This window comes from Streptomyces corallincola (assembly GCF_019104725.1).
Taxonomy (GTDB): Bacteria; Actinomycetota; Actinomycetes; order Streptomycetales; family Streptomycetaceae; genus Streptomyces; species Streptomyces corallincola.
Genome location: NZ_JAHRXF010000002.1, coordinates 171055 through 284393 on the forward strand (window position 1 = coordinate 171055; position 113339 = coordinate 284393).

106 protein-coding genes, 1 tRNA gene and 1 pseudogene (2 of these 108 only partly in view) are annotated in these 113339 nt (G+C 72.0%); 65 read left to right on the forward strand and 43 right to left on the reverse strand.

Going from position 1 to position 113339, the window contains the following annotated elements; genetic code table 11:
* A protein-coding gene (locus KUM39_RS02310) for a 1-aminocyclopropane-1-carboxylate deaminase/D-cysteine desulfhydrase (protein ID WP_217783767.1) crosses the window boundary here: on the reverse strand, window positions 1–160 show its 5' end (the start). The gene continues 761 nt to the left of window position 1, outside the view; 160 of the gene's 921 nt are visible here — the first part of the coding sequence; its start codon is at window positions 158–160; the stop codon falls past the left edge of the window.
* 157 nt (window positions 161–317) lie between these two features.
* The gene (locus KUM39_RS02315) at window positions 318–911 is read right to left on the reverse strand and encodes an N-acetylmuramoyl-L-alanine amidase (protein ID WP_217783634.1); all 594 of its coding nucleotides are present in this window, start codon (window positions 909–911) and stop codon (window positions 318–320) included.
* Between the two features lie 307 nt (window positions 912–1218).
* Between KUM39_RS02315 and KUM39_RS02320 the strand changes: the two genes are divergently transcribed.
* The 3 genes from KUM39_RS02320 (at window position 1219) to KUM39_RS02330 (ending at window position 4436) form a co-directional block, all read left to right on the forward strand.
* Entirely contained in the window at window positions 1219–2625 is a 1407-nt protein-coding gene (locus tag KUM39_RS02320) for a family 2B encapsulin nanocompartment shell protein (RefSeq protein WP_217783635.1), read from the forward strand.
* Window positions 2626–2743: 118 nt separating this feature from the next.
* Entirely contained in the window at window positions 2744–3955 is a 1212-nt protein-coding gene (locus KUM39_RS02325; RefSeq protein ID WP_217783636.1) for a family 2 encapsulin nanocompartment cargo protein polyprenyl transferase, read from the forward strand.
* Window positions 3956–4103: 148 nt separating this feature from the next.
* Window positions 4104–4436 carry a DUF952 domain-containing protein gene (locus KUM39_RS02330; RefSeq protein ID WP_217783637.1) on the forward strand — a complete coding sequence of 111 codons (333 nt, stop codon included), beginning with the start codon at window positions 4104–4106 and terminating at the stop codon, window positions 4434–4436.
* Between the two features lie 28 nt (window positions 4437–4464).
* Here KUM39_RS02330 and KUM39_RS02335 read toward each other — a convergent pair whose 3' ends face one another.
* From KUM39_RS02335 to sodN, 3 genes are all read right to left on the reverse strand, one after another.
* The gene (locus KUM39_RS02335; protein ID WP_217783638.1) at window positions 4465–4884 is read right to left on the reverse strand and encodes a VOC family protein; all 420 of its coding nucleotides are present in this window, start codon (window positions 4882–4884) and stop codon (window positions 4465–4467) included.
* A gap of 9 nt (window positions 4885–4893) precedes the next feature.
* On the reverse strand, window positions 4894–5295 hold the full coding sequence (locus KUM39_RS02340; protein WP_217783639.1) for a helix-turn-helix transcriptional regulator: 402 nt from the start codon (window positions 5293–5295) through the stop codon (window positions 4894–4896).
* Window positions 5296–5424: 129 nt separating this feature from the next.
* Complete coding sequence (gene sodN, locus KUM39_RS02345; protein WP_217783640.1) at window positions 5425–5820, reverse strand: superoxide dismutase, Ni; 396 nt, start codon at window positions 5818–5820, stop codon at window positions 5425–5427.
* Window positions 5821–5964: 144 nt separating this feature from the next.
* On the opposite strand from sodN, the gene sodX reads away from it, so the two are divergent.
* Window positions 5965–6426 carry a nickel-type superoxide dismutase maturation protease gene (sodX, locus tag KUM39_RS02350; protein ID WP_217783641.1) on the forward strand — a complete coding sequence of 154 codons (462 nt, stop codon included), beginning with the start codon at window positions 5965–5967 and terminating at the stop codon, window positions 6424–6426.
* Here sodX and KUM39_RS02355 read toward each other — a convergent pair.
* Window positions 6309–6959, reverse strand: coding sequence for a CGNR zinc finger domain-containing protein (locus KUM39_RS02355; RefSeq protein WP_217783642.1), 651 nt, complete (start codon window positions 6957–6959; stop codon window positions 6309–6311). The genes sodX and KUM39_RS02355 overlap by 118 nt on opposite strands.
* 104 nt (window positions 6960–7063) lie before the next feature.
* On the opposite strand from KUM39_RS02355, the gene KUM39_RS02360 reads away from it, so the two are divergent.
* Complete coding sequence (locus KUM39_RS02360; RefSeq protein ID WP_217783643.1) at window positions 7064–7831, forward strand: class I SAM-dependent methyltransferase; 768 nt, start codon at window positions 7064–7066, stop codon at window positions 7829–7831.
* Between the two features lie 83 nt (window positions 7832–7914).
* Here KUM39_RS02360 and KUM39_RS02365 read toward each other — a convergent pair whose 3' ends face one another.
* The 3 genes from KUM39_RS02365 to KUM39_RS02375 are packed head-to-tail and all read right to left on the reverse strand — an operon-like array spanning window position 7915 to window position 10622.
* On the reverse strand, window positions 7915–8667 hold the full coding sequence (locus tag KUM39_RS02365; protein ID WP_217783768.1) for an amino acid ABC transporter ATP-binding protein: 753 nt from the start codon (window positions 8665–8667) through the stop codon (window positions 7915–7917).
* A gap of 47 nt (window positions 8668–8714) precedes the next feature.
* Window positions 8715–9647, reverse strand: coding sequence for an amino acid ABC transporter permease (locus KUM39_RS02370; RefSeq protein WP_217783644.1), 933 nt, complete (start codon window positions 9645–9647; stop codon window positions 8715–8717).
* A 30-nt stretch (window positions 9648–9677) separates the two neighbouring features.
* Window positions 9678–10622 (reverse strand): ABC transporter substrate-binding protein, encoded by a 945-nt coding sequence (locus tag KUM39_RS02375; protein WP_217783645.1) that lies wholly within the window; start codon window positions 10620–10622, stop codon window positions 9678–9680.
* A 506-nt stretch (window positions 10623–11128) separates the two neighbouring features.
* On the opposite strand from KUM39_RS02375, the gene KUM39_RS02380 reads away from it, so the two are divergent.
* The 4 genes from KUM39_RS02380 to KUM39_RS02395 all read left to right on the forward strand — a co-directional run bounded on the left by KUM39_RS02380 (window position 11129) and on the right by KUM39_RS02395 (window position 14431).
* Complete coding sequence (locus tag KUM39_RS02380) at window positions 11129–12349, forward strand: NAD(P)-dependent malic enzyme (protein WP_217783646.1); 1221 nt, start codon at window positions 11129–11131, stop codon at window positions 12347–12349.
* 285 nt (window positions 12350–12634) lie between these two features.
* Window positions 12635–13600 carry a zinc-binding dehydrogenase gene (locus tag KUM39_RS02385; RefSeq protein ID WP_217783647.1) on the forward strand — a complete coding sequence of 322 codons (966 nt, stop codon included), beginning with the start codon at window positions 12635–12637 and terminating at the stop codon, window positions 13598–13600.
* Between the two features lie 58 nt (window positions 13601–13658).
* Window positions 13659–13868: a helix-turn-helix domain-containing protein gene (locus KUM39_RS02390; RefSeq protein WP_217783648.1), complete on the forward strand. Its 210-nt coding sequence runs from the start codon at window positions 13659–13661 to the stop codon at window positions 13866–13868.
* Entirely contained in the window at window positions 13868–14431 is a 564-nt protein-coding gene (locus KUM39_RS02395) for a Clp protease N-terminal domain-containing protein (protein WP_217783649.1), read from the forward strand. Before KUM39_RS02390 ends, KUM39_RS02395 begins: the two co-directional genes overlap by 1 nt.
* A gap of 73 nt (window positions 14432–14504) precedes the next feature.
* Here the strand turns inward: KUM39_RS02395 and KUM39_RS02400 are convergent, their stop codons facing one another.
* From KUM39_RS02400 to KUM39_RS02410, 3 genes are all read right to left on the reverse strand, one after another.
* Window positions 14505–14981, reverse strand: coding sequence for a hypothetical protein (locus tag KUM39_RS02400; RefSeq protein WP_217783650.1), 477 nt, complete (start codon window positions 14979–14981; stop codon window positions 14505–14507).
* Between the two features lie 350 nt (window positions 14982–15331).
* On the reverse strand, window positions 15332–16384 hold the full coding sequence (locus KUM39_RS02405; protein WP_217783651.1) for a PadR family transcriptional regulator: 1053 nt from the start codon (window positions 16382–16384) through the stop codon (window positions 15332–15334).
* Between the two features lies 1 nt (window position 16385).
* Window positions 16386–17375, reverse strand: a complete 990-nt coding sequence (locus KUM39_RS02410; RefSeq protein ID WP_217783652.1) for a DUF4097 family beta strand repeat-containing protein — start codon at window positions 17373–17375, stop codon at window positions 16386–16388.
* A 196-nt stretch (window positions 17376–17571) separates the two neighbouring features.
* Between KUM39_RS02410 and KUM39_RS02415 the strand changes: the two genes are divergently transcribed.
* Window positions 17572–17754 (forward strand): DUF6104 family protein, encoded by a 183-nt coding sequence (locus KUM39_RS02415; protein ID WP_217167622.1) that lies wholly within the window; start codon window positions 17572–17574, stop codon window positions 17752–17754.
* A 134-nt stretch (window positions 17755–17888) separates the two neighbouring features.
* Here the strand turns inward: KUM39_RS02415 and KUM39_RS02420 are convergent, their stop codons facing one another.
* The 4 genes from KUM39_RS02420 to KUM39_RS02435 form a co-directional block, all read right to left on the reverse strand.
* On the reverse strand, window positions 17889–21680 hold the full coding sequence (locus KUM39_RS02420; RefSeq protein ID WP_217783653.1) for a multifunctional oxoglutarate decarboxylase/oxoglutarate dehydrogenase thiamine pyrophosphate-binding subunit/dihydrolipoyllysine-residue succinyltransferase subunit: 3792 nt from the start codon (window positions 21678–21680) through the stop codon (window positions 17889–17891).
* A gap of 314 nt (window positions 21681–21994) precedes the next feature.
* Window positions 21995–23107 carry a HAMP domain-containing sensor histidine kinase gene (locus tag KUM39_RS02425; RefSeq protein WP_217783654.1) on the reverse strand — a complete coding sequence of 371 codons (1113 nt, stop codon included), beginning with the start codon at window positions 23105–23107 and terminating at the stop codon, window positions 21995–21997.
* Window positions 23104–23844 carry a response regulator transcription factor gene (locus KUM39_RS02430; RefSeq protein ID WP_217783655.1) on the reverse strand — a complete coding sequence of 247 codons (741 nt, stop codon included), beginning with the start codon at window positions 23842–23844 and terminating at the stop codon, window positions 23104–23106. Before KUM39_RS02430 ends, KUM39_RS02425 begins: the two co-directional genes overlap by 4 nt.
* Window positions 23845–23954: 110 nt before the next feature.
* Window positions 23955–24635: a spermidine synthase family protein gene (locus tag KUM39_RS02435; protein ID WP_217783656.1), complete on the reverse strand. Its 681-nt coding sequence runs from the start codon at window positions 24633–24635 to the stop codon at window positions 23955–23957.
* 163 nt (window positions 24636–24798) lie between these two features.
* On the opposite strand from KUM39_RS02435, the gene KUM39_RS02440 reads away from it, so the two are divergent.
* Both KUM39_RS02440 and lon read left to right on the forward strand, forming a co-directional pair.
* Entirely contained in the window at window positions 24799–25533 is a 735-nt protein-coding gene (locus KUM39_RS02440) for a rhomboid-like protein (protein WP_308288018.1), read from the forward strand.
* Window positions 25534–25823: 290 nt separating this feature from the next.
* Window positions 25824–28244 (forward strand): endopeptidase La, encoded by a 2421-nt coding sequence (lon, locus tag KUM39_RS02445; RefSeq protein ID WP_217783657.1) that lies wholly within the window; start codon window positions 25824–25826, stop codon window positions 28242–28244.
* Between the two features lie 119 nt (window positions 28245–28363).
* Here the strand turns inward: lon and KUM39_RS02450 are convergent, their stop codons facing one another.
* Window positions 28364–29191, reverse strand: a complete 828-nt coding sequence (locus tag KUM39_RS02450) for a lysozyme (protein WP_217783658.1) — start codon at window positions 29189–29191, stop codon at window positions 28364–28366.
* A gap of 241 nt (window positions 29192–29432) precedes the next feature.
* Here KUM39_RS02450 and KUM39_RS02455 point away from each other — a divergent pair, with 241 nt between their 5' ends.
* Complete coding sequence (locus KUM39_RS02455; protein WP_217783659.1) at window positions 29433–29927, forward strand: MarR family winged helix-turn-helix transcriptional regulator; 495 nt, start codon at window positions 29433–29435, stop codon at window positions 29925–29927.
* Window positions 29928–30252: 325 nt separating this feature from the next.
* On the opposite strand, the gene KUM39_RS02460 is transcribed toward KUM39_RS02455, so the two are convergent.
* Window positions 30253–31041 carry a protein phosphatase 2C domain-containing protein gene (locus KUM39_RS02460; protein WP_217783660.1) on the reverse strand — a complete coding sequence of 263 codons (789 nt, stop codon included), beginning with the start codon at window positions 31039–31041 and terminating at the stop codon, window positions 30253–30255.
* Window positions 31042–31413: 372 nt separating this feature from the next.
* Here KUM39_RS02460 and KUM39_RS02465 point away from each other — a divergent pair, with 372 nt between their 5' ends.
* The 5 genes from KUM39_RS02465 to KUM39_RS02485 all read left to right on the forward strand — a co-directional run bounded on the left by KUM39_RS02465 (window position 31414) and on the right by KUM39_RS02485 (window position 37251).
* The gene (locus KUM39_RS02465; protein ID WP_217783661.1) at window positions 31414–34347 is read left to right on the forward strand and encodes a sensor histidine kinase; all 2934 of its coding nucleotides are present in this window, start codon (window positions 31414–31416) and stop codon (window positions 34345–34347) included.
* Window positions 34344–34838, forward strand: a complete 495-nt coding sequence (locus KUM39_RS02470; protein WP_217783662.1) for a roadblock/LC7 domain-containing protein — start codon at window positions 34344–34346, stop codon at window positions 34836–34838. The genes KUM39_RS02465 and KUM39_RS02470 overlap by 4 nt, the downstream gene beginning before the upstream one ends.
* A complete protein-coding gene (locus KUM39_RS02475) occupies window positions 34835–35266 on the forward strand; it encodes a DUF742 domain-containing protein (RefSeq protein WP_217783663.1) in 432 nt (143 codons plus the stop codon). The genes KUM39_RS02470 and KUM39_RS02475 overlap by 4 nt, the downstream gene beginning before the upstream one ends.
* The gene (locus KUM39_RS02480; RefSeq protein ID WP_217783664.1) at window positions 35247–35930 is read left to right on the forward strand and encodes a GTP-binding protein; all 684 of its coding nucleotides are present in this window, start codon (window positions 35247–35249) and stop codon (window positions 35928–35930) included. Before KUM39_RS02475 ends, KUM39_RS02480 begins: the two co-directional genes overlap by 20 nt.
* 67 nt (window positions 35931–35997) lie before the next feature.
* Window positions 35998–37251, forward strand: coding sequence for a styrene monooxygenase/indole monooxygenase family protein (locus KUM39_RS02485; RefSeq protein WP_217783665.1), 1254 nt, complete (start codon window positions 35998–36000; stop codon window positions 37249–37251).
* 100 nt (window positions 37252–37351) lie between these two features.
* Here the strand turns inward: KUM39_RS02485 and KUM39_RS02490 are convergent, their stop codons facing one another.
* The 8 genes from KUM39_RS02490 to KUM39_RS02525 all read right to left on the reverse strand — a co-directional run bounded on the left by KUM39_RS02490 (window position 37352) and on the right by KUM39_RS02525 (window position 45305).
* Window positions 37352–38416: a cytochrome P450 gene (locus KUM39_RS02490; RefSeq protein WP_217783666.1), complete on the reverse strand. Its 1065-nt coding sequence runs from the start codon at window positions 38414–38416 to the stop codon at window positions 37352–37354.
* Window positions 38417–38526: 110 nt separating this feature from the next.
* On the reverse strand, window positions 38527–38907 hold the full coding sequence (locus KUM39_RS28745; protein WP_372455700.1) for a tryptorubin family RiPP precursor: 381 nt from the start codon (window positions 38905–38907) through the stop codon (window positions 38527–38529).
* 206 nt (window positions 38908–39113) lie between these two features.
* The gene (locus KUM39_RS02500) at window positions 39114–40241 is read right to left on the reverse strand and encodes a C40 family peptidase (RefSeq protein ID WP_217783668.1); all 1128 of its coding nucleotides are present in this window, start codon (window positions 40239–40241) and stop codon (window positions 39114–39116) included.
* A gap of 112 nt (window positions 40242–40353) precedes the next feature.
* The gene (locus KUM39_RS02505; RefSeq protein WP_217783669.1) at window positions 40354–40659 is read right to left on the reverse strand and encodes a DUF8847 domain-containing protein; all 306 of its coding nucleotides are present in this window, start codon (window positions 40657–40659) and stop codon (window positions 40354–40356) included.
* Between the two features lie 10 nt (window positions 40660–40669).
* The gene (locus KUM39_RS02510; protein WP_217783670.1) at window positions 40670–41323 is read right to left on the reverse strand and encodes a TetR/AcrR family transcriptional regulator; all 654 of its coding nucleotides are present in this window, start codon (window positions 41321–41323) and stop codon (window positions 40670–40672) included.
* A 54-nt stretch (window positions 41324–41377) separates the two neighbouring features.
* The gene (locus KUM39_RS02515) at window positions 41378–42316 is read right to left on the reverse strand and encodes an AurF N-oxygenase family protein (RefSeq protein ID WP_217783671.1); all 939 of its coding nucleotides are present in this window, start codon (window positions 42314–42316) and stop codon (window positions 41378–41380) included.
* 120 nt (window positions 42317–42436) lie between these two features.
* Window positions 42437–43894, reverse strand: coding sequence for a penicillin-binding transpeptidase domain-containing protein (locus KUM39_RS02520; protein WP_217783770.1), 1458 nt, complete (start codon window positions 43892–43894; stop codon window positions 42437–42439).
* A 52-nt stretch (window positions 43895–43946) separates the two neighbouring features.
* Entirely contained in the window at window positions 43947–45305 is a 1359-nt protein-coding gene (locus tag KUM39_RS02525; protein WP_217783672.1) for an FtsW/RodA/SpoVE family cell cycle protein, read from the reverse strand.
* Window positions 45306–45454: 149 nt separating this feature from the next.
* Between KUM39_RS02525 and KUM39_RS02530 the strand changes: the two genes are divergently transcribed.
* Entirely contained in the window at window positions 45455–46252 is a 798-nt protein-coding gene (locus KUM39_RS02530; RefSeq protein WP_217783673.1) for an NERD domain-containing protein, read from the forward strand.
* Between the two features lie 393 nt (window positions 46253–46645).
* On the opposite strand, the gene ligD is transcribed toward KUM39_RS02530, so the two are convergent.
* Entirely contained in the window at window positions 46646–47545 is a 900-nt protein-coding gene (gene ligD / locus KUM39_RS02535; protein WP_217783674.1) for a non-homologous end-joining DNA ligase, read from the reverse strand.
* Between the two features lie 92 nt (window positions 47546–47637).
* Here ligD and ku point away from each other — a divergent pair, with 92 nt between their 5' ends.
* From ku to KUM39_RS02550, 3 genes are all read left to right on the forward strand, one after another.
* Entirely contained in the window at window positions 47638–48732 is a 1095-nt protein-coding gene (ku, locus tag KUM39_RS02540; RefSeq protein WP_217783675.1) for a non-homologous end joining protein Ku, read from the forward strand.
* Window positions 48733–48852: 120 nt separating this feature from the next.
* A complete protein-coding gene (locus tag KUM39_RS02545) occupies window positions 48853–49917 on the forward strand; it encodes a hypothetical protein (protein WP_217783676.1) in 1065 nt (354 codons plus the stop codon).
* Window positions 49914–51575 (forward strand): SWIM zinc finger family protein, encoded by a 1662-nt coding sequence (locus KUM39_RS02550; RefSeq protein ID WP_217783677.1) that lies wholly within the window; start codon window positions 49914–49916, stop codon window positions 51573–51575. The genes KUM39_RS02545 and KUM39_RS02550 overlap by 4 nt, the downstream gene beginning before the upstream one ends.
* A 307-nt stretch (window positions 51576–51882) precedes the next feature.
* Here the strand turns inward: KUM39_RS02550 and KUM39_RS02555 are convergent.
* A tRNA-Arg gene (locus KUM39_RS02555) sits at window positions 51883–51954 on the reverse strand.
* A 199-nt stretch (window positions 51955–52153) separates the two neighbouring features.
* Between KUM39_RS02555 and KUM39_RS02560 the strand changes: the two genes are divergently transcribed.
* The 25 genes from KUM39_RS02560 (at window position 52154) to KUM39_RS02680 (ending at window position 78324) form a co-directional block, all read left to right on the forward strand.
* Complete coding sequence (locus tag KUM39_RS02560) at window positions 52154–52585, forward strand: response regulator (RefSeq protein ID WP_217783678.1); 432 nt, start codon at window positions 52154–52156, stop codon at window positions 52583–52585.
* 114 nt (window positions 52586–52699) lie between these two features.
* Window positions 52700–53800: an ArgS-related anticodon-binding protein NrtL gene (gene nrtL, locus KUM39_RS02565; protein WP_217783679.1), complete on the forward strand. Its 1101-nt coding sequence runs from the start codon at window positions 52700–52702 to the stop codon at window positions 53798–53800.
* A 60-nt stretch (window positions 53801–53860) separates the two neighbouring features.
* Window positions 53861–55252, forward strand: coding sequence for a diaminopimelate decarboxylase (gene lysA / locus KUM39_RS02570; RefSeq protein WP_217783680.1), 1392 nt, complete (start codon window positions 53861–53863; stop codon window positions 55250–55252).
* A gap of 161 nt (window positions 55253–55413) precedes the next feature.
* Window positions 55414–56706: a homoserine dehydrogenase gene (locus tag KUM39_RS02575; protein ID WP_217783771.1), complete on the forward strand. Its 1293-nt coding sequence runs from the start codon at window positions 55414–55416 to the stop codon at window positions 56704–56706.
* A gap of 6 nt (window positions 56707–56712) precedes the next feature.
* On the forward strand, window positions 56713–57771 hold the full coding sequence (gene thrC, locus KUM39_RS02580) for a threonine synthase (protein WP_217783681.1): 1059 nt from the start codon (window positions 56713–56715) through the stop codon (window positions 57769–57771).
* A 334-nt stretch (window positions 57772–58105) separates the two neighbouring features.
* Window positions 58106–59023, forward strand: a complete 918-nt coding sequence (thrB, locus tag KUM39_RS02585; RefSeq protein ID WP_217783682.1) for a homoserine kinase — start codon at window positions 58106–58108, stop codon at window positions 59021–59023.
* Between the two features lie 402 nt (window positions 59024–59425).
* Window positions 59426–61414, forward strand: a complete 1989-nt coding sequence (rho, locus tag KUM39_RS02590) for a transcription termination factor Rho (protein WP_217783683.1) — start codon at window positions 59426–59428, stop codon at window positions 61412–61414.
* Window positions 61415–61783: 369 nt separating this feature from the next.
* Window positions 61784–62956 carry an LCP family protein gene (locus KUM39_RS02595; RefSeq protein ID WP_217783684.1) on the forward strand — a complete coding sequence of 391 codons (1173 nt, stop codon included), beginning with the start codon at window positions 61784–61786 and terminating at the stop codon, window positions 62954–62956.
* 123 nt (window positions 62957–63079) lie between these two features.
* Entirely contained in the window at window positions 63080–63304 is a 225-nt protein-coding gene (gene rpmE / locus KUM39_RS02600) for a 50S ribosomal protein L31 (RefSeq protein ID WP_164587688.1), read from the forward strand.
* A 108-nt stretch (window positions 63305–63412) separates the two neighbouring features.
* Window positions 63413–64489, forward strand: a complete 1077-nt coding sequence (prfA, locus tag KUM39_RS02605) for a peptide chain release factor 1 (protein ID WP_217783685.1) — start codon at window positions 63413–63415, stop codon at window positions 64487–64489.
* Between the two features lie 32 nt (window positions 64490–64521).
* Window positions 64522–65367: a peptide chain release factor N(5)-glutamine methyltransferase gene (gene prmC, locus KUM39_RS02610; protein ID WP_217783686.1), complete on the forward strand. Its 846-nt coding sequence runs from the start codon at window positions 64522–64524 to the stop codon at window positions 65365–65367.
* A 52-nt stretch (window positions 65368–65419) separates the two neighbouring features.
* The gene (locus KUM39_RS02615; RefSeq protein WP_217783687.1) at window positions 65420–66067 is read left to right on the forward strand and encodes an L-threonylcarbamoyladenylate synthase; all 648 of its coding nucleotides are present in this window, start codon (window positions 65420–65422) and stop codon (window positions 66065–66067) included.
* Window positions 66064–66741, forward strand: coding sequence for an arsenate reductase/protein-tyrosine-phosphatase family protein (locus KUM39_RS02620; RefSeq protein WP_217783688.1), 678 nt, complete (start codon window positions 66064–66066; stop codon window positions 66739–66741). The genes KUM39_RS02615 and KUM39_RS02620 overlap by 4 nt, the downstream gene beginning before the upstream one ends.
* A gap of 143 nt (window positions 66742–66884) precedes the next feature.
* Window positions 66885–68126: a serine hydroxymethyltransferase gene (gene glyA / locus KUM39_RS02625; protein WP_217783689.1), complete on the forward strand. Its 1242-nt coding sequence runs from the start codon at window positions 66885–66887 to the stop codon at window positions 68124–68126.
* A gap of 171 nt (window positions 68127–68297) precedes the next feature.
* Complete coding sequence (locus tag KUM39_RS02630; protein WP_217783690.1) at window positions 68298–69659, forward strand: MraY family glycosyltransferase; 1362 nt, start codon at window positions 68298–68300, stop codon at window positions 69657–69659.
* Between the two features lie 283 nt (window positions 69660–69942).
* Window positions 69943–70380: a Cg1360 family ATP-synthase-associated protein gene (locus KUM39_RS02635; protein ID WP_217783691.1), complete on the forward strand. Its 438-nt coding sequence runs from the start codon at window positions 69943–69945 to the stop codon at window positions 70378–70380.
* A gap of 207 nt (window positions 70381–70587) precedes the next feature.
* The gene (gene atpB / locus KUM39_RS02640) at window positions 70588–71424 is read left to right on the forward strand and encodes a F0F1 ATP synthase subunit A (protein ID WP_504740057.1); all 837 of its coding nucleotides are present in this window, start codon (window positions 70588–70590) and stop codon (window positions 71422–71424) included.
* Between the two features lie 75 nt (window positions 71425–71499).
* Window positions 71500–71739 (forward strand): ATP synthase subunit C-like protein, encoded by a 240-nt coding sequence (locus KUM39_RS02645; protein WP_053670587.1) that lies wholly within the window; start codon window positions 71500–71502, stop codon window positions 71737–71739.
* A 38-nt stretch (window positions 71740–71777) separates the two neighbouring features.
* Window positions 71778–72329 carry a F0F1 ATP synthase subunit B gene (locus KUM39_RS02650; RefSeq protein WP_217783692.1) on the forward strand — a complete coding sequence of 184 codons (552 nt, stop codon included), beginning with the start codon at window positions 71778–71780 and terminating at the stop codon, window positions 72327–72329.
* Window positions 72326–73141: a F0F1 ATP synthase subunit delta gene (locus KUM39_RS02655; protein WP_217783693.1), complete on the forward strand. Its 816-nt coding sequence runs from the start codon at window positions 72326–72328 to the stop codon at window positions 73139–73141. Before KUM39_RS02650 ends, KUM39_RS02655 begins: the two co-directional genes overlap by 4 nt.
* A 123-nt stretch (window positions 73142–73264) precedes the next feature.
* Window positions 73265–74857, forward strand: coding sequence for a F0F1 ATP synthase subunit alpha (atpA, locus tag KUM39_RS02660; RefSeq protein WP_217783694.1), 1593 nt, complete (start codon window positions 73265–73267; stop codon window positions 74855–74857).
* Between the two features lie 22 nt (window positions 74858–74879).
* Window positions 74880–75797, forward strand: a complete 918-nt coding sequence (locus KUM39_RS02665; protein ID WP_217783695.1) for a F0F1 ATP synthase subunit gamma — start codon at window positions 74880–74882, stop codon at window positions 75795–75797.
* Window positions 75798–77234 carry a F0F1 ATP synthase subunit beta gene (gene atpD / locus KUM39_RS02670; protein ID WP_217783696.1) on the forward strand — a complete coding sequence of 479 codons (1437 nt, stop codon included), beginning with the start codon at window positions 75798–75800 and terminating at the stop codon, window positions 77232–77234.
* Between the two features lie 111 nt (window positions 77235–77345).
* The gene (locus tag KUM39_RS02675; protein ID WP_217783697.1) at window positions 77346–77723 is read left to right on the forward strand and encodes a F0F1 ATP synthase subunit epsilon; all 378 of its coding nucleotides are present in this window, start codon (window positions 77346–77348) and stop codon (window positions 77721–77723) included.
* A gap of 154 nt (window positions 77724–77877) precedes the next feature.
* Window positions 77878–78324, forward strand: coding sequence for a DUF2550 domain-containing protein (locus KUM39_RS02680; protein WP_217783698.1), 447 nt, complete (start codon window positions 77878–77880; stop codon window positions 78322–78324).
* Between the two features lie 32 nt (window positions 78325–78356).
* Here KUM39_RS02680 and KUM39_RS02685 read toward each other — a convergent pair whose 3' ends face one another.
* Window positions 78357–80186 (reverse strand): glycoside hydrolase family 18 chitinase, encoded by a 1830-nt coding sequence (locus tag KUM39_RS02685; RefSeq protein ID WP_217783699.1) that lies wholly within the window; start codon window positions 80184–80186, stop codon window positions 78357–78359.
* 222 nt (window positions 80187–80408) lie between these two features.
* Between KUM39_RS02685 and KUM39_RS02690 the strand changes: the two genes are divergently transcribed.
* Window positions 80409–80909 (forward strand): DinB family protein, encoded by a 501-nt coding sequence (locus tag KUM39_RS02690; protein WP_217783700.1) that lies wholly within the window; start codon window positions 80409–80411, stop codon window positions 80907–80909.
* Between the two features lie 49 nt (window positions 80910–80958).
* Here the strand turns inward: KUM39_RS02690 and KUM39_RS02695 are convergent, their stop codons facing one another.
* The gene (locus KUM39_RS02695) at window positions 80959–81531 is read right to left on the reverse strand and encodes a cob(I)yrinic acid a,c-diamide adenosyltransferase (protein WP_217783701.1); all 573 of its coding nucleotides are present in this window, start codon (window positions 81529–81531) and stop codon (window positions 80959–80961) included.
* A 333-nt stretch (window positions 81532–81864) separates the two neighbouring features.
* On the opposite strand from KUM39_RS02695, the gene KUM39_RS02700 reads away from it, so the two are divergent.
* The 3 genes from KUM39_RS02700 to KUM39_RS02710 all read left to right on the forward strand — a co-directional run bounded on the left by KUM39_RS02700 (window position 81865) and on the right by KUM39_RS02710 (window position 85994).
* Window positions 81865–82713, forward strand: coding sequence for a 3-hydroxyacyl-CoA dehydrogenase family protein (locus KUM39_RS02700; protein ID WP_217783702.1), 849 nt, complete (start codon window positions 81865–81867; stop codon window positions 82711–82713).
* Between the two features lie 163 nt (window positions 82714–82876).
* The gene (locus tag KUM39_RS02705; RefSeq protein WP_217783703.1) at window positions 82877–83200 is read left to right on the forward strand and encodes an STAS domain-containing protein; all 324 of its coding nucleotides are present in this window, start codon (window positions 82877–82879) and stop codon (window positions 83198–83200) included.
* A 274-nt stretch (window positions 83201–83474) separates the two neighbouring features.
* Window positions 83475–85994 carry an ATP-binding protein gene (locus KUM39_RS02710; RefSeq protein WP_217783704.1) on the forward strand — a complete coding sequence of 840 codons (2520 nt, stop codon included), beginning with the start codon at window positions 83475–83477 and terminating at the stop codon, window positions 85992–85994.
* Window positions 85995–86155: 161 nt separating this feature from the next.
* Here the strand turns inward: KUM39_RS02710 and nucS are convergent, their stop codons facing one another.
* Complete coding sequence (nucS, locus tag KUM39_RS02715; protein WP_217783705.1) at window positions 86156–86827, reverse strand: endonuclease NucS; 672 nt, start codon at window positions 86825–86827, stop codon at window positions 86156–86158.
* A 298-nt stretch (window positions 86828–87125) separates the two neighbouring features.
* Between nucS and KUM39_RS02720 the strand changes: the two genes are divergently transcribed.
* Window positions 87126–87518 (forward strand): SCO5389 family protein, encoded by a 393-nt coding sequence (locus KUM39_RS02720; protein WP_217783706.1) that lies wholly within the window; start codon window positions 87126–87128, stop codon window positions 87516–87518.
* Window positions 87519–87730: 212 nt separating this feature from the next.
* On the opposite strand, the gene KUM39_RS02725 is transcribed toward KUM39_RS02720, so the two are convergent.
* Complete coding sequence (locus KUM39_RS02725; protein WP_217783707.1) at window positions 87731–88759, reverse strand: LLM class flavin-dependent oxidoreductase; 1029 nt, start codon at window positions 88757–88759, stop codon at window positions 87731–87733.
* A gap of 221 nt (window positions 88760–88980) precedes the next feature.
* Here KUM39_RS02725 and KUM39_RS02730 point away from each other — a divergent pair, with 221 nt between their 5' ends.
* On the forward strand, window positions 88981–89313 hold the full coding sequence (locus KUM39_RS02730) for an Rv1322 family protein (protein WP_217783708.1): 333 nt from the start codon (window positions 88981–88983) through the stop codon (window positions 89311–89313).
* A gap of 42 nt (window positions 89314–89355) precedes the next feature.
* On the opposite strand, the gene KUM39_RS02735 is transcribed toward KUM39_RS02730, so the two are convergent.
* From KUM39_RS02735 to mce, 5 genes are all read right to left on the reverse strand, one after another.
* Complete coding sequence (locus tag KUM39_RS02735; protein WP_217783709.1) at window positions 89356–90201, reverse strand: ABC transporter permease; 846 nt, start codon at window positions 90199–90201, stop codon at window positions 89356–89358.
* Window positions 90198–91418, reverse strand: a complete 1221-nt coding sequence (locus KUM39_RS02740; RefSeq protein WP_217783710.1) for an ABC transporter ATP-binding protein — start codon at window positions 91416–91418, stop codon at window positions 90198–90200. Before KUM39_RS02740 ends, KUM39_RS02735 begins: the two co-directional genes overlap by 4 nt.
* 241 nt (window positions 91419–91659) lie before the next feature.
* A complete protein-coding gene (locus tag KUM39_RS02745; protein ID WP_217783711.1) occupies window positions 91660–92595 on the reverse strand; it encodes a coiled-coil domain-containing protein in 936 nt (311 codons plus the stop codon).
* 229 nt (window positions 92596–92824) lie between these two features.
* On the reverse strand, window positions 92825–96772 hold the full coding sequence (gene scy / locus KUM39_RS02750) for a polarized growth protein Scy (protein WP_217783712.1): 3948 nt from the start codon (window positions 96770–96772) through the stop codon (window positions 92825–92827).
* Between the two features lie 208 nt (window positions 96773–96980).
* Window positions 96981–97421 (reverse strand): methylmalonyl-CoA epimerase, encoded by a 441-nt coding sequence (mce, locus tag KUM39_RS02755; protein ID WP_217783713.1) that lies wholly within the window; start codon window positions 97419–97421, stop codon window positions 96981–96983.
* 149 nt (window positions 97422–97570) lie between these two features.
* On the opposite strand from mce, the gene KUM39_RS02760 reads away from it, so the two are divergent.
* The 3 genes from KUM39_RS02760 (at window position 97571) to KUM39_RS02770 (ending at window position 101627) form a co-directional block, all read left to right on the forward strand.
* Window positions 97571–98776 (forward strand): acetyl-CoA C-acetyltransferase, encoded by a 1206-nt coding sequence (locus KUM39_RS02760; protein WP_217783714.1) that lies wholly within the window; start codon window positions 97571–97573, stop codon window positions 98774–98776.
* A gap of 38 nt (window positions 98777–98814) precedes the next feature.
* Entirely contained in the window at window positions 98815–99771 is a 957-nt protein-coding gene (gene meaB, locus KUM39_RS02765) for a methylmalonyl Co-A mutase-associated GTPase MeaB (protein ID WP_217783715.1), read from the forward strand.
* A gap of 632 nt (window positions 99772–100403) precedes the next feature.
* Entirely contained in the window at window positions 100404–101627 is a 1224-nt protein-coding gene (locus KUM39_RS02770) for an MFS transporter (protein WP_217783716.1), read from the forward strand.
* Between the two features lie 143 nt (window positions 101628–101770).
* Here the strand turns inward: KUM39_RS02770 and KUM39_RS02775 are convergent, their stop codons facing one another.
* The 4 genes from KUM39_RS02775 to KUM39_RS02790 form a co-directional block, all read right to left on the reverse strand.
* Window positions 101771–102247, reverse strand: coding sequence for a MarR family winged helix-turn-helix transcriptional regulator (locus tag KUM39_RS02775; RefSeq protein ID WP_217783717.1), 477 nt, complete (start codon window positions 102245–102247; stop codon window positions 101771–101773).
* Between the two features lie 92 nt (window positions 102248–102339).
* Window positions 102340–103158, reverse strand: a complete 819-nt coding sequence (locus KUM39_RS02780) for an AIM24 family protein (RefSeq protein ID WP_372455701.1) — start codon at window positions 103156–103158, stop codon at window positions 102340–102342.
* The gene (locus KUM39_RS02785) at window positions 103155–103805 is read right to left on the reverse strand and encodes an AIM24 family protein (RefSeq protein ID WP_217783718.1); all 651 of its coding nucleotides are present in this window, start codon (window positions 103803–103805) and stop codon (window positions 103155–103157) included. The genes KUM39_RS02780 and KUM39_RS02785 overlap by 4 nt, the downstream gene beginning before the upstream one ends.
* Window positions 103802–104434 (reverse strand): AIM24 family protein, encoded by a 633-nt coding sequence (locus KUM39_RS02790; protein WP_217783774.1) that lies wholly within the window; start codon window positions 104432–104434, stop codon window positions 103802–103804. Before KUM39_RS02790 ends, KUM39_RS02785 begins: the two co-directional genes overlap by 4 nt.
* Before the next feature lie 220 nt (window positions 104435–104654).
* Here KUM39_RS02790 and KUM39_RS02795 point away from each other — a divergent pair, with 220 nt between their 5' ends.
* The 5 genes from KUM39_RS02795 to icmA all read left to right on the forward strand — a co-directional run bounded on the left by KUM39_RS02795 (window position 104655) and on the right by icmA (window position 108102).
* Complete coding sequence (locus KUM39_RS02795; protein ID WP_217783719.1) at window positions 104655–105014, forward strand: DUF3817 domain-containing protein; 360 nt, start codon at window positions 104655–104657, stop codon at window positions 105012–105014.
* Window positions 105011–105304, forward strand: a complete 294-nt coding sequence (locus KUM39_RS02800; protein WP_217783720.1) for an MTH1187 family thiamine-binding protein — start codon at window positions 105011–105013, stop codon at window positions 105302–105304. The genes KUM39_RS02795 and KUM39_RS02800 overlap by 4 nt, the downstream gene beginning before the upstream one ends.
* A 104-nt stretch (window positions 105305–105408) precedes the next feature.
* Window positions 105409–105918, forward strand: a complete 510-nt coding sequence (locus KUM39_RS02805) for a MarR family winged helix-turn-helix transcriptional regulator (RefSeq protein WP_217783721.1) — start codon at window positions 105409–105411, stop codon at window positions 105916–105918.
* A gap of 68 nt (window positions 105919–105986) precedes the next feature.
* The gene (locus KUM39_RS02810; RefSeq protein WP_217783722.1) at window positions 105987–106328 is read left to right on the forward strand and encodes a DUF3817 domain-containing protein; all 342 of its coding nucleotides are present in this window, start codon (window positions 105987–105989) and stop codon (window positions 106326–106328) included.
* Between the two features lie 73 nt (window positions 106329–106401).
* Entirely contained in the window at window positions 106402–108102 is a 1701-nt protein-coding gene (icmA, locus tag KUM39_RS02815; protein WP_217783723.1) for a coenzyme B12-dependent isobutyryl-CoA mutase large subunit, read from the forward strand.
* Window positions 108103–108201: 99 nt separating this feature from the next.
* On the opposite strand, the pseudogene KUM39_RS28510 reads toward icmA, so the two are convergent.
* Together KUM39_RS28510 and KUM39_RS02825 are read right to left on the reverse strand one after the other, a co-directional pair.
* Window positions 108202–108327: pseudogene (locus tag KUM39_RS28510) on the reverse strand (DUF3103 family protein); the annotation flags it as partial.
* Window positions 108328–108591: 264 nt separating this feature from the next.
* On the reverse strand, window positions 108592–109236 hold the full coding sequence (locus KUM39_RS02825; protein ID WP_217783724.1) for a TetR/AcrR family transcriptional regulator: 645 nt from the start codon (window positions 109234–109236) through the stop codon (window positions 108592–108594).
* Between the two features lie 212 nt (window positions 109237–109448).
* Between KUM39_RS02825 and KUM39_RS02830 the strand changes: the two genes are divergently transcribed.
* From KUM39_RS02830 to KUM39_RS02845, 4 genes are all read left to right on the forward strand, one after another.
* Complete coding sequence (locus KUM39_RS02830; protein ID WP_217783725.1) at window positions 109449–110420, forward strand: tetratricopeptide repeat protein; 972 nt, start codon at window positions 109449–109451, stop codon at window positions 110418–110420.
* A gap of 623 nt (window positions 110421–111043) precedes the next feature.
* The gene (locus KUM39_RS02835; RefSeq protein ID WP_217783726.1) at window positions 111044–111697 is read left to right on the forward strand and encodes a DUF6230 family protein; all 654 of its coding nucleotides are present in this window, start codon (window positions 111044–111046) and stop codon (window positions 111695–111697) included.
* A gap of 117 nt (window positions 111698–111814) precedes the next feature.
* Window positions 111815–112354 (forward strand): DUF6114 domain-containing protein, encoded by a 540-nt coding sequence (locus KUM39_RS02840; protein ID WP_217783727.1) that lies wholly within the window; start codon window positions 111815–111817, stop codon window positions 112352–112354.
* Window positions 112344–113339 carry the 5' portion of a hypothetical protein gene (locus tag KUM39_RS02845; protein ID WP_217783728.1) on the forward strand. It continues 426 nt past the right edge of the window, so 996 of the gene's 1422 nt are visible here — the first part of the coding sequence; its start codon is at window positions 112344–112346; its stop codon lies off the right edge, out of view. The genes KUM39_RS02840 and KUM39_RS02845 overlap by 11 nt, the downstream gene beginning before the upstream one ends.

Sequence of the window (113339 nt, forward strand, 5' to 3'; positions counted from 1 at the left end):
CCGCCGCTACCAGGTTCGGCACCAGCTTGCGCCACTTGTTGCCGATCAGCTCCGGGTGGATCAGATCGTCCCGCTTGAGCAGCAGCCGTACGCCGTACCGCTCGAACCGGTCGTCCCGGACGGGGACCAGGGGGGAGGGGAGCCGGGGTGTGACGGTCAGAGGGTCGCCGGGGTGGACACCGGGGTCGGTGCCGGACGGGTCTCCGGGATTCGTCGCGGGCTGCTTCCCGGGATCGGCGCTGGTCACGTCCCCATTGTTCCGGGCCGCCCGGCGGGCCCGCGCGCCGGGGCGGGCGGGGGAGTGGCGGTGGCCGGGGTCAGTCCTTGAGGCGCTCCTCGATCCGGCCGCGCAGCCAGGACATGGTGAAGCCGCGCGGATCGATCTTGCCCGGCTGCCACTCCAGATGGCCGATGACCGAGCGTTCGGTCCAGCCGTGATGGCGGCAGATCGCGGCCGAGGCCCGCACGATGGTCTCCAACTGGGCCTTCGGCCAGGGGTCTTCGCCGTCACCGAGGTTCTCGCACTCGAAGCCGTAGAAGTGCGGGTTGCCGTCGGTGTTCGCCTCGTTGTCGGGCGGCAGGCGCTTCTCCGCGATCACCGCGCGCAGTACGTCGTCGTCACCGAGCCCGGCGTGGTTGGCGCGGCCGTGGCCGACGAGGTGCAGTGTGCCGTCCTTGGTGATCACGCCGTGGCAGAGCGGGCCCGGCAGATCGGGGCGGCCGTCGCGGCAGAGCCGTACGGTCGCCGCGCTGCCCGTGGTCGCCGTGTGGTGGATCATCACGCCGTTCACGGGCCCCCAGGGCCCCTTGTGGTCGCGGTTGTGGTGCCGCCAGTCGCCTTCCTCCACGACGCGGACACCCTCGGCCCGCAGTGCGGCCAGGAACGCGCTCGCGGACATGGGTGTGGCCACGGCGGCCTCCTTCGGGTCGTGCCGCGGAGCCGCCCGTCGCGGCCCCGTCGTACCGGTGGTGCTCCTGTTGCGCGGGCTTGTCCCGCTGCTTCTCCAACGAGCGTTCGGGGCCCCGGCGTTCACTTGGGGGGCGAACCGGTCCGAAACGGCGCCGGGCGGGCCGCGATCCCCCTTTCTGCCCAGTAGTGCGATGATCCATTCCCCCTCTTTCGGGTAATGGCGTGCGCACGGTGCGTGATGGAAAGCTCGGGTGCGAGACCGGTGTGCGACTCGGCACCGGCCACATACATCGAGAGGGATTCTTTCTATGTCGGTAGGCGAAGAGGTCCGCACGGAACAGGGGAAGCCGCAGCAGTCCCTCGGCACCGCGGCTGCGCGGAACCTGGCCACCACCACCAAGTCCGTCCCGCAGATGCAGGAGATCACCTCCCGCTGGCTGCTGCGCTCCCTCCCCTGGGTGGACGTGCAGGGCGGCACGTACCGGGTGAACCGGCGGCTGACGTTCGCGGTCGGGGACGGCCGCATCACGTTCGTCAAGACCGGCGACCAGGTCGAGGTCATCCCCGCCGAACTGGGCGAACTCCCCGCGCTGCGCTCGTACGAAGACCTGGAGACGCTCTCCGAACTGGCCCGCCGCTGCCGCCGCCGGGACTACGCGCCGGGCGAGGTGGTCGCCTCCTTCGGCAGCCGTACGGAAGAGGTGCACCTGCTGGCCCACGGCCGCGTCGAGAAGGTCGGCACCGGCCCGTACGGCGACGACGCGGTGCTCGAAGTGCTCGGTGACGGCTCCTACTTCGGTGAGCAGGCCCTGCTCGACCCGGAGGCCATCTGGGAGTACACCGCCCGCGCCGACACCGCGTGCACGATGCTGACCCTGAGCCGTCAGGACTTCGAACAGGTCGCCGAGCGCTCCGATTCGCTGCGCGAGCACCTGGAGGAGCTGCGCACGCTGCCCGACCAGGACACCAACAAGTACGGCGAGAAGGCCGTCGAGCTGGCGTCCGGCCACAGCGGCGAGGCCGACATCCCGCACACCTTCGTGGACTACGACGCCCGTCCCCGCGAGTACGAACTGAGCATCGCCCAGACCGTGCTGCGCATCCACTCCCGTGTGGCCGACCTCTACAACCAGCCGATGAACCAGACCGAGCAGCAGCTGCGGCTCACGGTCGAGGCGCTGAAGGAGCGCCAGGAACACGAGCTGGTCAACAACCGGGACTTCGGCCTGCTGCACAACTGCGAGTACGACCAGCGCCTCCAGCCGCACGACGGGGTGCCCAGCCCGGACGACCTGGACGAACTCCTCAGCCGTCGGCGCGGCACCAAGTTCTTCCTGGCCCACCCGCGCGCCATCGCGGCCTTCGGGCGCGAGCTGAACAAGCGCGGACTGAACCCGGAGACCATCGACCTCGGCGGCAACCGCATCCCGACCTGGCGCGGGGTGCCGTTGTACCCGTGCAACAAGATCCCGGTCACCCCGGAGCGCACCACCTCGATCATCGCCATGCGTACCGGCGAGGCCGAGCAGGGTGTGATCGGCCTGCGCCAGTCCGGCATCCCGGACGAGATCGAGCCGAGCCTGTCGGTGCGGTTCATGGGCATCAACGAGCAGGCGATCATCAAGTACCTCGTGACGGCGTACTACTCGGCGGCCGTCCTCGTCCCCGACGCCCTCGGCGTCCTGGAGAACGTCGAGATCGGCCGGTGGCGGTGACGCCGGTCCACCGCACCGGTACGTTCCCGCCCTCCGGGGCGGGAGCGCACCGGGGGTACGTGTCCCGCGGGTCCGGGGCGACCCGCGGGATCGGGGAGGGTCAGGGGGAGGGATGCGCATGGCCGAGTTCATGACGGAGACCACGAAGTCCCCGGCGGGTGTCGGTGAACAGCGCGGCCCGCGACCGGGCGGGGACCCGGCGGACGCCGGGCGGCCGCACGGGCGGCTCGACGGGCCTCCCGACGCGCGGCTCGACGGTCTTCTCGACGCGTCTCCCGACGCGCGGCTCGAAGGCCATGAGGCGGCCGTCCTCCTGGAGCGCACCCGCGACCGGGTGGACCCCGAACTCCGCGCGGCGCTGGGCACGTTGCCGACCGCCATGCGCCGCGTGTCGCTCTACCACTTCGGCTGGCAGCACACGGACGGCAGCCCGGCCACCGGCAACGCGGGCAAGGCGATCCGGCCCGCGCTGGTCCTCGCGGCGGCCGCCGCGCTCGGCGGTACGGCGGCCGGTACGGCGGCGGTCCGTGCCGCAGCCGCGGTCGAACTGATCCACAACTTCACGCTGTTGCACGACGACGTGATGGACCGCGACACCGCGCGCCGCCACCGCCCCACGGCCTGGACGGTGTTCGGGGTGCCCGACGCGATCCTCGCCGGGGACGCCATGCAGGCGCTCGCGCTCCGGCTGCTGGCCGAGGACCCGCACCCCGCCGCCGCGCGGGCCGCCGCCCGGCTGGCGCACTGCGTCGTGGAACTCTGCGAGGGCCAGCACACCGACACCGCGCTGGAGAGCCGCCCGCCGCACGAGGTGACGCTCGCCGAGGTGCTCACGATGGCCGAGGCCAAGACCGGCGCGCTGCTCGGCTGCGCCTGCGCACTCGGCGCGCTGTACGCGGGCGCCGACGACGACGCGGTGGCCGCGATGGACGGGTTCGGGCGGCAGGCCGGGCTCGCCTTCCAGCTCATCGACGACGTGATCGGCATATGGGGCGACCCGCGCCGCACCGGCAAACCCGCCGGTGCCGACCTCGCGGTCCGCAAGAAGTCCCTGCCGGTCGTCGCCGCCCTCACCTCCGGCACCCCGGCGGCGGCCGAACTCGCCGCGCTCTACAGCCGCCCGCACCTCCCCGACGCGGGCGGCGACGACGGCGGGATCGCGCGCATCACCCTCGCCGTCGAGCGGGCGGGCGGCCGGGACTGGGCCCAGGCCGAGGCGGCGGACCGGATGGCACGGGCCATGCAGGAACTGACCCGTGCCGTACCCGTGCCGGAGGCGGCGGGCGGGCTGCTGTCCCTGGCGGAGTTCGTCACCCGCCGCTCCAGCTGACCCACCCGGCCCTTCCCGGCCCGGACCCCGGAGCCCCCGGGTCCGCGCGGCCCCTGACCCCGCGCGGCCCCGGTGGCCCCGGTCACACTCCGGCCCCGCGCACCCCCACTGCGCGCGGGGCCGGTTCCAGCGGCTCTACGGTGGCCGTATGCCGAAACTCCCCCCGATCCTCCACCTCACCGAGCGGGCCCACTGGGAAGCGGCCCGCGCGGCGGGCTCGTACGAACGCTCCACGCGGGGTCGCACGCTCGCGGAGGAGGGCTTCATCCACTTCTCCACCCGCGACCAGCTCCCGCGCGTGGCCGCCTTCCTCTACGGCGCCGACGGCCCGCACGACCTCGTGGTCCTGGTGGTGGACCCCAATGTCCTGACGGCACCGCTGAAATGGGAGGTCATGCCCCCGCACGGCGAGGAGTTCCCGCACCTGTACGGCCCGCTGCCGGTGTCGGCGGTGGTGGCCGTGGAGGAGTGGGAACGCTGAGCCGAGCTGCGGAGGCGGGGAACCCGGCTCAGTCGGCGGACGGCCGCTGAAGGAACCGCAGCATGTTCCCGGCCGGGTCCCGGAACGCGCAGTCCCGCACGCCGTACGGCTGGTCGGTGGGCTCCTGGAGCACGTCCCCACCTGCCTCGCGGACCCGCGCGTACAGCGCGTCGCAGTCGGCGGTGGTGAAGATGACGCCCCGCAGCAGCCCCTTGGCGAGCAGCTCCGCGACGGCCCGCTTGTCGGCGGGGGAGATGTCGGGGCTCGCGCCCGGCGGCTCCAGCACGATCTCCACGTCCGGCTGGAGCGGCGACCCCACGGTCACCCACCGCATCCCCTCGAAGCCCACGTCGTCGCGGACCTCCATACCGAGCACGTCACAGTAGAAGTGCAGCGCCTTGTCGTGGTCGTCCACGGCGATGAAACACTGCTTGAGTCTCAGGTCCATGCGTCCACGCTAGGTGGTGAGCCTTCTGCGGGGCCTGGTCAGTGACCGTGCCACGCAGGGCGGAATCACGGCGCTCTCCTCGTGCGGAGCCGCGCGGTAGGCGCTCGGCGTCCGCCCCACCAACTCCGTGAACCGCGAGCTGAACGACCCCAGCGACGTGCACCCCACTGCGAAGCACACCTCGGTCACGCTCATCCCCCCGCCCCGCAGCAACGCCTTCGCGCGTTCCACCCGCCGCGTCATCAGATACGCGTACGGCGTCTCCCCGTAGGCCGCGCGGAAACTCCGCTGGAAATGCCCCACCGACATGTGCGCCCCGCGCGCCAGCTCCGCCATGTCCAACGCCTCGGCGAACTCCCGGTCCATCCGGTCCCGGGCCCGCCTGAGCCGCCGCAGATCGTCCAGTTCCACCACCTCAGCCTGACACAGGGCGGGAAAAGACCGCACCCGGCCCGCGAACCCGCCCGAACGCGGCGGTGTGCGGACCGGGTGCGGCCGGAAATCCTCGGCGACCTCGGCCGGAAGGGTGCCCCGGAGGGGTCAGGCCTTCTTGGTCTCCCAGAAGATCTTGTCGATCTGGGCGATGTAGTCCAGCGCCTTCTGGCCCGTCGCCGGGTCGGTGGACGCCTTGGCGGCCGAGAGGGCCTTCAGGGTGTCGTTGACGAGCTGGTGCAGCTCGGGGTACTTCTCGAAGTGCGGAGCCTTGAAGTAGTCACTCCAGAGCACGGACACGTGGTGCTTGGCCAGCTCCGCGCGCTGCTCCTTGATGACCGTGGCGCGCGCCTGGTAGTGCGCGTCGTCATTGCCGGCCATCTTCTCCTGGACGGCCTTCACGGACTCCGCCTCGATGCGGGCCTGGGCCGGGTCGTACACGCCGCAGGGCAGGTCGCAGTGGGCGCTGACCTGGACCTTGGGGGCAAACAGGCGGGAAAGCATGGAGCATTCCTTCCTCGTGATCGTCTTCTCAGGTGCGACATTACTCCCTGAGAGGCGTGTTTTCCTGGGTGCCCCCTTGGGCCCGGGACGAAAGTCCGGGGTCAGACTGGGACTGGTGGAGCAACGGACCGGGGAGGTGCCGGAATGCCGGAGCTGTCGCGGGAGACGGAGCGGGACCGAGGGCCGGAGGCGGGCCGGGGCGGGGGCGGGGCGCCGCCGTTCGGTCTTGCCGAGGTGACCGGCCCGTCGATGGTGCCCACCCTGCGCCACGGCGACCGCCTGCTGCTGCGGTACGGAGCCGCGATCAGGCCGGGTGACGTCGTCGTCCTGCGCCACCCCTTCCAGCAGGACCTGCTGGTCGTCAAACGTGCCGTGGAGCGGCGCGAGGGCGGCTGGTGGGTGCTCGGGGACAACCCGTACGCCGGGGGCGACAGCACCGACTACGGGGTGGTGCCCGAGGACCTCGTCCTCGGGCGGGCCTGGCTGCGCTACCGGCCGCTCGGCGCCGACCGGCGCTCCCCGTTCGGGGTGGCCCGCTGGGCGCTCTCCGCCGCGCGCCCGCTGCTCTCCGGCCGCTCGGCCTCCAGACGTTTGCGGGCCCGGTAGGCGGCCACGTTGGCACGGGTCGCGCAGCGGTCCGAGCAGTAGCGCCGGGAGCGGTTGGTGGACGTGTCGAGGTAGGCGTTGCGGCACGGCGCGGCCTGGCACAGCCCGAGCCGGTCCACGCCGAACTCCGTGAGGTGGAAGGCGAGCCCCATCGCGGCGATGGCGGCGAACCCGGCGGTGGCGTTGGACGGGTGGTCGGCCAGGTGCATGTGCCACAGCGGGCGGCCGTCGTCGTCGCGGTGGTCGTGCCCGGAGATCTGCGGGCTGACCGGGAACTCCAGCAGCAGCGAGTTGAGCAGGTCCACCGCGAGCGTCTCGTCGCCCCCGTCGGCCGCCTCGAAGACCGACCGCAGACGCGCCCGCACCGACCGGAACCGGGTCACGTCGGCGTCCGTCGCGCGCCGCGCGGCCGAGGAGTTGGCGCCGAACAGGTCGCGGACCGCCTCGACCGAGGTCAGCACGTCCTTGCCCCGGACCGGCTCCTCGCTGTTGACGAGACGTACGGCGTAATCCGAGTAATAGGCGAGTTCCACTTATAGTCCTTACGGTGGTGCTCTAGGGTCGGTCCGCGCGGTCGGGTAACAGCCGGTCGTGGTTCAAGGGTATTACGTGGCTGCTGCGGAGAACGGGGTCTTTCATGAGCGACGGCGTCGGCGTCACCGGTACGGACTGGGCGGCCTGGCAGCGGAGCTGGGACCGGCAGCAGGAGTGGTACATGCCCGACCGGGAGGACCGGTTCCGGATCATGCTGGACATGGTGGAGGCCCTCGCCGGTCCCGCGCCCCGCGTCCTCGACCTCGCCTGCGGCACCGGCACCGTCACCGCCCGGCTCCTCGACCGCTTCCCCGGTGCCGTCAGCACCGGCGTCGATCTCGACCCGGCCCTGCTGGCCATCGCCCGCGGCACCTTCGACGGCGACGACCGGGTCACCCTCGTCACCGCCGACCTCAAGGACCCCGGCTGGACCGGCCTGCTGCCGTACGACGCGTACGACTGCGTGCTCACCGCGACCGCGCTGCACTGGCTGCGCAGCGAACCGCTCGCCGTGCTCTACCGGCAGCTCGCCCAACTGGTGCGCGACGGCGGGGTGTTCATGAACGCCGATCACATGATCGACGAGGCCACGCCCCGGATCAACGCCGCCGAGCGTGCCCAGCGGCACGCCCGGATGGACCTGGCACGGAAGCGGGGCGCCCTCGACTGGGCCGACTGGTGGGCGCTCGCCGCCGCCGACCCGGTCCTCGCCGGACCGACCGCCCGCCGCTTCGAGATCTACGGCGAGCACGCCGACGGCGACATGCCCTCCGCCGCCCGGCACGCCGAGATCCTGCGCGCCGCCGGGTTCGCGGAGGCCCGGCCGGTCTGGTGCTCGCCGTCCGACACGCTGCTCCTCGCCGTCAAGTAGCCCACCGGGCACACGGAACGAGGGGCGGTACGGGACATCCCGTACCGCCCCTCGTCCGAGAACCGTCGCTCACGCCCCGACGGTCAGAGCACCTTGGACAGGAACGACTGGGTCCGCTCGTGCCGCGGATTGGTGAGCACCTCGCGCGGGTGGCCGGACTCGACGACCACGCCGTCGTCCATGAAGACCAGGCTGTCGCCGACCTCGCGGGCGAAGCCCATCTCGTGCGTGACGACGACCATCGTCATGCCCGACTCGGCCAGGTCCCGCATGACGTCCAGGACGTCACCGACCAGCTCCGGGTCGAGCGCCGAGGTCGGCTCGTCGAACAGCATCAGCTTGGGGTCCATCGCCAGCGCGCGGGCGATGGCCACCCGCTGCTGCTGGCCGCCGGAGAGCTGCGAGGGGTAGTTCCCGGCCTTGTCGGCCAGCCCCACCCGCTCCAGCAACTGCGTCGCCCGCTCGCGGGCCTGCGCCCGGCTGACGCCCTTGACCTGCACCGGAGCCTCGATGACGTTCTCGACGGCCGTCATGTGCGGGAACAGGTTGAAGCGCTGGAACACCATGCCGATGTCCCGCCGCTTCAGCGCGACCTCGCTGTCCTTCAGCTCGTACAGCCGGTCGCCCTTCTGGCGGTAGCCGACCAGCTCGCCGTCCACCCACAGGCGCCCGGCGTTGATCTTCTCCAGGTGGTTGATGCACCGCAGGAAGGTGGACTTGCCGGAGCCGGACGGGCCGATCAGGCAGAACACCTCGCCGGGCCGGACCTCCAGGTCGATGCCCTTGAGGACCTCCACCGGACCGAAGGACTTGTGCACGCCCTCCGCCCGGACCATCGGCACGTCCCGCTTCCGCGCGGTCTCCGTGGTGCTGGGCTGCTCGCTCATGCCGTGACCTTCCTGCTGGAGAAGGTCGTCAGATGCGCCCTGACCTTCTGCCACGGGGTCGGCGGCAGGCTCCGGCTGGAGCCGCGGGCGTAGTACCGCTCGACGTAATACTGGCCCACGCTCAGCACCGAGGTCATGATCAGGTACCAGGCGGCGGCGAGGAAGTACATCTCCACCGGGGCACCGGAGTTCTGCCCGATGTCCTGGGCGTAGCGGAACAGTTCGGGGTACTGGACGACCGACACCAGGGAGGTCGTCTTCAGCATGTTGATGACCTCGTTGCCGGTGGGCGGCACGATCACCCGCATGGCCTGCGGGATGACGATCCGGCGCAGCGTCTTCCCGTGGCTCATGCCGAGCGCGTGCGCGGCCTCCGTCTGGCCCTCGTCCACCGCGAGCAGACCGGCGCGGCAGATCTCCGCCATGTACGCGGCCTCGTTGAGACCCAGGCCGAGCAGCGCCGTCAGGAGCGGGGTCATGAAGTCCGACCACTCGTCCTTGTAGAGTGGCCCGAGGTTGATGTACTGGAAGACCAGGCCCAGGTTGAACCAGACGACGAGCTGGACCAGGACCGGGGTGCCCCGGAAGAACCAGATGTAGAACCAGGCGATCGAGGAGGTCACCGGGTTCTTCGACAGCCGCATCACCGCGAGGACGATGCCGCCCACGATGCCGATCACCATCGACAGGACCGTCAGCAGCAGGGTCTTGCCGACGCCGGTGAGGATGCGGTGGTCGAAGAAGTAGTCCGGTACGGCACCCCAGTTGATCTTGCCCTGGCTGAACGCGTACACGATCGCGGCGAGCAGGGCGAGGGCGACCACGGCGGACACGTACCGCCCGTAGTGCCGTACCGGAATGGCCTTGACGGCCTCCGGACCGGCCGGGGGAGTGCCCGGCGTCCCGGCCGCCTTGTCGGTGTCAGTCACAGATACCGCCTCTCGTGGCCGTCGCGCGGATCACTTGCCGCCGTTGACCACGGAGCTCTGGACGGCGCCGTCCTGGGCGCCCCACTTCTTCAGGATCTTCGCGTACTCGCCGTTCTTGATCACGGCGTTCATCGCGGCCTGGACCGCGTCCCGCAACTGGGTGTCGTCCTTGGCGACCGCGATGCCGTACGGCGCGGCCTCGACCTGGTCGCCGACGATCTGGAAGTCCTTGCCGCCGCCGGAGGTCTTGACCGCCCAGGCGGCCACCGGGAAGTCGGAGGACGCCGCGTTCACGCCGCCGGAGCGGAGCCGGGTCTGGGACTGCTGGTCGTCGTCGAACGCCTCGATGGCGAGCTTCTTGCCCGCCGGACACTTCTTGGCCTCGGCCTTGGCCAGGTCCTGCGAGACGGTGCCGCGCTCGACGGCGATCTTCTTGCCGCACAGGTCGCTCCAGGACGTGATGCCCTGGGTGTCGCCCTTGCGCGTGTAGATCGAGACGCCCGCGGTGAGGTAGTCCACGAAGTCCACGCCCTCGCCGACCTTCTTGCCGGTGTCCGGGTCCACGCCGTCCTGGCGGTTCTTGTTGTCCGTCATGGCCGACATGGCGATGTCGTAGCGGCCGGAGCGCAGGCCGGTGAGGAGCGAGTCGAAGGTGCCGTTCTCGAAGGTGAGCTTCACGCCGAGCTGCTTGCCCAGGGCGGCGGCGAGGTCCGGGTCCAGGCCGACGATCTTGCCGGAGGCGTCCTTGAACTCCACCGGGGCGTACGCGATGTCCGAGCCGACCATGATCTCGCCCTTGTCGCGGATCTCCTTCGGCAGCTTCGACGCGAGCGGCGCGCTGTCGGCCGTGGCGGAACCGGAGTCCTTCTTGGTCTGGTCACCGCAGCCCGTGAGCAGCAGGGCGCCCGCGACCGCGACGGCACCCACCGCGGCGATCCGGGAGCGGGCGGTCGAACGGGTGAGGCTTGCGGTCATCGTGGTCCTCCGGCGGATGGGTGGCGGTGCCGACGGGCAGTGGGAAACACACACCTTCGGGTGGTCCCGACCTCGTGGGTTTACGGCATCTTGCCATTCGGACGGCGCGGTCCAGGGGGCCTGCGATATCAAAATCGCATAACAGGTGGCCTGCTCCGGCTCCGCCGCGCGACGCGCCCGACCTCCGCCGCACGAGCCGCCGGACCCCCTCCCCGCGACCCTCGGGCCTCCTCCCCGCGACCTGCCCGAAGTCACCGCGTCAGCCCGGCGTCATCGGAGTGTGGCGTTCTGGTAGCCCGATGTGACCTTGCGCCCATTCGACTCGTCGTGAACGCCGTCCGTCCGGTAAGAAGGTTCTTCACACCCCTCATCCGGGGCTCAGGGCGCGTGTGCGGCGCGCCCGTCGCGTCCGGCCCGTCGTATCAACCGGGCCGCCCGCGGTGCCCGCCCACCCCTCACCAGGAGTGGTCAACCCTCAAACCATGCATACCTAAGGGGTACACACAGTGGCAGCGGAGATCGTCAATCCTCGCAGCGACAACGGCACGGACCAGGAGGGGGCCGAGCCTCTCGACTCCTTCGACCCGGCGTTCGCCCTGCACCGGGGCGGCAAGATGGCCGTGCGGGCCACCGTGCCGGTCCGGGACAAGGACGACCTGTCCCTCGCGTACACACCGGGCGTGGCCCGCGTGTGCACCGCGATCGCGGAGCAGCCGGACCTGGTCAACGATTACACGTGGAAGTCGTCCGTGGTCGCCGTCGTCACCGACGGCACGGCCGTGCTCGGCCTCGGTGACATCGGCCCCGAGGCATCCCTCCCGGTGATGGAGGGCAAGGCCATCCTCTTCAAGCAGTTCGGCGGCGTGGACGCGGTGCCCATCGCGCTCGCCTGCACCGACGTGGACGAGATCGTGGAGACCGTCGTCCGGCTCGCTCCCTCGTTCGGCGGAGTGAACCTGGAGGACATCTCGGCGCCCCGGTGCTTCGAGATCGAGCGGCGGCTCCAGGAGCGCCTGGACATCCCGGTGTTCCACGACGACCAGCACGGCACCGCCGTCGTCACGCTGGCGGCGCTGCGCAACGCGGCCCGGCTGAGCGGGCGGGAGATCGGCCAGCTCCGCGCGGTCATCTCCGGCGCGGGCGCGGCCGGGGTCGCCATCGCCCGGATGCTGATCGAGGCCGGGGTCGGGGACGTCGCGGTGACCGACCGCAAGGGCGTGGTCGAGGCCGGGCGTTCCGACCTGACCGACGTCAAGCGCGAGGTCGCCTCCTTCACCAACAAGGCGGGCCTGACCGGCTCCCTCGCGGACGCCCTCGCCGGTGCCGACGTCTTCATCGGCGTCTCCGGCGGTACGGTCCCGGAGGAGGCCGTCGCCTCGATGGCGAAGGGCGCGTTCGTCTTCGCGATGGCCAACCCGGACCCCGAGGTGCACCCGGAGGTCGCGCACCGGTACGCGGCCGTCGTCGCCACCGGGCGCTCGGACTTCCCGAACCAGATCAACAACGTGCTGGCCTTCCCCGGCATCTTCGCGGGCGCCCTCCAGGTGCGGGCGAGCCGGATCACCGAGGGCATGAAGATCGCCGCCGCCGAGGCGCTGGCCGCCGTCGTCGGTGACGACCTGTCGGCCGACTACGTCATCCCGTCGCCGTTCGACGAGCGGGTCGCTCCGGCCGTCACCGCCGCCGTGGCCGCCGCCGCCCGCGCGGAGGGTGTCGCCCGCCGCTGAGGCCGGGCGCGTGTGAGCGCGGTACGAGCCGAAGGGGTCCCGTCCGGGAGGGCGGGGCCCCTTCGACGTACGGGCGGCAGGTGCCGTACGTGCCGTGCGTGCCGTGCCTGCCGGGAGTGCGTGCCGTGCGTGCCGTGCCGTGCCGTGCCGTGCGGGGCGGGGCGTTCGGCCGGGTGCGGACCCGTGGGGTACGTCTCTTAGGGGCGCGGCCCGTTCGCGGCAAGAGGGTGTGTCTCACAGGTGCGCCTGGTTCCGTCCGCCGGAGCGCGCCCCTAGGGTCGAGCCATGTTCGCCGTCTACGCCGCCCGAATCGACCGCGACCAGCCGCTCACCGGACTGGAGTCGGGGGAGCGCCCCGCTCCCGAGGCCCGCCCCGGCTGGAGCACCGTCGAGGTCCGTGCCGCCTCCCTCAACCACCACGACCTCTGGTCCCTGCGGGGTGTCGGCCTGCCGGAGGAGCGGCTGCCGATGATCCTCGGCTGTGACGCCGCCGGGATCGACGCGGACGGCAACGAGGTCGTCCTGCACTCCGTCATCGGCCAGAGCGGGCACGGTGTCGGCCCGCGCGAGCCGCGCTCCATCCTCACCGAGCGCTATCCGGGCACCTTCGCCGAGCGGGTCGCCGTGCCGACCTGGAACATCCTGCCCAAGCCGAAGGAACTGTCCTTCGCCGAGGCCGCCTGTCTGCCGACGGCCTGGCTGACCGCGTACCGGATGCTGTTCACCAACGCCGGGGTACGGCCCGGGGATTCGGTCCTGGTGCAGGGTGCGGGCGGCGGGGTCGCCACGGCCGCGATCGTGCTCGGCAAGGCGGCGGGGCTGCGGGTCTTCGCCACCAGCCGGGACGAGGCGAAGCGGAAGCGGGCGGTGGAACTCGGCGCGGTGGAGGCCGTGGAGCCCGGTGCCCGGCTGCCGCAGCGGGTGGACGCCGTCATCGAGACGGTCGGCGCGGCCACCTGGTCCCACTCGGTGAAGTCGCTGCGGCCCGGCGGCACCCTCGTCATCTCCGGTGCCACCAGCGGGGACCGGCCCTCGCACGCCGAACTGACCCGGATCTTCTTCCTGGAGCTGAAGATCGTCGGCTCCACGATGGGCACCAAGGACGAACTGGAGGACCTGCTCTCCTTCTGCGCCGTCACCGGTGTACGGCCCGTCATCGACGAGGAGCTGCCCCTGGACCGGGCCCGCGAGGGCTTCGAACGCCTGGCGTCCGGTGAGCAGTTCGGGAAGATCGTGCTCACCACGTCCTGAGCGGGACGGCATGTCAACCCACGTTGACGGCGACGGTTTGTCAATGTACGTTGACACCATGACCGAGGCAACGGATCTCGCCCAGCGTGCCGGTGACCGTGACCCCCGTGTCGGGCTGCGTGCCGTCGCCGCGCTCCGCAAGCTGCTGGAGCAGCTGGAGGCGGTACAGGTGCGCGGCGCGCGCGATCAGGGGTGGTCGTGGCAGGAGATCGCCGCGGAACTGGGCGTCAGCAGGCAGGCCGTGCACAAGAAGTACGGGAGGCAGTGATGTTCGAACGCTTCACCAGGGACGCTCGCTACGTCGTACGGGGCGCCGTCGAGCACGCGGAGCGCGAGGGAACGCGGTCGATCACCGCCGAACACCTCCTCCTCGCCCTGCTCGACCGCCGGGCGAGCCGCGCCTCCTTCGCGCTGGGCGCTCTCGGCGTCCGGGGCCGCGAGGACTCCGTGCGCGAGGCGCTGGCACACTCCCGGCGCCGCGCGGGGCTCTCCCGTGCCGAGGCCGACGCGCTCGCCGGACTGGGCATCGACATCACCGAGATCGTCTCGCGCGTCGAGGAGACGCACGGCACCGGCGCCCTCTCCGGCGAGAAACGCTCCACCACCGGGTGGTCGGGACGGCGCCCCTTCGACCCGAGCGCCAAGGAGACACTCCAGGGCGCCCTCCGCACCGCCGTCCTCCACCAGGACCGGCACATCGGGGACGAACACCTGCTCCTCGCCCTCACCGTCCGCCCCGGCGTCCCCGCCGAGGTCCTGGCCGACCACGGCGTCACACACGAGTCCCTGCTCCGGGTCCTCTACGGAGAGGGCTCGGCACAGGCGGGCTGAGCGGCGCCTGCCGGTGGGTGGGTGGAGGTGGCGGTGGGAGACGCCGACGGGCGTGGCGGGGCCGAAGCCTCCGTCAGAGAGCCTTCGCCTTCGCCTTGGCCCTCTCCTCCGCCTTCGCCGCCTGCCTGCGCCGCGCGGCGGCCTCCCGCTTGCGGCGCGCCGTGGCGAGGGCGCCCGCGACGGCGGTCCGCGTCGCGCGGAGGGGCAGCGAGACCAGCAACAGCACGAACGCGAACAGGGAGAGGGAGGCCGCGCCGACCGTGGCGTACTTGTCCACGGCGGTGTACCGGTCGTCGCCGGTGCGGGTCACCGGGAAGCCCTTGCCGACCTCGGGGTGCGGATTGCCGTCGGTGACGGCGTGCGGGTCGGTCAGGGTGCCGTCGTCGGAACGGTAGCTGCCCTTGCACAGCCACGAGGGGGAGTCGGACGGACCGTCCTCGGTGCAGGGGGCGGTGACCGTGAAGGTGCCGCGCTGCCCCACCGTGCCCAGGGACCGCAACAGTCCGGAGACGCCCAAGACCAACGCGGCCAGCAGACACGCGATCCACACGGCGCGGCCGATCCTTCCCCAGACGCGCCGGGCGCGTGAGCGGGGCGGTGGTGTGTACGCGCGGGGCCCGGCGTTCCGGTCGTGCCCTCGCATCCGGTTTCGCCTGCGCTTGCGTGTGGGTTTGGGCGGGCGGTGGGGCGGGGCCACACGGTCCTCCGGTGAGGTGCCCGCCGGACAGACCGTGCGGGGGCGCGGACATCGCGCCCCCCATCTGTACACCCTGAGGGGCCGTGGGCGATATCCCGCCGGGAGCGGAGCACACCGGCCGGTGGCCGAGACCCGCTCGCGCACAGCGTCCCGGCCCCTCACCGGGGCACCGCCCCTCGCTACGGCGCCTCTCCTCATCTCCCTTACGGGCGCCGCGCGTTCAGCAGGGCGCCGATTCTGGCCGCTGCTTCCGACAGGGCGTCGCGCGCCGTGGTGAGCTGCTCGGGGGTGACACCGTGGTCGCGGGCCGCGTCGCGGATGTCGTCCCGGAAGCGGTCCAGCAGGCGGTCCAGGTCGCGGACCGGGTCGCCGCTGCCCTCCGCGTGCGCCCACTCGGGGGCGTACTCCGCCGGGAAGTCGTCCTTGGTGGTGGAGAAGACCGGGCCCCCGGCAGGGTAGGCGTCCGGTGCCTTCGGGGGGCGCCCGGTGCTCCGGTCCTTGCCGAACTCCTTCCCGAAGTCCCCGAACTCCTTGGCCAGTTCGGCCAGGCCCTCGCGGACGCCGGTCGGCCAGTCGCCCCGGCTGAAGTGGGTCTGGACGCGGTCCTGCACCCGGCGGGCGACGCGCTGCATCTCCTCCTGGGCCTGCGCCCGCGCCCGTGCCTGCGCCTCCTGGGCCTGGTTGCGGGCGCGCTGTGCCTCCTCGCGGGCGCGGCGGCTCTCGTCCTTGGCGCGGCGGGCCTGCTCCTTCCACTCCTGCCGGACCCGGCGCATCTCCTCCTTGGTCGCGCGCCACGCCTCCCGGTCGTCCGGGGTGCCGGACTCGCCGCCGGTGCCCGCCTCCGTGCCGGTGCCACCCGTGGTGTCCCGGTGGGCTCCGGAGGTCGCCGCGCGCACCTCGCGCCGCAGATCACCGGCCGCGCCGCGCACGTCCGCCCGGATCTCGGCGGCGAGTTCGGCCACCGACTCCCGGATCTCCAGCTCCAGATCGGCCAGTTCACCGCTGCGGTCCGCCAACTCGGCCCGGCCCGCGTCCGTGATGGCGTACACCTTCCGGCCGCCCTCGGTGGTGTGCGTGACCAGGCCCTCGGCCTCCAGCTTGGCGAGCCTGGGGTACACCGTGCCCGCCGAGGGGGCGTAGAGGCCCTGGAAGCGCTCCTCCAGCAGCCGGATCACCTCGTAGCCGTGACGCGGGGCCTCGTCGAGCAGCTTGAGCAGGTAGAGGCGGAGGCGGCCGTGGGCGAAGACGGGAGGCATGTCAGAGCACCTTCTTGTCGGTGGAGCCGTCGGCCGGGGCGTCCGCGGAGCCCGGACCGGAAACGGAATTGTCCCCCGGACCGGCGACCGGCGGCCCGCTCTCCTGCCCGCCGTCGCCGTCGCCGTCCCGGCCGTTGACCGTGTCGCCGTCGCCGTGGCCGAAACCGCCGTCGCCGTCCTCGTCCTCGCCCGGCGGGCGGCGCAGCAGGGCGATCGAGCCGGAGACCGTCGTGGCCCGCAGTCTGCCGTTGCCCGCACCGAGGCGGCCGGTGATCTTGTGGGCGCCCCACTGGCCGTGCACCCGAAGGTCCTCGAAGGCGCTGGAGACCGTGCCGCTCGCGGTGTTGGCCTCGACCTCCGCGTCCGCCGGGTGCGGCAGCCGGATCGCTATCTCCCCGGAGACGCTGGTCAGCCGCACATCGGTCGGCCCGTCCGGGTCCAGGTCGATGATCATCGAGCCGCTCACGGTGTCCGCCCGCACGGCCGACCCGGCACCCTCCACCACCGTCAGGTCACCGGAGACCGAGTTGAACCGCAGGTCCCCCGTGACGGCCTGCGCCTCCAGGTTCCCCGAGACGGTGTCCGCGCGGACCGGTCCCGAGAGGCCCACCAGGGTCGTGTCACCGGTGACGCCCTTGACCACCGAGGCGCCGTCGATCCCGGAGACCACCGCGCCCGCGCCGACCACGCCCACTTCCACCCGCGTGCCGCTCGGCACGGCCAGGGAGACGACCGCGCTGCGCTTCCAGCCCTTGCGGTCTAGCCACTTCAGGAAGCCCTTCCAGGGCAGGTCGTCGTAGACCACGGACAGGGTGCCGTCCCGGTGGGTGACGACCAGCGGCGGGCCCTCGATGTCCGAGATCTCCAGCCGGGCGGAACCCTCGTCGGTGCCCACCACGTTGACCGTTCCGTTGACGATGCGGACGCGCAGGTCGCTCACCGGGGCGTCGAAGGTCAGCTTGCGTGGCTCTGCGACGGACCACTCGGACATGGATGCCTCCTCGGGCGGGCACGGTCGCGGATGCGACACGTCATATCGTGTCTCCTGTCAAACACGATATATCGCGGTGCGCAGAAGTCAAGGAGTCATTTCTGCTTAGGCTGTCGGTGAACACCGGAACCGCAGCACACCGGCACCACAGCCCGCCCGGCACCCCACCGCCGGGCGGCATCACGAGAGGCAGGCCATGTACTTCACCGACCGCGGCATCGAGGAGTTGGAGAAGCGGCGCGGCGAGGAGGAGGTCACCTTCGAGTGGCTTGCCGAGCAGCTCCGCGCCTTCGTGGACCTCAACCCCGACTTCGAGGTCCCGGTAGAGCGGCTGGCCACCTGGCTGGCCCGGCTGGACGACGAGGACGAGGACGAGTAGCCACCCGTAGGGAACGCCCCGTACGGAACGCCCGTAGACACCGACCCGGACGGGAACCCCCGCACGGAAAAGGGCCTGGCCCCGGACTTCCTCGGAAGGAAGCCGGGGCCAGGCCCGTCGTACCGCTCGGAGAGCTACGCGTCGAACACCTCGTGCACCAGCTGCTCCTGCTCGGCCTGGTGGCGCTTGGCGGAGCCCACCGCCGGGGACGAGCCGTGCGGGCGCGAGATGCGCCGCAGCCGCTCACCGGCCGGGATGTCCGCGCCGACCGCCAGGTCCAGGTGGTCGATCAGGTTGAGCGCGATGAACGGCCAGGCACCCTGGTTCGCCGGCTCCTCCTGCGCCCACAGGTACTTCTCGGCGTTCGGGTACTTGGCGATCTCCGCCTGGAGCTCCGCACCCGGCAGCGGGTACAGGCGCTCGATGCGGATGATCGCGGTGTCCGTGACGCCGCGCTTGACCCGCTCGGCCTCCAGGTCGTAGTACAGCTTGCCCGCCACGAAGACGACCTTGCGCACGGCCGCCGGGTCCACCGAGGCGTCCCCGATGACCGGGCGGAACTCGCCCGAGGTGAACTCCTCCGTCTTCGACGCGGCGGCCTTCAGGCGCAGCATCGACTTCGGGGTGAAGACCACCAGCGGCTTGTGGTGCGGGTTGTGCACCTGCCACCGCAGGAGGTGGAAGTAGTTCGACGGCAGGGTCGGCATGGCGACCGTCATGTTGTTCTGCGCGCAGAGCTGGAGGAACCGCTCGACACGGGCCGAGGAGTGGTCCGGGCCCTGGCCCTCGTAGCCGTGCGGCAGCAGCAGGGTGACGCCGGACGTCTGGCCCCACTTCTGCTCGGCGGCCGAGATGTACTCGTCCACCACGGTCTGCGCGCCGTTGACGAAGTCGCCGAACTGCGCCTCCCACATCACGAGCGCGTCCGGGCGGGCCAGCGAGTAGCCGTACTCGAAGCCCATGACCGCGTACTCGGACAGCAGGGAGTTGTAGACGTTGTACCGGGCCTGCTCGTCGCCCAGGTACTGGAGCGGGGTGTGCTCCTCGCCGGTCTCCCGGTCGATGAGGACCGCGTGCCGCTGGCCGAAGGTGCCGCGCTGGGAGTCCTGGCCGGACAGCCGGACCGGGGTGCCCTCCATCAGCAGCGAGCCGACGGCGAGGGTCTCGCCCATGCCCCAGTCGATCGTCCCGTCCTCCACCATCGCGGCCCGGCGCTGGAGCTGCGGCAGCAGGCGCGGGTGCACGTGGAAGGTGTCGGGGATGTTGACCTGGGACTCCGCGATCCGCTTGACGACCTCGGCGGAGATCGCGGTCGGGACCGCGACCGGGAAGCCGTCCTGCGGGGCCTGGGAGTCACCGGCGGCGGGCTGCTGCGCGGTGGCCTCGCGGACCTCCGTGAAGACCTTCTCCAGCTGGCCCTGGTAGTCCTGGAGCGCCTGTTCGGCCTCTTCCAGGGTGATGTCGCCGCGACCGATCAGGGACTCGGTGTAGAGCTTGCGCACCGAGCGCTTCTTGTCGATCAGGTCGTACATCAACGGCTGGGTGAAGGCCGGGTTGTCGGACTCGTTGTGACCGCGGCGGCGGTAGCAGATGAGGTCGATCACCACGTCCTTGTTGAACGCCTGGCGGAACTCGAAGGCGAGCCGCGCCACGCGCACGACGGCCTCCGGGTCGTCGCCGTTCACGTGGAAGATCGGGGCCTCGATCATGCGCGCCACGTCCGTCGCGTACATGGAGGAACGCGAGGACTCGGGGGCCGCGGTGAAGCCGACCTGGTTGTTGATGACGATGTGGACCGTGCCGCCGGTGCGGTAGCCGCGCAGCTGCGACATGTTCAGCGTCTCGGCCACGACGCCCTGGCCCGCGAAGGCCGCGTCACCGTGCAGGGCGACGGGGAGGACGGTGAAGTCCGTGCCGCCCTTGTTGATGATGTCCTGCTTGGCGCGGGCGATGCCCTCGATGACCGGGTCCACCGTCTCCAGGTGGGACGGGTTGGCGGCCAGCGAGACGGTGATCTGCTCGCCGTCCAGACCGGTGAAGGTGCCCTGGGCGCCCAGGTGGTACTTCACGTCGCCGGAGCCGTGCATCGACTTCGGGTCGAGGTTGCCCTCGAACTCCCGGAAGATCTGCGCGTACGACTTGCCGACGATGTTGGCGAGGACGTTCAGCCGGCCGCGGTGGGCCATGCCGATGACGACCTCGTCCAGCCGCGACTCGGCCGCGGAGTCGATCACCGCGTCCAGCAGCGGGATGACCGACTCGCCGCCCTCCAGGGAGAAGCGCTTCTGGCCGACGTACTTGGTCTGCAGGAAGGTCTCGAACGCCTCCGCAGCGTTCAGCCGCCGCAGGATGCGCAGCTGCTCCTCGCGCTCGGGCTTGGTGTGCGGGCGCTCGATGCGGTCCTGGATCCACTTGCGCTGCTTGGGGTCCTGGATGTGCATGAACTCGATGCCGGTGGTGCGGCAGTACGAGTCGCGCAGCACGCCGAGGATGTCGCGCAGCTTCATCAGGGACTTGCCGGAGAAGCCGCCGACGGCGAACTCGCGCTCCAGGTCCCACAGCGTCAGCCCGTGCTCGGTGATGTCGAGGTCGGGGTGCTTGCGCTGGCGGTACTCCAGCGGGTCGGTGTCGGCCATGACGTGGCCGCGGACCCGGTAGGAGTGGATCAGCTCGAAGACGCGGGCGGCCTTGGTGACGTCGTCGTCGTGGCTGGCGTCGATGTCCTTGAGCCAGCGGACCGGCTCGTAGGGGATGCGCAGCGCCTCGAAGATGGCGTCGTAGAAGCCGTTCTCGCCGAGCAGCAGGTTGGCGACCTGGCGCAGGAACTCGCCGGACGCGGCGCCCTGGATGACCCGGTGGTCGTAGGTCGAGGTCAGCGTCATGACCTTGGAGACGCCGAGCTTGTTCAGGGTGTCCTGGGAGGTGCCCTGGAACTCCGCCGGGTAGTCCATCGAGCCGACGCCCATGATGACCGACTGGCCGGGCATCAGACGCGGCACGGAGTGCACGGTGCCGAGGCCGCCGGGGTTGGTCAGCGAGACGGTGACACCGGTGAAGTCGTCCATCGTCAGCTTGCCGTCGCGGGCGCGGCGGACGATGTCCTCGTAGGCCTGCCAGAACTCGAAGAAGTTCAGCGTCTCGGCCTTCTTGATGGCGGCCACGACGAGCTGGCGGTCGCCGTTGGGCTTCACCAGGTCGATGGCCAGGCCGAGGTTGACGTGCGGCGGCTTGACGAGGGTCGGCTTGCCGTCCTTCTCGCCGAACGACCAGTTCATCGGCGGCATGGCCTTGATGGCCTGCACCATCGCGTAGCCGATCAGGTGCGTGAAGGAGATCTTCCCGCCCCGCGCGCGCTTCAGGTGGTTGTTGATGACGATGCGGTTGTCGAACAGCAGCTTCACCGGGACCGCGCGCACCGACGTGGCGGTGGGCAGCTCCAGCGAGGCGTTCATGTTCTTCACCACGGCGGCGGCCGGGCCGCGCAGCGTGACCAGCTCGGGGCCCTCCGGGGCCGCGGTGGCCTCACCGGCGGGCGCGGACGGCGCGGCGGCGGGCTTCGCCGCGGGCTGCGCCTTCGGCTGCGCGGGCTGCACCGGAGCGGCCTGGGCCGGCTTCGCGGCGGCCGGGGCGGCGGGCGCGGCCGGGGCCTGCGCGGCGGGCGCGGGCGCCTGCGGGGCGGGCTGCGGTGCCGCGGGGGCGGCGGGCGCCGCCGGGGCGCTCGGAGTCTGCGGAGCGGCGGCGGGCGCACCCGGCTTGTAGTCGGCGAAGAAGTCCCACCAGGCTCGGTCTACCGAATTCGGGTCCTGGAGGTACTGCTGATAGATCTCATCGACGAGCCACTCGTTGGCACCGAAGGCCGCGGCGGGGTTCTTCCCGGCTTGGTCGTCGGTGGAGACGCTCGAATTACTGGGGGACTGTGGCGACACGGCGGCAACCGCCCTCTTCCGCTTCACAAGGCAACTGGACAGCGGGAATAAAGGCTACGCCCCCTGGAGGGCGAAGGTCAGGTCGGGCCGGTTCTTCGTCGCGTAAGTCACATCGGAAATCTTGTTTCAGGGCTTGAAATGGCGGGAAACAAGCGTGGTTCCGCGTCTGCGCGCGGGTGTGCGGACACGGCGGCCGCGGCCCGGCGCGCTGCCCTGGTGGGCGCGGTGCGGACCTGTCCCTGATCACACGGCCGGGAGCGTGGTGCGGGTACCCGGAGGCCAGTGGATCTTGCCGTTCCGGTCCGGACTTTACGTCAACTTTGGACGGAAGTCAGTCCCGGAAGGGTGATGATGATCCGACAGCCCCGCTCGGATTCGGCCACTCCGATCCGGCCGCCGTGCAGATCGACCGCCCAGCGCGCGATGGCCAGCCCGAGCCCCGTGCCGCCGTCGCTGCCGGGTCCGTGCGGGCGGGTCACCTGACCCCGGTTGAACCGCTCGAAGACCCGGTGCCACTCCGAGCGCGGGATGCCCGGACCCTCGTCCAGCACCTCCAGCTCCAGCGACTCCGACTGCGGCCCCCGGCGCGCCTTCACCGTCACCCGGCCGTGCGGCGGGCTGTGCTTGACCGCGTTGTCGATCAGGTTGGCGACGACCTGGTGGATGCGCTCGGGGTCCGCGTGCGCGGTCAGTTCCGGCGGAGACACGTCCAGGTGCAGATGGACGTCGCTACGGGTGTGGGTGCCGGACCCGGAGGAGATCCCGGCGCGCGCCGAGGCGACCATGTTGGCCTCCTTCAGCACGCCCGACAGATACGGCCACACCTCGAAACGGCGCATTTTGAGCGGTACGACACCGTTGTCCAGCCGGGACAGGTCGAGCAGGGTCTCCACCAGGCGGCCGAGCCGCTCGGTCTGCTTCAGGGCGGTGCGCATGGTCTCCGGGTCGGCCTCGGTGAAGCCGTCCACGATGTTCTCCAGCACCGCGCGCAGCCCGGCGATGGGGGTGCGCAGCTCGTGGGAGACGTTGGCGACCAGCTCCTTGCGCTGGCTGTCCTGCGCCTCCAGCTCGTCCGCCATCGCGTTGATCGTCTGGGCCAGGTCGCCCAGCTCGTCCCGGCGGTTCTCCCGCACCCGGCGCGTGTAGTCGCCGTGCGAGATGGACCGGGCCACCGTGTTCATCTCGTCCAGCGGCGCGGTCAGCGAGTGCGCCACGAACTGGGTGATGAGCAGGGTGGCGATCATCGAGAAGACCGTGATGAACCGCAGCTCGGTCTTGGTGTGCACCGCGATCATCGACAGACCGGTGGTGATCAGCACCGAGATGACGACCAGCGCGCCCAGCTTGGTCTTGATCGAGAACGGGCTCACGCCGCCCCAGGGTTCGTCCCCGGAGCTCCTCCGTGCGGCATCCCGTCCGTCGCTCATGGCGTCGGCGTCTCCAGCGCGTACCCCACACCGTGCACGGTGCGGATGCGTTCGGCGCCGATCTTCCGGCGCAGTGCCTTGATGTGGCTGTCCACCGTGCGGGTGCCGGAGGCGTCCGCCCAGTCCCACACCTCGGCGAGCAGCTGCTCGCGGGAGAGCACCGCGCGCGGGGTGTTGGCCAGGCACACCAGCAGGTCGAACTCGGTGGGCGTCAGGTGCACGTCCTCCGAGCGGACCCGGACCCGGCGCTGCGCGTGGTCGATCTCCAGCTCGCCCAGGCGCAGGATGCCGGAGCGGGGCGTGGTGGCGGCGATGGCCGCGCGCTCCACCCGGCGCAGCAGCACGTGCACCCGCGCGGCGAGTTCGCGCATGGAGAACGGCTTGGTCATGTAGTCGTCGGCGCCGACCCCGAGGCCGACCAGCATGTCGGTCTCGTCGTCCCGCGCGGTGAGCATCATCACCGGCACCGGGCGCTGGGCCTGCACGCGGCGGCAGACCTCCAGGCCGTCGAAGCCCGGCAGCATGATGTCGAGGATCAGCAGGTCGGGCTGCCACGCCTCGGCCGTGTCCACGGCCGCCGGTCCGTCCATCGCGGTCTGCACCAGGAAGCCCTCGGCCCGCAGCCGGGTCGCGATGGCCTCGACGATCGTCGGATCGTCCTCGACGACGAGCACCCGGCGCTGGGCGCCCTGGGTGTTCGTGGCCGCGCTGGTCTGGGAGGTCTGTGTCTGCTCCATCGCCCGCCCCTGCTGCTTTCCGGAATCCGTGGGGTGATCCCATGACTGCTCTCGACGCACTGGAAGATCCGCGTCAGGGCAGCACCCTACGGTGACACCCGGCGCCGTCGCTATCCAGGGCGTACGCCGAGATGGACGGCGTCCGGAACGCCACGGGCAACGGCCACCTCTTCGGTACGCACCTGCTGGAACCCGGCATTCCGCAAGGTTCCTTCAAATTCCGGCGAGGGCCGCGCCGACCATACCGCCAGCACCCCGCCGGGGTTCAACACCCTTGCGCAGGCGGCCAGTCCGGCCGGTGCGTACAGCTCGCCGTTGTCCTCCGTGACGGTCCATCCGGGTCCGTTGTCGATGTCGAGGCACAGCGCGTCGAACGTGTCCGATGTCTCATGCACGTAAGCGACGAGGTCCGCCTCCGCGATGGCGGTGCGCGGGTCCGCGAGCGCCTCGGCGGTCGGTCCGGACAGCGGGCCGCCGGGCCGGTGCCAGTCCACGAGGGCCGGTTCCCGCTCGACCACCGTGATCCGGCCCCAGCGCGGGTCCGCCGCCGCGTGCGCCAGCGAGAAGCCGACACCGAGCCCGCCGATCAGCACGTCCGGCGCGGTCCGGCCGTCGAGCGCGTCGTACGCCGCGTCGATCAGCAGCCGCTCCGAGCGGCCGTCGGAGGTGTCCATCAGGAAGCAGCCGTTGGCGATGATCTGGAGCAGCGTGCCCTGTCTGCGCAGCACCACCTCGCCGTACGGCCCCTCCCGCCGGTCCAGCACTTCCGGGGGCTCGGTCGTGGCAGTCATACGGCCATCCTGCTCGAACGGCGGGCCACGCACACGTGAATTACCGGGGCGGGCGGGAGCGCGCGCCTACGGGGTCCCTGTGAATCCCCGTCCGGGTGGCGTCGGTCATAGACAGCGGGGCCGGGGGCGCAAAGGGTGGGCCGCGACGGAAGGAGCGCCCACCGTGGACCGCACCCCGACGGGCGCGGCGGTGCCCGCGAACGCACTCGACGCCGTCCCCGGACAGCGCGGCGGCCCCGCCCGCCCCGCGTCCATACCGCGCCCGCGCCAGGTCTTCCGCCCCCGCCACCTGCTCCCCACGCCCGCCGGTACGCCCTTCACCTTCGGCTACGGCGCCCTCCTCGCCGTCACCTCCGCCTTCGCGTCGTACGCGCCCCCCGCGCTGACGCACGCGCTGTACCAGGCGTCCTCCACCGACGCGGCGCACCTCTTGAGGGCCCCGGTGCCGGTCCTGGTGGCCAGCGCCCTGTGGGTCGCGGGCGGGGTGTTCTCCCCGTTCACCGCGGCCTTCGTCCTCGCGCTGACCGCCCTGGAGCGCCGGGTGGGCGCGGCTCGCGCCTTCGGTGTCTTCCTCGCGGGCCACGTCCTGGCCACCCTCGCCACGGAACTCCCGGTGGGCGGCGCCGTGTTGCTGGGGGACCTCCCGCCGACCTCCCTCCACCGCCTCGACTACGGCATCAGCTTCGGCGTGGCCGCGGTGGTGGCCGCCCTCTGCGGCCTCCTCCGGCCCCGGTACGGCTACCCGCTGCTGGCCCTCGTCGCGGCCTTCCTCCTCCACAACCTCCTCACCCACCCCGACCCCATGACCAACTGGGGCCACCTGATCGCCCTCACCATCGGCACGAGGACGTGGCGCCCCCTGCGGGAAGTCTCCGGCGGTCCGGCACGTTCCCGTTGAACGGAGCCGCGCAGAGGAGGACGAGGAGGCGCGACGCGGCACCGGGCACCAGGGGCGCGGGGAACCGCGCGACCGGCCACGACGAACCCGCGCGCGACAACGAGCCGTACACCCTGAAGGGGCGCGGGGAACCGCGCGACCGACTCGGGCGGCCCCGCACCGAGACGCTCCGACCAGCCACGACGCATCGCTCCCCGGTGATCGCTCACAGCGAACACGAACTCGGGAACACCTACGGCCTCCGATGAGTTGAGTCGGCATAGCTCAACTTCACTGCCATAGGGGAGAACATGACTACTGAGTCCACGGCGTCCACGCTCATCCTGCCGGTGCTGCCGCTCGACGACGAGGTCGTGCTGCCCGGCATGGTGGTCCCACTGGACCTGAGCGACACCGAGGTCCGCGCCGCGGTGGAGGCGGCACAGGCGGCCACCCGCTCGGAACCCGGCAAGCCCCGCGTCCTGCTGGTCCCGCGCATCGACGGCACCTACGCCAGGACAGGCGTCCTCGGCACCGTCGAGCAGGTCGGCCGACTCGCCGACGGCGACCCCGGCGCCCTGATCAGGGGCCGCGCCCGCGTCCGTATCGGCTCCGGCACCACTGGCCCCGGCGCGGCGCTGTGGGTCGAGGGCACGCGGGTGGACGAGACCGTGCCGGACCCGCTGCCCGGCCAGATCGCGGAACTGGCCAAGGAGTACAAGGCCCTGGCCGTCAGCTGGCTGCGCAAGCGCGGCGCCTGGCAGATCGTGGACCGCGTGCAGGCCATCGAGGACGTCGCGGCCCTCGCCGACAACTCGGGCTACTCACCGTTCCTGACCACCGAGCAGAAGGTCGAACTGCTGGAGACCTCCGACCCGGTGGCCCGGCTGAAGCTCGCCGCGCAGCAGCTCCGCGACCACCTCGCGGAGCAGGACGTGGCGGAGACCATCGCCAAGGACGTGCAGGAGGGCGTGGACAAACAGCAGCGCGAGTTCCTGCTCCGCCGCCAGCTGGAGGCCGTCCGCAAGGAACTCCGCGAGCTGAACGGCGAGCGGGAGGGCGAGGAGTCGGACGACTACCGCGCCCGCGTGGAGGCCGCCGACCTCCCCGAGCAGGTCCGCGAGGCCGCGCTCAAGGAGGTCGAGAAGCTGGAGCGCTCCTCGGACCAGTCGCCCGAGGGCTCCTGGATCCGCACCTGGCTGGACACCGTCCTGGAGATGCCGTGGAACGAGCGGACCGAGGACGCGTACGACATCCAGGGCGCCCAGGCGGTCCTGGACGCGGAGCACTCGGGCCTCCAGGACGTCAAGGAACGCATCACCGAGTACCTGGCGGTGCGCAAGCGGCGTGGTGAGCGCGGGCTCGGCGTGATCGGCGGCCGTCGCGGCGGTGCCGTGCTCGCGCTGGTTGGCCCTCCTGGCGTCGGAAAGACCAGCCTTGGCCAGAGTGTCGCCCACGCGATGGGCCGGAAGTTCGTCCGGGTCGCCCTCGGCGGCGTACGGGACGAGGCGGAGGTGCGCGGACACCGGCGTACGTACGTCGGAGCGCTGCCCGGCCGGATCGTCCGGGCCATCAAGGAGGCCGGGTCGATGAACCCGGTGGTCCTGCTGGACGAGATCGACAAGGTCGGCTCGGACTACCGGGGCGACCCGGCGGCGGCCCTGCTGGAGGTGCTGGACCCGGCGCAGAACCACACCTTCCGCGACCACTACCTGGAGGTCGAACTCGACCTGTCCGACGTGGTGTTCCTGGCCACGGCGAATGTCCTGGAGGCGATCCCGGAGGCGCTGGCCGACCGGATGGAGATCGTCCGGCTGGACGGCTACACCGAGGACGAGAAGGTCGTCATCGCCCGTGACCACCTGCTCCCGCGCCAGCTGGAGCGGGCCGGGCTCGGCGGGGACGAGGTCGTGATCGAGGAGGACGCGCTGCGGCGGCTGGCGGGGGAGTACACCCGCGAGGCGGGCGTGCGCACCCTGGAGCGGGCGGTCGCCCGGCTGCTCCGCAAGATCGCGGCCCAGCACGAACTGGGCGAGCGCGAGCTGCCGTTCACCGTCGGCGCGGACGATCTGCGCGCGCTGATCGGGCGCCCGCACCACGTGCCGGAGTCGGCGCAGGACCCGGCCGAGCGCCGTACCGCCGTGCCGGGGGTGGCGACCGGGCTCGCGGTGACCGGAGCGGGCGGTGACGTCCTCTTCGTGGAGGCGTCGCTGGCCGACCCGGAGACGGGCGCGGCCGGTCTGACCCTGACCGGTCAGCTCGGTGACGTGATGAAGGAGTCGGCGCAGATCGCGCTGAGCTTCCTGCGCAGCCACGGCGCCGAACTGGAGCTGCCGGTCGCGGACCTGAGGGACCGGGGTGTGCACATCCACTTCCCGGCGGGCGCGGTCCCGAAGGACGGGCCGAGCGCGGGCGTCACCATGACGACGGCCCTCGCCTCGCTGCTCTCCGGGCGGCTGGTCCGCACGGACGTGGCGATGACCGGCGAGGTCTCGCTGACCGGCCGGGTGCTGCCCATCGGCGGGGTGAAGCAGAAGTTGCTCGCCGCCCACCGCGCCGGGGTGACCACCGTGATCATCCCCAAGCGCAACGAAGCGGACCTGGACGACGTCCCGGCCGAGGTGCTGGACGGACTCGACGTCCACGCCGTGACCGACGTCCGCCAGGTCCTGGAGCTGGCCCTCGCGCCCGCCACGAGCGGCGCGGAGCCGGAGGTTCCGGCCGCGGCGTGACGGACGCGGCGGGACAGGGCGAGGCCCTGACCCCGTGAGGGGGGTCAGGGCCTCCGCCGTGCGCGCGGCGGCGACGCACGGCGGTCGGTGCGGCCACCGGCCGCGCCGCGTCGGGCCCGTCAGCCGTTGGCCAGGGCCTGGACGCGGTCCAGGGCGCCGTTGAACTTGTCGTGGTCGCCCACGGTCGGCCCGCTGGAGGTGTACTGCCACATGGTCTGCACACCCCACCCGGCGGGCAGGGCGCCCACGGTGGAGGAGTAGCGGGCGATCCAGAGCGGGTTGGCCGCCGCGAAGCCGCCGTAGTTGCCGGTGCACTGGGTCCACCAGCTGGTCGCCGTGTAGATGACGGCGTCCCGGCCGGTACGGGCGCGGTAGGTGTTCAGGAAGTCCGCGATCCAGCTGACCATCGCGGCGGGTGTCTTGCCGTAGCAGGCGTCGCCGTACGGGTTCCACTCGATGTCCAGCACGCCCGGCAGGGTCCGGCCGTCGCGGGACCAGCCGCCGCCGTGGTCCACGAAGTAGTTGGCCTGGACGGCACCGGTCGTGTTGTCCGGGGTGGCGAAGTGGTAGGAGCCCCGGATCATGCCCACGTTGTACGAGCCGTTGTACTGCTGTGCGAAGGAGGGGTTGGTGTAGTAGGTCCCCTCGGTGGCCTTGGTGTAGGCCCAGCGGACCCCGCTGTTCCACAGGGTGGCCCAGTCCACGTTCCCCTGGTGGCCGGAGACGTCCACGCCCTCGGTCTGCGCGGCGCGGCCGGTGCGCGGGGTGCCGCCGTCACCGCCGTCGTGGGCGCGGACGCCGATGCCGAGGTAGGCCGAACCGCGCGCGGGTGCGGTCGCCGCGTCGGCGGAGGCGAGCGGGAGGGCCAGGGAGAAGGCCGCGGTGAGGGCCGTGACCAGTACGGAGAGGGAGCGCGCGGAGCGGTGACCGGGTCTGTGCACGGGCATGGCGTGCCTCCGTCGAAAGTGGGGGGAGAAACCGGTTGATCGCTGGCGTGGGCATGTCACAGTCACGCCGGGCAACGAAGCTACGCACGTAGACCACGGCGTGGGAAGGGGTCCGGACATCGCCGTTGGTCTACGCCTGCGAAATACTGGCGGAGCTGCGGCTATGGCGGCAGCCGCCAGAAACTTTCAGGACCGCGAAACCGATCCTGCCAGGACCGCGAGACCGATCAGGGGAACCGACGTGCACAGGGACGCAGACGGGGCCGGACAGCGCGTCGCAGGCCAGGGCGGGCCGGCCGGGGTGGACCAGGAATTCCTGGCGCTGGAACGCGAGTTGACCGTGCTGCTGCGGCGTGCCCGCGCCAGCCAGGGCGAGATGGCCCGCGAGGTCCACCCCGACCTGGAGTCCTCCGCGTACGGCCTGCTGATCCGGCTGGAGGAACTGGGCGGCCAGCGCGCCACCGCCCTCGCCGCCTACATCGGCGTCGGCAAGGCCACCATGTCCCGTCAGCTGCGCGCCCTGGAGGAGCTGGGCCTGATCGCCCGCGAGCCCGACCCCGCCGACGGCCGCGCCTGGCTGGTCACCCTCACCGACGAGGGCCGCCACCGCGTCGGCACCGTCCGCGAGGCCCGCCGCGCCCGCTACGTCAGCCAGCTCGCCCACTGGAACCGCCGCGAGGTCGCCGAACTGGCCCGCCTGCTGCACGAGTTGAACGGTGTCGTCGAGAGGTCCTAGTGCTGCGACCGGAAAGGTCCACCGGCTCGCGGCGCCCGGCACGGCACCTCGCCGCGTTGTCGCCTCTCCCGAGTACATCCAGTACGCGGGAGAGGCTCCGCCTTGCGATGCACCGCACCGGACGCCGCGAGCCTTCCGGCGAACCTTTCCGGTCACAGCACTGGCCGACGGCCGCCCCGCGCGCCCGGAGCCGTGGGGCCAGGAGTCGCGGCACCGGAGCCGTGCGGTCCGCGGCCCCCGGCCGCCCCGCGCGGCACCCCCCGCACGGCACCCCCGCGCGGCACCCCCCGCGCGGCACCCCCGCGCGGACCGGCCCCCGTACGCCTCACAGCTCCACGTACACCACCGACGCGTCGTCGTGCGTCTTGCTCCGGCGCAGGAACGCCCGCTCCTCCCGGTCCGCCGCCTCCCGTTCGCGCACCCGGCGGACCAGGGCGGCGGCGCCCTCCTTGGCCACGAGGTCGAACAGGGCCGTCCAGTCGCCCTCGCGGAAGGTCTCGGTCCAGCGGGCCGCGCCGTCGGTGAGCGCGGTGAGCGCGGTGACGCGGGCGCGCGGGAGGGTCCCGGTGACCGCGCGCGCGGCGACCGAGGGATCGGCGGCGGCGGTGAAGAAGCCGCCCTCCCTGTTGCGCAGGTTCGCGTCGATCAGCGCGTCCGTGGCCAGCGCCGAGCGGGGCAGCCGGGCCAGCCGGTCGTCGAGCAGCGGGGTGACCGTGCCGTCGGGCGCCCGCACCAGCAGTGTGGAGTCCGACAGCACCAGATACTCCACGGCCTCGGCGGACCAGCGGGCCAGCACCACGGTTGCCTGCGGAGTGCGCGGGTGAGAAAGGTCACAGGTGTCCGCGTGGGCCGCCGCCGTGCGCTCCAGGGCCCGCCGGAGAATCTCCGGGAGCGTCAGATCCCGCTCGGAAACGGTCAGTTCGGTCAGCGCCCCGCCCAGCCGCGCGGTGAACCAGGGGACGGAATGCGGACAGCCGGTACCGTCACGCGGCGGGGTCACCCCGTCCAGCAGGACCACACAACCGCCCTGCCCGTACGCGGGAACCCCGACACCGGCGAAGTCCTCGTTCGGGCGGTGCGGGTCGCCGGGCTCCGAAACGAGTTCCGTACGCATCCGGCCAGTCTGCACGACTGCGCCACGGGCCGCCGCGCACCCCCGCGACCGAACCGGAATCACCACGGCCGCGCAGGTCAGGAGCCGGGTTTGCGGCTCATTGGCGGGGTTCGGGAAGACGTGGCGGCGAATACTGCCAAAGCCTGCCCCGCGCGTCCAACCGGCCCACCGCACGGGACACGCGCACGCGCCGGAGGAACTTGCCCGCCAACTCCCCGCCGATGTTCACTCCTTCGGGTGGCCGGTCTTGCGATGCGCGACCACTGCCCACCGGCGCTGGGAGGGTCTGGAACCGTACGAACCGGGTGGACGCACCACTTGGCACCGAGACGACGGGGCACCATCCGGTCCCTCGGGTAAGCGACTTCAGGAATGCGAGCACCGGTGCAGATGAAGCGGCCTCGGCGCACAGGCAGGCAGACGGCCCCCCGGGGGACCGCCGGACGGACCCCCGTGGAGACCCAGGCCCCCGTGGGCACCGGCCGCCCCACCCATGTACGCAACCGGCTGATCGTCGCCGTCGCCGTGGTGGCCGCCGCCGTCGCCGGAGCGGGCGCCCCCGCGCTGCTCACCGCCTCCGGGAACCTCAACGACTCCCAGCGCCTCGCCACCCTCGCGGCCCGCACCCAGGACGCGCTGGCCCTCGCCGGTGCCCTCGCGGACGAACGCGACCAGGTCACCGCGTACGTCGCCGCCGGGCGCCCCAAGGACAAGGCGCCCGCCGAGCAGCAGAGCGCCCGCGTGGACCGCCGGATCGAGGACCTGCGCGCCGACACCGGCATCCCCGCCGCGCTCCGCACCGACCTCGACGGCATCGCCGCCGTCCGCCGCGCCGCCCTCACCGGCACCACCGACGCGCTCCGCACCCACCAGGGCTACTCGGCCACCCTCACCGAACTGCACCGGCTCACCGAGCAGTTGGCGCAGGCGACCCCGCCGCGCGCCGGTGCCGGGGGCGCCGCGCTGGCCCAACTCGACACCGCCGTACAGCAGTCCGCCGCCGCACGCGGCCTGCTGCTCGCCGCGCTCGGCGTGCCGACCACCACCCGCACCACCATCGACCCGGTCACCGGCCTGCCGGTCACCACCACATCCCCGACGGAGAGCGGGCGCAAGGAGCGCGACGCGCTGACCGCCGCCGCCCAGCAGGCGAGACTGCGCGCCGACGCCGCCCTCGGCGCGTTCCGCGACACCGCGCCCGCCGCCGCGCTGGACGCCTACGACTCCACCGTCACCGGCTCCGACGTCAACTCCGCCGACAAGTACCTCGCCGCCCTCACCGACCAGCCGGTGTTCAGCGACGCCGACGCGGCCACCGACCCCAAGCGCCTGGACACCGCGCTGTCCGGCCGGATCGACGTCATGCGCGGCACCGAGGCCGCCCTGTACGACCGCCGGACCAAGGACCTCGCCCGGCTCCGCGACGACGACGTCACCGCCCTGGAGATCCGCGTCGCCGTGCTCGGCGTGCTGATCCTGGTCACCCTCGGCGTCGCCACCGCGTCCGCCCGCACCCTCACCCGCCCGCTGTCCGTGCTCCGGCGCGGCTCCGCCCGGCTCGCCGGGGCCGAGGACCCGGCCGCCGAGGAGCCGATCGCCTTCACCGGCCGCGACGACGAGTTCGCCCAGGTCGTCCGCTCCGTCAACGCCCTGCACACGCACGCCCGTTCACTGCACGAGCGGATCGGCACCCTGGAGGCCGACCGCAAGCACCTGGTCGGCCAGCGGCAGAAGATGGCCGACGCCCGCGAGGGACTGCGCGCCGAACTTGCCGAATCCGCAGCCCACTTGGAGCGGCTGCGCGGCAGCATCGGCGGCACGTTCGTGAACCTCGCGCTGCGCACCCTCGGCCTGGTCGAGCGCCAACTCGCCGTCATCGAGGGCCTGGAGGAGCGCGAGCAGGACCCCGAGCGGCTCGCCACCCTGTTCAAACTGGACCACTTCGCCACCGTCATGCGGCGGCACAGCGAGAACCTCCTCGTCCTCGCCGGTACCGAACACGTCCAGCAGCACCCCGGCCCGGTCCCGCTGGTGGACGTGGTCCGCGCGGCCGTCAGCGAGATCGAGCGGTACGAGAGGGTGCGCATCGCCGCGCTGCCCCCGCACACGCACCTCGCGGGCTTCGCCGCCGACGACCTCTCCCATCTGCTCGCCGAACTCATGGAGAACGCCACCTCGTTCTCCCCGCCCGACCTCCCCGTGGAGGTCTCCGGCTGGCTGATGGAGACCGGCGAGGTCATGCTCTCCGTGCAGGACGAGGGCATCGGCCTGGCCGACGACCGCCTCGACCGCGTCAACGCCCGCCTCGCCGCCTTCGACCCCGAGACGCCGTACGAGCAGGAGGCCGAGGACGGCCTCGGCCTCGGGCTGTACGTCGTCGCCCGCCTCGCCCACCGGCACGACGTACGTGTGCAGCTCCGGGAGCAGAAGCAGGGCGGGGTCGCCGCCGTCGTCGTCCTGCCCGCCACGCTCCTCGCACAGGCACCGGCCGCGCCCGTACCCCCTCCGGCCGCGCACGCCGACACCGGCCGGACCTTCTCCCTGCCGGGTGCCGACGCCGAGGCCAACTCCAATGTCCTGCCCACCCGTTCACCGCACCGCGACCCGCTGATCGCCCTGGCGGAACGCGCGGCCCGCACGGCGGAGAAGGACGACACCGCACCGGAGCCCCCCGCTCCCGAGGCCGCGGAGGCGCCCCCGGCCGCCGAGGCCCCCGCAGAGCCCCCCGCTGTCCAGGCCCCCGCCGAGGCGCCCGCCCCGGCCGCGGAACCCCCCGCCCCGGCCGACCCCGCCGAGGCCCACGTCCGTCCCGAGGAGTCCGCGCCGGTCACCCCCGAGATCCCCGCACGGCCGAAGGCCCCCGCGGAGACCCCGGCCGAGACCACGATGGAACTCCTGCTGCCGGACCCGGCCCGCGAGACCCCCGGCACCGCCGGGACCGTGCGCGCCCCCGGCCACCCGTCCACCCCGGAGCCCGCCACCGCCGTCGAGCCCCGCCACCCGGAGATCCCCGGAACCCCCGAGCCCTCGGAATCCGCCGCGCCCGGCACCCCGCCCGCCGACCCCGCCGACCCGGCCGAGGCCGACGAGGTGACCGACAAGGGGCTGCCCAAGCGCACGCCCAGGGTCGCCGCGCCCGCCGCCCCGCCCCGCCAGCGCACCGGAGGGGTGGACGCCGAGGCGCTGCGCCGCAGGCTCGGCGGCTTCCGGCAGGGAGCGCGGGCCGGATACCGGGACGTCGAGGCGGAGCACGCGGAACGCACCGAAGAAGCCACGGGGGGCACAGTCGAGGAGGCAAGCAGTTGACCGCGCCCAGTACCTTCGGGCTGAGCAGTGAGGCCCGCAACCTGCACTGGCTGCTGACCAATCTGGTCGAGGAGGTCCCCGGCATCCAGTCCGTCGCCGTGGTCTCCTCCGACGGCCTGCTCCTGCTCTCGTCCGACCCCGCCCACGCCGCGCGCGGGACGGCGGGCGGGACCAGGGGTCCCCGCGGCTCCTCGGCCGACCTCGCCACCATCGTGTCCGGCATCGGCAGCCTCACCGTCGGCGCCGCCCGGCTGATGGACAGCGGCGCGGTCCGGCACACGATGGTCGCCATGAACGAGGGCAGCCTGTTCGTCATGTCCATCAGCGACGGCTCGCTGCTCGGTGTGCACGGCGCCGCCGAGTGCGACATGAGCGTCGTGGCGTACCACATGGCCCTCTTCGTGGGCCGCGCCGGACACGTCCTGACCCCCGAACTCCGCGACGAGCTGCGCGAGTCCCTGGAGGCCGAGTCCGCCGGGAGCGCCCGATGAGCGATCCGGCCGGGCGGAAACAGCTCCCGGTGCGCGGCGGCGACCGCAGGCCCGCCCGCGTCCGTCCCTACTCGCTGACCGGCGGCCGTACCCGCTTCGGCCACGTCCTGCTGGTGGAGACGTTCGTCGCGGCGACCTCCGCGACGGAGGCGCTGGAGGCCGCCGAGGAGCGCAGGGAGCTGCCGACGGGCACGCTCGCCGGGGTCATGCCCGAGATGCGGGCCATCGTCGAAGTCTGCCGCCGGATGCGCACGGTGGCCGAGATCGCCGCGCTGCTGAGGATGCCGCTCGGCGTGGTCCGGGTCCTGCTGAGCGACCTCGCGGACCAGGGAAAGATCCGTGTGTACGGCACGGGGACCGGACACGGCACCGGCCGCCCGGACCGCGCGCTGCTGGAAAGGGTGCTGAGTGGACTCCGCCGTCTCTGACGCCACCGGTGTCGATGCCCGCCCCGGAGGGCTCCCCGTGTCCGCCGGGCTCACCGGGCCCACCGGGTTCGTCCTGCCCGACGAGGCCCCGAAGTCCTGGCAGGAGGACCGCACCCGCGCCCCCGTCGCCACCAAGATCCTGGTGGCGGGCGGCTTCGGCGTCGGCAAGACCACCCTGGTCACCACCGTCTCGGAGATCACGCCGCTGGAGACCGAGGCGCTGATGACCGAGGCGAGCGCGGACACCGACGACCTGACCGCCACCCCGGACAAGGTGACCACCACGGTCGCTATGGACTTCGGGCGCCTCACGCTCGACGACGACCTCGTCCTCTACCTGTTCGGCACGCCCGGCCAGGAGCGCTTCTGGTTCATGTGGGACGACCTCGCGCGCGGCGCGATCGGCGCGGTCGTCCTGGCCGACACCCGCCGTCTGAAGGACTGCTTCCCCGCGCTGGACTACTTCGAGAGCCGCGGCCTGCCGTACGTCGTCGCCGTCAACCACTTCGACGGCAGCGAGCCGTTCGACCCGGCGGACGTCCGGGAGGCCCTGACCGTCCCGCCGCACGTCCCCGTCATGATCATGGACGCGCGGCGCCGGATCTCGGCGATCGAGACCCTGCTGGCCCTGGTGGCCCACGCCCTGGACGAGACCCCCGAGTAGCCCCGGCCCGCCCCCCGACCAGTTTGAGCAGCACCGATCATCACCGATCAAGGAGTGCCCCACCGGTATGCGGAAGATACTCGTCGTCGGAGCCGGTCAGTCCGGTCTCCAGCTCGCCCTCGGCCTCCAGTCGCACGGCTACGAGGTCACCCTGATGTCGAACCGGACCGCGGACGAGATCCGCTCCGGCCGGGTCATGTCCACGCAGTGCATGTTCGACACGGCACTCGGGCACGAGCGCGACCTCCAGATCGACTTCTGGGAGTCGCAGGCACCGAGGATCGAGGGGCTCGGCGTCTCCGTCGCCGCCCCCGGCTCGCACGACCCCGGCCCCACCGAGCGGATCATCGACTGGGTCGGCCGCCTCGACGGCTACGCCCAGTCCGTGGACCAGCGGGTCAAGATGGCCGGGTGGATGGACACCTTCGCCCAGCGCGGCGGCCAGCTCGTCATCCACGGCGCCGCCGTCGGAGACCTCGACTACTTCTCCCGCACCTACGACCTCGTCCTGGTCGCCGCGGGCAAGGGCGAGCTGGTCTCGATGTTCGCCCGCGACCCCGAGCGCTCCCCGTACGACCGCCCGCAGCGCGCCCTCGCCGTCTCCTACGTGCACGGCCTCGGCCCGCGCCCGGAGCACCCCGACTTCGACGCCGTCCGCTGCAACCTCGTACCCGGCGTGGGCGAGCTGTTCGTGATGCCGACGCTGACCACCTCGGGCCGGGCCGACATCCTGTTCTGGGAGGGCGTGCCCGGCGGCCCGCTCGACGCGTTCGACGGCGTACGCGACCCGGCCGAGCACCTGGCCCTCACCCTGGAGCTGATGGAACGCTTCACGCCGTGGGAGTACGCGCGGGCCACCCGTGTCGAACTCACCGACGCGGGCGGCACGTTGGCCGGCCGCTACGCCCCGACCGTGCGCAACCCGGTCGCCGTCCTGCCCTCCGGCGGCCTCGCCCTCGGCGTCGCGGACGTCGTCGTCGCCAACGACCCGATCACCGGCCAGGGTTCCAACTCGGCCGCCAAGTGCGCCGCCGCCTACCTCGGCGCCATCCTGGAACACGGCGACAAACCGTTCGACGCGGACTGGATGCGCTCCGCCTTCGACCGCTACTGGGCCACCGCCCGGCACGTCACCAAGTGGACCAACACCATGCTCGCCCCGCCCCCCGGGCACGTCCTCGACCTCATCGGCGCCGCCGGACAGCTTCAGCCGGTCGCCGACCGCTTCGCCAACGGCTTCGACGACCCGGCCGACTTCGAGAACTTCTTCTACGACCCGGAGAAGACCGGCGCCTACCTGACCTCGGTCGCGGGGGCCTGACCGCTCGTCCGGTGCGGCGGACGGCGGCCAGGGCGCCCGGCGCAGGCCGCGGTGAACGCCGCCCGCCGAGCCGCTGACCGCGCAACCCCTCCTGGCTTCCTCACGAATCGGGTGTGTTCTTTGAGTGGACGATACGCACGTTTTCCACACCCATGAGCCCCGTGAGCGGAACGCGCGCGGACTTCTGGGCAGGGTCCACGATCAGCCCGCTGGAGCGCACTTTATCCAGGAGCATTTCCGCGAGGGGGAGTACCATATGGCGTCCCCAGCACCGCTCGCTGGCGTGACCGAACGGGATGTATCCAGGGGTGTTTTCCGGATCGAGTTCCGCCCAGCGTTCGGGACGGAATTCTTCGGGCCGGTCCCAGAGTGCGGGATCACGGTGGCTGAGAATGGGGAGTACGAGGATGTCGTCCTGCGGAAGAATGCGACTGTCTATTACCGGGTATTCTGGTGACGCGTTGCGGAGGATATTCCAGCTCGGTGGCAGCATGCGCAACGATTCATGGATAATGTGCCGGTTCGGAGTGTCGTCACCGAATGGAGCTCCCAGCCACATCGCGTTGGCCACCAGTGTGGAGACGGTGAAGCAGACCGGGGCGGCCGTGCGCCGGTACAGACCCATGCCGTAGCGCCGCTCGGCATAGGTCTTCGCACCAAGACTGAGACCACCGAGGTGTGTGTGCCCGGCCCTGCGGCGCGAGGTCGGAAGGGCGGCCCCGAGGGTGATGGCGGTCCAGGTGAGCCTGGTGGTCAGCTCCAGGGCGCGGTCCATCAGAATCCGCAGCCGGTAGGGGTCGGCGCCGAGGATCAGATCCCGCAGGTAGATGTGGCCCACGTGCGGCCACGGGCCCGCCAGGTCACGCTGGTCGGCTGCGGCCTCCTTCAGCGCGGCTCGTACGTCCTTGCCGATGGCCTGCATCTGGGTGGAGGCCTGTGAGTGTGGGATGGAGCGTCCCAGCAGCGGCTTGAACGTGGGGCGTTCCGTCTTCGTGGCCGGCCTGGCCGCGAGTATCCGGTCGATGACCTCGGGCCCCGCGACGCCGATGGTGTCGGGTTCGAGACGGAACACATCCTGGCCGAGATGCTGCCGCAGGAGAGCTTCCAGCCTCGGGGCGAAAACCGTCACCCGATCGAAATTTCTGGTATCGGAGGACGACTGCATCGCTGCTTCTCCAAACTGGTCTGAGCGGGTGCCCGACGGCTCAGAAGAACCGCAGGGCACCCGCCCGGCCTACTGGCCGACCTTTCCGCGAGAAAGGACGGATGAGGGGATCAGAACCAGATGTACCAGGCGTGCGCCTTCAGGCTCTTCTCGGCGGAGAGCTTGTTCTTGAGCGAGAGAAGCTTCCTCATTTTTCCCCACTTTCTCTGAGCGTTGCCGAAATTCACTGACGCTTCTGACCGCAGTCCGAAAGGCTGCCGTCTCGGCGCTGGCAGGCAGTCAAGCCCACGGCTGACAGCCCTGTCAATGATGCTTTGTCGACCGCTCCTGGCGGCGGGTCGCCGGCTCAATGCATAAGTGAGGAACCAGTCCGTCCCTTCACGGCCCGCGACCATGTACTTTCCGGGAGAAGCCACCTGGCGGCGGGTGCGGGACACGAGGCGTCCGGCCGGTTTCTGAACCTTTTCGACGGTCGTGCCCGTGCACACCATGACGGGTTGTGGACAGCCCGCGCCGGGGGCCGGCCCCCGGCGCGGCCGTGCTCGCGTGACGGCATTCCACGCCCGCGGGTCGCATCGAGGCGGGAGACGTCTTGGAGCTGAGCGAGCGCCGACACGACATTCAGGTCTCCGCGCGGGCGGCGCCGGACGGTGACAGTCGCGGCAGGCGGCAGGCGGCAGGCGGCAGGCGGCAGGCGTCAGCCGGAGTTGCCGTGCGGGGGCGTGGCGGGTGCGGACGGCGCCGCACCGGGTACGGCAAATCGCAGTGTGCCGGGCCGCGGGGCGTCCGGGCGGACCGCGCCGAGTACCGGGTTCGCCGCCAGCGGGGAGACCCTGACGGTGTCGCCGGGGCGTGGGGCCTGGACCACCTTGCCCTCACCGAGGTACATCGCCACATGGGTGGCGTCCGCGAAGTACACCACCAGATCGCCGGGCCGCAGGTCGTGCAGCGGGACGCGGGCCAGCCGCGCCCACTGCTCCTGGCTGGTCCGGGGGATCGGGGTGCCCGCGTGCCGCCACGCCTCGGAGGTCAGCCCCGAGCAGTCGTACGATCCCGGTCCCCGCGCCCCCCACCGGTACGGCTTGCCGATCTGCTCCAGGGCGTAGCGCACCGCCCGGTCGCCCTCGCCGGACGGCGGCTTGTCGTCGCCGAGGGCGCCGGAGTCGGTGAGGTCCCGCTGGGCGCGGTCGGTCTCGTCCCGCTCCAGCCGGGCGAGCGCGGCGAGCTGGTCCGGGGTGAGCGAGGCGAGCATCCGCTCCACGTCCTTCAGGCGCCCGGTGACGTCGTCGCGCCGACCGCGCTGCTGACCGGCGAGGGTGAGCCGGGTGTCCAGCGCCGCGCGGGCCCGCTTCGCCAGCGCGTCCTGCTTCCGCTCCGCCCCGGCGAGCCGGGTCACCGCGGCCTGCCGCTCACGGGCCAGCTGCCCGATCACATGCCCCTCGTCCAGCATGTGCTGCGGGTCGCGGGCGAGCAGCAGCCGCACGTAGGGGGAGAAGTCGGTGCCGCTCTGGTACTGCCTGCGGGCCAGCCGTCCGGCGTCGATCCGGCTGCCGCGCAGCGCGAGCCGTACCCGTGCCAGCTCCCCGTCCAGCCGGGCGACCACGGCCTGCTGCGCCGCCAGCCGCTCGGCGGCGGCGTTGTACGACTCGGTGGCCTGCTCGGTCTGCCGGTACAGCCGCTGAAGGTCCGTCAGCAGTTCGGACACCGGTCGGTCGGCCACCGGTCGGTCGGGCGTGGGCGCGGCCCCGGCGGGCGCGACCGGCAGCAGGACGGCCTGGGCCGCCACCACCGCCGTGCAGGCCAGCCGCCGCAGCACTCCTGACATGTGATCACCTCCGGAGCGCAGCCGGCGGCTCCTCCGCCCGCTTCTACGAGGTGATAATCAGACGTGCCGATATGCGGTGTGGAGCATCACTGCTCCGTCCGGCGCAACGTTCTCAGTCCTGCGGGTCACCCGGCTTGCCGGAAGCGCCGCCGGGGGGCTTCCCCCAGGGCAGCCGGGCCCGCAGCCCGGTCGGCCCGCCCACCGGGTCGTGCACGTACTTCCACCCCCGCACCAGCCCCAGCCGTTTCCCGTACGCGCGCGGCTCCCGCCGGTACACCAGCACGGTCGGCGGGCCCCCGGCCGCGTCCGGGACGGGGATGCGGTACGTCTTCGGCGGGTTCCCGGTCGGGCCGACCGGCACGGGCAGCGTCCGCCCGTCCATCGGGCCGCCCTCGAAAAGGGTGTCGTGACTCTTCACGTCTCAAGTCTCAGCCATCGGCCGCGAGCGTGCCGACGAGGGCCGCCGTCTGCGGATCGCGGGCGGCGGTCACGGTGAGCTGCGCCACGAACTGCTCCACCAGCCAGTCCCGCAGCTCCGCCGCGGGCGGCTGCTTCCCCTCGTCCAGCCAGATCAGCGAGGCCGCCTCCACGGCCGCGATCCACATCCGCACGGTCATCCGGAGCCGGGGTCCCGGCTCCGCGACCCCCAGGTGCCGGTGGATGTGCGCCGCCGCGGCCGTCCGCACCCCGTCCACGATCGAGGTCGTCCGTGAGGTCGCCGCCACGCTCCCGCCCCGCAGCAGCGCGCTGAACCCGGCGTCGTGCACGTCCACGAATCCCAGATACCGGTCGAGCGCCCGGCCCAGCCGGGGCAGCGCCGGACCCTGCCGGGGCTCGTCGAAACAGTTCCGCAGCTCCTCGGCCGCCGACGTCAGCGCCGCCTCGTAGAGCTGCGGCTTGCCGCCGGGGAAGTACCGGTACACCAGCGGCCGCGACACCCCGGCCGCCTCCGCCACGTCGTCGAGTGACACGTCCTCCGGCGCCCGGTGCGCGAACAGCGCCAACGCCACCCCGAGCAACTGCCCCCGCCGCTCCTCGACTCCCAGCCGCCGATAGCCGGGCCCGACTCCGGACGCACGCATATGAGCACCCTACGACGCCCCCCGCTTGTGGACCTGCCCGCCGGGGGAGACCCCCTACGCCAGCAGCCCCGACGCCTTCCACAGCCGGCGCCCCACTCCGCGCAGAACGCCTATCTCGTCCAAGAAGTCGGTGAGCCGCTTCGCTCCGCTCTGCATGACCTCCCGCCGGTGCCCACTCGCCCGCACCTGGGCGACCGCCTCCGCCCGGTCCAGCCCCACGTTCGTATAGACCTCGGGATTGACGAAGGCGACGGAGAAGAGGCGGGCGAACTCCCCGGAGGTGACCCGGGTGAACTCCTGGGACCACCGCGGAGCGGTGACCATCTGGCGCCGCAGCTCCTCGCGGGCGTACCGGACGTGCCGTGCCTCCTCGACCACGTGGATGCGCGTGACTCCCCGCACCAGCGGCTGCACCCGCTCGTCCGGGAACGTCAGCCGCTGCATCCAGTCGAGCACCTCCTCACCGAGCAGCGTGGCGGTGAAGGACCCCGGCGTGGTGGAGACCGTCTTGAACACGCGGCCCAGGTTCTGGTGCGCCCGGCTCACCGGGTACCAGGGCGTGCCCCCGCGCTCGATCAGCCGCGCGAACATCTTCGAGTGCCGGCACTCGTCCTCGATCTCGGTGAGCGCGTACCGCACATGCGCGCTGGTCGCGGCCTTGTCGTAGACGTGCCGGACGAGCAACTGCATCAGGATCAGCTCGAACCAGATGCCCAGCGACCCCAGCGCCGCCGCCTCATGTCGGGACAGCAGCAGCCGCTGCTCCTCTCCCATCCGCTTCCACAGCGGGGTGCCGTACAGCGAGACCAGTTCCGGCGGCCAGAACCACTTGCCGTCCTCGAAGGGCGCGTCCCAGTCCAGCTCCCTGTCGGGATCGAAGGAGTGCCTGGCGGACGCGGCGAGCAGCCGCTCGGCCACCTGTTCGCGGTCCCTCAGCGCCCCGAGCGCGTCCCGCAGCCCGTCCACCGCCTCGGCGTCCGTGAGCGTCGTCATGGCTCCCTCACCCACCCTGTTACCCGTGGTACGTCATCGTCGTCCTCCTTATGAGACTGCTTGTCAGCAAGCCCGTCAATCCCCCCGCGCGGGCAAACCCCGCGAGCGGTCCACCCGCGACTAGCGCGCCAGCACCGCCCGCATCACCTCCCGCGCGATCGGCGCCGCGTCCCCGCCCCCGCTGATCTCCCCCCGGTCCGCCGACGCGTCCTCCACCACCACCGCGACCGCCACCGCGGGCACCTCCGCCCCGGCCGCCTGCGCCCAGGACACGAACCAGGCGTACGGCACCCCCGAGTTGCCCACCCCGTGCTGCGCGGTGCCCGTCTTGCCGCCGACCAGCGCGCCGGGGATCGCCGCGTTGGTGCCGGTGCCCTCCTGGACCACGCCCGCCATCAGCTCCTTCAGCCGCGCGGCCGTGGCCGCCCGCATCACCTGCCGGTCCGGACGCACCGAGGTCCCGTTCAGCGCCTGCCCGTCCGGCCGGGTGGTCCGCTCCACGAGATACGGCGTCCGCAGCCGCCCCCCGTTGGCGACCGCCGCCGCGACCATCGCCATCTGCAACGGCGTGGCCCGCGTGTTGTACTGCCCGATCGAGGACAGCGCGAGCTGCGCCCGGTCCACACTGGTGTCGAAGGTGCTCTTCGCCACCGGGAACGGCATCCGCACACCGGGGTCGTTGAACCCGAACGCCTCCGCCGTCGCCGTCATCTGCGGCACCCCCACGTCCACCCCGAGCTTGGCGAACACCGTGTTGCACGACCACTCGAACGCGTCCCGCACCGAGGCGTCCCGGCACCCGTCGCCCTCGTTGGTCAGCCGGGTCGTCGTCCCCGGCAGCCGGTACGGATCGGGGGAGCGGGTCCGCGCGTCCAGGTTCGTCACCACACCCGCGTCCAGCGCCGCCGCCGCCGTCACCACCTTGAACGTCGAACCCGGCGGATACGTCTGCCGCACCGCCCGGTTCAGCATCGGCTGCTCCGGGTCGTGGTTCAGCCGCGCCCACGCCGACGACACCGCCTCGCTGTTCCCGGACAGCTCCGCCGGGTCGTACGACGGCGTGGACACCAGTGCCAGCACCCGCCCGGTCGCCGGTTCGACCGCGGCCACCGCGCCCCGCCGCCCGCCGAGCCCCTGGAACGCGGCCCGCTGCGCGGCCGGGTCCAGCGTCGTCACCACGTCACCGCCCGGCCCGCCGTCCCGCCGTACGTCGTGCCAGAGCGCGAACCCGCTGATCAGCGGATCGGTGCCGGACAGCACCCCGTCATGGGTGTGCTCCAGCAGCGTGGTGCCGTAGAGCTGCGAGGCGAAGCCGGTCACCGGGGCGTACAACGGGCCGTCCCGGTAGGTGCGTTCGTAGCGGAGCTGCTCGCCGGTGTCCACCGAGCCCGTCACCGGCCGCCCGCCGACCAGGATGTTCCCGCGCGGCACCGCGTAACGGGCGATCACCGCGCGCCGGTTGGCGGGGTTGTCGTCGTACGCCCCGGCCCGTACCACCTGCACCCGCGCCGCGTTCACCAGCAGCGCGGCCAGCAGCAGCGCGCAGAACACGCGGGCCCGCCGGATGTACGGCGCCATCGGGCGCCCCCCGCCGTACTCGCTCACGGAGCCTCCCGGTGCTCGTACCGGCTCATGGAGCCTCCCGTCCGTCGTACTGGCCGCGGGCCGAGTCGCTGACCCGGATCAGCAGGGCGACGATCGCCCAGTTGGTGACCACCGAGGAACCGCCCTGCGCGAGGAACGGCATCGCCATGCCGGTGAGCGGGATCAGCCCGGTCACCCCGCCCGCGATCACGAACACCTGGAGCGCCAGCAGCGAGGCGAGCCCCACCGCGAGCAGCCGCCCGAACGGCTCGCGCAGCGCCAGCCCCGCCCGGTAGCCCCGCTCCACCAGCACCCCGTACAGCAGGACGATCGCCGCCAGCCCGGCCAGGCCCAGTTCCTCACCGGCGGTCGCCAGCACGAAGTCGGACTTCACGGCGAACCCGATCAGCACCGAGTGCCCGAGCCCGAGCCCGGTGCCGGTGACCCCGCCCGCCGCGAACGCGAACAGCGACTGCGCGAGCTGGTTCGGCCCCCGACCGGCGTCGATGGTGGCGAACGGACGCAGCCAGTCGTCGATCCGCCCCGCCACATGCGGCTCCACCTGCCCGACCGCGTACGCGCCCCCCACCGCCAGCAGCACCCCGACCGCGATCCAGCCCGTCCGGCCCGTCGCCACGTACAGCAGCACCACGAACAGCCCGAAGAACAGCAGCGAGGTCCCGAGGTCCCGCTCCAGCACCAGCACGCCGACACTGAGCAGCCAGATCGCCACGATCGGCCCCAGCACCCGCCCGGTCGGGAACTGCATCCGCCAGAGCCGACGGCCGGTGTACGCCAGCGCGTTGCGGTTCGCGGCCAGGTACGCGGCGAAGAACACCGCCAGCAGCACCTTGGCGAACTCGCCCGGCTGGATGGAGAACCCCGCGATCCGCACCCAGATCCGGGCGCCGTTCACCGCCGGGAACAGGATCGGCAGCGCCAGCAGCGCCAGCGCGGCCACCACACAGACGTAGGAGTACCGCTGGAGCACCCGGTGGTCGCGCAGCACCAGCACCACCGCGATGAACAGCGCCACCCCGAGCGTGGACCACACCAGCTGCGCGGGCGCCGCCCGGTCGTGCGGCGTCTCCAGGTCCAGCCGGTAGATCAGCACCAGCCCCAGCCCGTTCAGCAGCACCGCGATGGGCAGCGGCAGCGGATCGGCGTACGGCGCCCTGATCCGCACCGCGACATGCGCGCACAGCGCCAGCACCCCGAGCCCCGCCCCGTACCCGGCGGCCCCCGGCGGCACGCTCCCCGTCCGCGCCAGGCCCACCGCGCAGTACCCGTACACCGACAGCAGCACGGCCAGCACGATCAGCGCCAGCTCGACCCCCCGCCGCCGCCCCACCCGCGCCCCCACGGCGGGCGGCGCGGCGACGGGGGCGGGTCCGACCTTGCTCATGCCCGGAACTTACCCAAAGAGGGCGTTCGTCACGTGATGTGACGCGGGCACCCGCCGTCTTGCCCGCCCCCCGCCCCGCCTGTTCCCATGAGAGGAGGGGGCCGTGTCCCGGCGACCGGGTCCGGGGCCGTGGCGAGGGGTGAGGGCGCATGGGCGAACTGCGCGTGGTACCGGCGTGGCGGCACGGCCGGGAACGGCTGTACGTCCGCGCCCGCGACGGCCGGAACATCGCCTGGTACGACCGTGACACCGGCCGGGTGAACCTCCTCGCCGACGACAGCCGTACGGCGGTCCTGGCCGCCCTGCACCCCTTCGTCGCCGGGCCGCTGACCGTCGGCCCGCCGCCCGTCCCCACCCCCGCCGAACTGGCCAGGCTCAGCCTCCACCCCGACGACGACCTCGCCCCCAACCGCCCCGGCGAGGCCCTGCTCGTCGCCCTCGACCGCGACCCCGGCCCCCGGCTGCGCGCCGACCCGCGCCGCCGTGCCCTGGCCGCCGAGCGCGCGGCGGGGCAGGCCCTGGACGCCCTGGAGGGCGCGGGCTGGCGCACGCTCCACTCCGTCCCGCTCCCCGGCGGCGACCGCGTCCATCACCTCCTCATCGGCCCCGGCGGCCTCTACGCCCTCCACACCGTCGCGGCCCGCGGCCACCGCGTCCACGTCCGCGACCCCGACCTGCGCGTCGGCCGCGCCGCCCCCCGCCCCACCATCCGGTACCTCCGCACCCTCACCGACCGCGCCACCCACGCCCTCACCGCCGAGGTCCACCCCGTCCTGCTCCTCGTCGATCCCGCCACGGTCACCGTCCCCACCCCACCCCGAAGAGTCCGCGTCCTCCCCCTCTCCGACCTCCCCACCCTGGCCCGCACGGGCGGCGCCCTGAAACCGGGGGACGTGGAGGCACTGCACGCGATGGCACGGGACCGGGGGACGTGGGGGAGGGCGTGAGTGTTCGCGCGGGGCGCTGTGTCAGCCCGTATTCAGCCCGTCCGGGTGGCTGAGGGGCTGAGGGCATCTTCAGCCCCTCCGGGCATCTGTGGGCTTCCGCCCGCAGGGGGCACTCTCAGCCCGTCCGGCGTTTGAGGACGAGGCCCTCAAGGCCGACGGGGGGTCTGGGGGCGCAGCCCCCAGCGAGGGTCACTGCGGTCAGGGGCGCCGCGGTCAGGGGTCACAGGGGACGGAGTCCCCTCCACGGGAAGGGAAGGGGCGGAGGGGGCGAAGAAGCCGTGGAGCAGCCCGGTAGGGAACCGAGCCTCGCGGGGGAACCGAGCCCCGTAGGGAACCCAGCCCCGCAGGGGAACCGGGTCCCGCAGGGCAACCGAGCCCCGCAGGCGAACCGGGTCAGGACCCCCCAGCCCCCGGAGGCAACTCCACCGCACCCCCCGCCACCAGCAACCCCCCCATCAGATCCCCGAACTCCCGCACCCGCTCTCCCACATCCCCCGCCAAGAACTCCAGCTCACGCCCCCGGCGACAGTCCCGCACCTCCCCCCACTCCACCGGCAAGGACACCATCGGCACCCCCCGCGCCCGCAACGTGTACGGCGCGGCAGTCGTCTTCCGCCCCGCGTTCTGACTCCAGTCCACGAACACCTTCCCGCCCCGCAACTCCCGCCGCATCCGATGCACCACCAACCCCGGAAGCGCCCCCTCCGCCTCCACGGCCACCCCCTTCGCGTAAGCGGTGACCCGAGAGGAGGAGGCCCCCCGCACGGCGGCCAGCAGATGCAACCCCTTGGACCCGGCGGTCTTCACGTACGCCGTGATCCCGTCGGCGGCCAGCCGCTCCCGCAGCCACAGGGCCACCTCGCAGCACTCCACCACCGTCGCCGGAGCCCCCGGATCGAGGTCGAACACCAGCCGGTCCGCGACCTCGGGCGCCTGCACCACCCACTGGTGCGTATGGAACTCGGCCACCAGATTCGCCGCCCACACCAGGCTCGCCAGATCCTGTACGACGACCATCCGCGCCGGCCCCTCCGACCGGGGCACCTCCGCCCGCGTCACCCACTCGGGCGTACCCGGCGGCACGTTCTTGGTGAAGAACACCTGCCCGCCGGGCCCGTCCGGATAGCGCAGGAAGGACACCGCCCGGTCCCGCAGATGCGGCAGCATCACCTCGGCGGTGGTCGCGTAGTAGTGGATCAGCTCGGCCTTGGTGAAGCCGGTCGCCGGATGGATCACCTTCTCCAGGTTCCGCAGCGCGACCCGTCGCCCCTCCACCTCGGTGATTGGCGTCATAAACTGACAATCCCACCGAAAAGGTGCAGGTAACCCACTCGTCCGTCGCGCTCGTCGTACCCGCTCGCCCAGGCCGACAGGAAGGCTGCCCCGTGCGATCCATCTGGAACGGTGCCATCTCGTTCGGCCTGGTCAGCATCCCGATCAAGCTGGTCAACGCCACCGAGAGCCACTCGATCTCCTTCCGCCAGGTGCACACGGAGGACAACGGCCGCATCCGCTACCGCAAGGTGTGCGAACTGGAGGACCGCGAGGTCGCCCAGGCGGAGATCGGCAAGGCGTACGAGGACGCGGACGGCACCATGATCCCGATCACCGAGGACGACCTCTCCCACCTCCCCATCCCCACCGCCCGCACCATCGAGATCGTCGCCTTTGTCCCCGCCGACCGCATCGACCCCCTCCAGATGGGCTCCGCGTACTACCTCGCCGCCTCCGGCGCCCAGGCCGCCAAGCCGTACACCCTGCTCCGTGAGGCCCTGAAGCGCAGCAACAAGGTCGCCATCGCCAAGTACGCCCTCCGGGGCCGCGAGCGCCTCGGCATGCTCCGGGTCGTCGGGGACGCCATCGCCATGCACGGCCTCCTCTGGCCGGACGAGGTACGCGCCCCCGAGGGCGTCGCCCCGGACGAGGACGTGACCGTACGCGACAAGGAACTCGACCTCGCGGACGCCCTGATGGACACCCTCGGCGAGGTGGACCTCGCGGACCTCCACGACGAGTACCGCGAAGCCCTGGAAGAAGTCGTCGCGGCCAAGGCGTCCGGCGAGTCCCCGCGTGAGACCCCCGAACCCGCACCCGGGGGCAAGGTGCTGGACCTGATGGCGGCCCTGGAGAACAGCGTCCGCACGGCCCGCGCCTCCCGGGGCGAGGAGGAACCGGCGGAGCCGGAGAAGACGGAGACCGCCGAGGTCAGCCACCTGTCGGGCCGCCGGAGCCGGTCGAAGCGGAAGACGGCGGAGCAGGCGGACTCGGCGGAGTCGGTGGAATCCGTGGATTCTGCGAAGTCGGCGGCGAAGAAGTCGGCCCCCCGCAAACGGGCGGCGGCGAAGAAGACGGCGGCGAAGAAGACGGCATCGGCCGGGACGGCGAAGAAGGCCACCTCGGCCGGGACGGCCAAGAAGACCGCTTCGGCGGGGACGGCGAAGAAGGCGGCGAAGAAGACGCAGGGCAAGCGCCCGGCGTAGCGGCGGTAAGGGCGGCAAGGGCGGCGTGCACCGGGCCGTCCGGCCGGGCGGGGCCGCCGGATCTCGGGACCGATCGGGATTCCCTCCCATGAGACGGGACGAGTTGGGCACGATACGGGTGTGACTTATCTGGTGACCGTGTCCACGGCCCCGCCCAAGGCCGCAGGGGAGCTCGACGCGTTGCAGCGGGAGGGCGTGATCTTCCTGCTCAGGCGGGCTTTCGACTCGCTGGAGGCGATCGAGGGGCCGGACGGGATGGAGATCGAGGTGATGGACGACGTGATCGCCGCCCATCCCGGAGGCGCCCTGCTGAAGCTGTTCGTGGAGGCACCGGCGCTGGAGTTCGCGGAGGACGCGGCCCGCGAGGTGGTCGCGGAACTCCTGGAACGCACCGACCCCCTGGCCGACTGGCGGGTGACCCGCTGCGAGGTCGAACTCAACTCCGAGCTGCTCCAAGAGAGCCTGGACGCGGCGGACGGCCCGGACGCCCCGCCGACCGACCCGGCCGAGCGGGCCCGCCGCCACGCCGAGGGCGGCCCGCCCCAGGCGCCGGGCCGTCTGGACCCCGCCGAGATCGAGGCGATGCGCCGCAGGCTGCTGGCCCTGGCCCCGGCACTGCGCGCGTACCCACCCGCGTGCTTCGGCTACGGCGACGACCCGAAGACCCGTACGGTGAGCCGGGAGGCGGCCAAAATCGCGGCGGGTGCGGTGATGTTCGCCATCGACCTGCTGGTGGACGAACTCTTCACCGACCTGGCCGGACTGGAGGAGGACGGCCCCACGGTGGCGTCGTCCGAGGCGACCTTCATGCTGCTGGACGACCTCCCGCAGCAGTACGCCGACGAGTACACCGTCCTCTTCGCCCGCCGCCTCACCGTCACCGCGGTCACCCTCACCGCCCGCCTCACCCACCCCGACCCGGTCCACCCGGCCTGCGCGGCCGAGCAGTACCTCCTGAAGTTCCTCCTCACCCAGGCCGAGGTCACGGCCGACCTCTACGACCTCCTGACGGACGAGGTGGCAGCAGCCCTCCAGCACCTCACCCTCACCCTCACCGACTCCCTCACCCCCGACCCCGACTCCGACCCCACCACCTGGTTCACCCCCCACCACCCCGAGTCCGAGGTCCACCCGTACGCGGCCCACGACGACGAGGAGACCTTGCAGGACCCGACGCTGAAATGACGCCGCGCACGACAGCTCCCGACCTGACCGAGGCGAGACTGAGAGAGCTGGCCGGGGAACGCTCCTTCGCACGCGGACGCGCCTACGTGGACGCGGTGTCCGCGGTGGAGGTCCGCGACGACCGGATCAGGGCGTCCGTGGCGGGCACGGAGCGGTACACGGCCGAACTGACCCTCGGCCGAAGGGGACTCGCGGGGGAGTGCGACTGTCCGTATGGGCAGGAGGGCAACTTCTGCAAGCACTTGGTGGCCGTCGGGCTGACCGTACTGTCCACGGGGTTCGATCTCCCCCGCCGTCGGGCGAGGTCCCGTGACCGCGCCCGTGGACTGGACACCTGGCTGGCCGCCCTGCCGCACGCGGAGTTGCTGGCCCTGGTCCGTGAGGAGGCGGCGGAGAACCACGGGCTACGGCGCCGCCTGGAACTGAGGGCGGCGTCCGCCCGGCAGGACCTCACCGAAGTACGGTCCCTGATCCGCGACTTGCTCGACCTGGAACCGTTCACCCGGCAGGGCTGGATGGACCCGGCCGACGCTCGCGCCTACGTGGACCAGGCAGGACAAGCGGTCGCGGCGATTCGCTCCCTGACGGGCTCGGGCCGGGCCGCCGACGCGGTCACCCTGGCGCGGGAGGGGATCGGCCTGCTGACCGGAACGACGGCGAGCATCGACGACGAGGACGGACGGCTCGCGGAGATCGGCGCCGGCCTCGCCCACGCCCATCACGAGGCCTGCCGCGCCGCCCGCCCCGACCCGGACGAGCTCGCGCGCTGGCTGGTCACCCACGCCTTGCGGGACGAAGCGGAGCTGACCGGCCTCGACCCGCTGGACTACACGGACGTTCTCGGGGACCGGGGAACGACCGCCCTGCGGGAACGGGCGATCGAGGCGTGGAAGGCCAACCGTGGGGGATGGCCCGAGAAGTATCTGATCCAACGCCTGACGAAGACGGGGCGCGATGCCGACATGGTGATCGCCCTGCACGCGGCCGACCTCGCGCCCAACGGCCACACCCACCTGCTCATAGCCCGTGAACTGGAGGCCTCCGGCCGCCCCGAGGAGGCCCTCGAATGGGCCGAGCGCGGAATCCGGGAGGCGGAGAACCTGGCGACCGTCGACACCGCCCTGATCGACCACCTCTCCGACCGCTACACCCGCGCCGACCGGCCCGCCGATGCCGCGGCCCTCCGGCGCGACCACTTCACGGCCCGCCCCTCGCTCCTCACCTACCAGCAACTGCGCGCCACGGCACAGGTCGCGGGCCACTGGCCGGCCGAGCGGGAGAGGGCACTGGCACTCCTGCGCACGGCGAACGCGACCGTACTGCTCGCCGCGCTGCTGGACGACAAGGACACCGCCGCCGCCTGGCAGACCGCCACGGAGTCCGGCGCCTCAGCCGTCCAGTGGACCACCCTCGCCGACCAACTCCGCCCCACCCGACCCGCCGACTCCCTCACGATCTACCAACGCCTCGCCACCCCCCTCACCCACCAGACCGGCACCAAGGCCTACACCCAACTCGTAGCCCTCCTCCTGAGCATCCGCGACTGCCACCAACGCCTCGGCACCCAAAACGACTTCACCCTCTACACCGCCGCCCTCCGCACCGCCCAGAAACGCAAACGGAATCTCATCGCACTGCTGGACGAACACGGTCTGTGAGCGGGGTCCAGTGCCCCGGCTGATGTACCCCTGCCACGGTCTGCCGCAGGAGCCGGGTGGCGACGACGACCGAACACGACTAGCGACCGCTGGAGCCAGTGCCTGCGGAGTACCGGTGGGCTGGGACACCCAACGGGCGACTGTCGGCGTACGGCGCGCGTCCTTCCGATCCGCTTCAGCAACATCGCCCGGCCCGCCGCGGTCGTCCTGAACCCGCTCGGGCAGTAGACATACGCCCGCACATACGCGAAGACCCCATCCTCAGCGTTTCCGCTGCTGACGGGGTCTTTGGGCACCGTATGAAGGGTGCCCCCGGCAGGATTCGAACCTGCGCACACGGCTCCGGAGGCCGTTGCTCTATCCCCTGAGCTACGGGGGCGTTGCGTGTCGGCGCTGGGGTGTTGCTTGCGGCGACGGGTAGAACACTAGCAGGTGCGGTGGGGTGATCAGGAACGGGTTGTGGGTGGGGGTGGAGGGGTGTCGCGCCGTGGGCGTCAGCCTGGGTGGGGGTGTCCCTCGCACGGGTGTAAGTCGGGAAAGACCGGACGGGGTTCGGTGGGGCGTCCTACTCTCGGAGTGTGTCCGAGGTGTTCGGTCGGGTGCTTGTTGTCGATGACAACAAGGTCATCCGGCAGCTGATCAGGGTCAACCTTGAGCTGGAGGGGCTTGAGGTGGTGACCGCTTCCGACGGTGCCGAGTGTCTGGACGTGGTCCATGACGTACGGCCCGATGTCGTGACGCTCGACATGGTCATGCCCCGGCTCGACGGGCTCCGTACCGCCGCCTGCCTGCGCGCCGACCCCCGTACGCACGACCTTCCCCTCGCCCTCATCAGCGCCTGTCCGTCCGAGGAGATCCAGGCCCAGGCCGGTCCCGGCGGTCTCGACAGCGTTGTCGATGCCTTTCTGCCCAAGCCGTTCGATCCGGCCGAGCTGGTACGGCTCGTCCAGCGGCTCCTCACCGGCCGACCCCTGCCCAGGTCGCGGCCCGACGGGCTCGCCTCCGGCTAGTGCCGCGGCTGGGAGGGTTCGCTGGAGGACTCGCGGCGCGGCCAACCTTTCCGGTCACCGCACCGCCCCGTCCGCGCACCCCGGTCTCACCCCACCTCGCCTACCCTTGTCCCCGTGACCCCCGATCAGCTCTCCCGTCTCGTGCTGGACGCCGTGCGCCGGGCCGTGGACGCGGGGGAGATCGGGGGCGAGCCGCCCGTGCGGGTGCTCGTCGAGGAGCCCCGTGGTGGCGGGATCGGGGACTACGCCTCCAATGTGGCCCTCCAGCTCGCGCGCGGCGCCGGGATGCCTCCGCCGCGTGTCGCCGCGTTGCTCCGGGACCGCCTCGTCCAGGCACCCGGCATCCACGACGTCGTCCTCACCGGGCCCGGGTTCCTGAACTTCGTGCTCGACCGCGACGCCGATCCCGCCCTCGCCGTCGTCCGTGACATCCGCGCCCTCGGTGCCGCCTACGGGCACGGTGACTCCCTCGTCGGGCAGGTCGTCGTGCTGCGGGTGCCCCGCGAGGTGCGCGCCGAGGCCGTCGCCGACGCCGTCGCCCCGATCATCGCCACCCAGGGCGGGCGGGCCGAGATCACGTACGCCGAGATCACGTATCCCCAGCCCGCAGGGCTGCGGCCCGTCCGCGTGCCGGAGGACCCGGCTCCGCTCGGTGCGGACGCCGCCCACGACCGGCCCCGCATCACCGCCGACCTGCGTCCCGTCCCCGCGCCGGAGGACCCCGCTCCGCTCGGGGCGGACGCCGCCCGGTGGGCGCTGCTGTGTCCCGCCGCCCACGACCGGCCCCGGATCACCGCCGAGCACCTCGTCCAGCGCGAGAGCAACCCCCTCTTCCGGGTGCGGTACGCCCACGCCCGCGTCCGCGCCGCCGTGCGGGACGCGGCCCGGCTCGGTTTCGCCGCCGAGCCCGGCCCGCTCGGGCTGCCGGAGGGCCCGCCGGGCCACGCGCCCGGCGCGCACCCCCTCCTCACCACCCTCCCCGCCCACCCCCGCATCCTTCTCGGCGCCGCCACCCACCGGGCGCCGGACCGGCTGGCGCGGCATCTGGTCACCGTTGCCGATGGCGTGCTGCCGTTGTTGCCGGACGTGCTGCCGAGGGGGGACGAGAAACCCTCGGCCGCCCACCGGGCCCGGCTGGCGCTTGCCGAAGCCGCCGGGACGGTGCTCGCCGGTGGCCTGTCCCTGCTCGGTATCGACGCACCCGAACACCTCTGAGGGGCCGGACAGCGCGGTCCTGCGTCCCTCGGTGAGACAGAGAGTCTGAGAGCCAACGCCATGAGCCGTTCCGCCCACCCCGCGGGCCCCCGTCACGCCGACGTGCTGCCCGAGGGCCACTACTCCGCCCCGCCGACCGACCTCAACGCGCTCGACCCCAAGGTGTGGGCGCGCACCGTCGGCCGGGGCGACGACGGCACCGTCACCGTCGGCGGCATCCCCGTCACCCGGCTCGCCGAGGAGTTCGGCACGCCCGCCTACGTCCTGGACGAGACCGACTTCCGCGCCCGGGCCCGCGCCTGGCGCACCGCGTTCGGGCCGGACGCCGACGTGTACTACGCGGGGAAGGCGTTCCTCTCCCGCGCCGTGGTGCGCTGGCTGACCGAGGAGGGGCTGAACCTCGACGTCTGCTCCGGCGGCGAACTCGCCACCGCGCTGTCCGCCGGGATGCCCGCCGAGCGCATCGCCTTCCACGGCAACAACAAGTCCGCCGAGGAGATCCGGCGGGCCGTCTCCGCCGGGGTCGGCCGGATCGTGCTCGACTCCTTCCCGGAGATCGTGCGGGTCGCGCACACCGCCCGTGAGCTGGGCGTACGGCAGAAGGTGCAGATCCGCGTCACCGTCGGCGTCGAGGCGCACACCCACGAGTTCATCGCCACCGCGCACGAGGACCAGAAGTTCGGCATCCCGCTCGCCGGGGGCCGGGCCGCCGAGGCCGTGCGGCGGGCCCTCCAGCTCGACGGGCTCGAACTGACCGGCATCCACTCCCACATCGGCTCGCAGATCTTCGACATGTCCGGCTTCGAGGTCGCCGCCCAGCGCGTGGTCCGGCTGCTGGAGGAGGTACGCGACGAGCACGGTGTGGAACTCCCCGAGATCGACCTCGGCGGCGGTCTCGGCATCGCGTACACCAGCGACGACGACCCGCGCGAGCCGCACGAGATCGCCAAGGCGCTCACCGAGATCGTCACCCGCGCGTGCGAGGCGGCCCGGCTCGCCACCCCGCGCATCTCCGTCGAGCCCGGCCGCGCCGTCGTCGGCCCGACCGCGTTCACGCTGTACGAGGTCGGCACCGTCAAGCAGCTCGACGGGCTGCGCACCTACGTCTCCGTGGACGGCGGCATGTCCGACAACATCCGCACCGCGCTCTACGACGCCGAGTACAGCGTCGCCCTCGTCTCGCGCCGCTCCGACGCCGCGCCGATGCTCGCGCGGGTCGTCGGCAAGCACTGCGAGAGCGGGGACATCGTCGTCAAGGACGCCTTCCTGCCCGCCGACCTCGCGCCGGGCGACCTCGTCGCCGTACCCGCGACCGGGGCGTACTGCCGCTCGATGGCCAGCAACTACAACCACGTGCCGCGGCCCCCGGTCGTCGCCGTGGCCGACGGTGCGGCCCGTGTCATCGTGCGGCGCGAGACCGAGGAGGACCTGCTCCGGCTCGACGTCGGGTGACCCGGGGGACACCGCCCCGGGGCCGGGCGGCCGGAGATCCTCCGGCCGCCCGGACCGCCCGCGCGTGAAATCCAGGTCTCATGATGCGGACCAAGGGGAGAAACCGCCGTCCGGTGCGTGAGACTGGTCCCACCGTTGCCGGTATGACGAAACGAGGTCGGATGATGCGTACGCGTCCGCTGAGGGTGGCGCTGCTGGGCTGTGGAGTGGTCGGCTCAGAGGTGGCGCGCATCATGACGACGCACGCCGACGACCTCGCCGCCCGCATCGGCGCCCCCGTCGAGCTGGCCGGGGTCGCGGTACGGCGGCCCGGCAAGGTCCGCGAGGGCATCGACCCCGCCCTGGTCACCACCGACGCCACCGCCCTCGTCAAACGCGGGGACATCGACGTCGTCGTCGAGGTCATCGGCGGGATCGAGCCCGCCCGCACGCTGATCACCACCGCCTTCGAGCACGGCGCCTCCGTCGTCTCCGCCAACAAGGCGCTCCTCGCCCAGGACGGCGCCGCCCTGCACGCCGCCGCCGGGGAACACGGCCGGGACCTCTACTACGAGGCGGCTGTCGCCGGTGCCATCCCGCTGATCCGCCCGCTGCGCGAGTCGCTCGCCGGTGACACGGTCAACCGGGTGCTCGGCATCGTGAACGGCACCACCAACTTCATCCTCGACAAGATGGACTCCACCGGCGCCGGTTACCAGGAGGCCCTGGACGAGGCCACCGCGCTCGGGTACGCCGAGGCCGACCCGACCGCCGACGTCGAGGGCTTCGACGCCGCCGCCAAGGCCGCGATCCTCGCCGGGATCGCCTTCCACAGCCGGGTCCGCCTCGACGACGTGCACCGCGAGGGCATGACCGAGGTCACCGCCGCCGACTTCCGCTCCGCCCGCGAGATGGGCTGCACCATCAAACTGCTCGCCATCTGCGAGCGCGCGGACGACGGCGCCTCCGTCACCGCGCGGGTGCACCCCGCGATGATTCCGCTGACCCACCCGCTGGCCTCCGTGCGCGGCGCCTACAACGCCGTCTTCGTCGAGGCCGAGGCCGCCGGGCGGCTGATGTTCTACGGCCCCGGCGCCGGAGGCTCCCCGACCGCCTCCGCCGTGCTCGGTGACCTCGTCGCCGTCTGCCGCAACCTGCTCGGCGGCGCGACCGGGCCCGGCGAGTCGGCGTACGCCGCGCTGACCGTCTCCCCGATGGGCGAGGTCGTCACCCGCTACCACATCAGCCTCGACGTCGCCGACAAGCCGGGCGTGCTCGCCCAGGTGGCCACCGTGTTCGCGGAGCACGGGGTGTCCATCGACACCGTCCGGCAGCAGGGAAAGGACGGGGAGGCGTCCCTCGTCGTCGTCACCCACCGGGCCTCCGACGCCTCCCTCACCGGGACCGTCGAGGCGCTGCGCAAGCTCGACACCGTCCGAGGTGTCGCCAGCATCATGCGGGTTGAAGGAGAGTAGGCAGCAATGACCCACCAGTGGCGCGGAATCATCGAGGAGTACCGGGACCGGCTGCCCGTCTCCGCCACCACGCCGGTCGTCACGCTCCGCGAGGGCGGTACGCCGCTCGTGCCCGCGCAGGTGCTCTCCGAGCGGACCGGCTGCGAGGTCCACCTCAAGGTCGAAGGGGCCAACCCCACCGGCTCGTTCAAGGACCGCGGCATGACGATGGCCATCTCGCGCGCCAAGGAGGAGGGCGCCAGGGCGGTCATCTGCGCATCCACCGGCAACACCTCCGCCTCGGCCGCCGCCTACGCGGTGCGCGCCGGAATGGTCTCCGCCGTGCTGGTGCCGCAGGGCAAGATCGCGCTCGGCAAGATGGGCCAGGCCCTGGTGCACGGCGCGAAGATCCTCCAGGTGGACGGCAACTTCGACGACTGCCTCACCCTCGCCCGCGAACTGAGCGACAACTACCCGGTGGCACTGGTCAATTCGGTGAACCCGGTACGCATCGAGGGCCAGAAGACGGCCGCGTTCGAGATCGTGGACATGCTCGGCGACGCCCCCGACATCCATGTCCTCCCGGTCGGCAACGCGGGCAACATCACCGCGTACTGGAAGGGGTACCAGGAGTACGCCGCCGACGGGGTGGCCTCCCGCACCCCGCGCATGTGGGGATACCAGGCGTCCGGCAGCGCGCCGATCGTGCGCGGCGAGGTCGTCAAGGACCCCTCGACCATCGCCACCGCGATCCGCATCGGCAACCCGGCCTCCTGGCAGTTCGCGCTCGCCGCGCGGGACGCGTCCGGCGGGCACATCGACGAGGTGACGGACCGTGAAATCCTGCGCGCCTACCGGCTGTTGGCCGCGCAGGAGGGTGTCTTCGTGGAGCCCGCCTCCGCCGCGTCGGTCGCCGGGCTGCTGAAGGCGGCCGAGCAGGGCAGGGTCGATCCGGGACAGCGCGTCGTCTGCACCGTCACCGGCAACGGCCTGAAGGACCCCGACTGGGCGGTCGCCGGAGCGCCCCAGCCGGTCACCGTGCCGGTGGACGCGGCCACGGCGGCCCAGCGCCTCGGCCTGGCCTGACCCACCGCGCCCGGTGCCCCGGCCCCGGCAGCCCGGACCCGCGCCCGCCCACCCCACGGCGGATGCACGGGGGGCCCACGACACGCGTCGTGCGCCTCCTGTGCGCCCTGTGTCGCCACGGAACCTTCCTTCGATAGGCTGGGAGCGAACCCGCCCGCCGCATATGCCCCCGCGCGTGGGCACGGGTCACGACGCCCCGCGGTCCGTCAGGGCCGTACGTCATCGGCAGCCCACCGATCACCGTCGGAAATCCACCGATCCCCCCGCACGGCAGCCGCGTCGCACGACCGGACGCCGTGCGGCAGTCCCGCAGGTCAAGGAGAGTCTTCGAGCGATGGCCGGTCCAGCGTTCCGTGCCGCCGCCGTCCGGGTGCGCACCCCCGCCACCAGCGCCAACCTCGGTCCGGGCTTCGACGCCTTCGGCCTCGCGCTGGGTCTCTACGACGACGTCGTGGTCCGGGTGGCCGACTCCGGGCTGCACATCGACATCGCGGGCGAGGGCAGCGAGACCCTCCCGCGCGACGAACGGCACCTGCTCGTACGCTCCCTGCGCACCGCGTTCGACCTGCTGGGCGGGCAGCCGCGCGGCCTGGAGATCGTGTGCGCCAACCGCGTTCCGCACGGCCGGGGCCTCGGCTCCTCGTCCGCCGCGATCTGCGCCGGGATCGTCGCCGCGCGGGCCGTGACGATAGGCGGCGAGGCCCGCCTCGACGACACCGCGCTGCTGGAGCTGGCCACCGAGATCGAGGGCCACCCGGACAACGTCGCGGCCTGTCTGCTCGGCGGGTTCACCCTGTCCTGGATGGAGGCCGGAGCCGCCCGCGCCATCCGCATGGAGCCCGCCGCCTCCGTCGTGCCGGTGGTCTTCGTCCCCGGCAAGCCCGTACTCACCGAGACCGCGCGCGGACTGCTGCCGCGCAGCGTCCCGCACGTGGACGCGGCGGTGAACGCCGGACGGGCCGCACTGCTCGTCGAGGCGCTCACCCGGCGGCCCGAACTCCTGCTGTCCGCAACGGAGGACAGGCTGCACCAGGAGTACCGCGCCCCGGCGATGCCGGAGAGCGCGGCGCTGGTGGAGCGGCTGCGCGCGGACGGTGTCCCGGCGGTCATCTCGGGCGCCGGACCCACCGTCATGGCGCTGGCCGACGCCGGGAGCGCCGACAGGATCGAGGCACTCGCCGGACCCGAGTGGGCGGCCAACCGGCTGGCCCTCGACGGGACCGGTGCGAGCGTGCTGCCGCTGGCGCCCTGACACGCGGTTGCCCGAATTGGAGAGGGGGAATGTTTGTTGGGTCCGGTAGTGTTAATCTCAAGTCTGCACCCGACCTCACCACGGCGAGGTGCTTCACGTCCCCGTCCGGGACAGACATTCTTCCGGGAGCCTCCCACACCACTCCGTACTCCGTGCGCCGTACCTGGGCAGTGCGTCGGGCGCGAGGACTGAGCGGTTCGCAGGGCACGCTCCGGAACCGGTGCTTCCACATCACGTGACACACGGTGTCGCGGCTCGGGGGAGCGCCATCACCAGAAATCTCTTCCGCCTCGTTGGCGGACCACCGCCCCGGCACGGTTCGCAGAGACAGGACCGTAGCCGGACAGCACAACCGGTCGCCGAGCCAGACAGGCCGACGTCCGCTCCAGGGAAGGACCCTTCGTGAGCGACACCACCGATCTGATGGGCGCACGTGTCGAGGAGACCGCTGCCGCGCCCGCCACGGACGCCTCCGCGCCTGCATCCGGTGCCGGCTCCCGGCGGCGCCGGGGTACCGGCCTTGAGGGCATGGTGCTGGCCGAGTTGCAGCAGGTCGCCTCGGGCCTCGGCATCAGGGGCACGGCGCGGATGCGCAAGGGCCAGCTGATCGAGGTCATCAAGGAGGCGCAGGCCGGGGGCGGCAGTGCCGCGCCGAAGGCCGAGGCCGCGGACGCGGGCGAGAGCAAGCCCAAGCGCCGGGCCACCTCCAAGGCCCGTACCGGCGACGACGCCGAGAAGCGGACCGACAAGGCCGCCGCCGCTGCCGAGAAGGCCACGTCCCAGCAGCAGATCGACATCCCCGGCCAGCCGGCCTCCGACGACGGCTCCGAGCGTCGTCGCCGCCGCGCCACCGCCGAGGCGGGCGCCCCGGCCACGAGCGGCACCGAGACGGTCGCCGCCGAGGCCAAGGGCGAGTCCCGCGGCGAGGCGAGGGGCGACTCCGCCCCGCAGGCGCAGGGCGACGCGGCGGACGGCGAGGGCCGTGGCCGCCAGGGCCGCCAGGGCCGGGACCGCGACCGCGGCGACCGCCAGGGCCAGGGCCAGGGCCGGGACCGCCGCAAGGGCGGCGACGACCAGCAGGGCGGCCAGCGCCAGCAGCAGGGCCAGCAGGGCGGCGGACGGCAGGACAACCGCCAGCAGCAGGACGACGACGACTTCGACGGCGGCCGTCGCGGCCGTCGCGGGCGCTACCGCGACCGCCGGGGCCGTCGCGGGCGTGACGAGGTGGTCGGCGAGCCGCAGGTCGCCGACGACGACGTGCTGATCCCCGTCGCGGGCATCCTCGACATCCTCGACAACTACGCGTTCATCCGCACCTCCGGCTACCTGCCGGGCCCGAACGACGTGTACGTCTCGCTCGCGCAGGTCCGCAAGAACGGGCTGCGCAAGGGCGACCACGTCACCGGTGCGGTCCGCCAGCCGAAGGAGGGCGAGCGGCGCGAGAAGTTCAACGCGCTGGTCCGCCTCGACTCCGTGAACGGCACGGCGCCCGAACACGGCCGCGGGCGGCCGGAGTTCAACAAGCTGACCCCGCTCTACCCGCAGGACCGGCTCCGCCTGGAGACCGACCCCGGCGTGCTGACGACCCGGATCATCGACCTCGTGTCGCCGATCGGCAAGGGCCAGCGCGGTCTGATCGTGGCCCCGCCGAAGACCGGCAAGACCATGATCATGCAGGCGGTCGCCAACGCGATCACGCACAACAACCCCGAGTGCCACCTGATGGTCGTCCTGGTGGACGAGCGTCCGGAAGAGGTCACCGACATGCAGCGGTCGGTGAAGGGCGAGGTCATCTCCTCGACCTTCGACCGCCCCGCCGAGGACCACACCACCGTCGCCGAGCTGGCCATCGAGCGCGCCAAGCGCCTGGTGGAGCTGGGACACGACGTGGTCGTGCTGCTCGACTCGATCACCCGTCTGGGCCGTGCGTACAACCTCGCCGCCCCGGCCTCCGGGCGCATCCTGTCCGGTGGTGTGGACTCCACCGCGCTGTACCCGCCGAAGCGCTTCTTCGGTGCGGCCCGCAACATCGAGGACGGCGGCTCGCTGACCATCCTCGCCACCGCGCTGGTGGACACCGGGTCCCGCATGGACGAGGTGATCTTCGAGGAGTTCAAGGGCACCGGCAACATGGAGCTCAAGCTCGACCGGAAGCTCGCCGACAAGCGCATCTTCCCGGCCGTGGACGTGGACGCCTCCGGCACCCGCAAGGAAGAGATCCTGCTCGGCAACGAGGAACTGGCCGTCGTCTGGAAGCTGCGCCGGGTGCTGCACGCGCTCGACCAGCAGCAGGCGATCGAGCTGCTGCTCGACAAGATGAAGCAGACCAAGTCGAACGGCGAGTTCCTCATGCAGATCCAGAAGACGACGCCGACCCCCGGCAACGACTGAGTCGTCGCCGCACGGTGCCGCACCAGGGGCCGCCCCCGTCCGCCGAGGACGGGGGCGGCCCCTTTTTCCGCTTTTCCCGCGCGCGCCTCTCTCCGCTCTCCGTGCGTCGGGAGAGCTACGTCACACACGCCCCGTTCGTCACATCCGCCCGCCGTCCCCGTGTCACCTGTGAAAACCCCAGGTGAGGGCCGTACCGCCGTCCCGTCCCGTAACACAGGGTGCCGACCTCCGCACCCGGTGGTTCCGTCGTGCTGTGCGGGGGCCGCCCGAGTTTTGCCCTTGGGCCCCACGGGTGACGATGGAGCGGTGACCACCGCACCCGACCCCGCCTCCAGGGAGTAGCCCGACCGGACGAGACCGAGGAGTGACGTGTCCGCCCAGAGCACGCCGGAGCCCGGCCCGCCGGAACCCGGCACACCGGAGCCGCCGGGCCCCCGGCGCCGCGGCAGGAGCCGCCGCCGCGGGCCCCGCAGCGCCCGCCGCAAGGCGCTGCTCGCGCTGGCCTGGACGGCGGCCGGGGTGGTCGTCCTCGGCGGGGTCGGCGCCGGATACGTCTACGTCAAGCTGAACGGCAACATCCGCAGCATCGACATCGACCAGGCGCTCGGCGGACACCGGCCCGCCAAGGCCGCGGGCGGCGCGCAGAACATCCTGGTCCTCGGCTCCGACTCGCGCGCCGGGGGCAACCGGAAGCTCGGCGGTGGCACCGACGACGGCGGCGCCCGCTCCGACACCGCGATGATCGTGCACGTCAACGAGGGCCACCAGCGGGCGAGCGTGGTGTCCGTACCCCGGGACACCCTCATCGACCGCCCCGCCTGCACCGCCCCCGACGGCACCCGTCGGCCCGCCGCGCACGACGTCATGTTCAACTCCGCGTACGCCACCGGCGGCGCGGTCTGCGCGGTGAAGACCGTCGAGGCCCTCACCGGGCTGCGCATGGACCACTATCTGGAGGTCGATTTCGACGGCTTCCGGAGCATCATCGACGACCTCGGCGGCGTCCCGGTCACCACCACCCGTGCCATCGCGGACCCCAAGAGCCACCTCGACCTCAAGGCGGGCACCCACACCCTGGACGGCACCGAGGCGCTCGGCCTGGTCCGCACCCGGCACGGCGTCGGCGACGGCTCCGACCTCGGCCGCATCGAACTCCAGCAGGCGTTCGTCAAGGCGCTCATGGAGCGCATCCGGCAGGTCGGCGTCTTCAGCGACCCCAAGAAGCTGTACGACCTCGCCGACACCGCCACCCGCTCCGTCACCACCGACTCCTCGCTCGGCTCGGTCAACGCCCTCGCGGAGTTCGCGGGCGGCCTCCGGGGCATCGGCGCCGACCACCTGACGATGGTCACCATGCCGGTCCGCTACGACCCCGCCGACCCCAACCGGGTGCTGGTCCTGCGGGCCAGGGCCGCACAGGTCTGGAACGCCCTCGGGCAGGACCGCGCCATACCCGCCTCGGCCACCGAGGGCACCGCCACCGGCGAGGCGCGGGGCGTCGTGGGGAGCGCCCCGACGGCCGCCGGGGCGGCGGGGGAATAGATCGCCCCCCACCCCGGTTTTGGGAGATGACACCAGTCCTGGCAGACTGGTACGTCGGCCCCGGTTCACGCCTTCGCATCCCGCGACCGCGACCCGGCGCCCTCCCGAAATCTAGGAGACACCTTGAAGCGCGAGATCCACCCCGAGTACGTCGAGACCCAGGTGAGCTGCACCTGTGGCGCGTCGTTCACCACCCGCAGCACCATCGACTCCGGCACCATCCGGGCCGAGGTCTGCTCCGAGTGCCACCCGTTCTACACGGGCAAGCAGAAGATCCTCGACACCGGTGGCCGTGTGGCCCGCTTCGAGGCCCGCTTCGGCAAGGCTGCCGCCGGCTCCAAGAAGTAGCGAGCCCCCTTTCGCCGGTCCACGGCCGCGCCCCCGCCCGGGGCGCGTCCGGGACCGGCGTTTTTGGTCGCCCGCCAGCCGTCACCCCGCCGTATCAGGAGCCGAAAGATGTTCGAGGCAGTCGAGGACCTCGTCGCCGAGCACGCCGGTCTGGAGCAGCAGCTCGCCGACCCCTCGGTCCACGCCGACCAGGCCAACGCCCGCAAGCTGAACAAGCGTTACGCCGAGCTGACCCCGATCGTCGCCACCTACCGCTCCTGGAAGCAGACCGGCGACGACATCGGCACCGCCCGCGAACTCGCCGCCGACGACCCGGACTTCGCCGCCGAGGTCAAGGAGCTGGAGAAGAGCCGCGAGGAGCTGACCGACAGGCTCCGCCTGCTGCTCGTCCCCCGCGACCCCAGCGACGACAAGGACGTCATCCTGGAGATCAAGGCCGGAGCGGGCGGCGACGAGTCCGCCCTCTTCGCCGGTGACCTGCTCCGGATGTACCTGCGCTACGCGGAGCGCGTCGGCTGGAAGACCGAGATCATCGACGCCACCGAGTCCGAGCTCGGCGGCTACAAGGACGTCCAGGTCGCGGTGAAGACCAAGGGCGGCCAGGGCGCCACCGAGCCCGGCCAGGGCGTGTGGGCCCGGCTGAAGTACGAGGGCGGGGTGCACCGCGTGCAGCGGGTGCCCGCCACCGAGTCCCAGGGCCGCATCCACACCTCCGCCGCCGGTGTCCTCGTCACCCCGGAGGCCGAGGAGGTGGACGTCGAGATCAACCCCAACGACCTGCGGATCGACGTGTACCGGTCGTCCGGGCCCGGCGGGCAGTCCGTGAACACCACCGACTCCGCCGTGCGCATCACGCACCTCCCGACCGGTGTCGTCGCCTCCTGCCAGAACGAGAAGAGCCAGCTCCAGAACAAGGAGCAGGCCATGCGTATCCTGCGGTCCAGGCTGCTCGCCGCCGCGCAGGAGGAGGCCGAGCGGGAGGCCGCCGACGCCCGGCGCAGCCAGGTCCGCACCGTGGACCGCTCCGAGAAGATCCGCACCTACAACTTCCCGGAGAACCGCATCTCCGACCACCGCGTCGGCTTCAAGGCGTACAACCTGGACCAGGTGCTCGACGGCGACCTCGTCGCGCTCATCCAGGCGTGCGTGGACGCCGACTCGGCGGCGAAGCTGGCGGCGGCGTAAAAGGCACGTACGAGCTACCACGGAGGACTTGCGTGAACCTGCTGCTCGCGGAGGTGGCCCAGGCCACCCAGCGGCTGGCCGACGCCGGCGTGCCCTCGCCGCGCAACGACGCGGAGGAACTGGCCGCGTTCGTGCACGGCGTGAAGCGGGGCGCGCTGCACTCCGTGCAGGACTCCGACTTCGACGCCCGCTACTGGGAGGCCGTCGCCCGGCGCGAGCAGCGTGAGCCGCTCCAGCACATCACCGGGCGCGCCTACTTCCGGTACCTGGAACTGGAGGTCGGGCCCGGGGTGTTCGTGCCGCGCCCGGAGACCGAGTCCGTGGTCGGCTGGGCCATAGACGCGGTCCGCGCGATGGACGTGGTCGAACCCCGCATCGTGGACCTGTGCACCGGCTCCGGCGCCATCGCGCTCGCCCTCGCCCAGGAGGTGCCCCGCTCGCGGGTGCACGCCGTGGAACTCTCCGAGGACGCCCTCGTCTGGACCCGCCGCAACATGTCCGGCTCCCGCGTGGACCTGCGCCAGGGCGACGCCCTGACCGCCTTCCCCGACCTCGACGGCCATGTCGATCTCGTGGTCTCCAACCCGCCGTACATCCCGCTCACCGAGTGGGAGTACGTCGCCCCCGAGGCCCGCGACTACGACCCCGAACTGGCGCTGTTCTCCGGCGAGGACGGCCTGCACCTGATCCGGGGCATCGAACGCACCGCCCACCGGCTGCTCCGGCCCGGCGGGGTCGTCGTCATCGAGCACGCCGACACCCAGGGCGGCCAGGTGCCCTGGATCTTCACCGAGGAACGGGGCTGGGCCGACGCGGCCGATCACCCCGACCTCAACAACCGGCCACGCTTCGCCACCGCCCGCAAGGCCCTGCCGTGACCACCCCCACCCCCATCAGACCGCAGTACGTGCACGAGGAGGCCAGCTAGAGATGGCACGGCGATACGACACCAACGATGCGACCGACCGTCTGACGGGTCTGCGCGAGGCCGCGTCCGCCGTCCGCCGGGGCGAACTGGTGGTGCTCCCGACCGACACGGTCTACGGCATCGGCGCCGACGCGTTCTCCGCCGACGCCGTGGCGGACCTGCTCGCCGCCAAGGGCCGGGGCCGCAACATGCCCACCCCCGTCCTCATCGGCTCCCCGAACACCCTGCACGGCCTGGTCACGGACTTCTCCGAGGCCGCCTGGGAACTCGTGGACGCGTTCTGGCCCGGCGCCCTCACCATCGTCGCCCGGCACCAGCCGTCCCTCCAGTGGGACCTCGGCGACACCCGCGGCACGGTCGCGGTGCGCATGCCGCTGCACCCCGTCGCCATCGAACTGCTCACCGAGGTCGGCCCGATGGCCGTGTCCTCCGCCAACCTCACCGGCCACCCCGCGCCGGAGACCTGCGACGCCGCCCAGCAGATGCTCGGGGACTCCGTCTCCGTCTACCTCGACGGCGGGCCCACCCCCGGCAACGTTCCCTCCTCCATCGTGGACGTCTCCGGGCCCGTGCCGCTGCTGCTGCGCCAGGGCGCCATCACGCCCGAGGAGCTGCGCAAGGTCGTCCCCGACCTCGAGGTGGCGAATTGACCACCCCGAACCCGGGGCGTGGCATAGGCGAGGGGGAGAGCGCGGCGGAGCGGACGACCACGTTCGGGTTCCCGCGCGACACCTTCCGCATCCTCCACGTCAGCACCGGCAACGTGTGCCGGTCGCCCATCACGGAGCGGCTCACCCGCCACTTCGTGATGGAGCGGCTCGGCGTGCTCGGCGGCGGGCTGATCGTGGAGAGCGCGGGCACCTGGGGCCATGAGGGCGCCCCGATGGAGGTCAACGCCGAGGCCGTGCTCGGTGAGTTCGGCGCGGACGCCAGCGGCTTCACCGGCCGGGAACTGCTGGACGAGCACGTCATCATGGCCGACCTCGTGCTCACCGCGACCCGGGACCACCGCGCCCAGGTCATCTCGATGGGTCACTCGGCGGGCCTGCGCACCTTCACGCTCAAGGAGTTCACCCGGCTGGTGCGGGCCATAGACCCCGCCACCCTGCCCCCGCTGGAGGACGGTGTCGTGCTGCGCGCCCGCGCCCTGGTGCGGGCCGCCGCCGCGCTGCGCGGCTGGCTGCTGGCGCCCAGCGCCGACGCCGACGAGGTGCACGACCCGTACGGGGCGCCGCTGCCCTTCTTCCGGTCCGTCGGCGACGAGATACGCGACGCGCTGGACCCGGTCGTGACCGCCCTCACCGGAGTCCCGGCCCACATGTGAGCCCCGGCCGGAGCAGGACCGCTCCGGCCCGCGCCCCGAGCGCCCCGCCCCCCACGGGCCTACATTGGAGCTACGGCACCCTCGCCGGAGCCACGGCATCCCCGACCGGAGCCACGGCCATCCCCGACCGCCCGGAGGCCCCCGTGCCGGTCACACCCGCCGCCCAGGCCGACGTCCTCACGGCGCAGGACCCGGAGCTGGCCGAGATCCTGCGCGGCGAACTGGTCCGGCAGGCCACCACCCTCCAGCTCACGGCCGCCGAGAACTTCTGCTCCCCGGCCGTCCTCGCCGCCCTCGGCTCCCCGCTGGCCAACAAGTACGCCGAGGGCTACCCCGGCGCCCGGCACCACGGCGGCTGCGAACTGGCGGACATGGCCGAGCGGATCGCCGTCGAGCGGGCCCGCGAGCTGTTCGGCGCCGAACACGCCAACGTGCAGCCCCACTCCGGCTCCTCCGCCGTCCTCGCCGCCTACGCGGCCCTGCTGCGCCCCGGCGACACCGTCCTCGCCCTCGGGCTGCCGCACGGCGGCCACCTCACCCACGGCTCCCGCGCGAACTTCTCCGGGCGCTGGTTCGACTTCGTCGGCTACGGCCTCGACCCCGCGACGGGGCTCATCGACCACGCCCAGGTGCTCACCCTGGCCCGCGAACGGCGCCCCAAGGCCATCGTGTGCGGCTCCATCGCCTACCCGCGCCACATCGACCACGCCTTCTTCCGGGACGTCGCCGACGAGGTGGGCGCCTACCTGATCGCGGACGCCGCGCACCCCATCGGCCTGGTCGCCGGGGGAGCGGCGCCCAGCCCGGTGCCGTACGCCGACGTGGTGTGCGCCACCACGCACAAGGTGCTGCGCGGACCGCGCGGCGGGATGATCCTGTGCCGCGCGGAGCTGGCCGAGCGGGTGGACCGGGCGGTGTTCCCGTTCACCCAGGGCGGCGCCCAGATGCACACCGTCGCCGCCAAGGCCGTCGCGTTCGGGGAGGCGGCCACCCCCGCCTTCGCCGGGTACGCCCATCGGGTGGTCGCCAACGCCCGCGTGCTGGCCGGACACCTGGCTGCCGAGGGGCTCGCGGTCACCACCGGCGGCACCGACACCCACCTGATCACCGCCGACCCGGCACCGCTCGGCGTGGAGGGCCGGACCGCGCGCGGGCTGCTGGCCGCCGCCGGGGTGGTCCTGGACTGCTGCCCGCTCCCGCACGGCGAGCGCCGCGGCCTGCGCCTGGGCACGGCCGCGGTCACCACGCAGGGCATGGGGGAGGCGGAGATGGTCCGCCTCGCCGCGCTGATCGCCGCCGTGCTGCGTGGCCGTACCGAGCCGCCCGCCGCCCGCGATCAGGTGCGCGAACTCACGTCCGCGTTCCCGCCGCCCTGTTCGGGCTGAGCCGGGGCAGACGCACCCCGTACGCCCCGGCCCGTCCTGGTCCGGCCGCCCCCGCACAGGGGTGTGCACAGGCGGGTCTGGAACCATCGGCGCCACCCGGAAGTCCTCATCCGTATGCGTCCGTCGCTAGGGTGTGGGCTGTGATGGCCAGCGAGACCTGTGGGGAAGCCCGTGCGTGAATACCTGCTGACGCTCTGCATCACGGCCGCGGTGACGTACCTGCTGACAGGGCCGGTGCGGAAGTTCGCGATCGTGGCCGGAGCCATGCCGGAGATCCGGGCACGTGACGTGCACCGCGAACCCACTCCGCGCCTCGGCGGGATCGCCATGTTCTTCGGGCTGTGCGCGGGACTGCTGGTCGCGGACCACCTCACCAACCTGAACGAGGTCTTCGCCAAGTCCAACGAGCCGCGCGCGCTGCTCTCCGGGGCCGCCCTGATCTGGCTGATCGGCGTCCTGGACGACAAGTTCGAGATCGACGCCCTGATCAAGCTGGGCGGCCAGATGATCGCGGCCGGTGTGATGGTCATGCAGGGTCTGACCATCCTGTGGCTGCCGATCCCCGGTATCGGCAATGTCGCGCTGACCCAGTGGCAGGGCACGCTGCTCACCGTCGCGCTGGTCGTCATCACGATCAACGCGGTGAACTTCGTGGACGGCCTGGACGGACTCGCGGCGGGCATGGTGTGCATCGCCTCGGCGGCGTTCTTCCTGTACGCCTACCGCATGTGGTACTCGTACGGCATCGAGGCGGCGGCCCCGGCGACCCTGTTCGCGGCCATCCTCATGGGCATGTGCATCGGCTTCCTGCCGCACAACATGCATCCGGCGCGGATCTTCATGGGCGACTCGGGCTCGATGCTGATCGGGCTGGTGCTCGCGGCCGGTGCGATCTCCGTCACCGGTCAGGTGGACCCGGACGCCCTGGCCCTGTTCACGGGTTCCGAGAAGGCGGCCGTGCACCAGACGGTGCCCGTCTACATCCCGCTGCTGCTGCCGCTGACGATCATCGCGGTGCCCGCCGCCGACCTGGTGCTGGCCATCGTGCGCCGCACCTGGCGGGGCCAGTCGCCGTTCGCCGCCGACCGGGGCCATCTGCACCACCGCCTGCTGGAGATCGGCCACTCGCACAGCCGCGCCGTGCTGATCATGTACTTCTGGTCCGCGCTGATCGCGTTCGGGGCGCTGGCGTACTCGGTCAACTCGGCGTCCATGTGGATCGTGCTGGGTGTCGTCTTCCTCAGCGCGATCGGGCTGGTGCTGCTGTTGCTGCCCCGCTTCACCCCGCGCGTCCCGGTGTGGGCGCAGCGCTTCGTGCCGCCGCGCTACCGCAGGCGCGGGGTGGCCGGGGCGGAGGCCGAGGACGCGTACGGCGAGCCGGCCGGGGAGGACGCCGGGGACGGCGACGACGGCGACGGTGACGGCGATGGGGAGGCGCGAACTCCCGTGGCGGCAGGTGCTCCTGGGACGGGCGGGGCGACCGCGATCGGCTCCCGTTCGCGTCTTACCAAAGGCCGCAAGGTAAGAATCTGACGAGAGCATTGCCAACTCGTGGGGGAACGAACGCCCCTAATACCAGACAAGTCGGCGCGGTTTTCGCGCACACGCGCTCTTTCACTCTCATGTGTGACAGCGAGCACCCGAACAGGTAAAGACCTCATCAAATAGTTTGTGATACGGTTCACGAGAACCCCGGTGAGGACCGAAGGACCGTAGTGCGACGGTCCCTTGGCGTGAGGAATCCAACCCTCCGGCCGGGACTACGCTCGTCCATGACGACACCCCTTCCTGCCCCCGTGAAAGCGGAGTTGCCGCCATGCCGTCCAATGACGCCCGGAACCTACTGCAGATCGCTGTGCCTTCAGCGGCCGCCGGCGTGATCGCCGTCGCCGTGAGCGCCGCGGTCGCCGGAGGCAAGGGCGCGCTCGGTGCGGGTATCGGCGCGGTGCTGGCCCTCCTGTTCATGGGAATCGGCCTCTACGTGCTGCAGTGGACGGCGAAAACGCTTCCGCAGCTTTTCCAGGCGATGGGCCTCATGCTGTACATGGCCCAACTCCTGCTGCTGTTCATCTTCGTCGCGGTTTTCAAGGGCACGTCCCTTTTCAACGGCAGGGCATTCGCCGCGTCGTTGATCGCCACGACCGTCGTGTGGATGGCCGCGCAGGCCCGCGCGCATCTCAAGGCCAAGATCTTCTACATCGATCCGGACTCCGCGAAGAACGAGAAGCGCGAGAAGACCGGACCGTCGTCGTGAAGGGTAGGGGCGGGATAAAGGTCCGCGGGATCTCCTGCTATCGTCCGGTGCCAACTGCGGCATCGCGGGCGCGGGCATCCGAGCTGACGCCTGTGCGAACGCGAGGCTCGATGCCCCCCAGCCGCCCCCACACCCGTCACACCAGTCCGGTGCCGACCAGCGGCCCTGTGCCGCGCCGACACAACGAGGTTGCCGTACCCATGCGTCATGCCGAAGGAGCCCGCGGTGAGTGCTGACCAGACCCAGCTCGCCTTCGACTGGAGTTGCCGGATCCTGTCCGACAACGGGTGCGGCTTCCCGGCTCCGGGCCTGCACTCCTTCCTGTTCAAGCCGCTCGCCACGGTCGGCGGCTTCGAGTTCAACAAGGTGATGCTGCTCGCGCTGCTCACCTCCGTGCTGGTCGTCGCGTTCTTCTGGGCCGCGTTCGGCAAGGCGAAGGTCGTCCCCGGCAAGCTCCAGCTCGTCGCCGAGGCCGGCTACGACTTCGTGCGCCGCGGCATCGTCTACGAGACGCTCGGCAAGCGCGAGGGCGAGAAGTGGGTGCCGCTCATGGTCTCCCTCTTCTTCTTCATCTGGATCATGAACATCTGGTCCGTGATCCCGCTGGCCCAGTTCCCGGTCTCCTCGGTCTTCGCCTATCCGCTCGTCCTGGCCCTGCTGGTCTGGGTGCTCTGGATCGGCCTGACCTTCAAGCGGCACGGTTTCGTCGGGTTCTTCAAGAACATCACCGGCTACGACAAGTCGCTCGGCGCGGTGCTCCCGCTGGTCATGCTCATCGAGTTCTTCTCGAACCTGCTGGTGCGCCCCTTCACGCACGCGGTCCGGCTCTTCGCCAACATGTTCGCCGGTCACCTGATGCTGGTGATGTTCACCGTCGCCTCCTGGTACCTGCTGAACAGCTGGTTCATCCCGGCCGCCGGTGTCTCGTTCGTGATGAGCATCGCGATGATCCTCTTCGAGCTCTTCGTGCAGGCCGTCCAGGCGTACGTGTTCGTGCTCCTCGCCTGCTCCTACATCCAGGGCGCCGTCGCCGAGCACCACTGAGCGTCCCCGCCCGCACCACCCCCGAACGTCCGGTGGCCAACCCCCACCGGTCCGTAAAGAGAAGGAAGATTCAGCATGGCTGCCACTGAGACCCTCGCCGCTGTCTCCGGTTCCATCGGTTCCGTCGGTTACGGCCTCTCGGCCATCGGCCCCGGCATCGGCGTCGGCATCATCTTCGGCAACGGCACCCAGGCCCTCGCCCGCCAGCCCGAGGCTGCCGGTCTGATCCGCGCCAACCAGATCCTGGGCTTCGCCTTCTGTGAGGCGCTCGCCCTCATCGGCATCGTCATGCCGTTCGTGTTCGGTACCAAGTAAGACCCCCGTACCGGCACGTATAGACGAAAGGCACTGATGTGATCGCCAACCTGGTACAGCTGGCGGCCGAGGAGACCGAGCAGAACCCGCTCATCCCGGCCGGTCCCGAGCTGCTCGTCGGCGCCGTCGCCTTCGCCATCGTGTTCTTCTTCTTCTGGAAGAAGCTCCTCCCGAACATCAACAAGGTTCTGGAAGAGCGCCGCGCGGCGATCGAAGGCGGCATCGAAGAGGCCGACGCCATGAAGGTCGAGGCCCAGAGCGTCCTTGAGCAGTACAAGGCACAGCTCGCCGAGGCCCGGCACGAGGCGGCCCGGCTGCGCCAGGAGGCGCAGGAGCAGGGTGCCACCCTCATCGCGGAGATGCGGGCCGAAGGCCAGCGGCAGCGCGAGGAGATCGTGACCGCCGGCCACGCGCAGATCGACGCCGACCGCAAGGCCGCCGCGTCCGCGCTGCGGCAGGACGTCGGCAAGCTGGCCACCGAGCTGGCCGGCAAGCTGGTCGGTGAGTCCCTGGAGGACCACGCCCGCCAGAGCCGCGTCATCGACCGCTTCCTCGACGAGCTCGAGGAGAAGGCCGAGGCCACGCGATGAACGGAGCGAGCCGCGACGCCCTGTCCGCCGGACGCGACCGCCTGGACACGCTCACGGACTCCACGTCCGTGGACGCCGTGCGGCTCGCCGACGAGCTGGCGGCCGTCACCGCGCTGCTCGACCGCGAGCCCAGCCTGCGCCGGGTCCTCACCGACCCGGCGCAGCCCGGCGAGGCCAAGGCCGAACTGGTCCGCCGCCTGGTCGGCGGCCAAATCGGGGAGACCACCCTCGACGTGGTCTCCGGTCTGGTCCGCGCCCGCTGGTCGCAGCCCCGCGACCTGGTGGACAGCCTGGAGCAGCTGGCCGACATCGCGGACCTCACCGCCGCGGAGAAGTCGGGCACGCTCGACGACGTGGAGGACGAGCTGTTCCGGTTCGGCCGGATCGTCAGCTCCAACACCGCGCTGCGTGCCGCGCTGACCGACCGGTCCGCGAGCACCGCCGCGCAGGCGGAGCTGCTGCGCCGCCTCCTCGGCGGCCGGGCCAAGCCCGCCACCGAGCGTCTGGTCGTCCGTCTCGTCACCGCGCCGCGCGGACGTAGCCTGGAATCGGGACTGGAGTCCCTGTCCAAGCTCGCCGCCGAGCGCCGGGACCGGCTCGTGGCGACGGTGACCTCCGCGGTACCGCTGAGCGACCCGCAGCGGCGGCGCCTGGGCGACGCCCTGGCGAAGCTCTACGGCCGCCGGATGCACCTGAACCTGGACGTGGACGCCGATGTCATCGGCGGCATCCGGGTGCAGGTCGGTGATGAGGTCATCAACGGTTCGCTCGCGGACCGCCTGGACGACGCCGCCCGCCGCATGGCGAGCTAGCAGCAACTCAACAGATACGTCTACGGCCCTGGTTGGGCCGTGCAGAGGATTCACCTCGTACGGGGGGAATCCCGATCCCCCCAAGTGAAACTTCGGGCCCAACAAGGAGAGCAGGGAACCCAGATGGCGGAGCTCACGATCCGGCCGGAGGAGATCCGGGACGCGCTGGAGAACTTTGTCCAGTCGTACAAGCCGGACGCGGCCTCGCGCGAGGAGGTCGGTACGGTCACCCTTGCCGGCGACGGCATCGCGAAGGTCGAGGGCCTCCCCTCGGCCATGGCCAACGAACTGCTGAAGTTCGAGGACGGCACCCTCGGCCTGGCGCTCAACCTGGAAGAGCGCGAGATCGGTGCCATCGTCCTCGGCGAGTTCAGCGGCATCGAGGAGGGGCAGCCGGTCACCCGTACCGGCGAGGTCCTCTCCGTCGCGGTGGGCGAGGGCTACCTCGGCCGCGTCGTCGATCCGCTCGGCAACCCGATCGACGGCCTCGGCGAGATCGAGACGTCCGGCCGCCGCGCCCTCGAACTGCAGGCCCCCACGGTCATGCAGCGCAAGTCGGTGCACGAGCCGATGGAGACGGGCTACAAGGCCGTCGATGCCATGACCCCGGTCGGCCGCGGCCAGCGACAGCTGATCATCGGCGACCGCCAGACGGGCAAGACCGCCCTGGCGGTGGACACGATCATCAACCAGCGCGACAACTGGCGCACCGGCGACCCGAAGAAGCAGGTCCGCTGCATCTACGTCGCCATCGGCCAGAAGGGCTCCACCATCGCGGGCGTACGCCGCTCGCTGGAGGAGAACGGCGCGCTGGAGTACACGACCATCGTCGCCGCCCCGGCGTCCGACCCGGCCGGCTTCAAGTACCTGGCGCCGTACACCGGTTCGGCCATCGGCCAGCAGTGGATGTACGAGGGCAAGCACGTCCTCATCATCTTCGACGACCTGTCGAAGCAGGCCGACGCCTACCGCGCCGTGTCCCTGCTGCTCCGCCGCCCGCCGGGGCGCGAGGCGTACCCCGGTGACGTCTTCTACCTGCACTCCCGTCTGCTGGAGCGCTGCGCGAAGCTCTCCGACGACATGGGCGCCGGTTCGATGACCGGTCTGCCGATCGTGGAGACCAAGGCCAACGACGTCTCGGCGTTCATCCCGACCAACGTCATCTCCATCACCGACGGCCAGTGCTTCCTGGAGTCGGACCTGTTCAACGCCGGTCAGCGCCCCGCGCTGAACGTCGGTATCTCCGTCTCCCGAGTCGGCGGTTCCGCGCAGCACAAGGCGATGAAGCAGGTCTCCGGCCGACTGCGCGTGGACCTCGCCCAGTTCCGTGAGCTGGAGGCGTTCGCCGCCTTCGGTTCCGACCTGGACGCGGCCTCCAAGCAGCAGCTGGAGCGCGGTCAGCGCATGGTCGAGCTGCTCAAGCAGGACCAGTACCAGCCGATGTCCACCGAGGACCAGGTCGTCTCCGTGTGGGCGGGCACCACCGGCAAGATGGACGAGGTCCCCGTCGCGGACATCCGCCGCTTCGAGCGCGAGCTGCTGGACCACCTGCACCGCAAGGAGGCGGGCCTGCTCACCTCCATCCGCGAGGGCGGCAAGATGTCGGACGACACCCTGACTGCCGTCGCGGACGCCATCGCCGAGTTCAAGAAGCAGTTCGAGACCTCGGACGGCAAGCTGCTCGGCGAGGACACTCCTGCCGCTGCCGCCAAGTGACGTAAAGGAAGGGACCTGACTCATGGGAGCCCAGCTCCGGGTCTACAAGCGTCGCATCCGATCCGTCACCGCGACCAAGAAGATCACCAAGGCGATGGAGATGATCGCCGCCTCGCGCGTCGTCAAGGCGCAGCGCAAGGTTGCGGCCTCCGCGCCGTACGCGACCGAGCTGACGCGCGCGGTCACGGCGGTCGGAACGGGTTCGAACACCAAGCACCCGCTCACCACCGAGGCGCAGAACCCGGCCCGTGCCGCGGTCCTGCTCCTCACCAGCGACCGCGGTCTGGCCGGCGCCTTCAACTCCAACTCCATCAAGGCCGCGGAGCAGCTCACCGCGCGCCTGGAGCGTGACGGCAAGCAGGTGGACACGTACATCGTCGGCCGCCGCGGTGTCGCCCACTACAACTTCCGCGAGCGCAAGGTCGCGGAGTCGTGGACGGGCTTCACCGACGAGCCGTCGTACGCGGACGCCAAGCGGGTCGCGGCGCCCCTGATCGAGGCCATCGAGAAGGAGACGGCGGACGGCGGCGTGGACGAACTCCACATCGTCTACACCGAGTTCGTCTCGATGATGACGCAGACGGCGCTGGACGCGCGGCTCCTGCCGCTGCGTCTGGACGAGGTCGCGGCGGAGGCGGCCCCCAAGGGCGAGATCCTTCCGCTGTACGACTTCGAGCCGTCCGCCGAGGACGTTCTCGACGCGCTGCTGCCGCGGTACGTCGAGAGCCGGATCTACAACGCGCTGCTCCAGTCGGCCGCTTCGAAGCACGCCGCCACCCGGCGTGCGATGAAGTCGGCCACCGACAACGCCGGTGAGCTGATCAACACGCTCTCCCGGCTTGCCAACGCGGCCCGCCAGGCCGAAATCACCCAGGAAATCAGCGAGATCGTCGGTGGCGCCAGCGCCCTGGCCGACGCCACCGCGGGGAGTGACCGATAAATGACCACCACTGTTGAGACCGCGACGGCCACGGGCCGCGTCGCCCGTGTCATCGGTCCGGTCGTCGATGTGGAGTTCCCCGTCGATGCGATGCCGGACATCTACAACGCCCTGCACGTCGAGGTCTCCGACCCGGCGAACGAGGGTGAGAAGAAGACGCTGACCCTGGAGGTCGCCCAGCACCTGGGTGACGGCCTGGTCCGCACCATCTCCATGCAGCCCACCGACGGCCTGGTCCGCCAGGCCTCCGTGACGGACACCGGCTCCGCCATCTCCGTCCCGGTCGGCGACTTCACCAAGGGCAAGGTGTTCAACACCCTCGGTGAGGTGCTCAACGTCGATGAGCAGTACACCGGTGAGCGCTGGCCGATCCACCGCAAGGCGCCGAACTTCGACGAGCTCGAGTCGAAGACCGAGATGTTCGAGACCGGCGTCAAGGTCATCGACCTGCTGACCCCGTACGTCAAGGGCGGCAAGATCGGTCTGTTCGGCGGTGCCGGTGTCGGCAAGACGGTGCTCATCCAGGAGATGATCTACCGCGTAGCCAACAACCACGACGGTGTCTCCGTGTTCGCCGGTGTCGGCGAGCGCACCCGTGAGGGCAACGACCTGATCGAGGAGATGTCGGACTCCGGCGTCATCGACAAGACCGCGCTGGTCTTCGGTCAGATGGACGAGCCGCCGGGCACCCGTCTGCGCGTCGCGCTGGCCGGCCTCACGATGGCCGAGTACTTCCGTGACGTCCAGAAGCAGGACGTGCTGTTCTTCATCGACAACATCTTCCGCTTCACGCAGGCCGGTTCCGAGGTCTCCACGCTGCTCGGCCGGATGCCCTCCGCGGTGGGCTACCAGCCGAACCTGGCCGACGAGATGGGTCTCCTCCAGGAGCGCATCACCTCGACCCGCGGTCACTCGATCACCTCGATGCAGGCGATCTACGTCCCCGCGGACGACCTGACCGACCCGGCCCCGGCCACCACCTTCGCCCACCTCGACGCGACGACGGTGCTCTCCCGTCCGATCTCGGAGAAGGGCATCTACCCGGCCGTGGACCCGCTGGACTCCACGTCCCGCATCCTGGACCCGCGGTACATCGCGGCGGATCACTACAACGCGGCCATGCGCGTGAAGACGATCCTCCAGAAGTACAAGGACCTCCAGGACATCATCGCGATCCTCGGTATCGACGAGCTGGGCGAGGAGGACAAGCTCGTCGTCCACCGTGCCCGTCGTGTGGAGCGCTTCCTGTCCCAGAACACCCACGTCGCCAAGCAGTTCACCGGCGTGGACGGGTCGGACGTGCCGCTCGACGAGTCGATCGCCGCGTTCAACGCGATCTGCGACGGTGAGTACGACCACTTCCCCGAGCAGGCGTTCTTCATGTGCGGTGGCCTGGAGGACCTCAAGGCCAACGCCAAGGAGCTGGGCGTCTCCTGACCCCCGTGCTCGTCCGGAGGGGGCGGGTGTGTCCCGCCCCCTCCGTCACGCCCCCTAGAATTGACCCCAACACCCGGCACTACCGCCGGGTGGTGACCCGAGGAGCCACCCTTGGCTGCTGAGCTGCACGTCGAGCTGGTCGCCGCGGACCGCCAGGTCTGGTCCGGCGAGGCCACCCTGGTCGTCGCGCGTACCACGTCCGGCGACATCGGCGTCATGCCCGGTCACCAGCCGCTGCTGGGTGTGCTGGAGTCGGGCCCGGTGACCATCCGCACGAGTGACGGCGGGACGGTCGTCGCCGCCGTGCACGGCGGTTTCGTCTCGTTCGCGGACAACAAGCTATCCCTGCTGGCCGAGGTCGCCGAGCTCTCCGACGAGATCGACGTCCAGCGCGCCGAGCAGGAACTGGAGCGCGCGAAGGCGGAGGACGACGACGAGGCCAAGCGCCGCGCCGATGTCCGCCTCCGGGCGGCGACGGCGGCGCGTTGACCCACCGCGCCGCGTGATGACGTCACTCAGCCGCGGTCGGTCCGGAGCAATCCGGACCGACCGCGGCTGAGGCGGATGTGGGTGTTTTTTCCGTTCCATTACCTGATAGTTCGCGTTCAGTTCCCCGCAGGGGAGACGAGGAGGGTCGGTGCCGATGGTCCTCGCTCTGACCGTGTGCGGGATCGTGGTCGTGCTCGCGGCCCTGGGACTCTTCCTGTTCGGGCTGCGCCGCAGACTGATCCAGCGCTCCGGCGGGACCTTCGACTGTTCGCTGCGCTGGGACGTCACCGGTCCCGGCGACACCGGTGGCAAGGGCTGGAGCTACGGCGTCGCCCGCTACAACGGCGACCGCATCGAGTGGTACCGCGTCTTCTCCTACGCGCCGCGTCCGCGCCGCACGCTGGAGCGCGCCGCGATCGAGGTCGCCGGCCGCCGCCTGCCCGAGGGCGAGGAGGAACTGGCCCTGCTCTCCGACGCGGTCGTCCTGACCTGTGTGCACCGGGGCACCCGGCTCGAACTGGCGATGAGCGAGGACGCGTTGACGGGGTTCCTGGCGTGGCTGGAGGCTGCCCCGCCCGGACAGAGGGTGAACGTCGCGTAGCGGCGTTCACCCTCTGCCGTACCGCGTGCGGGTTACGAGATGCCGTTGCTGAGCGCGGTCACGAGTTCGCCGTTGGCGGTGTCACCGCTGAACTCCCAGAAGAACGCGCCGCCGAGGCCCTGGTTCTTCGCCCAGGCCATCTTGGTGCCGATGGTGGCCGGGGTGTCGTAGGACCACCAGTTGCTGCCGCAGTGCGCGTAGGCGGTGCCCGCGATGGTGCCGGTGACCGGGCAGGACGTCTTGAGCACCTTGTAGTCGGCGATACCGGCCTCGGGGGTGCTGGGCGCCGGTCCGGTGGCGGTGCCGCCGGGGGCGTCCTGGGTGACGCCGGTCCAGCCTCGCCCGTAGAACCCGATGCCGATCAGCAGCTTGTTCGCGGCGACGCCCTTGGAGCGGAACTTGGCTATGGCGTCCGCCGTGTTGAAGCCCGCCTGCGGGATGCCGGGGTACGAGGTGAGCGGGGAGTGCGGGGCGGTCGGGCCCTGGGCGTTGAAGCCGCCGAAGAAGTCGTACGTCATCACGTTGTACCAGTTGACGTACTGCGCGGCGACCGCGTAGTCGGCCGCGTCGATCTTGCCGCCGCTGGAGGCGTCGGCGGTGACGGCCGAGGTGATCAGGTAGTTCTGGCCGAACTTGGCGCGCAGCGCGGCCATCAGGTTCTTGTACGCCGCCGCGCCGCTGGTGTCACAGGACAGGCCGCAGGCGTTGGGGTACTCCCAGTCGATGTCGATGCCGTCGAACACGTCGGCCCAGCGCGGGTCCTCGACCAGGTTGTAGCAGGACTGCGCGAACGCGGCCGGGTTGGCGGCGGCCTGGGCGAAGCCGCCGGAGAGGGTCCAGCCGCCGAACGACCAGAGGATCTTGATGTTCGGGTACTTGGCCTTCAGCTGGCGGAGCTGGTTGAAGTTGCCGCGCAGCGGCTGGTCCCAGGTGTCCGCGACGCCGCTGACCGACTGGTCGGCGGTGAACGCCTTGTCGGTGTCGGCGAAGGAGTCGTACAGGGCGCACTGACCGTTGGCGACGTTGCCGAACGCGTAGTTGATGTGGGTGATCTTCGAGGCGGAGCCCGATGTCACGAGGTTCTTGACGTTGTAGTTCCGCTCGTAGGTGCCCCACTCGATGAAGTAGCCGAGCTTGACCTTGTCGCCGCTCGCCGGGGGCGTGGTGGTGCCGCCGGTGGTGTGCACGGAGACCGCGCCGCTCGCCGGGCCGGTCTGGTCCGCGGTGTCACGGGCGCGCACGGAGTACGAGTAGTCGGTTCCGGCGGTCAGGCCGGTGTCCGTGTACGAGGTCGTGGTGACGGTGGCGACCGTCTTGCCGTCGCGCAGCACGTCGTAGTTCTTGACGCCCTTGTCGTCGGTGGCCGCGCTCCAGGACAGCTTCACCGAGGTGTTGGTGACGGAGGAGGCGGTGGGGGTGCCGGGAGCGGTGGGCGCCGCGTCGCCGGGGGTGGAGGTGCCGTCGCAACTGCCGCCGTTCAGCTTGCAGTTGCTGGGGGAGCCGGAGCCGGCGCCGTTGAACCCGAAGGAGACGGAGGCGCCCGGGGCCAGGGTGCCGTTGTACGACTTGTTCTTCGCGGTCCAGTGGTTGCCGGAGTTGGTGACGTCGGCGTCCCACGCGGAGGTGACGGACGTGCCGGACGGGAAGTCCCACTCGACGGTCCACGAGCTGATGCTCGCGCTGCCGGTGTTCTTCACGGTCCACTGGCCGCCGAAGCCGGTTCCCCAGTCGCTGGACTTGGCGAACGTGGCGGTCGCGGTACCGGCGGCGCTGGCCGGGCTGGCGAGGCCCACCAGACCGGCCAGCGGGAGCAGCAGGGTGGCGAACCCCGCCACCGCCTTGTGTCTGAGTCTGAAGCGCATGCGGCGCCTCCTTGTGTCTCGGGGGGTCACGGGCGTGACTGAGCCCTCACGCCCACGGTGCCGCGAGACTAAAGAGGTCTGGACCACAGGTCAATAGGTCTGGACCACTTGAGAAAGAGCTGGGGGCTCCCCTCAACTCCCTTGTAAAAGCTGTGGCTTGACTGTCGGGTCGCTGGGAATCCCCTTCGACGCGGGGTGCGGCGACAGTGGATCATCGGGGCCATGACACGCACCAAGACGCCTGCCGCCCGGGACGAGCGCACCCAGCTCACCACCGCGCTCACCTATGTGCGGGACACCGTGCGCGCCAAGTGCGCGGGGCTGTCCGACGAGGACGCCCGGCGGTCGCTGCTGCCCGGCTCGCCGCTGATGACGGTCGCCGGGCTTGTCCATCACCTGCGGTGGGTGGAGTACTTCTGGTTCCGCGTCGTCTTCCTCGGTGAGGAGAGCCGGGTGCCCTGGACCGACGAGGAACCCGACCGGGAGATGCTGCTGGCGCTTCGGGTGCCGCTGTCGCGGTTGCTCGCGGAATACGCGGAGGAGGCCGCTCGGCACGACGCGGCGGTCGCCGGGTACGGGTTGGACGCGCGGGCGCGGGTGGAGCGGCGGGGGAGGTTCGTGGATCTGCGGTGGATCATGCTGCATCTCGTCGAGGAGACGGCCCGGCACAACGGGCATCTGGACATCCTGGGCGAGCTGACGGACGGGGTGGTGGGGGACTGAGGGGGCACCACCGGCCCGCCCGTGCCGGGCGGGCTGTTCGGGCGCTGCCTCAGCGTTCGCCGCCCGGTACCCACAGGACGTCGCCGGTCTGCTTGTTGGCGGTGCGGGCCAGGATGAAGAGGAGGTCGGAGAGGCGGTTGAGGTAGGTGGCGGTGAGCGGGTTCATGTGGTCGGCGTGCTGCTCCAGGGCCGCCCAGGTGGAGCGTTCGGCGCGGCGGACGACCGTGCAGGCCTGGTGGAGGAGGGCCGCTCCGGGGGTGCCGCCGGGGAGGATGAACGAGCGGAGCTTGTCCAGGCGCTCGTTGAAGCGGTCGCAGTCGGCCTCCAGCCGGTCCACGTAGAACTGCTCGACGCGCAGCGGCGGGAACTCCGGGTTCTCGACCACCGGGGTGGACAGGTCGGCGCCCACGTCGAAGAGGTCGTTCTGCACACGGGTGAGGACCTCGGTGACCTCCGTCTCCAGGGCGCCCAGCGCGATGGCGGTGCCGATCGCCGCGTTCGCCTCGTTGGCGTCGGCGTACGCCGAGATCCGCGGATCGGTCTTGGCGACCCGGCTCATGTCGCCGAGCGCAGTGGTGCCCTTGTCGCCGGTCCTGGTGTAGATGCGCGTCAGATTGACCATGCGGCCAGCCTAATGAGCGATTCCCGCGCGGGCGCGCCGGTACCGTTGCGCGCCCTCTGCCCCGGTACGTCCGCCGCCCCCGGAGCGGGGGGTGTGAACCGTGCGAAGCGGGCCGAGACCATGCCCTTCTCCCCGCCCCCGTACAGGACCTGTTGACCCAAAAGCCCCTCAACTGCGCTGCCCGCGGGCCCTGCTGACCGCCGCCGGTGTGATGTCCGTCAATTGAGACGTGACGCGCGTTACTTACCGGTCACACAACGGCTCCGGAGCGCTATGGTCCGCCGGAGGGACAGACGTCTCACAGCAGCGCGGACAGCAGCACAGGGAGTCGGAGTGGCACGCAAGCTCGCCGTCGTCGGAGCCGGTCTCATGGGGGCCGGTATCGCCCAGGTCGCCGCACAGGCGGGCTGGGAGGTCGTCCTGCGCGACATCACCGACGAGGCGCTGCGACGCGGCACCGACGGCATCGAGGCGTCGTACGCCAAGTTCGTCGCCAAGGGCAAGCTGGACGCGGCGGACGCCGGGGCCGCCCTCGGCCGGATCACCGCCACCACCGACCTGGACGCCGCCGCCGACGCGGACCTCGTGGTGGAGGCGGTCTTCGAGAAGCTGGAGGTCAAGCACGAGATCTTCCGCGCGCTCGACAAGATCGTGCGCGAGGACACCGTGCTCGCCTCCAACACCTCCGCCATCCCGATCACCAAGATCGCCGCCGCCACCGCACACCCCGAGCGGGTCGTCGGCGTGCACTTCTTCTCGCCGGTGCCGATGATGCAGCTCGTGGAGCTGGTGCGCGGCTACAAGACCAGCGACCGGGCCCTCGCCACCGCGAAGGAGTTCGCCGAGTCCGTCGGCAAGACCTGCATCGTCGTCAACCGCGACGTCGCCGGGTTCGTCACCACCCGCCTCATCACGGCCCTGGTGGTCGAGGCGACCAAGCTCTACGAGTCCGGGGTCGCCACCGCCGAGGACATCGACACCGCCTGCAAGCTGGGGTTCGGGCACGCGATGGGCCCGCTGGCCACCGCCGACCTGACCGGCGTGGACATCCTGCTGCACGCCGCCGGGAACATCTACACCGAGTCCCAGGACGAGAAGTTCGCCGCGCCGGAGCTGATGCGCCGGATGGTGGACGCCGGTGACATCGGCCGCAAGAGCGGGCAGGGCTTCTACACGTACTGACCCGTACTCCGCCGGAACATCCCCGGGGGCGTCACCCCCGGGGGTGAATTCCGTATCGGTTCGCTCACAACCAGCAACCGACCCGGCCCTCACACAGTCAGACGGTGCACAGCACGGGCACCGTCACGGAGTACCCCACGACCGCACTCAACGGGGAGCGCATATGCACATCAGGGGCGACCACGCCGAGCTGCTCGTCGGGGGCCGCCTCGATGTCCGGACAGCGGCGGACGCCCGTACGGTCCTGCACGGCGCCGTGGACGACGGCGCCGGGGACCTGGTCCTGGACCTGTCCGAGCTGGACTCCTGGGACGCCACCGGCCTCGGCGTCATCATGGGCGCCCACCGGCGGGCCGGCCGCTGCGGACGGCGCCTGGTGCTGCGCGGGGTCCCGGCGCAGATGCAGCGCCTGCTGGTCGCCACCCGGCTGCACCGCATCCTCGCCATCGAGGGCGGCATCGGCGTCGAGTCCCTGCCCCGCGTCTGACCCGTCCCGTCCCCGGCGGGGCCCCCGTCCCGCCCCCGGCGAGACCCGGACGCAGCCGCCGAACCGCGCGTCGAGGGCATTCCCCACCCGACCGTGACGTCTCGGGCCGGGTGGCCCCCCGCACTGTCGTAGAGGCCGTGCGAAGGTTTAGGGTTCGGTCGCCCGCTGCTTCGTCACCCTTCGCGCGGGCCCGGACCAGAAGCGACAGAGCGGTGTGCGGCGGCCGGAGGGGCCGTCATGCGAACGCACACGACGCTACTTGGGGCAGATACGCATGGACCCGATCATTCCGGGAGCCGAGGACCACGGCCGCGCGCTCAGCCGCCGCCCGCCCCGAGACTCCCTCGCCACCGACTTCGGCCAGGCCGCGCCGGCACCCGTGCGCACCGCCCGCGTCGTCACCGGCGACCTCCTGCTCACCGTCAACCCCGTGGACGGCAGCGAGGTCGAGCCCTGCCCGCCGTACGCGCGCCCCGACACCCCCCGCCGCCGCGCGGGCGCCGACCGAGCCGACGCGGAGCGGGCCGCCCGCCCGCCGGTGCCGCCCGGCCCCGCCCGGCCCGCCTCCGGCCTGCTGGAGCGCCAGGAGGACCGCGAGCACCTGGTACGTCTGCTGGTGCGCGGCCGGTCCGTACGGCTCACCGGGCCCGGCGGCTCGGGCCGCACCGCCCTGCTCGACCTCGTCGCCGAGGACAGCGCCGACCTCGCCCCCGACGGCGTGATCCGTCTGAGCGGCTTCCACCGCACCGCCGACGACCTGCTGCACGACCTGTTCCACGCCGCCTACGACGCCCCCGGCCTCCACCCCACCGGTGACCAACTCGCCGCCCTCGTCGGGGAGATCGGCGCCGTCGTCGTCGTGGACGACCTGGAGTTCGGCGGGCCCGCGCTCACCGGGCTGCTCGACGCCACCCCCGAGTGCGCCTACCTGTTCGCCGCCACCCCGGACGTGCCCGCGCCCGCCGCCGACTGCGACATCGACGAGGTCGCCCTCGCCGGTCTCGACCGCGCCGCCGGGGTGGAGATCCTGGAGCGGGCCGTGGGCCGCGTCCTCACCGAGGAGGAGTCCAACTGGGCGGGCGACGTCTGGTTCGAGTCCGAGGGGCTGCCGCTGCGCTTCGTCCAGGCCGGTGCGCTGCTCCGGCAGCGCGAGCAACTGCGCGCCAGCACCGGCGCGGTGGACGAGTACGGCGTCTTCGAGGTCGTCCTGCCGCCCGTGGACGCCCCGCTGGACCCGGCCGAGGACGAGAGCGCGCCCCCGCTGCCCTCCCTCGGGGAGGCCGCCGGACCCGCGCCGCTGCTCGCCGCCCGGCTCAGCGCCGCCGCCCGCGCCACGCTCCGCTTCGCCGTCGCGCTCGGCGGCGAGGTCCCGCACCAGGCGCACCTGCCCGCGCTCGTCGGGGACACCCACGCCGACGCGGCCCTCGGGGAACTCGCCGACTGCGGTCTCGTCTCCCCGGTCGGCTCCCGGCACCGGCTCGCCGCCGGGGTCCTCACCCAGCTGGAGGCCGCCGGGTACGGCGCGGACGCGCCCGCCGACGCCACGGCCGCCGCCGAGCACTACGTCTGGTGGACCGGCCACCCCTCCGTCACCCCCGAGCGGATCTCCGCCGAGGCCGACGCGGTGCTCGCCGCGCTCGCCGCCGTCGCCCCGCTGGCCGGGCCCGCCGACGCCGACGGGTCCGACGGCCCCGACGAGCGGGACCTCGCGCTGCGGCTCGCCCGTACCGCCGCGCCCGCCTTCGCCGCCGGACTGCGCTGGAGCGCCTGGGAACACGCGCTGCGGTCCGGCGGCGAGGCCGCCCTCCTCGCCGGTGACCTCTCCGCACAGGTCTACTTCCACCACGAGTTGGGCGTCCTCGCCCTCTGCTCCGGTGAACTCGACCGGGCCCGAGCCGAGTTGGAGACATCCGGCGGGCTGCGCGGCGCCCTCACCGACAAGCGGGGAGCGGTCGCCGGGCTGCGCGCGCTCGCGCTGGTCGCGGACCTCTCCGGTGTCGCGCCCGCCCCCGCCGCCGAGGAGGCCCACGAGGCCGCCCGCCCCAAGGAGCCCGTCGCCGCGCTCCCCGTGTCCACCGCGCACCCGCTGTACGCCCCCGTGCCGGACGCGGACGCCACCCGGCGGCTCCCGGCCGCGCCGGGCGCGCAGCGCGGCGGTATCCGGCGCCTGGCCCGCCGCAACTTCGTCGCCGCGGGCTCCGGTGCGCTGCTCGCCGCCGTGCTCGGTACGGTCGTCACGCTCGGGATGACCTCCGGTGCGGGGGACGGCAAGGACCCCGCCGGACGGGTCGAGGTGGACCCCACGGTCGGGCAGGACCCCGGCGACAGCGTCCTCGGCGCCAACCCCGGCGAGTCCAACTCCCCGCGCCGCGCCCCCGCGTCCCCGTCCACGAGTCCCACCGATCCGGGGCCCGACGGTACGTTCGGCACGGCGGACGATCCGACGCCCACGTCCACGAGGTCGGCCACGGTTCCTCCGTCCACCGCCACGGGGACGCGGGGCGCCGGGGAATCCGGGGGGCCCGGCGGTTCCGGCGGCTCTCACGGCGCGGCCACGCCCACGAAGTCTCGTCCGAGTACGTCCACGAAGCCGGGTTCTCCTCCGCCGGACACGCCGTCCACCAGTGCCGACCCCTCGGACAGCGGGGAGCCCAGTACGTCCCCCTCCGAATCGCCCTCGCCGCCGCAGACCTCCACCTCTGCGAGCGACGTGTCCTCCGGCCCGGTGAGCACGGGGCCTGTGAGTACGGGGTCAGTCGGCACGGGGCCCGCGAGCACGGGGGTGCCCGCGTAGTCCGCCGGGTGCGGGTCCGCTCCGGCTGGTCGCGCAGTTCCCCGCGCCCCCAAGGGAGTTGCGGCTCGCGTCGGCTGAATTGGTGCACCACTCGGCGCACGTCCACGGCAGCCCACTCAAGGGGCGCGGGGAACTGCGTGACCAGGTGGAGTGGGGACGTTCTAGAAGAGGCGGAGTTTGTCGTCCTCGATGCCTCGGAGGGCGTCGTAGTCCATGAGGTGGCAGTGGATGCCGCGGTCGGTGGCGAGGACGCGGGCCTGGGGCTTGATCTCCTGGGCCGCGAAGACGCCGCGGACGGGGGCGAGATGGGGGTCGCGGTTGAGGAGTTCGAGGTAGCGGGTGAGCTGCTCGACGCCGTCGATCTCCCCGCGCCGTTTGATCTCGATGGCGACGGTCGCGCCGCTGGCGTCGCGGCACAGGATGTCCACGGGGCCGATGGCGGTCATGTACTCGCGCCGGATCAGGGTGTACCCCTCACCGAGGGTCTCGATGCGGTCGGCGAGGAGTTCCTGGAGGTGCGCCTCGACGCCGTCCTTGATGAGACCGGGGTCCACACCGAGTTCGTGCGAGGAGTCGTGCAGGATCTCCTCCATCGTGATGATCAGTTTTTCGCCCGCTTTGTTGATCACGGTCCACACCCCCGCCTCGTCGCCCGAGCCCTCCTTCAGAGTGCAGGGCGGGGACATCCAGTTGAGGGGCTTGTAGGCCCGGTCGTCCGCGTGGATGGAGACGCTGCCGTCGGCCTTGACCAGGATCAGACGGGGGGCCGAGGGCAGGTGGGCGGTGAGTCGGCCGGCGTAGTCCACCGAGCACCGGGCGATGACGAGACGCATGGTCGGCAACGCTACTCGACGCACCGGGGTGCACGCGATTCGCCCTCTGGCCGCCCCGTACCCCCGTCAACCCCGGTCCGCCGAACCACCCGTTTCATCCCTGGAAACTCTTGTTCATCCTTGGCCGATTGTGTACGCAAAGGGACCAACTCATATACGCATTCTGCTGGTGCGGTCACGGTCCGTTGCCTACCGTAGGGACGGGACGTCGCGGCCCGTGCACCGAGCGTGTCCACGGCGTACGTCCCCTTCGTCTGTCCGGCAACCCCTGGCCAGCAGGGGTGCGAGAGGAGAACCCATGTCGCTCGACGTCTCACCGGCCCTACTCGAACAGGCCGAGCGAGGCGAGGTCGATGAAGCCGAGTTCATCGACTGCGTCCGGACCTCCCTGCCCTTCGCCTGGGAGATGATCAGTTCCCTGGTGGCCCAGCTGAAGGTGGACGGCGGTCCCTTCGCCGACAACCAGACGCCGCCGCCCAACGAGCAGGCCCGTGGCCAGCTGCTCCGCGCACTCGCCAGCGACGCGATACGCGGCGCGCTCCAGCGGCACTTCGGGGTGCGGCTGGCCTTCCAGAACTGCCACCGGGTGGCGGTCTTCCCGCTGGATTCCTCGGTGGACGACCGGCTCGCCCGCTTCACCTCCGCACGCGCGCAGCTGCTCAACCAGTCGCCGGAACTCCGGGACTGCTGACGCCCGGTGCACCGGGCCGCCCGCACGGCGAACCGTCCGTCTGCCGCTCCGTCCGGCGGGACGCCTCCGCGTCTCCCCGCACGGGGGCGGCAGGCGTCGCGGGGCACGTGCCTCAGGAAGCGGGGCGCCTGCTCCCCGCCGTATCCCGTCCGGCGTGAAACGGGCGGGTATCGGCCATTGTGCGGGGCCGGTCCCCTTCGCTCCCGCCGGTGTCAGACCAGCCGCGGCAGCACCTCGGCGCCGAGCCGCCGTACGTTCTCCTCGGTGGCCGCCAGGTCGCCCGAGCCCTCCACGAGCAGTGCGAAGCGCGAGATGCCGGTGCGTTCGGCGGTGGCCGCGAGCCGGTCGGCGGCGAGCGCCGCGGTGCCCACCGGGTGCAGCTCGCAGAGCAGTTCGGTGTAGGCGTGCGGGTCGCGCATGGAGCGCGCCCGGCCGTCCACCGTCACATGCGCGGCGAGCCCCTGGCGCAGCCAGCCCGGCAGCGCCTTGCGCAGCGTCTCCACCGCGTCGGTGCGCCGGTCCGCCAACTGGCAGACGCCCGCCGAGACATGGGCGGCGCCCGCGATCTCGTCCCCGGACCGTCCCGCCTCCTGGGCCGCGCGCCGCCACAGGGCGACCATCTCGGCCTTCTCCGCGTCCCCGATGTGCATCCCGAGCAGCATCGGCAGACCCCGCTCGGCGGCCAGCCGTACGGACTTCGGCGAGGTGCACGCCACCACCACCTCGGGGCCCGCCGCGTCGTTCAGCACCTCCGACGGCCGGGGCACCACCGGGACCTCCCGGAAGGAGAACCGCTCGCCGGACGCGCCCACCGACGGCTCGCGCAGCCAGCGCGTCAGCAGGTCGAGGGAGTCCGGGAACCCGCTCTCGTACGCCTCCAGACCGGCGCCGAACACCTCCAGGTCCACCCACGGACCGCCCCGGCCGACGCCCAGGCTGAACCGTCCGCCGCTCGTCACGTGCAGCAGCGCGGCCTGTTCGCCGAGCGCCACCGGATGGGCGGTGGGCAGCACGCTGACCGCCGTGCCGACCCGGAGCCGCCGGGTGCGGCCGAGCAGCAGCGCGGCCAGCGTGATCGCGGACGGACAGGTGCCGTACGGCACGAAGTGGTGCTCGGCCAGCCACACCGAGTCCAGCCCGGCCTCCTCGGACACCTCCGCCGAGCGGACCGCCCGGTGCAGCGCCTCGCCGGGACCCTGGCCCGGGAACTGGGCCGCCAGGACAAAACTTCCCACACGCATCGCATTTCCCGCCTTCTCGGCCCCGCTCGGAGCTCCCCCGACCCGCACAACCGCGTGGCACGTGCCGAGGACACGGCATGGCGAAGAGATTTGCGGATTGTCGGAAAATGACCGTTCGCTGTGTGGGTTCCGCCCGAACTCCGGGTACAAGGGGTACCCCCCGAGGGGCCGCGTACGCTGGACGCACCCCGTGCTCAGCGAGTTGCCCCGAGAGGTGTTCCGTGTCCCCGCGTCGCAACCGGCCGAAGGCCGCCGATCCGTCCGGCACGAGCGCCGAGGCCGACCGCACCGGCCGGTACGGCGGCTGGCAGTCCACCGAGGACTGGCAGGGCGAGGAGTGGAACGTCCGCCATGTCGCGGGCGCCAGCGCGCAGGGCAAGACCTACCGCTGCCCCGGCTGCGACCAGACCATCCCCTCCGCCGTCCCGCACGTGGTGGCCTGGCCCGAGTACGCGGGCGTGGACGACCGGCGGCACTGGCACAAAGCCTGCTGGAACGCGCGGGACCGCCGCACCACACGGGTGCAGCGGTCCCGCAACGCACCGAGGTTCTGAGGGCACGCCCCGCCGGGAGCCGCGGCTCCCCGGACGAGTGCCCTACACGTCCCGGCTGTTGAGCAGCGTGTGCGCCGCCGCGTACGCGACCGCCGTGACCCCGAGCATGATCCACAGCGGGTCCCAGCCGGTCGGGCCGCTGGCGCCGAGCGAGGTCGAGTACAGCACGCTCAGCTGGTTCGGGATCGAGTACTCCAGCAGCGCGTCCCGCACCGTCTCCAGCGGGGTGGCGGCCATGAACAGGGCGAGCACCAGCGGCGCCAGCACCGCGGCCACCATCAGCGTGATCGCGCCCGCCGAGTGCCGGATCATCGAGCCGACCAGCAGTGCCAGCAGTCCGAGCAGCGCGACGTACAGGCTGATCCCGAGGGTCGCCCGCAGCCAGGCCCCGCCGGACGGGCGCTGCCGGATCTGCCCGTCGAGCAGCGCCACCTGCAACATCGCCACCAGCGAGGACGCGGCCAGCGTCACCACGAACGCGACCGACGAGAACACGATCGACTTGGCGGCCAGCACCCGGCCCCGGCTCGGGCACGCCGTCGTCGTCGTCCGGATCATGCCCGTGCCGTACTCCGAGGTGGTGGTCAGTACGCCCAGCGTGATGACGCACAGGCAGCCCACCAGCAGCCCGAACAGGCCGAGCCCCAGCGGGTTGGTGGTGATCTCGCGGGCGCCCGTACCCCGCACGGCGATCCCGGTCAGCAGGCCGATGCCGATCACCAGCAGCAGGAACACCCCGAGCGTCCACATCGTCGAACGCACCGAGCGGATCTTGGTCCACTCCGAGGCCAGCGCGTGCCCGAGATGGGTGCGCACCACCGGGATCGGCGAGCGGTACTGCCCGTCGGGCGCGGGAGTCGGCGGCAGCGCGGGCTGCTGGGTGCTCATCGGGCGTCCTCGGTCTGGTTCGGGCCCGCGGCGGGGGCCGGGGCGGCGGACGGGGCGGGCCCGGCCGGGGGCGCCGCCGGGGGAGCGGGGGGCGCGGCCGGGGCGGTGTACGGGTTCGGCGCGGCACCGGGCGTCGGCGCGGCGGCGGGGTCGTACGGGCCGGACGGCGCGGGCGGGAACGGGCCACCGCCCTCGGCGGGCGGCGGCGGGGCGTACCAGCCGGGCTGGCCCTGACCGGGCACCGGCATCGGCGGCTGCGCGCCGGGCACGGGCGGCTGCTGGAACCCGGCCTTCGGATCGTCGGTGGAGCGGTAGTCCACGACGCTCTGCGTCAGCCGCATGTACGCCTCCTCCAGCGACGCCTGGTGCGGCGACAGCTCCCACAGCCGTACGTCCGTCTCGTGGGCCAGTTCGCTGATCCGGGGCAGCGGCAACCCGGTCACCCGCAGCGCGCCGTCCTGCTCGGGCAGGACGTGCCCGCCCGCCCCGGTGAGCGCGGCGGACAGCTTCTCGCGCAGCCGCGGTTCGGTGTCCGGGGTGCGGACCCGGGCGAAACCGGCCGAGTTGGCGGCGATGAAGTCCCGCACGCTCATGTCGGCCAGCAACTGCCCGCGCCCGATCACGATCAGATGGTCGGCGGTCAGCGCCATCTCGCTCATCAGGTGCGAGGAGACGAACACCGTACGGCCCTCGGCGGCGAGCGCCTTCATCAGATTGCGCACCCAGAGGATGCCCTCGGGGTCGAGGCCGTTGACCGGCTCGTCGAACAGCAGCACCTGCGGATCGCCGAGCAGCGCGGCGGCGATGCCCAGCCGCTGCCCCATGCCGAGCGAGAAACCCGCCGAGCGCCGCTTCGCCACGTCCTGGAGCCCCACCACGCCGAGCACCTCGTCCACCCGGCGCTCCGGGATCGCGGACAGCTGGGCCAGGCTGAGCAGATGGTTGCGGGCGCTGCGCCCGCCGTGCACGGCCTTGGCGTCGAGCAGCGCGCCCACGAGCCGGGCCGCGTTGGGCAGCCTGCGGAACGGGTAGCCGCCGATCGTCACCGTGCCGGAGGTGGGGTTGTCCAGGCCGAGGATCATCCGCATGGTCGTGGACTTGCCCGAACCGTTCGGACCGAGGAAGCCGGTCACGGCCCCCGGCCGCACCTGGAAGGACAGGTTGTGCACGGCGGTCTTGTCGCCGTAGCGCTTGGTCAGGCCGACAGCCTCGATCATGCTCCGCACCCATCGGAAGGTCAGGACAGCGGGGCGCACGCCCCCGTAAGGGTTAGGAGGATATCGGGGCGCTGACGGTTCCGCCCAGGAGCGGGCGCCGCCCCGCCGGGACACGGCGAGGCCCCCTGCCACGCCGAGCGGCAGGGGGCCTCGCCCCCGTGTGGAACGGGGCGGACGGCGCGCACACCCGTGAGGAACCGGGCGTACGGCGCGGACCGGACGAGCGTCGTACGGTGACCGGTCAGCGGGACTGCTGGGCCGGGACACCGCGCGTGATCGACTCGTCCTCGACCGGCGAACCGGCCGCCGCCACCGCGGCACCCGTCAGCGTGGCGAGCATCTCGCGGACGTTCGTCAGCTGCGCGTTGATGCTGTCGCGGCGGTTGGTGAGCGCCGCGAGCTCGCGCTCCGACTCCGAACGGATGCGGTCCGCCTTGGCGTTGGCGTCGGCCACGATGTCCTCGGCCTGACGCTGCGCGGTCTCCACCGTCTGGCGGGCACGGCGCTCGGCGTCGGTGCGCAGCTTCTCCGCCTCCAGCCGGAGCTGCTCCGCGCGGTGCTCGATCTCCGCGAGGCGCTTCTCCGCCTTCTGCTGACGCGAGGCCAGGTCGCGCTCGGACTGCTCGCGGCGCTTGGCCAGGTTGGTCTCGAAGTCGGCGGCGGCCTGCGCGGCCTTGGCACGCGTCTCCTCGAAGAGGGCGTCCGCCTCCTCGCGCTTGGACTGCGCGTCCTTCTGCGCCTCGGAACGGAGCTGAGAGGCGTCGCTCTTGGCCTTCTCGACGATCCGGACGCCCTCGTCCTCCGCCTTGGACTTCCGCTCGGCGGCGAACGACTCGGCGTCGTTGCGGACCTGCTGGGCGGCCGACTCGGCCAGCTCGCGGTGCTGCTCGGCGGCCCGGCGGGCCTCCTCACGCAGGTCCTTCGCCTCTTCCTCGGCGAGTCGGAGGATCTTCTCGACCCGTGCGCCGAGACCCGCGTACGACGGCTCGGCGTCGGTGACCTGGGCCTGGGCGTTCTGGGTTTCGAGGTGGAGCTCCTCGATGCGCTTTTCCAGAGCGGTGATGCGGGCGAGAGCGCTGTCACGGTCGGAGACGAGCTTGGAGATCCGTTCGTCCACCTGAGCGCGGTCGTACCCACGCCGCACTAGCTCGAAGCCGTAGGGGGAAGTGTCGCTCATGGGGTTCCTGTCGAATGAGACCGGTGAGGTGATAGGTGGAATCCTAGGGGCCGAAGCGGTGTGTCATCGAGCGGATACGTGTTTGATCAGGAGAATGACACCTCTTTTGAGTGGCTGACCACCCCAGGGCTTGCCAACAGCACCCGGACACCCCGCCGGAGCACCGGCGGGGCATCCGGCGAACGGCCTGGTCACAGCACCCAGAACACACCCGAACGCCTCGACGAGGCTAGCTTTCCGTAGATTTTCCACCCGAACGAGGGGGCCCCACCGTGGCTCCCGCCTTGACAGCGCCGTCCTTGGCGCCACCCGGCGCCTCGAAGGACTCCAGTGCCTCCAGGACGTCCTGGACGCGGGAGATCTCCGCGTTGATGTCCTCGCGCCGACGCACCAGGACCTCCAGCTCGCGCTTGCCCTCGTCCACCGTGCGGCGGGCCTCGCGGATCGCCTCGGCCTTCAGCTCCTCGGCCTCGCGGACCAGGGTCGCCTTCTTCTGCTCGGCCTCCTTCAGCAGCCCCTCGGCCTTCTTCACGGCGGCGATACGGACCTTGCCCGCCTCCGAATCGGCCTCCGAGACCAGCTCCTTGGCCTTCGTCTGCGCCTTGCCGAGCTGCTCCTCGGCCGCCTTGATCAGCGCGTCGCAGCGGTCGCCGGTGGACTTCATCGTCTCCGCCGCCTCCCGGCGGGCCCGGTCGTGCAGCCCCTCGATCTCCGAGGTGATCCGGTCGCGCAGCTCCTCGGCCCGCTCCCTTATCGCCGTCGCGTCCCGGCGGGCGCCGACCAGCAACTCGTCCGCGTCCGTACGGGACTTCTCCACCAGGGAGTTGCCCTCCACGGTGGCCTCCGAGACCAGCCGCTCCGCCTCGGTGCGGGCCGCGCCGACCATCGTGTCGGCCTGCGACTCGGCTTCCGCGGTCGTCTTCTGCGCCTGCTGCCGGGACTCCGCGAGCAGCTTGTCCGCCTCGGCGGCGGTCTCCGTGATGAGGGTGTCCACCTGCTCGGCGGCCTCGGAGCGCCGCTTGTTGGCCTCCTTGCGGGCCTCGTCCAGCGTCCGGTCCGACTCCTCGCGCGCCGAGGTGACGAGCCGTTCGGCCTCCGCCTCCGCCTCGGTGCGCACCCGTTCGGCGTCCGCGCGCATCCGGTCCGCGTGCGTCTGCGCCGTTCCGACCGTCTCCGCCGCCTCCGCGCGCAGCCGCTCGGCGTCGCCGGTGGCGTCCGCGATGAGCTGCTCGGCGCGGGTCACCGCCTCGGTCCGGGTGCGGTCCGCCTCGGCCTGCGCGGCGGCACGGGTCTGCTCCGCCTCGGCCGCCGTCTCCGTCTGCAGCCGGTCGGCCTCCGCGATCGTCTCGCTCTGGAGCCGCTCCGCCTCGCCGCGGGCCTCGGTGATCAGGGTGTCCGCCTGCGTCGCCGCGTCCGAGCGGATGCGGTTGGCGTCCTCACGGGCGTCGGCACGGGTCCGGGTCGCGGCCTGGTCGGCCTCGGCCAGCTTGTCCGACGCCTCGGTCCGCACCCGCTGGGCGTGCTCGCCCGCCTCGGCGCGCAGCCGCTCCGACTCCTGCACGGCCTCGGCGACCGTGTGCTCGGCCAGCGCCTTGGCGGCCTCCGACTCCTCGGCGGCCTCCCGGCGCACCCGGCCCGCCTCGTCGGCGGCCTCCTGACGCAGCCGGGACGCGTCCTCGCTCGCCCGCTCCCGCTCGGCGTAGGCGTCGGACCGTACCCGGTCCGCCTCCTCCTCGGCCTCGCGCCGGGTACGGTCCGCCGCGTGCTCGGCGGCCGACCGCAGCCCGGTGATCTCCTCCTGCGCCTGCTCGTGCAGCCCGGCGACCGAGTCCCGTACCTGCTGGGCGTGCTGTTCCGCGCCGGACACCATCTCGGTGGCCCGCCGGTCCGCCTCCTCGACCAGCCGGACCGCCTCGGCCTGCGCCTCCTCGACCCGCTTGCGGGCGGAGGCGAGCAGTTCCTCGCTCTGCTCGCGGGCCCGCTCCCGCTCCTGGTCGGCCTCGCGGCGGGCCCCGCCGAGCAGTTCCTCCGCCTCACGGCGGCGCCGGGCGGCCTCCTCCTGGGCGGCGGCCAGCGTCTCGGACGCCTCGGTGCCGAGCCGTTCGGCGGCGGCCTGCGCCTCGGTACGGACCCGGTCGGCGGTCTCCTGCGCCTCCGTCTTCAGCCGCTCGGCCTCGGCGGCCGCCTCGGACCGCAGCCGTACGGCGACGTTCTCGGCCTCGGCGCGCGACACGGACGCGTCGGACGCGGCCTCGTCGCGCAGCCGCTCGGCCTCCGCCTCGGCCTGCTCGCGCAGGACGCGAATCCGCTCGGCGGCCTCGGCCCGCAGCCGGTCGGCCTCCTCACCGGCCTCCCGGCGCAGCCGCTCCGCCTCCGCGCGGGCGCCGGTCAGCGCATCCTCGGCGGACGCCAGCCGCTCTCGGGTCTCGCCCTGGAGCCGGTCCAGCTCCTCGGCGGCCTCCTCGCGGCGCGCCCCGGCCGCCCGCTCGGCCTCCTCGCGCAGCTCGCGCGCGGCGGTCTCGGCGTCCTCGCGGACCGTGCCCGCCTGCTCGTCGGCCTCGGCGCGCAGCCGCTCGGCCTCGGCGCGGGTGCGCTCCAGGGTCTCCTCGGCCTGCCTGCGCAGCGAGGTGGCCCGCTCGATGGCCTCGGTGCGGACCTTCTCGCTGTCCGTCGTGGCCTTCTGGCGCAGCTCGTCGGCGTCCGCGCGGGCCTTGGAGAGCAGTTCCTCGGCGGACCCGGCCGCCTCCTCGATCTGCCCGACGGCCTCCCGGCGGGCCTCGGCGCGGATGCGCTCGCCCTCCGCGACCGCGTCGGCCCGCAGCTGCTCGGCCTCGCCGCGCAGCCGCCGCGCCTCCTCCTGCAGCTCGACCGTCTTGGCCCGGTACTCCTTGGTGTCGTCCTTCGCCGCGCCCTTGAGCTGCTCGGCGATGTCGTGCGCCTCGCCGCGCAGCCGGTCGGCCTCCGCCTCGGCCTCCGAGCGGATGCGCTCGGCCTCCTCGGCGGCGTCCCGCGTGGTGCGCTGCGCGTCCTTGGACGCCTTGTCGAGCACGTCCTCGGCGGTGCGGGCCGCCTTGGACAGCTGGGAGGCGGCTTCCTCGGCGGTGACGCTGCGGGCCTTCTCGGTGGCCTCCGCGAGCGACTTCTCGGCCTCGGCGCGGGCGTCCGCGACGATCTGCTCGGCCTCGGCGCGGGCGCTCTCGGCCTCCTTGGTGGCCTCCCCGACCAGCCGGGCGACCTGCTCCTTTGCCGTACGGGTGCGGGTCTCGTTGGCGGCCTCGGCACCGGCGAGCGCCTTGGCGGCGGCCTCCTCGGCCTCCGCGACCAGCTTCTCCGCCTCCGACTGCGCCTTGCGCAGCGCCTCGTCGGCCTGCGCGATGCGCTCCTCGGCGGCCCGGCTCAGCTCGGCGGAGCGGCGGCGGGCGGAGTCCGACTCGTCGGCGGTGGACGAGCGCAGCCGCTCGGCGTGGTCGGTGGCCTCCTGGGCCTGGGCGGAGGCGGCGTCCAGCAGCCGCTCGGCGTCGGTACGGGCCCGGCGCAGCAGCTGTTCGGCCTCGGCGCGGGCGGCCTCGGCGTCGGCGCGCAGCCGCTCGCGGGCCTCACCGGTCAGCCGCTCGGCCTCCGTACGGGCGGCGGCCATCGCCTGCTCGGCCTCGGTACGGGAGTCGTCCAGCAGCCGACGGGCCTGCTGCTCTGTGCGGGCGCGCAGCTGCTCGGCCCAGGCGACGTTCTCGTTGACGTGCGACTCGACGGTCTGGCGGCGCTCGGCCAGCTCCTGGTCGAGCTGCTGGCGCCGGGTGACCGCCTCCTGGTGCAGCTCCGCCTGGAGGCGGGCGGCCTGCTCGGCGTGCTCCTGGAGGATGCGCTGGGTCTGCGCGCGGGCCTGGCTCAGCTCCCGCTCGGCGTCCTGGCGGAGCTGGTCGGCCTGCACCTGGGCGTTGCGGAGCAACTGCTCGGCCTGGTAGCCGAGGTCCCCGCCGTCGTAGGAGGGCCGGGTCATCAGGGTGCGGCGCGCCTCGTGCAGCTTGGCGCGCAGGACCTCGACCTGGTAACCCAGGTCCTCGGCGTGCTGGATCGCCTTTTCCCGCTCGGTCTTCAGCCGCTTCATCTCGGCCTCGAACCGAGAGAGGTGATCGACGTCAGCCGCCGGCTCTCGCTCCTGGCTCTCGTAGCCCCGCACTGCGCGGTCCCATCCGTCCCCTGGTCGGCTTCTCACAGAGCACCGCCCATCCGCCGGACGGAGCCCTCCGGGGAAATGGTGTCGGATCGACGACGGAGCACGGTCTGCTGCCCCGACGCCCGTCCCCCGAAACCCGGACCCCGGCATGCGGCCGTCCACCCTGCGACGGACGACCGCCCCCAACCCTACCGGCCCCTATGTACGCGGGTCAGTGCTCGGGCGACTCAACTGCCGCCGATGTGACCAGTTCTGTGAGTACGCCGTGACAGTCCTTGGGGTGCAGGAAGGTGATCCTGGACCCCATCGACCCCGTTCGCGGCTCGTCGTACAGCACCCGGACGCCCTTGGCGCGGATGTCCGCCGCGTCGGCGTCCACGTCGGCCGTGCCGAACGCGATGTGATGGACGCCCTCGCCGTTCTTCGCCAGCCACTTGCCGACCGCGGAGTCCTCGCGGGTCGGTTCCAGCAGCTGGAGGTAGGAGGCGCCGCCGTCCGAGGTGCCGTTGATACGGAGCATGGCCTCGCGCACGCCCTGCTCCTCGTTGACCTCGGTGTGGAAGACCTCGAAACCGTACGTCGCCCGGTAGAACTCGACGGTGGCGTCGAGGTCGTGGCAGGCGATCCCGATGTGGTCGATTCGCGTCAGCATGGTTTCAGTGGAGCGCCGGGAAGGTGGTTACGCAACGTGCGCGCGATCACACCGGCGGCCCGATGACGGCGCGGACGCCGCCTCAGTACATTCGAAGTAAACCCTCGTTCACTCCGCGGCTGTGCAGGCCGGTTAGGGGACCGCAGCTCATGCCTTCTGGAACTTCCGGTACGACCTCGGTGATCGTCTCCGGCGCCCGTACGCCGATGGGACGGCTGCTGGGCTCGCTGAAGTCCTTCTCGGGCGCCGACCTCGGCGGCTTCGCGATCAAGGCCGCCCTCGACCGCGCGGGGATCGGCGGCGACCAGGTGCAGTACGTGATCATGGGGCAGGTGCTCCAGGCCGGCGCCGGGCAGATCCCGGCCCGGCAGGCCGCCGTCAGGGCCGGCATCCCGATGGACGTACCGGCGCTGACCATCAACAAGGTCTGCCTCTCCGGGCTCGACGCCATCGCCCTCGCGGACCAGCTGATCCGCGCCGGTGAGTTCGACGTGGTCGTCGCGGGCGGCCAGGAGTCCATGACCAACGCCCCGCACCTGCTGCCGAAGTCCCGCGAGGGCTACAAGTACGGCGCGGTGCAGATGCTGGACGCGATGGCCCACGACGGCCTGACCGACGCCTTCGAGAACATCGCGATGGGCGAGTCCACCGAGAAGCACAACACCCGGCTCGGCATCGCCCGCCCCGAGCAGGACGAGATCGCCGCGCTGTCCCACCAGCGGGCCGCCGCGGCGCAGAAGAACGGCGTCTTCGAGGCGGAGATCGCCCCCGTGGAGATCCCGCAGCGCAAGGGCGACCCGGTGCTGTTCGCCGCCGACGAGGGCATCCGCGCCGACACCACGGTGGAGTCCCTCGGCAAGCTGCGCCCGGCGTTCTCCCGCGAGGGCACCATCACCGCCGGGACCTCCTCGCAGATCTCCGACGGCGCCGCCGCCGTGGTCGTGATGAGCCGCGCCAAGGCCGAGGAGCTGGGCCTTTCGTGGATCGCGGAGATCGGCGCCCACGGCAATGTCGCCGGCCCCGACAACTCGCTCCAGTCGCAGCCGTCGAACGCCATCCGGCACGCGCTCGGCAAGGAGGGCCTGGACGTCGCGGACCTCGACCTCATCGAGATCAACGAGGCGTTCGCCGCCGTCGCCGTGCAGTCCATGAAGGACCTCGGCGTCTCCACCGACAAGGTGAACGTCAACGGCGGCGCCATCGCCCTCGGCCACCCGATCGGCATGTCCGGCGCCCGGATCGTGCTGCACTTGGCGCTGGAACTCCAGCGGCGCGGCGGCGGGGTCGGCGCGGCGGCGCTCTGCGGCGGCGGCGGCCAGGGCGACGCCCTGATCGTGCGCGTGCCCAAGCCCTGATCCACCCGTCACGACCGCGAACCGAACGGAGCTGTGCAATGCGGGACGTCTCCTCTCTGGTGGCCCAGGCCAGGGAAGGCCGGCCACGGGCCGTGGCCCGGCTGATCTCCCTGGTGGAGGGGGCGTCCCCGCAGCTCAGGGAGGTCATGGCGGCCCTGGCGCCGCTCACCGGCAACGCGTACGTGGTGGGCCTCACCGGCTCGCCCGGCGTCGGCAAGTCCACCTCGACGTCGGCGCTCGTCACCGCGTACCGCAAACAGGGGCGCCGGGTCGGCGTGCTCGCCGTGGACCCCTCGTCGCCGTTCTCCGGCGGCGCGCTGCTCGGTGACCGGGTGCGGATGTCGGACCACGTCTCCGACCCCGGGGTCTACATCCGCTCGATGGCCACCCGCGGCCACCTGGGCGGCCTCGCCTGGGCCGCGCCGCAGGCCATCCGCGTCCTGGACGCCGCCGGGTGCGACGTGATCCTGGTCGAGACCGTCGGTGTCGGCCAGTCCGAGGTGGAGATCGCCTCCCAGGCCGACACCTCCGTGGTGCTGCTCGCCCCCGGCATGGGTGACGGCATCCAGGCCGCCAAGGCGGGCATCCTGGAGATCGGTGACGTCTACGTCGTCAACAAGGCCGACCGCGACGGCGCCGACGCCACCGTCCGCGAGCTGCACCACATGCTCGGCCTCGGCGCGGCCCGCGCCCCCGGCGACTGGCGCCCGGCCGTCGTCCGTACCGTCGCCTCCCGCGCGGAGGGCGTGGACGAACTCGTCGAAGCCCTGGAGAAGCACCGGGCCTGGATGGAGGAGCACGGCGTCCTCGCCGAGCGCCGCCGCGCCCGCGCCTCCCGCGAGGTCGAGACCATCGCCGTCACCACCCTCCGCGAACGCATCGGCGACCTCCGGGGCGACCGCCGCCTCGACACCCTCGCGGACCGCATCGTCACGGGGGAACTCGACCCGTACGCGGCGGCGGACGAACTGGTCACGGGACTGACGGAGGGGTGAGAGCCCGCCCCCGGCGGCTGAACGGGGGCGCGGCCGAGGCTCGTGGAGCCGGGGCCCGGATCGGCGCCATCGGCGCTGGGGCGCTGACGGTCCGGTCGTGGGGGTATGGGGGCGTGGGGGCGTGGATCGGGTGGGGCGGGCTGCGGCTCCGGGTGACGGTGGGTCGGTACGGCGCCGGGTCCGGTCGCGGTGGGGACCGATGGGCGACTAGCGGTCCGGTGGCGGCTGGGGCTGCTGGTGGTCTGGTGGCGGCTCGGATGCGGGGGAACGGGCATGGTTCCGGGTTGATGGCGGTTCGGTCCGGCGTCCGCGTCTGGTCCTGCCCCGGACCGATGGGCGACTAGCGGTCCGGGGCAGGACCGGCGGGCCGGTGACCTGGCTGGTGCGGTCGTAGAAGGGGGACTCTGATGCCGGCGGCCCGGTGAGGTCGGCCGCCCCGGCAGGGCCGACAGGCGCGGGACGGTAGTGGCGAACTCGGTGGCCGTCCATGTACGCCCGCTGCTAGCTTGACCGCATGTTCCTCACGCAGGCGTAGAGCGCGATCCGCGCCGCGCACCCGGATCGCACCGGCGATCACGGGCCGCGCGGTGCTTCGGCGTCCGCTCCGCCCGCTCACCCACTGAGGAACCCTCATGTCCGCGCCCGCTTCCGCGCGCCCAGCCGCGCCCTCGTACGCCGCCGTGCTGCGCGTCCCGCACGCCCGCCGCGCCTTCGCCGCCGCCCTGACGGCCCGGCTCTCCTACGGCACCGTCAGTATCGCCCTGCTGCTCTCCGTCACCCGTGCCACCGGCTCCTACGCCGCTTCCGGCCTCGTCCTCGCCCTGTTCGGCGCCACCGCGGTGCTGCTGATGCCCCTGCGCGCCGGGCTGGTGGACCGGTACGGCCCGCGCCGCGCGCTGCCCCCGATGGCCACGGTGTACGGCGTGCTGCTCGGCTTGCTGGCCGTGCTCACCTGGCGCACCGGGGCGTCCGTGGCCCCGGTCGCGGTGACCGCTGTGCTCGCGGGTGCGTGTGCCCCGCCGCTCGGGCCGGTCATGCGGGCCCTGTGGTCCGCGCTGATCGGCGACCCCGACCTGTTGCGGCGTGCCTTCAGCCTCGACGGTGTCGCCGAGGAACTCCTCTTCGTCTCCGGCCCGCTGCTGGTCGGTGCGCTGCTCACCACCGCGCCGCCCCCGGCGGGGCTGCTGCTCAGCGCCGTACTGGTGGTGGGCGGCACCTGTGCCTTCGCCGGGTGCGCGGGGCTCGGTGGGACCCGTCCGGGGTCCCGGCGGGCGGGTGGCGGGCGGGTGCGGGGTCTGCTCGCCCCGGTCGCGGTGGCGGCGGGTGCCGGGCTCGCGCTCAGCGCCGTCGAGCTGCTGGCCACGGCCTTCGCCGCCGGTCGCGTCCACAACGCGGCCCTGGTGCCGTGGATGCTCGGGGCGCTGTCGGCGGGCAGCGCGGTCGGCGGACTGCTGAACGGCGCGGTCCGCTGGCGGTCCGCCGCCCGCGTACGGCTCGGCTGGTTCGCCGCGGCCCTCGGCGCGGTGATCGCCGCCGCCGGGTTCGCGCCCGGCCCGTGGTCCCTCACCGCCGCGATGGCGTGCGCGGGCGTGTTCGTCGCCCCCGCCCTGACGACCGCCTACCTGCTGGCCGACGAACACGCACCGCACGACGCCCGCAGCCGTGCCGGTGCCTGGGTCAACGCGGCCGTCAACGCCGGAAGCTCCACCGGCGCCGTCGGTATCGGCCTGCTGATCGGCCACCTCCCACTGACCACCTGCTTCGCCCTGGCCGGTGTGACCGCCCTGGCATCCGCCCCGCTGGCCTGGTCGGCCCGCTCCCGTCCCACCCAACCGGCCCCAGCGGCCGGTCTCTGAGTCCGGCCACCCCACGAGCCCGACCGTGCCCCGCCCCCCCTGCCGGGGCCCGAAGCTCGCCGGACTCCCAGGCTCACCGTGTCCCGGCGACGCCCCGGCCCACGGCCTGACGCCACCCGCCCCCACCCGGTGCGGACGCGGCGTCAGGCCCGCCCGCGTGTCGCCCGCAGGTGTTCCGCGATCGGCTTCAGGGACTTGTCCATGTCCGCCAGGGCCTCGGGGGTGAGGAGGTCGATGAAGTGGCGGCGGACCGAGGCCACGTGGTGGGGGGCGACCTTCTTCATGGTGGCGAGGCCGTGCTCGGTGAGGACGGCGTAGAGGCCGCGGCGGTCGGACTCGCAGTTCTCGCGGCGGACGAGGTCCGCGTTCTCCAGGCGGGTGATCTGGTGCGAGAGGCGGCTCTTGGACTGAAGCGTGGCGGTGGCGAGGTCGCTCATCCGCATGCGCACGCTCTCGGACTCGGAGAGGTTCACCAGGATCTCGTAGTCGTTGATCGTCAGGTTGAACTGCTGAAGATCCTTTTCGAGCTGGTACGTCAACAGCCTGTTGACCTCCAGGTGGGTGCGCCATGCGCACTGCTCCGCATCGGTCAGCCAGCGTGTGGCCGTCTCGGTCTCCATATATCCAGTCTACCTAAGATGTTGAATTACGGACTATCGCGCACTCCGTGACGGTGTGCCCGCGTTCGAGGTCACCCTCCGCAGATTACCGTTCACAGCCCGAAGCGCCGCTGGAGGTCCCCGAGCTGGCCGGGAAGACGCGCCCCGCCCGGTGATCCCGGCCCCGGTGCGCCGGGCCCGCCCGGGCCATCTCCGGGCACCCCCGGCCCGGCGGGCACCTGCCCCGCGGACCGCTCGGGCAGCAGCGCCTCGCTGGACTGCAGCAGCACCGTGCCCGCGCCGACGAACTCGAACTGGTGCTCCTCGCCCGACGCCCCGCCGAGCCCGGTCATCGCCCGGAGTCCGCCCAGTACCCCGGTCAGATACCCGTGGTCGTAGTGGTGGCAGGGGGAGGGGCAGTCCGCCCAGCCGACCAGCGCCTGCGGGTCCACCCTCAGCGGCGGCTCCATGAACACCACCGGCCCGTTGGAGGCGGCCACGAACTTCCCCGTGCCGATCAGCGTCAGGAAGCCCGGCACGATCGACTGCTTCAGTGCCAGACTTGGCTGGAAAGCGAGCAGATGACCCGCGCGGACGGTCAGATTCCCGTCGTCCAGGTCGAAGGAGTTCACGTCCAGCGCCCGGTCGGCCAGCAGCATCTTGCCCGAGCCCTCGGCCACCACCCAGTCGCTCGCGTGCAGCGGCGAGTGGAACGACGTGCGCACCAGCCGGTCCAGCCGCCCGTGCCCCACCCCGTTGAACTCCATCGCCCCGTAGTAGGCGATCATCTTCCCCTTCTGCAGGAACCACGGGGAGCCCTTCAGCTCCACGCAGAAGGTGTACGGATTCACGTTGTCGTCCGTCGGCAGGGTCTCCGGGTCGAACACCACCGGGCCGCCCGGCGCCCCCTGGCCGCCGATGTGCGCGCTCACAGCTTCTCCTCCGACGCCTGGACGAACACCGTGCCGCTGCCGCTCAGCTCCAGCTGGAACGCCTCGCCGGAGCCCCGGCCCACCATGTCCCGCCAGCCCAGCGCGCTGGACAGCCGGTTGCGCAGGTCGCCCCGGTGGGCGACGTACGCCTGCGGGTCCACGTGCACCGGGCGCCCCGGGGCGACCGGCAGCTCGAACACCCCGCCGTGCGCCATCACGGCCGCCGAGCCGTGCCCCTGGAGCGCCGTGGTGAACAGCCCCTGGCCGGTGGCCTGGCCCCGGACCAGGCCCATCACCCCGCCCTGCGCGCCCAGGAACACCGTGCCCTGGCGCAGGGTGTCCTCGAAGGCCAGCAGCCGGTCCGCCTCCACGTGGAGCGTGTCGCCGGTCAGCGCGATCACGTGCACATGGTGGCCGCCGTGCCCGAACAGCACCGTGCCGCTGCCTGCCACCGACATCAGCGGCGTCGCCTCGCCCGCCACCCGGCGCCCGAGCATCGACATCAGCCCGCCCTGGCCGCCCTGGACGTTCGGTGTGAACGACACCTCGCCCCGGTACGCCAGCATCGCCCCGCGCTGGCTGAACAGGCCCCGGCCGGGCGCCACCGTCGCCTCGACCATCTTCGAGTTGATCTCCCGGAAGCTCACAGGTCCCCCGCGATCGTGTTCCGCTCGCTCGGCTGGACGTAGACCAGCCCGTCGCCCTCGAACCGGATCTGGAACGCCTCGCCGCCGCCCTCGCCGAGGAACGTGCGGAACGTCACCCCGGACTGGAACGACTGCCGCACCTCGCCCTGGTGCGCGATGTACGCCCCTGGATCGACCGTCAGCGGATACCGCGGGCTGACCCGGAGCACCACCGCCGGGCCGTCCGACAGCAGCGCCGCCTGCCCGTGTCCCTCCACGGTCGTGGTGAACAGCCCGTTGCCCCGCGCCGCGCCGCGCAGCCCGGTGAACGTCGTGCCCGTACGCAGCCCGGCGTCCGTCACCAGCAGATTGCTCGCCTCGACATGCAGTCGGTCGCCCCGCAGCGTCACCAGATTGATCTCCGACGCCCGGTCCGCGAACCAGCATGTGCCCTGCCCCCTCACCTCCATCACCGTCATCTGCTCACCCGTGAGCCGCCGGGCCACCATCCCCCGCAGCCCCTCACCGCCGCCCGTCAGCTTCTTGAAGGCCATCCGCCCGTCGTACGCGACCATCGAGCCGTTCTTCGCCTTCACGGCGTCCCCGGTCATCTCGACGGCGAGGACCTTGCTCCCCTGGAGCCGGAACATCGCCACGCACCGAAAGTAGCCGCCCGACGGGTGGAGACGACAGCACCCGTGGGTGGAGACGGACCCTGAGCGCACCCCTAGGGGACCGGTTTGTCACAATGGGCCGACGCTTGTGCTTCCGTTCACAAAGCGGATCATGGAGCGGACCACCCGGCCGCGTACCGGCCGGTGGACACAGCCCCGCCGTCGCACCCCCGTGACTCCCCACCGAAGGTGACCCGTGGACCTCAAGACAGCCAACGCCCTCCGCCGCCTGCGCCTGGTCTCGGCGCCGGAGGCGGTGTCCTTCCTCGTCCTGCTCGTCTGCTCGGTCCTGAAGCGGACCACGGACTTCGACGCGGTGCGGGTGATGGGCTGGGTGCACGCCATCCTGTTCATCCTCTACGTGCTCTTCTGGGCCGACGCCTGGAACCGCACCCGCTGGAACTTCCGCACCGCCGCGCTCTACTTCGTCCTCTCCGTGCTGCCCACCGGCGGCTTCTTCGCCGAGCGCAGGCTGCGCCGGGAGGCCGAGGACGCGGTCGTCGCCGCCCGCGAGGCCAAGGGGTCCACGGCTGCCGAAGAGGCGGTGCGCGCATGATCGTCGCCTTCTCCGTGACGCCCCTCGGGGTCGGTGACGATGTGGGGGAGTACGTCGCCGACGCCGTCCGCGTGGTCCGCGAGTCGGGGCTGCCGAACCGTACCGACGCGATGTTCACGTCCGTCGAGGGCGAGTGGGACGAGGTCATGGACGTCGTCCGGCGTGCCGTCGCCGTGGTGGAGGAGCGCGCGCCGCGCGTCTCTCTGGTCCTCAAGGCGGACATCCGCCCCGGTGTGACGGACGGACTGACCTCCAAGGTCGAGACCGTCGAGCGCCATCTGAGCGCCTGAGGCGCGCAGTCCTCCGCCCGCCTCCGCGCCGGGGCGGGCGGTCGGCTGCCCGAAAGCCGAGACGGGGCTGACCGGCATATGACCCGACGGTAGGGTCTGGTGCCGTGTCCAAGCCACTCAGTCTCCCGTTCGACCCCATCGCCCGCGCCGACGAACTGTGGAAGCAGCGCTGGGGGAACGTTCCCGCGATGTCCGCGATCACCTCGATCATGCGGGCCCAGCAGATCCTGCTCGCGGAGGTGGACGCGGTCGTCAAGCCGTACGGGCTGACCTTCGCGCGCTACGAGGCGCTGGTGCTGCTGACCTTCTCCAAGGCGGGGGAGCTGCCGATGTCGAAGATCGGTGAGCGGCTGATGGTCCACCCCACGTCCGTGACGAACACGGTGGACCGCCTGGTCAAGTCGGGTCTCGTCGCCAAGCGCCCCAACCCCAAGGACGGCCGCGGCACCCTCGCCACCATCACCGCCAAGGGTCGCGAGGTCGTCGATGCCGCCACCCGCGACCTCATGGCGATGGACTTCGGCCTCGGCGTCTACGACGCGGAGGAGTGCGCCGAACTCTTCACCATCCTCCGCCCCCTGAGGGTCGCGGCGAAGGACTTCGAGGAGGGCTGACTCCCGGGCCGACGGGAGTGGTGCCCCCCCGGAAAGATCGCCCGGAAAAGGTGGTTACGCTCGCACCCATGAAGAAGAGCGTGTTGACCCGCTACCGGGTCATGGCCTATGTCACCGGTGTGCTGCTGGTTCTGCTGTGCCTGGGCATGATCGCCAAGTATCTGCTGCATCTCGACGGCGCGTCCGGCTTCACGGAGGTCGTGGCCATCGCGCACGGCTGGCTGTACGTCGTCTACCTGGTCTTCGCGTTCGACCTGGGCTCCAAGGCGAGGTGGCCCATCGGCAAGCAGATCTGGGTGCTGCTCGCCGGAACGGTTCCCACGGCCGCCTTCTTCGTCGAGCGCAGGATCAGCCGCGAGCTGGACGGTCAGGTCGCCGAGCGGGCCCCCGCCGTGGCCAAGGTCCAGTAAAAAGCCGCCGTTCGCCACTCGAACGGCGGTATGCCATCGACATTTACTTGGACGTCCTAGTAAATTCGAGGGTATGGACGCTCATGCCATCGAGGAGGGCCGCCGGCGCTGGCAGGCCCGTTATGACGGCGCGCGCAAGCGCGACGCCGACTTCAGCACGCTCTCCGGGGACTCCGTGGACCCGGTGTACGGGCCCCGGCCGGGAGACGTGTACGAGGGGTTCGAGCGCATCGGCTGGCCCGGTGAGTACCCGTACACCCGAGGACTGCACGCCACCGGCTACCGGGGGCGTACGTGGACGATCCGCCAGTTCGCCGGGTTCGGCAACGCCGAGCAGACCAACGAGCGGTACAAGATGATCCTGGCCGCGGGCGGCGGCGGCCTCTCCGTGGCGTTCGACATGCCGACCCTGATGGGCCGCGACTCCGACGACCCCCGCTCGCTCGGTGAGGTCGGCCACTGCGGGGTGGCGATCGACTCGGCGGCCGACATGGAGGTCCTGTTCCGGGACATCCCGCTCGGTGACGTCACCACGTCGATGACCATCAGCGGCCCGGCCGTCCCCGCCTTCTGCATGTATCTGGTCGCCGCCGAGCGCCAGGGCGTCGATCCGGCCGTGCTCAACGGCACGCTCCAGACCGACATCTTCAAGGAGTACATCGCGCAGAAGGAGTGGCTGTTCCAGCCCGAGCCGCACCTGCGCCTCATCGGTGACCTGATGGAGCACTGCGCCTCCGGCATCCCCGCCTACAAGCCGCTCTCCGTCTCCGGCTACCACATCCGCGAGGCCGGTTCCACGGCCGCGCAGGAGCTGGCGTACACCCTCGCGGACGGCTTCGGGTACGTCGAGCTGGGCCTCTCGCGCGGGCTCGACGTGGACGTGTTCGCACCCGGCCTGTCCTTCTTCTTCGACGCCCACGTGGACTTCTTCGAGGAGATCGCCAAGTTCCGCGCCGCCCGCCGCATCTGGGCGCGCTGGATGCGCGAGGTCTACGGCGCGAAGACCGACAAGGCGCAGTGGCTCCGCTTCCACACCCAGACCGCCGGTGTCTCCCTCACCGCGCAGCAGCCGTACAACAACGTCGTGCGCACCGCCGTTGAGGCGCTCGCGGCCGTGCTCGGCGGCACCAACTCGCTGCACACCAACGCCCTGGACGAGACCCTGGCCCTGCCCAGCGAGCAGGCCGCCGAGATCGCCCTGCGCACGCAGCAGGTACTGATGGAGGAGACCGGCGTCGCCAACGTGGCCGACCCGCTGGGCGGTTCCTGGTACGTCGAGCAGCTCACCGACCGCATCGAGGCCGACGCCGAGAGGATCTTCGAGCAGATCAGGGAGCGCGGTCTGCGCGCCCACCCCGACGGGCGGCACCCCATCGGCCCGATCACCTCCGGCATCCTGCGCGGCATCGAGGACGGCTGGTTCACCGGCGAGATCGCGGAGTCCGCGTTCCGCTACCAGCAGGCGCTGGAGAAGGGCGAGAAGCGCGTCGTCGGCGTCAACACCGCCACCGGCTCGGTCACCGGCGACCTGGAGATCCTGCGCGTCAGCCACGAGGTCGAGCGCGAGCAGGTCCGCGCGCTCGCCGCCCGCAAGGCGGCCCGCGACGACGCCCGCGTCAAGGACGCCCTGGACCGCATGCTCGCCGCCGCCCGCAACGGCTCCAACATGATCGTCCCGATGCTGGAGGCCGTCCGCGCCGAGGCCACCCTCGGCGAGATCTGCGGCGTCCTGCGCGACGAGTGGGGCGTCTACACGGAGCCCGCCGGATTCTGACCGCCCGCCGGTACGGAGAGGCGCCACCGGCCACACGCCCCACCCGGACGGCCGGGCGGCGGTCCCCGAGGACCCCGCCCGGCCGTCCGGGCCGTACCCGGTGACCAGGGTGTGGATCTCGGCGGCGCCCTTCACCCAGGGCTCCTCGTCGTCGGACAGCTCGATCGCCCCGATCCTCGTGGTCCAGAACCCCTCTCCGGCTGCCGCCGACGGCCGCGCGCTGTCCGTCCGAGCCGTGCGCCGGGCCGCCCGCTGCGCGGGGCGCGGAGGCGCCGAGCCGGACGGTCAGCAGTGGGGCCGCCGAGCCGGGCGCTCGGTGGAACGGTCACGCGCCGGGTCTGTGCGAGTAGACCCGCGCGCCTATGGTGACCGGGGCATGTCATGCCCGCTAGGCCCCTCGATCACCCGCACGAGTGAACTTCCGCTGTACGCGCGGGAATCGGAACCGCGGGCCCGCCGCCGGGCGTTCTGCGTACATGACTTCCCGTTCTAGGAATCCGACCCCGCGCCGTCGCGCAGTACGGCCGCTCCCAGCCCCTCCAGGAGTACGGCCGTGAACCGGCGCGCCCACTCCGTGTCCACCGCGCTCCCGCTCACCAGTGACCGGTGCACGACCGCACCCGCGACCACGTCGAAGATCAGGTCGGCGGTGCGTGCCGCCTCCACCGGGTCGTCCTGTGCGGGGAGTTCACCGCGCGCCTCGGCCCGCGCCCGCCCCTCCAGGACCAGCCGCTTCTGCCGCTCGACCACCGAGGCCCGCATCCGCTCGCGCAGCGCGTCGTCCCGTGTGGACTCCGCGACCACGGCCATCAGACCGCTCTTGCACTCCGGGCGGGCCAGGATCGCCGCGAACTGAAGCACCACGCCCTCGATGTCGGCGGTCAGCGTGCCCCGGTCGGGGAGTTCGAGCTCGTCGAAGAGTTCGGCGACCGCGTCCACCACCAGCTCGCTCTTGCCCGGCCAGCGCCGGTAGAGGGTCGTCTTCGCCACCCCGGCCCGGGTCGCCACGTCCCCGAGCGTGAGGCGGGACCAGCCGAGGTCCACCAGCGCCTCGCGGGTGGCCGCCAGGATCGCGGTGTCCGCCTCGGCGCTGCGGGGGCGGCCGGGACGCCCGGCGGGGGTGCGGCTCTGCATCCCCCGACCATAACGGGCGGGTTCTGTGCGGCCGTGAGGGAGATCACCGGGGAGCGCTGTCGCGGGCGGCGTCCGTGCCATTACGCTACGGGTCGTAGCGAAAGCTCGTGACGGACGTACACGGGCCATGACCGGCGGCACGGGTGGGGACCCGGTGCCGGACGGGCACACCCTTTTTTCATTCACGCGCGGATACGGGGGAGGATGGGCGCATGCAGCCACGGAACATGTCCATGAGCGGCGTCGTTGACCTCGCCGCGGTGAAGGCGGCCCAGGAGGCCAAGGCCAAGGCCGAGCAGACGCGCGCCGAAACCGCCCGGCAGGGCGGGGCGGGGGCCGTCTCGCCGGCCGACCTCGTCATCGATGTCGATGAAGCCGGATTCGAGCGCGATGTCCTCCAGCGCTCCGCCGAAGTACCCGTCGTGATCGACTTCTGGGCCGAGTGGTGCGAGCCCTGCAAGCAGCTCAGCCCGGTCCTGGAGCGGCTGGCCGTCGCGTACGCCGGGCGCTTCCTGCTCGCCAAGATCGACGTCGATGCCAACCAGATGCTGATGCAGCAGTTCGGCGTCCAGGGAATCCCGGCCGTCTTCGCCGTCGTCGCCGGGCAGGCGCTGCCCCTCTTCCAGGGTGCGGCGAGCGAGCAGCAGATCCGCGAGACCCTGGATCAGCTGGTCCAGGTCGCCGAGCAGCGTTTCGGCCTGACCGGGCTCACCGTCGATCCGGACGCCGCCCCCGGCGCCGCCGTCGCGCAGGAGCCCCCGGCCGGGCCGTACGACGCCCTGCTCTCCGCCGCCGTGGACGCGCTGGACGCGGGCGACCTCGGTGGTGCCGTGCGCGCGTACCGCAACGTGCTGAGCGACGACCCCGGCAACACCGAGGCCAAGCTCGGCCTGGCGCAGGCCGAACTGCTCCAGCGGGTGCAGGACATGGACCCGCAGCAGGTGCGCAAGGACGCCGCCGACCGCCCCGGTGACGCCGCCGCGCAGATCGCCGCCGCCGACCTCGATCTGGTCGGCGGGCATGTCGAGGACGCCTTCGGGCGGCTGATCGACGCCGTGCGCCGCACGGCGGGCGACGACCGCGACGCGGTGCGCCGTCGGCTGCTGGAGCTGTTCGAGGTGGTCGGCGGTGACGACCCGCGCGTGGTGGGTGCCCGCCGGGCGCTGGCGCGCGCCCTGTTCTGACCAGTCCTTAAACACCACGGCTTGTGATGCCGGGGTGAAAGATTGGCCGAGTTGCCGTCATGGTGGCCGCGCTTTGCCAAAACTTGGCAATCGCGGCCACTGTTACTCGGAGTAAATCGGAAGCGGCTCTCTGACCGCTTTCGTCCCGAGATCAACTGTTTTCCGCTCCCCCTCGATGGCACCCAGGGTGTCCCTCCGGGTTCACGGAGTCGCCCATCGGTTATCGGGCCGTTACTAGCCAGTAACGAACCCCCTTGTGCCCGGGCCGAGAATGCACCACGATCGGCGACGCTCGGTCCATTCCCGCACCCCGGCAACCGGTCGGGTCGCGGGAGACTCTGGGTCCCCACCGAGCAGAGCCGGCGGCAGTGGCGCCGGCTCTAGGGCAGGGGGGTCTTCGCCTTCGCGGTGAAGCCTGTCCGAGAGGTTGTGCGTGATGTGTGTCAGGCGCGACCAGTGGTTGTCGCTCGGGGGTGATCGCCGGTGATCCGGGTGCGGTTCGCACCTCCGGGTGCGGGCGCTCTCCTTCCCGAGGACGTAGCACTTCTCCCATCCCTGTCCGGCTGTTCCCGTCCTCCGGGGCGGGGCCGGGCCAGGAGATGTACGTCCGAGAAGGAGGAAATATGGAGTCCCAGGTGCGTGGCGGGACCAGATGGAAGCGGTTCGCTGTGGTCATGGTGCCCAGCGTCGCCGCGACGGCCGCGATAGGTGTCGCTCTCGCGCAGGGCGCGCTCGCCGCGTCGTTCAGCGTGTCGGGGCAGTCGTTCAAGGTCAGCGCCGACTCGCTGGAGGGGCAGGGCTTCGCCCAGTACGGCGCGATCGACCAGGGCTACACCCTGGACGGCAAGAAGACGATCCACCCGGTCGCCGTCTCGTCGTTCGATCACGCCGAGATCACCAACCTGTGCCAGTCCGTGGTCACGCCCGACGTGCCGGTCTTCGGCAAGGTCAGCCTGATCCTGCGGGCCGGTGGCAAGAACGCCCACAAGGTCGAGGCCGACCAGATCTACATCGACGTCGCCGACCTGAAGGCCGATGCCACCTTCAAGGGCATCGACATCGGTGTGGCGGCCGGTGACACGGCCAAGAGCAAGGGCGGCAAGGGCCCCGGCATGAAGGGCGGAGGCGAGCAGGCGAACCCGTACGGCTTCGCCCAGCAGGCCGACAGCGCCACGCTGACCGGTGTGAAGCAGACGGCGTGGGCGACCACCGCCGGTACCTTCCAGCTCAGTGGTCTGCACATGTCGCTGTCCACGACTGGCAAGGAGTGCTACTAAGCACTCGTTGACGGGCGGGGGAGCCTTCGGCGCCCCCGCCCGTTCCCTCTGGGGCCGTGCTTTCACGCGGGGCCCACATCGCCATCACAGCAACGCCGCACCAGGGAGCTGTTTTCCATGAGCGCCGAGACCCCTGCCGCCGACCCCGGCCAGTTCATCCGCCGGAGGCAGCAGTTCCGCGCGTGGCGGGGCAACCGTCCGTTCTGGGCGGGCCTGTACGTCCTGCTCAGCGGCTTTCCGATCATCTACTTCCCGTACTTCCATCTCCAGGTCGGTCACCTGACCCTGGCGATGGCGACGACTGCGGGAGCCGGGTCTCTGATCATCGGCGTGCTGCTGATCGTTCTGGGCATCAGCCTCTGGTTCCAGAAGCACGTGCGCACCTTCGCGGGTGTCGCGGCGATTCTGCTGGCGCTGGTGTCCCTGCCCGTCTCGAACTTCGGCGGGTTCATCGTCGGCTTCCTGCTCGCCCTGATCGGCGGCGCGATGGCCGTGTCCTGGGTCCCGGCCGCGAAGCCGTCCGCGGGAGTTCAGGACGGCGCGTCCCACACCGCCGCGCCGCTGCCCCCGCAGGGCCCGGCCAGGACGCACGAGTCGTACGACCTGTCAAAGACGACCCCGGTCAACGAGGCGAACGGGAGGCACAGTGCCGGCTGACGAGGTGATCCTCGGGACCGACGTGGACGGGTCTCGGGAGAGAACCAGAGCCCGCCACGCGGCCCCCAAGAAGCCGCTGTTCACCAGATTCCACATGCCTGCCGGCAAGGCGATAGCCAGTGTGGCCATGCCGACGGCCGTCCTGGTCGGCCTGGGGTTCACGTCGTCGCTCGCCCTCGCGGACAACGGCGGCACCACCCCGTCCGCCGCCAAGAGCCAGCAGGCCGACGAATACAAGGACTGCGTCCAGGCCCTCGCCGACGGCAAGAAGGCCGACGACGGCAAGGACGGCAAGGACCCCTCCGCGTCGCCCTCCCCGTCGGCCTCCGGGACCGGTAAGGACGACGCGGGCGACAAGGGCGGGACGAAGGACACCGGCACCAAGGACACCGGGAGCAAGGGCACCGGTACCAAGGACAGCGGTACGGACGCGGGCAAGCCCTCTTCGTCGGATTCAGGTTCCGACGACACGGCGAAGCCCGACCCGACCCGGTCCACGGGCACCGGCACCTCCGTCCCGACGCCGTCCACCAGTGCGAGCCCGAGCGGTGACGGCGGCCTGCTGGGCGGCCTCGGGGACACCGTGGGGAACGTCCTCGGCGGCACCCTCGGCACCGCGCTCGGCGGCGGCACCAAGGACTCCGGTACGACCACGAGCCCCACCCCGTCCCAGTCCGCCACCAAGGCACCCGAGGCCCCGAAGACGCCGGAGTCGAAGACCCCGGAGTCGAAGACCCCGGAGTCGAAGAAGGCCGACGCCAAGGGCCACGGCACCCTCACCGGCACCGTCAAGGACACCCTCGACAAGGTGACCGGCACGGTGAAGGACACCACCGACGGTGCCTCCAGGACCGTGGGGGACGCCGGTAAGGCGCTCGGGGACGCGGGCAAGGCGGCCAAGGACGCCGTACCCGGCGCCGACGCCGCGCTGCCGGACGACTGCCCGAAGGCCACGGACGCCGAGGGCGGGATCGACAACAAGGTC

What these genes read in the sequence shown, in the direction of transcription:
- lysA (WP_217783680.1), top strand. Translation starts at nt 53,861, where the DNA reads ATGAGCCGTTCCGCCCACCCCGCGGGCCCCCGTCACGCCGACGTGCTG.
- KUM39_RS02435 (WP_217783656.1), bottom strand. Translation starts at nt 24,635, where the DNA reads ATGACTGCCACGACCGAGCCCCCGGAAGTGCTGGACCGGCGGGAGGGG.
- KUM39_RS02725 (WP_217783707.1), bottom strand. Translation starts at nt 88,759, where the DNA reads ATGCGTGTGGGAAGTTTTGTCCTGGCGGCCCAGTTCCCGGGCCAGGGT.
- KUM39_RS02530 (WP_217783673.1), top strand. Translation starts at nt 45,455, where the DNA reads ATGGGCGAACTGCGCGTGGTACCGGCGTGGCGGCACGGCCGGGAACGG.
- KUM39_RS02410 (WP_217783652.1), bottom strand. Translation starts at nt 17,375, where the DNA reads ATGTCCGAGTGGTCCGTCGCAGAGCCACGCAAGCTGACCTTCGACGCC.
- lon (WP_217783657.1), top strand. Translation starts at nt 25,824, where the DNA reads ATGACTACTGAGTCCACGGCGTCCACGCTCATCCTGCCGGTGCTGCCG.
- KUM39_RS02475 (WP_217783663.1), top strand. Translation starts at nt 34,835, where the DNA reads ATGAGCGATCCGGCCGGGCGGAAACAGCTCCCGGTGCGCGGCGGCGAC.
- KUM39_RS02740 (WP_217783710.1), bottom strand. Translation starts at nt 91,418, where the DNA reads ATGATCGAGGCTGTCGGCCTGACCAAGCGCTACGGCGACAAGACCGCC.
- KUM39_RS02575 (WP_217783771.1), top strand. Translation starts at nt 55,414, where the DNA reads ATGATGCGTACGCGTCCGCTGAGGGTGGCGCTGCTGGGCTGTGGAGTG.
- KUM39_RS02775 (WP_217783717.1), bottom strand. Translation starts at nt 102,247, where the DNA reads ATGGAGACCGAGACGGCCACACGCTGGCTGACCGATGCGGAGCAGTGC.
- KUM39_RS02840 (WP_217783727.1), top strand. Translation starts at nt 111,815, where the DNA reads ATGAGCGCCGAGACCCCTGCCGCCGACCCCGGCCAGTTCATCCGCCGG.
- KUM39_RS02520 (WP_217783770.1), bottom strand. Translation starts at nt 43,894, where the DNA reads ATGGCGCCGTACATCCGGCGGGCCCGCGTGTTCTGCGCGCTGCTGCTG.
- atpD (WP_217783696.1), top strand. Translation starts at nt 75,798, where the DNA reads ATGACCACCACTGTTGAGACCGCGACGGCCACGGGCCGCGTCGCCCGT.
- KUM39_RS02490 (WP_217783666.1), bottom strand. Translation starts at nt 38,416, where the DNA reads ATGCAGTCGTCCTCCGATACCAGAAATTTCGATCGGGTGACGGTTTTC.
- sodX (WP_217783641.1), top strand. Translation starts at nt 5,965, where the DNA reads ATGCCGGAGCTGTCGCGGGAGACGGAGCGGGACCGAGGGCCGGAGGCG.
- atpA (WP_217783694.1), top strand. Translation starts at nt 73,265, where the DNA reads ATGGCGGAGCTCACGATCCGGCCGGAGGAGATCCGGGACGCGCTGGAG.
- KUM39_RS02360 (WP_217783643.1), top strand. Translation starts at nt 7,064, where the DNA reads ATGAGCGACGGCGTCGGCGTCACCGGTACGGACTGGGCGGCCTGGCAG.
- KUM39_RS02510 (WP_217783670.1), bottom strand. Translation starts at nt 41,323, where the DNA reads ATGCGTGCGTCCGGAGTCGGGCCCGGCTATCGGCGGCTGGGAGTCGAG.
- KUM39_RS02710 (WP_217783704.1), top strand. Translation starts at nt 83,475, where the DNA reads ATGGACCCGATCATTCCGGGAGCCGAGGACCACGGCCGCGCGCTCAGC.
- atpB (WP_504740057.1), top strand. Translation starts at nt 70,588, where the DNA reads ATGCCGAAGGAGCCCGCGGTGAGTGCTGACCAGACCCAGCTCGCCTTC.
- KUM39_RS02835 (WP_217783726.1), top strand. Translation starts at nt 111,044, where the DNA reads ATGGAGTCCCAGGTGCGTGGCGGGACCAGATGGAAGCGGTTCGCTGTG.
- KUM39_RS02320 (WP_217783635.1), top strand. Translation starts at nt 1,219, where the DNA reads ATGTCGGTAGGCGAAGAGGTCCGCACGGAACAGGGGAAGCCGCAGCAG.
- icmA (WP_217783723.1), top strand. Translation starts at nt 106,402, where the DNA reads ATGGACGCTCATGCCATCGAGGAGGGCCGCCGGCGCTGGCAGGCCCGT.
- KUM39_RS02635 (WP_217783691.1), top strand. Translation starts at nt 69,943, where the DNA reads ATGCCGTCCAATGACGCCCGGAACCTACTGCAGATCGCTGTGCCTTCA.
- KUM39_RS02810 (WP_217783722.1), top strand. Translation starts at nt 105,987, where the DNA reads ATGAAGAAGAGCGTGTTGACCCGCTACCGGGTCATGGCCTATGTCACC.
- KUM39_RS02735 (WP_217783709.1), bottom strand. Translation starts at nt 90,201, where the DNA reads ATGAGCACCCAGCAGCCCGCGCTGCCGCCGACTCCCGCGCCCGACGGG.
- thrC (WP_217783681.1), top strand. Translation starts at nt 56,713, where the DNA reads ATGACCCACCAGTGGCGCGGAATCATCGAGGAGTACCGGGACCGGCTG.
- KUM39_RS02800 (WP_217783720.1), top strand. Translation starts at nt 105,011, where the DNA reads ATGATCGTCGCCTTCTCCGTGACGCCCCTCGGGGTCGGTGACGATGTG.
- KUM39_RS02680 (WP_217783698.1), top strand. Translation starts at nt 77,878, where the DNA reads ATGGTCCTCGCTCTGACCGTGTGCGGGATCGTGGTCGTGCTCGCGGCC.
- KUM39_RS02690 (WP_217783700.1), top strand. Translation starts at nt 80,409, where the DNA reads ATGACACGCACCAAGACGCCTGCCGCCCGGGACGAGCGCACCCAGCTC.
- KUM39_RS28745 (WP_372455700.1), bottom strand. Translation starts at nt 38,907, where the DNA reads ATGGTGTGCACGGGCACGACCGTCGAAAAGGTTCAGAAACCGGCCGGA.
- KUM39_RS02390 (WP_217783648.1), top strand. Translation starts at nt 13,659, where the DNA reads ATGACCGAGGCAACGGATCTCGCCCAGCGTGCCGGTGACCGTGACCCC.
- KUM39_RS02375 (WP_217783645.1), bottom strand. Translation starts at nt 10,622, where the DNA reads ATGACCGCAAGCCTCACCCGTTCGACCGCCCGCTCCCGGATCGCCGCG.
- KUM39_RS02770 (WP_217783716.1), top strand. Translation starts at nt 100,404, where the DNA reads ATGTCCGCGCCCGCTTCCGCGCGCCCAGCCGCGCCCTCGTACGCCGCC.
- KUM39_RS02415 (WP_217167622.1), top strand. Translation starts at nt 17,572, where the DNA reads ATGTACTTCACCGACCGCGGCATCGAGGAGTTGGAGAAGCGGCGCGGC.
- KUM39_RS02645 (WP_053670587.1), top strand. Translation starts at nt 71,500, where the DNA reads ATGGCTGCCACTGAGACCCTCGCCGCTGTCTCCGGTTCCATCGGTTCC.
- KUM39_RS02665 (WP_217783695.1), top strand. Translation starts at nt 74,880, where the DNA reads ATGGGAGCCCAGCTCCGGGTCTACAAGCGTCGCATCCGATCCGTCACC.
- KUM39_RS02425 (WP_217783654.1), bottom strand. Translation starts at nt 23,107, where the DNA reads ATGAGCGACGGACGGGATGCCGCACGGAGGAGCTCCGGGGACGAACCC.
- KUM39_RS02405 (WP_217783651.1), bottom strand. Translation starts at nt 16,384, where the DNA reads ATGCCTCCCGTCTTCGCCCACGGCCGCCTCCGCCTCTACCTGCTCAAG.
- KUM39_RS02325 (WP_217783636.1), top strand. Translation starts at nt 2,744, where the DNA reads ATGGCCGAGTTCATGACGGAGACCACGAAGTCCCCGGCGGGTGTCGGT.
- KUM39_RS02485 (WP_217783665.1), top strand. Translation starts at nt 35,998, where the DNA reads ATGCGGAAGATACTCGTCGTCGGAGCCGGTCAGTCCGGTCTCCAGCTC.
- KUM39_RS02465 (WP_217783661.1), top strand. Translation starts at nt 31,414, where the DNA reads ATGCGAGCACCGGTGCAGATGAAGCGGCCTCGGCGCACAGGCAGGCAG.
- KUM39_RS02705 (WP_217783703.1), top strand. Translation starts at nt 82,877, where the DNA reads ATGCACATCAGGGGCGACCACGCCGAGCTGCTCGTCGGGGGCCGCCTC.
- meaB (WP_217783715.1), top strand. Translation starts at nt 98,815, where the DNA reads ATGCGGGACGTCTCCTCTCTGGTGGCCCAGGCCAGGGAAGGCCGGCCA.
- KUM39_RS02430 (WP_217783655.1), bottom strand. Translation starts at nt 23,844, where the DNA reads ATGGAGCAGACACAGACCTCCCAGACCAGCGCGGCCACGAACACCCAG.
- KUM39_RS02615 (WP_217783687.1), top strand. Translation starts at nt 65,420, where the DNA reads ATGGCACGGCGATACGACACCAACGATGCGACCGACCGTCTGACGGGT.
- KUM39_RS02550 (WP_217783677.1), top strand. Translation starts at nt 49,914, where the DNA reads ATGACGCCGCGCACGACAGCTCCCGACCTGACCGAGGCGAGACTGAGA.
- KUM39_RS02720 (WP_217783706.1), top strand. Translation starts at nt 87,126, where the DNA reads ATGTCGCTCGACGTCTCACCGGCCCTACTCGAACAGGCCGAGCGAGGC.
- ligD (WP_217783674.1), bottom strand. Translation starts at nt 47,545, where the DNA reads ATGACGCCAATCACCGAGGTGGAGGGGCGACGGGTCGCGCTGCGGAAC.
- KUM39_RS02330 (WP_217783637.1), top strand. Translation starts at nt 4,104, where the DNA reads ATGCCGAAACTCCCCCCGATCCTCCACCTCACCGAGCGGGCCCACTGG.
- KUM39_RS02825 (WP_217783724.1), bottom strand. Translation starts at nt 109,236, where the DNA reads ATGCAGAGCCGCACCCCCGCCGGGCGTCCCGGCCGCCCCCGCAGCGCC.
- KUM39_RS02655 (WP_217783693.1), top strand. Translation starts at nt 72,326, where the DNA reads ATGAACGGAGCGAGCCGCGACGCCCTGTCCGCCGGACGCGACCGCCTG.
- KUM39_RS02395 (WP_217783649.1), top strand. Translation starts at nt 13,868, where the DNA reads ATGTTCGAACGCTTCACCAGGGACGCTCGCTACGTCGTACGGGGCGCC.
- KUM39_RS02830 (WP_217783725.1), top strand. Translation starts at nt 109,449, where the DNA reads ATGCAGCCACGGAACATGTCCATGAGCGGCGTCGTTGACCTCGCCGCG.
- KUM39_RS02515 (WP_217783671.1), bottom strand. Translation starts at nt 42,316, where the DNA reads ATGACGACGCTCACGGACGCCGAGGCGGTGGACGGGCTGCGGGACGCG.
- KUM39_RS02460 (WP_217783660.1), bottom strand. Translation starts at nt 31,041, where the DNA reads ATGCGTACGGAACTCGTTTCGGAGCCCGGCGACCCGCACCGCCCGAAC.
- KUM39_RS02525 (WP_217783672.1), bottom strand. Translation starts at nt 45,305, where the DNA reads ATGAGCAAGGTCGGACCCGCCCCCGTCGCCGCGCCGCCCGCCGTGGGG.
- KUM39_RS02365 (WP_217783768.1), bottom strand. Translation starts at nt 8,667, where the DNA reads ATGGTCCGGGCGGAGGGCGTGCACAAGTCCTTCGGTCCGGTGGAGGTC.
- KUM39_RS02745 (WP_217783711.1), bottom strand. Translation starts at nt 92,595, where the DNA reads ATGAGCGACACTTCCCCCTACGGCTTCGAGCTAGTGCGGCGTGGGTAC.
- prfA (WP_217783685.1), top strand. Translation starts at nt 63,413, where the DNA reads ATGTTCGAGGCAGTCGAGGACCTCGTCGCCGAGCACGCCGGTCTGGAG.
- KUM39_RS02450 (WP_217783658.1), bottom strand. Translation starts at nt 29,191, where the DNA reads ATGCCCGTGCACAGACCCGGTCACCGCTCCGCGCGCTCCCTCTCCGTA.
- KUM39_RS02385 (WP_217783647.1), top strand. Translation starts at nt 12,635, where the DNA reads ATGTTCGCCGTCTACGCCGCCCGAATCGACCGCGACCAGCCGCTCACC.
- KUM39_RS02335 (WP_217783638.1), bottom strand. Translation starts at nt 4,884, where the DNA reads ATGGACCTGAGACTCAAGCAGTGTTTCATCGCCGTGGACGACCACGAC.
- sodN (WP_217783640.1), bottom strand. Translation starts at nt 5,820, where the DNA reads ATGCTTTCCCGCCTGTTTGCCCCCAAGGTCCAGGTCAGCGCCCACTGC.
- KUM39_RS02695 (WP_217783701.1), bottom strand. Translation starts at nt 81,531, where the DNA reads ATGGTCAATCTGACGCGCATCTACACCAGGACCGGCGACAAGGGCACC.
- KUM39_RS02500 (WP_217783668.1), bottom strand. Translation starts at nt 40,241, where the DNA reads ATGTCAGGAGTGCTGCGGCGGCTGGCCTGCACGGCGGTGGTGGCGGCC.
- mce (WP_217783713.1), bottom strand. Translation starts at nt 97,421, where the DNA reads ATGCTGACGCGAATCGACCACATCGGGATCGCCTGCCACGACCTCGAC.
- KUM39_RS02790 (WP_217783774.1), bottom strand. Translation starts at nt 104,434, where the DNA reads ATGTTCCGGCTCCAGGGGAGCAAGGTCCTCGCCGTCGAGATGACCGGG.
- thrB (WP_217783682.1), top strand. Translation starts at nt 58,106, where the DNA reads ATGGCCGGTCCAGCGTTCCGTGCCGCCGCCGTCCGGGTGCGCACCCCC.
- KUM39_RS02685 (WP_217783699.1), bottom strand. Translation starts at nt 80,186, where the DNA reads ATGCGCTTCAGACTCAGACACAAGGCGGTGGCGGGGTTCGCCACCCTG.
- nucS (WP_217783705.1), bottom strand. Translation starts at nt 86,827, where the DNA reads ATGCGTCTCGTCATCGCCCGGTGCTCGGTGGACTACGCCGGCCGACTC.
- KUM39_RS02760 (WP_217783714.1), top strand. Translation starts at nt 97,571, where the DNA reads ATGCCTTCTGGAACTTCCGGTACGACCTCGGTGATCGTCTCCGGCGCC.